Origin of the sequence: Lentzea sp. CA-135723 (genome assembly GCF_050936595.1) — a bacterium.
Taxonomy (GTDB): Bacteria; Actinomycetota; Actinomycetes; order Mycobacteriales; family Pseudonocardiaceae; genus Lentzea.
This window is the reverse complement of record NZ_JBNJMK010000001.1, coordinates 1,886,961-2,002,303: the sequence shown is the minus strand read 5'-3', so window position 1 is coordinate 2,002,303 and position 115,343 is coordinate 1,886,961. Positions and strand designations below refer to the sequence as shown.

The window sequence follows — 115,343 nt, the reverse complement described above, 5'->3', positions numbered from 1 at the left end:
TGTGCCCGCCGATGTCGTGGCTGATGTTCGACATGCCCGTCGCCACGCCCTCGGCCGAGGTGTAGCCGATGGTCGCCTTCAGCGTGCCCCACGTCGACGAGGTGTCGCCGGTGAAGTGCAACGTCGTGCGCTTCTCCGCCCACGGCCCGGTCGGCAACGGCCCGGAACCGCTGTAGCCGCCCGCCTGCAACGACCCGAACCCGCGCGAGAACGCGAACGAGCCCATCTTCGCGTACTGCTCGTTGATCCACGAGTCCGCTGTGACGCCCCGCATCGACGAACCCGAACCGTCGCAACACCAGTCGAGCCACCAGAAGTCCGTCGGCATCTTCCGGTGCAGCTCGACGTACGCCCGCAGCTGGTCCGGGTCGGCCCAGTCGAACACGTAGCAGTTGGTGCAGGAACCGCGCGCCAGCTTGCCCTTCGCGGTGGCCTGGGCCTGCGCGAAGTCGGGGTCGTCGCCCTGGATGCTCGGGTGGATGTTCAGCGTGCTGTGCAGGCCCTCGCCGTGCGCCCAGTCCAGGAACCCCTGCGGGTCGGGGAACTTCGCCTGGTCCATCCGCCAGCCGTTCCACAGGTTGTGCGCCTTGAAGTCCGTGTCGACCACCAGCACGTCCAGCGGCACGCCGTGCTGCCGGAACGCGGGCAGGACGCGGTCGCGGAAGTCGGCGGCCGTGCGGTCGATGTACTCGGAGTACCAGACGCCGTAGGCCCACTGCGGCAACACCTTCGGCCCGCCGGTCAACGTCGCCAGGTCACCGAGCGCCGCCTTGTAGTTCGTGCCGTAGCCGAACACGTACCCGTCCTGGTACGGCTGGGCCCCCCGGTCGCCGCGCGGGGTTCCGTTGCGCAGCGCGGAAGGAGTGTCGTCCAGCAGGTACCAGCCGTCGCGGTACAGCAGGCCGGGCGTGAGCTGCGGATCGCCGTTGTTGCCGGTGTAGCCGTCGAGCGAACGCCGGTAGCCGCCGAGTGCCAGGTGCTGCACCGAGTTGCCGATGCCGAGAGTGTCGAGGTTGACGTGGCAGCCGGCGTCCGGGCACGTGATGGTCAGGTCGGAGGTCCCGGCGGGCAACGAGATCGAAGCCGTGGCCGTGGCCCAGGTCTTCCAGTCGGCCGTGATGGGCAGCGTGACCGCCTGGCCGTTGACCAGCACGGTCCGCGTCTCGTGCTTGCCGTCGCCACCGACACCGTTGGCGTACCTCAACGTCACCGGGTGCGTGCCGGCCGGAACGCTCGACACCCGCTGGGTCAGCCGCGTGCCGCCGACCAGTTCGGCGACGAACCCGGTGCCCGCGAACCCGGCGTGCTCGTCCGCGATCTTCGCCGCCCCGCTCACCACGCCGTTCTCGGCCTCGCAGGTCGTGCCGAACCGGCAGTCGTCGATCGCCCGGACGGCGGGATAGCCCTGATCCCCGCTCAGCAACGCGAGACTGTCGACGTTGACGTTGCCCGAGTCGGCGGCACCGCGCGTCAACGCGACGCGGTGCTCACCCGCCGAGAGGTCGACGTCGGCCGACACCTGCTGCCAGGAGTTCCAGTCCGCCGTGGCAGGAAGGGTGAGCTGCCGGGGCGCCTGGCCGTCGACGGAGAGGCTCAGCGTGCGGTTCTCGTGCTTGCCGTCGCCACCCTGCCCGTTCGCGTACTTCACGACCACGCGGTGCCGGCCGGCGGCGGAAGCGCGCACGGTCGCCGTGATCCCGTTGTTGCGGTAGGTGAACCCGGCCACGAACCCGGACCCGGAGTGCCCGGGGTGGTCCGCCGCGACCAGCACGCCCTCGCGGGCCGTGTCCTCGGCCTCGCACAGCTGCCCGGTCGCACAGACCACCCGCCGCCACGGGGACGCGGTCGTGCCACCGGATTTCAGCTCGAGGTTGTCCGCGCGGAACGGCCCGGAACCCACGCGGTACCGCAGGGTCAGCGCCGAGGTGGTGATCGTCAGCCACCCGTCGGAGACCCGCGAGGTGTACGCGGTCCGGGGGAACGTGCGGTTTACAACGTTGTAAGTGCTCTGGTCCTCAAAGCGGCGTTCCCCGGCGAATTCGGACCGGATGAGAGTGGGGGAGAGGACCTGGAACCTCGCCTGCCCGGAGATCACCGTGCCGTTCGGCTGGGCGGTGACCGGGGCCGGGAGACCCAGGGTGAGTAGGGCAAGCAGGGGGACTAGCGCGCGTTTCCGCATCCGTGCTCCTCGTCTGACACCGTTGGCTGCCGAGGTGTTCAGGGACGTGAACACCTCTCACCTTGGCCTGACGATGTGGAGCGATCAAGAGGCCAGTCAGCGCAGGACCCTGTACGTCACATGCGTGAACGCCTCGCCGGACCGCGACGACGTCTGCTCCAGCCGCAGCCCGGGAACACCGTCGAACAACCTCGTCCCGGCGCCGAGCGTGACCGGCACGATCCGCAGCCGCAGCTCGTCGATCAACCCCAGGGTCAGGTACTGGTTGATGGTCGACGCGCCGCCGTGGATCGAGATGTTCCCGTCGCCGGCCGCCTCCCTGGCCAGGTCGAACGCCTTCGCGGGCCCGTCGGTCACGAAGTGGAACGTCGTGCCGCCCTCCATCGGCTGCGGCTCCCGCGCGTGATGGGTGAGCACGAAGACCGGCGCGTGGTACGGCGGGTTCGGCCCCCACCACCCGTTCCACTCGCGGTCCCAGGAACCGCGGACCGGGCCGAACATGTTGCGCCCCATGATGAACGCCTTCGTCTCGGCGAGGCGGTCCATCTGCCACCTCATCTCCTCGGGGGCCTCCATCCAGGCGTGCAGCACGCTGCCCCAGCCGTCGCCGCCGTCGTCGCCGAACGGACGGTCCTCGGCCTGGCCGAGCCCGGCCGAGCAGCCGTCGAGGGAGATCGAGAGATCGCACGTCACCTTCGTCATGCACCCCAGCCTGGCCTGGCGAATTCATGACGTCCAATGCCAAAACCGAGGCGCAGACATTGATAGCCTCGATGAATGCTCAGCCTCGTGCACCTCAAGGTGCTGGCGGCGGTGGCCCGGTACGGCTCGGTGACCGAGGCCGCGCACCGGCTGCACTACTCCCAGCCGTCGGTGAGCCACCACCTGGCGAGACTCGAAGCGGCCACGGGCGTGCAGCTCCTGCAACGGGTCGGCCGCGGCGTCCGCCTCACGCCGGAAGGGCAGCTGCTCGCGAACCGCGCGGCCGAGATCGTCGGCAGGGTCGACGCCGCCACCGCGGAGCTCGCCGCCCACGCCGGACTCCAGGCGGGCCGGGTCAGGGTCGCGGCCAACGCCTCCACGGCCGCGACGATCGTCCCGCGCGCGGCGGCCGAGCTGGCCGAGCGGCATCCAGGCCTCGAACTCAGCCTCTACGAACGACATCCCGTCGAAGCGCTGGAGATGCTGCGCCTCGGCGAGATCGAGATCGCCGTCGTCTTCCGGCACCCCGGAGAGCCGAGGCAGGACGGCTTCCGGTTCGTCCACCTCGGCGACGACCCGATCTACCTGATCAGCAAGCAGCAGGACGACAGCCTCGCGCACCACCGCGACTCGCCGTGGATCGGCGGCTGCGACGCGTGCCAGGCCGAGCTGGAGGCGGTGTGCCGCAGCGAGGACTTCGCGCCGCGGATCGCGTCCCACAGCGACGACATGGTCGTGGTGCAGGCACTGGTCGCCGCCGGAGCGGGCGTCGCGATCCTCGCCGGACTGGGTCTGCAAGCGCACCGCCGTCCCGACGTCGAGGCCAGCGAGCTCGCCGGCTTCCACCGCGAGATCCACGCCGTGACGTACGGCGACCCGCCCGATCCTCCGGGCGTGGCCGCCGCACTCACGGCATTGAGCGACTCGTTCAGCGCTTGAGGGTGAAGGTGAAGTCGCCGGTGACCTTGCCGGTCAACCGGACCGCCGACACCGCCTTCCCCTCGGCGACGAGCCGTTCGACCTCACCGCGCGACAGGCCGCACCCGTCCGCGATCAGCCGCACCGGCCGGACCGGGATGCGCGCCTCGAACCGCACGGCCACGTCGATCACCTCCCGGTCGAGGTGGTCCGAACCGCCGGTGTCGAGCCGCCACGCGCCGTCCCAGTCGAGCGAGACGTGGTTGCGCCGGAGCAGGACCGGGTCCTGCAGCAGCTCGGGGACGAGCGTGAGGTCGTTGACGTGCAACCGTTCCAGCAACGCCGGACGGACCGTGCGGACGTGCGCCCGTTCGAAGATCGTGAGCTTGGCCGTGTCCCCGCAGTCCTCGCAGAGCACGAGGAGCCAGGCGTCGAGGACCTTGTGGTTGGCGTTGACCCGGAACTTGCCGCTCGGCCGGAACCGGTCGGACGAGCAGACGTGGCAACGCCGGCGGACGGCAGGAAGACAGGTGGGCACGACGGCCCAGGTGAAGAGCACAGGAGTACACCGTTCGGTGAGAAATCCGCAGCAAGGGGAGCACGTCGCTCAGTGAGCGGCGCGCAACGAAGACCAGCGCTTGGGAAGACTCAGCAGGTGTACAACGGCACGTCCCAGCCTCGACGACTCAGTCGGGCAGGAACGTAACGGCCCTGGGCGGCACCGCTCCACTCAATTTCGGCAGCGTCGTGGCGCCCAGCGCGCTCTCCAACTGCTCCCACCGCGTCACGAGGTCGGAGAGCATCAGCATCATCACGTCCGGGAACGCGTACAGGAAGTTCTGGTAGCGGTAGTGGTCGAGGTAGAACACCACCACGTCGTTGGTCAGCGCCGTCACGGACGTGGTGCGGGCGTTGAAGAACATGTCGTAGTGGCCCAGCAGCGCGCCACGGCCGAGCACCGCGCGTTCGTAGATCCCGCCGAAGTCGATCTCGATCCGCCCGGACGCCACCAGGAACACGCCGTGCGCCTCGTCGTCCTCGTGGAACAGGACATCGCCCGCCGCGTAAGGGATCTCGTCGAACATCGACGCGAGCGTCTCCAGTTCGGCGCCGGCCAGCGCCGCGAACAACCGCACGCCGTGGGGATCGACGCTCTCCCGCAGGCACGCCAGCCGTTCGGTCAGCTCGGGCTCGGTGATGTGGTTCATCCGCATCCGCGCGAACCGGAGCATCCGGTCGGTGTTGCGGGACTGGGCGCGCGACCTGCCCGCGCTCGGCGGCGTGTAGAGCTCGGAGTTGCCGCTGATCCGCGCGGCCTCGCGCAACCCCGTCTCGTACGCGCTGTGCACGCAGCCCCAGTGGTACGGATTCGTGCCCTCACCGGCGAAGTGCACCGATCCCACCGGTTCCGCGAGCGTCGCGATGTCCTTCGACGACGAGCCGACACCGATGCACGTGTAGGAGCCGAGCGAGTGCGGATCTGACGACCACGCGGTGCGCGAGACGCTGACCGGCGCCGGCGCGTCCTCCCCGAACAGGTCCGCGACGACCGAGGTGGCGTACGCGCGAACGTCCTCAGTGGACCAGGTCTCCGCCTCCCGGCCGAGCGAGGCGCCGAGCAGCATCACCAGGACCGGCTTGCCATGGGACTTCCACATGCTGATCACGACGGTGGGGTAGCGGTCGGTGTCGCGGCACAGGTAGCCGAAGACGTACTGCTCGCGCGGCCAGAACGCCTCGTCGTAGTGCAGCGCGATCTTGTTGAGCGTGCCGAACCCGAGCCGCGAGATCGCCGACCGCTTGGCTTCCGGCAGCGGTGGCACGAACTCGACCGCTCCTGCCTTCAACACGCCCAGCGGCAACGTGACCAGCACCTTGTCCGCGGCGAACACGCCCTGGTCCGTCGTCACCCGACCCGGCCCGATCCGCGTGACCGCGTGTCCCAGCCGGACGTCCAGCCCGTCCGCCAGAGCGTCCACAACGGACTGGTAGCCGTCGTGCAACGTGCTGTCGCCGTAGCCGTAGACGAGGTAGCCGTCCTCCCAGTGCTTCAGGGAGAGCTTGTCCGGATCCTCCGCCGCGTCCTCGCGCAGGATCACGTTCAGGTGGTACCGCACGGCCTGTTCGTCCTCGGGCGACAACCGGCGTTCGGCCAGCACGGCCGCCATCGCCTCGCCCAGCGAGATGTCCGGGTGGCCTGCCTTGCGGGCCACGGCGGCCCGGTGTTCCAGTTCGTGCACCACCTCGTCGGCCAGTTCCAGCGTCCGGCTCTTGTACCGGTGGGAGACGGCGCCGCGGTCCGCTCCGAACAGGTCGAGGCTGTCGAACCCGCCGGTGTAGGCGCTGTCCCCGCCCACGTAGCTGTACGGGATGCCGAGGTCCTCGACCAGGTCCGTGATCGGGTTGCCGTCCGTGCCGTGGATCCAGTGCGCGCCCAGGTCGACCCCGTGCTCGTCGGTCCAGATCCGGCCACCGACCCGGTCGCGCGCCTCCAGCACGACCACCGGATGTCCGAGGTCCCGCAACGCCCGCGCCGCCGTCAGGCCGGCCATTCCCGCACCCACCACCAGGACGCTCGGTCTCGCGTCCTCACCACCACCAGATACCGAGGGCATCGCTCGATTGTCGGGCAACCATCCGTGCCCGAACATTCCCGGATCGTGTGCTCGCGCTGGGCCGTCCGGGTTGTCCGCGAGCGTCCCGAAATTCGACGTCAGGGCCGTCACCAGCACTGCGCTCCCCGAGGGAACCGGGACTACCAGGTAGTGACTTGATCTACAAGCGCCGGTATAACTTGTTCTCATGCGCCCACAGTGAGGAAGATCACATGACCCACACAATGACGTGTGACAACGGTTTTGAAGGTCCTTCACGACGTTCGTTCATAGCTGGAACAGGTTCTATTCTTGGGGCAGTCGCCCTCGGGGGTGTCGCTCCGGTGGCACGGGCGGCGGCCTCGATCTCCGACGCGGCGGTCGTTCCCGCACTGGTGATCGGCACCGGCTACGGCGGCAGCGTGACGGCCCTGCGGCTCGCCCAGGCCGGTGTCGACGTCCACATGGTCGAGATGGGCATGGCGTGGGACACCCCCGGCTCGGACGGGAAGATCTTCGCCAACACGACGACCCCGGACCAGCGGTCCTTCTGGTTGCGGACCAAGACGAAGCAGCCGCTGAGCCACTTCCTGGGCATCCCGATCGACAAGACGATCCCGAAGTACACGGGCATCCTCGACGCGGAGGAGTTCTCCGGCATCACCGTCTACCAGGGACGTGGCGTCGGTGGCGGCTCGCTCGTCAACGGCGGCATGGCCGTCACGCCCAAGCGCGAGAACTTCGCGGACGTCCTGCCGACGGTGAACGCCGACGAGATGTACAACACCTACTACCCGAGGGCGAACGCGGAGCTCGGAGTGGGCCTGATCAGGGCGGCCTGGTTCGACTCGACCCCGGCCTACCAGTACGCGCGGGTCGGCAGGAAGCACGCCCAGCGGTCGAACTTCCCCTACGTCTTCGTGCCCACCGTGTACGACTGGAACTACATGGAGCAGGAGGCCGCCGGGACGGTGCCGAAGTCGGCGCTGGCCGGCGAGATCCTGTTCGGCAACAACTACGGCAAGAAGTCGCTGCAGAAGACCTACCTCAGCAAGGTCAGGGCGACCGGCCGCGTCACCATCTCACCGCTGCACCGCGTCATCGACGTCCGGCCCGCGACCGGCGGCTACAAGGTCACCATGGAGCAGCTCAACACCACCGGTGACGTGGTCACCGCCAAGGAGGTCACCGCGGCGAAGGTGTTCTTCGCGGCCGGCAGCGTCGGCACCAGCAAGCTCCTGGTCAAGTTCAAGGCCACGGGCGCGTTGCCGAACCTGAACGGCGAGGTCGGCAAGGGCTGGGGCGACAACGGCAACGTCATGTGCGGCCGCGCGAACCACATGTGGGACGCGACCGGCTCGCTGCAGTCGTCCATCCCGACCCTGGGCATCGACAACTGGGCCGCGGGCGGTGCGTTCGCCGAGGTGGCGCCGCTGCCGACCGGCATCGAGACCTACGCGTCGTTCTACCTGTCGATCACGAAGACGCCGAACCGCGGCACGTTCACCTGGAACGCCGCCGCCGGCAAGGCCGAGCTGAACTGGCAGACGGCGTGGAAGGAGGTCTCGATCAACGCCGCGAAGTCCATCTTCGACAAGATCAACTCGAAGGAGGGGACGATCTACCGGACCGACCTCTTCGGCGTGTACAAGATCTGGGGCGACCACCTGACGTACCACCCGCTGGGCGGCGCGATCCTCGGCAAGGCGACCGACAACTACGGCCGCCTGCAGGGGTATCCGGGTCTGTACGTGATGGACGGTTCGCTGATCCCGGGCAGCACCGTGGTGAACCCGTTCGTCACGATCACGGCGCTGGCCGAGCGGAACATCGAGAAGATCATCGCCACCGACTTCTGATCAGGTCCACTGTGGACGTGATCAGAACTTCGGCAGCACGCACATCGCGTCGAGGCCGAACACCCGGTTCAGCCTGCCGAACACGAGCCAGGCCCCGACGCTCATCGTGAGTTCCACGATCTCCACCTGCGTGTAGTGCTGGGTCATCCGCGCCCAGAACTCGTCGTCGAGACCGTGGTGATCCAGTGCGTACCGCTCGGCGTACTCCGCGGCCAGCTTCGCCCGGTCGTCGAGGGCGTCGGTGGTGCGCCACTGGGTCACCGCGTCGAGGAACTCCTCCTCGACCTTCACACCGTCGCGTTCGGTGCGGAAGTCCAGGCAGAACATGCAGCCGTTGATCTGCGCGATCCGCAGCCGCGCCGCCTCGAACTCGCGCAGCCCCAGCGTGGTGTGCTGGTAGACGGCGAGCGAGAGGGTGGCCGCGGCCATGCCGATGCCCGGCACGAGCTCGCCCCACACGTACCCGATGGGGTCCTTGCCCTCGGGGATGTCGATGTTCACGGCTTGCCCCTTCCGAGTTTGCCGGCGACCGGCCGCAGCGGGACGTCGAGCGCGTCGTACAGGCCGGGTTCCTGCTCGGCCAGCCAGTCGAGGGCGTTGACGATGCGGCCGACCGCCGTGGCGTTGCCGCCGGCGGACCGGTTCTCACCTTCGTCGACAGCCTCGACGGACACCTCGATGCGCGGCTGTCCCTCGATGATCACCTTGTGCGCGCCGTCGCCGGACGGCGGCATCGGCCAGTCCGTGGCGCACGAGGCGTGGATGCGGGTGACGTGCTCGATCACGATCAACGGCTCGCCGCCGACGATGCCCTGCACCTCGAACCGGATCGCGCCCTGCGTGCCCTGCTCGAACTCGCCCATGGTCCGCGTCGTGACGGTCTCGTCCAGTGCGCGCCGGTCGACGGTCTCGCGGATCTCCTCGATCTCGACGCCCAGAGCCCGTGCCATCAGCCGGATCTGCCCGCCCCAGATCATGGTCGGGACGGTCGGCATGATCATCGGCGCCTGGTAGTCGAGCGGCTGCCCGAACCCGATCAGCCAGCGCACCGCGTCGGGCTGGTCGTAGGTCGAGTAGTCGAAGATCTCCTGGCAGCGCACCGCGTCGATGGTGTGGCCGAGTCCGCTGACGATCAACGGCAGCACGTCGTTGCCCCAGCCCGGGTCCACGCCGGACACGAACAGCGACCCGCCGCCCTCCTCGATGGCTGCTAGAACCGGTTCTCGAAGCTCCGGTGGCGCGCTGCGGTGGTCGTAGAGCGCGTAGAGCGACGGCGTGACGACGACCGCGCCCGCCCTGATGGCCTTCGTGATGTCGGCGAGGGCGTCGTCAGGCCGGATGTCGCCGGAGGCCGCGTACACGACGGCGCGCGGACTCGCGGCCAGCACCGCGTCGATGTCGGTGGTGGCCGCGACTCCCAGCTCGTGGTCCAGCCCGGCGAGCTCACCCGCGTCCCGGCCGGCCTTCTCGGGGTTGTGCACGATCACGGCCGTCAGCTTCAACGCCGGATGGGCCTCGACGGCGCGAATCGCGCTGCGGCCCACGTTCCCTGTGCCCCACACCACTGTGGCGATCATGCGGGTAGCGTAACTAGAACACGTTTCAGTTTTCAAGGGTCCATCAGGTGTAGAGCTTCAGCCCCGCGAGCTGTCCGGCCGGCCAGCCGGTGTTGCCGGTGAACGTGAGGCGCACGTACCTGACCTGCGTGCCCGGCAGGGTGGCCGTCGCGGAGTTGCCGGTGGCGGGGTCGAACACGTACCCGTTCTGGGGTGCCAGGGGGCTGAACTGCTGACCGTTCGCGCTGCCTTCGATCGTCACCGTCTGGGTGCGCCGGCCCCACGCGGGGTTCGGTGGGAGCGCGAGCACCGCGCGTTTCAGCGCGGCGGCCGTGCCGAGGTCGACCTGGATCCACTGCGGGAAGGCGTTGTTCGCGCTCTCCCAGTACGAGTGCGGGTCGCTGTCGACGGCGAACCCGCTGCCGTAGTGCTGCGTCTGCGAACTTTGCGTGGTCGGGCGCCCGGCCGCCAGGTCGACGTCCGGCGTGGGCGGGCCGCCGATCCACGGCTGGGTGGGCCTGATCGCCGTCAGCGCGATCTGGCCCTTGAGCATCCGGCCGCCGTCGCCGGTGAGGCGCATGTAGTAGTCGGCAGAGCAACGGGTGCCGTCCTCGTCCAGCGCCAGGTAACCGGACCCGGCGGGCACGTCGGCCTGCGTCTCCGCGGTCTTGCAGATCTGGTTGCCCTCGTTGAACTCGTCGAACATCGAGATGTAGATGCCCTGCGCGCCCAGGCGGACCATGTTGTAGAACTGCCGCCACATGAAGTCGCCGTGCAACCGTTGGCGCGACCCGACATCGCCGGGCAGCACGCATGGCTGGTAGTCGATCCCGCGCGCGTTGCACTCGGCCTGGTCGGGCTGGTTCACGTTGGTGTAGAAGCGATCCGTGTCCGCCGGCGTGCCGATCCGGCCGACCATCCACGGCGAGATCATGTCGAACGACCGGTAGACGTTGCCGAAGCCCTGCCGCGAGTCCTCGATCTCCAGCCGCCAGTGCGTCGGCACACCGCCGATCACGTAGCAACCGCGCGCCTTGAACCAGTTGATCACGTCCTGGCAGGGTTCCGGCGCGAACGGGCGGCCGGGGTCGTTGAAGCCGAAGCCCCAGATGCAGACGACCGGCTTGCCGTTCTGCCGCGCGTAGGCGGGGGAGGAGGTGTACGCGGACATCTTGTTCAGCCAGTCGGTCTTGATCTCCGACTGCATGTTCGTCCAGTTCGTGACGTCGTACATGATGTAGAACTTGCGGCCGGTCGCCTCGGCGGCGGGCCGGACGTGCGCGGTCACGGCGTCGCGGATCGGGCCCTCGCCGCCGGTCGGGTTGAAGCGCTGCAACGCCGCCGTGTCGATGTTGTTGTCGCGCATCCACTGGAAGTGCACGTCGACGGTCTGGCGGTCGTAGTTGGAGAACAGCGTCGCGGGGCGTCCGTCGTTGAGGTTGGCGAACGCGGTCTGGTACGTGCGCGCGTAGTCGCGGACGTCCGGCCACGCGACGATCGAGCTGGTCGGGGGCGCGGGCGGCTGGCTCCAGTTGTTGTTCCAGTGCCACCAGCCGTCGATGGGGGAGTTGTCTCCCCGGCAGGCGAACCAGCCCTGGTATCCGACGGTGATCTTGCCGACGACGTCGCCGGGTGGGCTGGCCGCCCGCGCCGGGGCCTGCAGGACCCCCAGCGCGGGAACGGCGAGCGCGGTGCTGAGCAGTGTTCGGCGTGACAGGGACATCGCGAACTCCTTTGTCGGCGATCCGACTCCAGAGTGCAAGATGTGAACAGGATCACGCAAGAACTTGACGAACCGGAACTTTAGTCGCCGGGACAGAGGTGGAGTGGCAGGACCGTGCCGCCGGAGACCGCGACGTGGACCTTGGCGAGCACGAAGCCGGGGCCGGTGGAGAGCCGGAAGTCGGAGGCGGCGTTCTGCCGGTTGCCGAACCCGGCGTCGGGCAGCGTGAACGTCGCCTGTTTCCACGTGCCGGTGCCGGTGTTGGTCACCGACGGGCTCCCCTTGTAGGCCTCGGTCGTCGAGTCGTACTGCACGTTCCAGGTGGTCGTGCCCTGGTCGAGGTAGTCGACGGTGATCGTCGCGGTGTGCGCGCTGCCCGGCGGGACGAGGTCGTCGGTGACCGCGAAGTACAGGTACGGGCTGAGGGTCTTGCGACCTCCTTCGACCGGTTCGCTGCGGCCGTCGTCGTTGTCCCGGCGCTGCAGGCCGCACTCGGTGTCGGTGGCGGCGAGCGTCACGCACGTCGTCGCCCTGCCGTCCGCCGCCGCGACCGTGACGGTGATCGTCCCGCCGGGCAGGGCGCCGTCGTTGAAGCTGAACGGCACCGGGTGGTAGCCGGACGGGGTGTCCGCGGCGACGGTGACCGCGACCTGCTGGAGCCGGCCGTTCAGCACGCCGGACGACGGGGTGACCGTGATGCCCGGCGGTGGCTTGGCGGTCCAGCGCACGACGTCCGCGCGGCCGTCGGTGTCGACCGCGCCGACGGTGGCGTTGAACGACGTGCCCTGCTTCGCGACCACCTGGCCGGTCGGGCTGGTGTAGCCGATCGCGCCCTTCTGACCCTCCTGATAGGACGGTGGCGGCGAGTTCGTCGCCCAGGACTTGTTCGGCTGCGCGGACAGCTCGAAGTCCAGCGTGCCGCCGTCGCGCAGGATCGAGGCGGGCAGGGCGGTGTTGTTCCAGTTCCGGCCGTTGAGGGAGAGCTTCTGGACGTACGGCTTGTCCGCCGAGGCGGCCGGCGCGTTGATCGTGATCTGACGGCCGTTGGCCAGGTGGATCACGGCTTTCTGGAACAACGGGCTGGCGAGCGCGAGGTCGGTGGTGCCGGGCGTGACGGGGTAGGCGCCGAGCGCGGCCCACACGTACCAGGACGACTGCGCGCCGAGGTCGTCGTTGCCCGGTTCGCCGTTCGGGGTGGCCGAGAAGAGCTGTGTCTGGATGCGCCGCACGACCTCCTGGGTCTTCCACGGCTGGCCGGTGTAGTCGTAGAGCCACGGCGTCGCGAAGTCGACCTCGTTGCCCGACCACTGGTACGGCACGTTCGGGCCGGCGTTGAGCTGCTGGAAGAACACGTCGGCGCGCTGGTTGACCGCCTCGCGGCCGCCCATCGCGGTGATCAGGCCCGCCATGTTCTGCGGGACGAGGTAGTTGTACTGCGCGGCGTTGCCCTCGTCGAACCCGTCCTGCCCGAACTGGCCGGGCTTGGGCGGCACGAAACCGGGACCGGCCGGGAACGCCCCGGTGCTGTCCTTCGGGCGCAGGTAGCCGGTGCCGCCGTCGAAGACGTTCTGCCAGTTCTGGCCGCGAGTCGCGTAGGCGCGGGCGATGTCGGGCTTGTTCACGGCCTGGGCGAAGCGGGAGAGGGCGAAGTCATCGACCGCGTACTCCAGGGTCTGCGAGCCGCCGAGGCGCACGTGCCCCTGTTCCGATCGGTCGTTCGGCACGTACCCGAACTCCTGGTAGTCCACCACGCCCTGCCGTTGCTGGTAGGGGAAGCCCGGCGGGGCGGGTGTGGTCGCGCCCTTCAGCATGTACTGCAACGCTTTCGCGGTGTCGAAGTTCCGCGCGCCGAACGCGTGCAGCGAGGCGAGGAACGGGGTGGCGTTGTCACCGCTCATCACGCCGGACTCGGAGTTCATCACCGGCCACTTCGGCAGCCAGCCGAACTGCTCGGCGTCGTTGACCAGCGACTGGGCCAGGTCGCTCGCGACGTCCGGGCGCAGCAACGCCTGCAGCGCGGCGAGGCAGCGGTAGGTGTCCCAGAGCGAGAAGTTGGCGTACTGGACTTTCTGCGGGGCGCGGACGGCGTGGACCTGGTTGTCGAAGCCGATGTACCGGCCGTCCACGTCGCTGAACGTCGTCGGGTACAGCAGCGAGTGGTAGAGCGCGGTGTAGAACGTCCGCAGGTGCTCCGGCGTGCCGCCACCGACCTGGATCCGCGACAGGTTGTCGTGCCAGAGCTTCTTCGCCGCAGCCCTGATCGGGGCGAGGTCCCAGCCGGGGATCTCGGTGCGCAGGTTGTTCTGCGCGCCTTCGACGCTGACGAACGAGATCGCGATCTTGGCCTTCACGGTCTGGTTCGTGCGCGTGTCGAACGTGAGGTACCCGCCGGAGCGTGGGCCGGAGACGTCGAGTGTGCCCGGCTCGACCGTCGTGCCGTCCCAGCTGCCGACCGTCGTGAAAGGACGGTCGAACTCCAGCGCGAAGTAGACCGTGTAGCTGTGCTGCTTGCCGCAGAAGTCACCGGTGGTCGCGGACCCGACGACGGTCCGGTCGCCGGTGGTGCGCACGGACGCGGCCTTGTTGCCGTTGAGGCTCGCGCCCGCCTTGACCAGCACGCGGGCCTGGTCGGTCGCGGGGAAGGCGTAGGAGGCGAGGCCCGTGCGGGTCGCGGACGTCATGTCGACGCGGACGTTCGAGTCGGCCAGCATGACGGAGTACTCGCCGGCCTTCGCGGTCTCGGTGCTGTGCGAGAACTTCTCCGTGCGGTTCCACGGTGTCGTCCCGACGTCTCCGACCACCGGCAGGATCGGGACGTCGCCGTACTGGGTGCAGCCGACCGAGGCGTGCGTCAGGCTGAAGCCTCTGATCCGGTCGCTGTCGTAGTGGTAACCGGCGTACGCGCCGGGGGTGTCCGGGCTCCACTGCAGCATGCCGAACGGCACGGCGGGGCCGGGGAAGTTGTTGATCTGGCCGACCGACTCGCCGCCGCTGCCCGTGCCGATCATCGGGTCGACGTGCGAAACCGGGTCCGTGACCAGGGAAACGGCCGTTGCGGGTGGTGTGGTGACACCGAGGACGAGCAGGGCTGCCACCACGCTCCGTGATAACACAGTTGCACAGCGCATGGACTTTGACTATCGGTTTTTGATCAAACCTTGTCAATAGTCAGCAGGTTGGGGGCTTCGGCGAGCACGAGCGCCGCCGCACCACGGGCGCTCGCGCTGTCGCCGAGCGCGCTGTCCACGACTCGAAGCTCGCCGTGCAGGTCGCTCACCGAGTTGCGGCGCAACGCCTGGCGGATCGGCTCGAACAGCACCGCGCCCGCCGCCGCGAGCTCACCACCGACGACGACCAGCTGGGGGTTGAGCGTCATGACCGTCATGGCGAGGGTCCGGCCGACGGCCTCGCCCGCGTCCTCGACCGCGCGGACGGCACCCCGGTCCTTCGCGTCGAGCAACGCCATCAGCTCGGCCGTGGTGACCGTGCGGCCCCAGCTGCGCGACAGCAGCCGGGCGATCGCCGCCGGGCTCGCGATCGTCTCGAGGCAGCCGCGGTTGCCGCACCGGCACACCTCGCCGCGCGGGTCGACCGAGATGTGCCCGAGCTCGCCGACCAGGCCGTCGTGGCCCAGCAACATCCGCCCGTCGCACACCACCCCGGCGCCGATGCCGGCCGAGAGCCGCAGGTAGACCACGTCGTCGCAGTGCCGGGCCACGCCGTAGCGGCGTTCGGCGACCACGCACGCGTTGGCGTCGTTGACGACCAGGGTCCGCAGGCCGGTCCGTTCGGTGAGCATCTCGGCCGGTTTCGCGCCGGCCCACGCGGGCATGATCCCCTCGGCGCGCAGCATCCCCGTGCGGCGGTCGACCGGGCAGGCGATGCCGGCGCCCAGTCCCAGCACGGATCTTCGCTCGATCCCCGCGTCCTCCAGCGCGGCCCGCACCAGCCCGGCGGCGGTGGTGACGGCGTGCTCGGCCGAGCTGTCGACGTCGAGTTCCACGGTTCCGTCCCAGACCGGGGTGCCCGCCAGGTCGGCGAGGACCAGCCGGGCGTGGTCGTGCCCGAGGTCGAGGCCGAACGCGTACCCGGCCTCCGGCACGAGCGACACGACCTGCGGCGGGCGGCCGAGGCGGGTCGCCGTCGAGCTCTGCTCCCGCACGAGACCCTCGCGGGCCAGGTCGGCGACGAGCGTGCTGATGGTCGCCCTGGACAGACCGGTGTGCCGCACCAGATCGCCGCGGGAGACCTCGCCGATCTCGCTCACCGCCTGGAGAACGCGCAGGCGGCCGAGGCGCCGCAGGTTGGCCGGAGTCGCTGACACAGATCGACTTTAGCCGCCGACTTCTTCCGACTTTGAGCGAAAGTTTGTACCGGAACTCACGCAAATTCTTGACTTGTGTCCGCGATCGGCGGAACCGTGAACTCTGCGTTACGAAGGCTCACTCCGGTCCTGGCGGAGGCCCCCCATGTCGCGTCGCTTGCTGCCCTTTTTCGTTGCCGCGCTTGCCTTTTCCGGCGGTGTCGCGGCGTCGGTCCCGGCCGTCGCGGCCGCGGAGACACCGATCTACCGCGACACCCGGTACACGTTCGCGGAGAGAGCGGCGGACCTGGTGGCGCGCATGACGTTGCCGGAGAAGGTGCGGCAGCTGCACACCAACAACGCCCCGGCGATCCCTCGGCTCGGCGTGCAGCAGTACACGTACTGGAGCGAGGGCCAGCACGGCATCAACCGGCTCGGCGGCGACGCCGGCGGCGGTGGCCAGGGATCCGTGGACAACGTGAAGGCCACGAGCTTCCCGGTGAACTTCGCCGCCGCGATGTCGTGGGACCCGGCCCTGGTCCACGCGGAGACGACCGCGATCTCCGACGAGGCCAGGGGATTCCTGGACAAGTCGTTGTTCGGCAACGCGCAGAACAACATCGGCCCGGACGTGAACGAGTACGGCGACCTGACCTATTGGGCGCCGACCGTGAACATGGACCGCGACCCGCGCTGGGGCCGCACCGACGAGGGCTTCGGCGAGGACCCGCACCTGGTCTCGAAGATGGCCGGCGCGTTCGTCAACGGCTACCAGGGCAACACGATCGACGGCGTCGCCACCACCCCGTACCTCAAGGTGGCGGCGACCCTGAAGCACTACGCGCTCAACAACGTCGAGGACGACCGGCTCTCCGGCAACTCCGCGACCACCGAGGCCGACCTGCGGCAGTACTACCTCAAGCAGTTCCAGAACCTGATCGAGCACGACCACGCCAGCGGCCTGATGACGTCGTACAACTCGATCAACGGCACGCCCGGCGCGGTGCACGGCTACCTCGTGAACCAGCTGGCGCAACGCACCTACGGCTTCGACGGCTACTCGGTGTCGGACTGCGACGCGATCGCGACCGTCTGGCAGCCGCCGCCCACCGGCCACCTCTGGGCGGCGCCGGGCTGGCGTTCCGCGATCGAGGGCGCGCAGGTGGTGTGGACCCAGACGTCCACGGGCCGCAAGATCCCGGCCGCGGCGGGAGCGCTGGCGTGGGGGCTCCGCGCCGGGACGCAGCTCAACTGCGAGGGCGCCAACGCGACGCTCGCCAACGTCCAGGCCGCGATCGACGCGGGCATCCTGTCCGAGGGAGTGCTCGACGCGTCGCTGGTGCGGGTGTTCACGACGCGGATGGCGACGGGGGAGTTCGACCCGGCCGACCGGGTTGCCTTCACGAAGATCACCAGGTCGGTGCTGGAGAGCCCCGCGAACCAGGCGCTCGCCACGAAGGTCGCCGACAACTCGGTGGTGCTGCTGAAGAACCAGAACGTGCTGCCCGCCGACCCCGCGCGGACCTCGCGGGTGGTGGTGCTCGGTGACCTGGCGGGCAAGGTCACGCTCGGCGGGTACAGCGGCAAGCCCACCCACACGGTCAACGCCGTGCAGGGCATCCAGGCCGCGTTGCCGGGCGCGTCGGTGCTCTTCGACGCGGCTTCGACGTCCACCTCCGCGACCGGCCCGGCGGTGCTGTCGGACGCCACCAGGGCCGCGGTGCGCGCGGCGGACCTCGTCGTGGTGTTCGCGGGCACGGACATGGAGGTCGCGCGGGAGGGCAAGGACCGGCCGAACATCGCCATGCCGGGCAACTACACGTCGTTGATCGACCAGGTGTCGGCGTTGGGCAACCCGCGCACGGTGCTGGCGATCCAGGCGATGGGGCCGGTGACGTTCGACCAGGCGAAGGTCCCCGCGGTCGTGTTCAGCGGCTACAACGGCCAGAGCCAGGGCACCGCGCTCGCCAACGTGCTGTTCGGCAGGCAGAACCCGGACGGGCACCTCAACTTCACCTGGTACCGCGACGACTCGCAGCTCCCGCCGATGCAGAACTACCGCCTCAACGCAGCGGGCACCGGCGGCCTCGGCCGCACCTACCAGTACTTCACCGGCACGCCGACCTACCCGTTCGGGTACGGCCTGAGCTACAGCACGTTCCGCTTCGCCAACGCGACCGTCGACCGCGCCACGGCCTCACCGAACGACACGGTGAACGTGAGCCTCGACGTCACGAACACCGGCTCACGGGCGGGAACGACGGTCGCCCAGCTCTACGCCGCCACTCCGGGCGCGGGTACCGGTGACGTTCCCCGGCAGCGACTGGCGGCGTTCCGGAAGACCGGCCTGCTGCAACCCGGTGCGACGCAACGGGTCGTGCTGCCGGTGAAGATCCGCGACCTCGCCCAGTGGGACACGGCGGGCAAGCGCGAGACGGTCCCGGCGGGCACCTACCAGTTCCGGCTGGGCACGGACGCCGCCACGATCACCTCACGGCTCGACGTCCGGGTCAGCGGAACCGTGACGCCGCAGGTGAAGCACGTGACCGTGCAACCGGAGGCCGTGGTCCACAAGCCGGGGCAGACGTTCGACCTCCGAGCGCGGAACCGTTGGCTGGCAACCGACACGACCGTCACGGCGGATCGCGTGGTCGAGGCGGTCAACGACGACCAGACCTTTGTGGACCTCAGCCGTGCGCAGGTCTCCTACCGCAGCAGCGATCCCGCCGTGGTCTCGGTCGACGCGCAGGGGATCGTGCGGGCGGTCAAGGACGGCGCGGCCACCATCACCGCGACCGTGAACGGCGTCTCCGGTTCGGCGCCGATCATCGTCAGCGGCACGCTGACCAGCACCGTTCCGTCGATCCTGGCAGCCGGGACCTCCAGCGTCGCCACCACGACGTTCACCAACGGCAGCGCGGCGGACGTGCGCGGGCTGACCGTCGCGATCACCACCCCGACCGGCTGGACCGCGACGCCGACGACCCCGACGACGTTCGACCGAGTTCCGGCCGGGGCGTCGGTCACCGTCCGCTGGAACGTCACCGGCACCTCGACACCGGGTTCGTACCAGCTCGGCTTCACCGCGACCTCGGCGTTCGGCACGTTCACCTCGGACGGCACGGTCAAGGTCCCGTACGGCTCGGTGCAGGCCGCCTTCACCAACACCGGCATCTCCAACGACAACCAACCTGTCTCGGGCGCGTTCGACGGCAGCGGCCTGAACTACTCGGCCCAGGCCCTCGCCGCCGCAGGCCTGGCACCCGGACCCGTGAGCGTCGGCGGCATCGGCTTCACCTGGCCGCAGCCGAACGTGCCGAACAACGTCGTGGCGGGCGGCCAGGTCGTGCCCGTGAACGGCTCCGGCAGGCTGCTCGGCTTCCTCGGCTCCAGCGCGTTCGGCAGCACCTCGGCCCCCGGCACGATCGTCTACGCCGACGGCAGCACGCAGAGCTACTCGCTGTCGTTCGCCGACTGGTGGTCCGGCAGCGCGCTGCCCGGCACGTCGATCGCCGCCACCACGCCCTACCTCAACGTCGGCCCGAACAGCACCCGCCAGGATCAGCGCGTGCACGTCTACCTGGCGTGGGCGCCGCTCGACCCGGCCAAGACCGTGAAGTACGTGGTCCTGCCGGACATCGCGCCGGCCCAGGTGCCGAACAACCCGGCGATGCACCTCTTCGCCGTGGGCATCGGCACCTCGACGGAGGCGGTCGTCGGCGCGGACCTCGGCGGCACCGACGTCCCGCACGGCGCGTGGATCAAGGACGGCGACGACGGCCGGACCGTCCCGATCACCGTCGGCGGCAGGACCGGGCGCACCACCACGGGATCCGCGTCCCCGTTCATGTACTTCGACCTCGACGACAGCGTCGTGCCCGGCGGCGCCTACCAGGCCGCCGCGCACGTCACGTACTTCGACCGCGGCACCGCGACCTGGAACATCCAGTACGACTCCTACGGCAACGTCGGCAACAACGCCTACCGCGACTCGGCGTTCGTCACGAACACCGGCACCGAGACGTGGAAGACGGCGGTGATCCCGTTGCCGGAGGCGGCTTTCCTGAGCCGCCAGAACAACCACTCCGATCTGCGGCTGCAGATCGGCACGAACGGGCAGGCGATCGGCCAGGTGAAGTTCGTGGTGGGCGGCGGCAACGTCGTGCCCATCCACCTGATGTAGGTCAGTCGGGCAGCAACGGCACGGAGATCCCCGGATCACGGCCGAGCAGCGCCGCCCGCGTCACGGACCTCGATCCGAACCGGTCGCGCACGACGTCCAGCGCGGCGTCGAGCGCGGCCGGTTTGCGCTCCTCGAACGGCAGCACCAGCTGCATCGGCGTGTCGTTCTGCAGGTTGGTGAGCGACAGCCCGAGCAACGTGATGCCGCGGGTCTCGATCATCGGCATCGCCCCGGCCAGCAACTCCCGCGCCGCCGCCAGCAGCACCTCGGTCTCGGTCGTGGGATGCCGGAGCGTGTGCGAGCGGGTCGCGCGGCTGAAGTCCGCGAACCGCAACCGGAGGATCACCGTCCGGCACGCGCGTTCGGCCGTCCGCAACCGGCGGGAGATGCCGTCGGCCAACGACGCGAGGATCGCGTCCAGGTCGTCCCGGGTGCGTTCGCGACGGCCCAGCGCGCGTTGCGACCCGATCGACCGGCGCCTCCGTCCTGTTTGGACCGGACGCGGGTCGTGGTTGTGCGCCAACGCGAACAGGTGCCTGCCCGCCGCCTTGCCGATCATCGACACGAGCGCGGTCTCACCGAGCTTCGCGACCTCGCCGACCGTCCGCAGGCCCAGCCCGTGCAGCTTGGCGGCCGTCACGTCACCGACGCCCCACAGCCGTTCGACGGGCAACGGGTGCAGGAACTCCAGCTCGCCCTCGGCCGGCACGACGAGCAGCCCGTTCGGCTTGGCCACCCCGCTCGCGACCTTGGCGAGGAACTTCGTGCGCGCCACCCCGACCGTGATCGGCAGCCCGACCTCTGCCAGCACGGCCGCCCGCAGGCGTGCGGCGATCACCTCCGGAGGGCCCGCGATCCGGTGCAGGCCACCGACGTCGAGGAACGCCTCGTCGATCGACAGGCCCTCGACCAGCGGTGTCGTGTCGCGGAACACCTCGAACACGGCCTTGCTCACCGTCGTGTACGCCGAGAACCTGGGCGGCACGACGATCGCGTGTGGACAGAGCCGGCGTGCCTTCGCCCCGCCCATCGCGGTGCGCACCCCGTACGCCTTGGCCTCGTAGCTCGCCGCCAGCACCACCCCGCCGCCCACGATCACCGGGCGTCCGCGCAGCTCAGGCGCGTCCCGCTGCTCGACCGACGCGTAGAAGGCGTCGAGGTCGGCGTGCAGGATCGGGGTGCTCACGAACACATGTTCGCATCCTTCACCCGTTCAGAACAGTGCCTGCTCACGTGAGCGCGCGGGCGATCGGCCAGGCGCCGGGGGCGGTGTTGGACAGGACGGTGACCGTCGTGCCGGTGTGCGGGTCGTGCGTGGACTTGAACGACGCGCCCGCGTCGTAGCCGGCGAGGATCACGGTGTCGGTGGTCTCGTGCAGCCAGAACCCGAGCCCGTACCGCAGCGACTCCTCGGGCACGTGGTGGCGCGGCCGCGTGGCGACCTCGGCGTGCGGGCCCGCGAACAACGCCTGCCAGAACTTCGTCATGTCGCCCGCGGTGGTGTGGATGCCGCCGTCACCGTTCGGCACGACCGGCAGGTGGAAGACGTTCGTGCGGTCCGAGCCCTCCAGGTAGCCGACGGCGGCGTCGCCGGGGAACTCGTCGGAGCGCAGGAAGTCCGTGCGGGTCATGCCGGCGGGCTGGAGCACCCGCTCGCGGACGAGGTCGTGGTAGCCGCGCCCGCTGACGCGTTCGGCCAGCAGCGCGAGCACCACGAAACCGCCGTTGCAGTAGCCGAACCGTTCTCCCGCCGGGAACTTCGTGGGAATGCCGTCGAGCAACGGCAGGAAGGCCTCGGTCGTGGTCAGCTCGTGCACCGCGCCGATGACGTGGTCGTTCGCGTCCCAGTCGCCTTCCTCGTCGAGGTAGTCGCCGATGCCCGAGGTGTGCGTCAGCAGGTGCTCGACCGTCACGTCGGCGGCGATCAACGGCAGGTCGTCGCCGAGGATCTCGCGAGCCGTGGTGGCGAGCGCGAGCTTGCCCTCGTCGATGAGCGAGAGGATCGCCAGCGCGGTGAAACCCTTGCCGCCGCTGGCGATGCCGAACCGCGTGCCGACGGTGTTGGGCACGCCGTACGCGCGGTTCGCGAGCCCGTAGGCCTTTTCGAACTCGACCTCCCCGGCGCGGTCGACCCGCACCACGCCGGAGAAGCCCGTCTCAGCTGCGATGTCGTCGATCTGCGCCATTCCCGCAGGCTAGACCTGCGCCACGGCCTCAGGGGAACGCTTTTTCCGTTGCAGCACCAGCGGAACCAGCACGACCACGGCCGCCAGCAGGAACCCGAGCCGGAACGACCCTCCGGCCACGAGCAGCGCCGCCGAGACCTGCACGCCCAGCGCCGCGCCGATCGCCCGCGCGATCCCGCACGTCGCCGCCGCCACCCCGGTGTCCTGCGGGTCCACCGACGTGATCACCGAGGTGTAGGTGGCGGTGGACGCGGTGCCGACGCCGAGCCCGAGCGTCACCAGCAGCCCGACCACGAGCTGCCACGGCACCTCGTGCCACCCGGCCACGAACAACGTGCCCAGCGCGGTCAACAGAAGGCCCGCCACCAGCACGAACCGCGTTCCCGCCTTGCGCACGAACACCCCGGACAGCGGTCCGACCACGACCGCGACCAGCACGGTGGGGAAGAGGTAGAGGCTGATCTCGCTGGCCGTCGCGCCGAACCCGGTGAGCAGCTGCGGCACCAGGAAGTACGTCGCCGAGTAGCTCGCCCCGAGCGCCGCGGCGGTGAGGCTCGCCGTCCACACCCCGCGCGCCCGCAGGATGCCGAGGTCCACCAGCGGATGCGCGGACCGCCGTTCGACCACGACCCAGCCCGCGCCGAACCCCAGTGCGAGCACGAACAGCACCGCGGCGACGGCAAGCCCCTGCGGCGCGACGTAGAGCGCGAGCATCAGCGTGGCCAGCGCCACCGCCAGCAGAGCGCCGCCGAGCCAGTCCAGTCGCACCCGGCGGACGGTCTGCGGACCGGGCAGCACAGCCGGCGCCACGAGCGCCACCACGGCCACCGCGATCGCGGGCAGCAGGAACATCCACTGCCGCGACAACGCGTCGGCGAGCGGTCCGGCTGCGAGCACGCCCAGGCCGGTGCCGACGGTGAACAGGCCGGTCAGCACGCCGACCGCCACCGGCGTCGAGTCGCGGAAGAGCTGCCGCGCCACCACGAACGACACGGGCAGCACGCCGCCGCCCAGTCCCTGCAGGAACTGGCCGAGCAGGATCACCGGGAACGTCGTCGCGAACGCCGACAGCACCGCGCCGGCGACGATGCACCAGGTCAGCACGAGCAGGGTGCGGCGGCCGCCGCGGTCGTCGGCGATCTTCGCGACGACCGGCATGGTGATGGCCGACGTGATGATCAACGTCGTGGACAGCAGACCCGCCTGGGCCGGGTCGAGGCCGAGCTCGCGTTGCAGCAGCGGGAGCGCGGGGAACGGAATGCTCTCCAGCGCGCCGATCGTCACGGCCAACGCGGCCAGGACCGCCATCGCGGGGCGGGTGTTCACAGTGGTCACGGCTGGTCTCCCTCGTCCGGGGGCCAGTAAAGCTACAAGGTGTAGCTGAAAGTTGCCAGAGGCTTCGGCAACAATCTGTAGCGAAATGGGGAAGCAACCGAACGAGCGGGCATCCCGTTTCGGGAAGTACCGGGTCACGTTCACCCACCGGAAAGGACCGAGCGGAGTTGGCGCTCGCCACGATCAGCCGCCCTGCCGCGGTGCCCCTGCCGCCAGTGCCGGCGCAGGCACCCCGGCGCTGGCCGTTCGTGCTGGTCACGGCCGTGCTGCTGGCCCAGATGGCCATCGCGATGATCACTACCGCGGTTCAGCAGACCCCGACCATCGACGAACCGGTGTACATCGGCGCGGCCGTCGTCCAGGCCGAGCAGCACAGCCTGCGCTACAACCCCGAGCACCCGCCGCTGGGCAAGCTGATCATGGCGACCGGGCTCGCGTTCACCGGCGTCACCCTCGAGCCGGGCTTCCAGGGCGACCAGACCGAGCTGGGCAGGCACCTGCTCTACGAGTCGGGCCACGACCCCGGCACGCTGCTGCTCGCGGCCAGACTCCCGATGATCGCGCTGACCCTGCTGTTCGGGTTGGTCGTCTACTTCTTCGCCGCCGACATCTCGAAGAGCCGGACCGGCGGCACGCTCGCCCTCGCCCTGTACGCGTTCTCGCCGGACCTCATCGCGCACGGTTCACTGGCCACTTTGGACGTTCCGGCCGCCGGGTTCGTGCTCACCTCGGCCTGGTTGCTGTGGCGGTCGCGCACCGATCCCGCGCTGAACCTGCCGCTCGCCGGGCTCGCGCTCGGTGCCGCGCTCGCGACGAAGATGAACACCCTGGCGGCCGTGCCGGTGCTGCTGGCCCTCGTGCTGTGGCAGTCCCGGTGGCGGGCCGCGCTCGGCTTCCTGCTGGCCGCGACCACCGTCGTCTGGATCTCCTACGTCGCGGTGGACCCGTCTGTCTCGTTCGTGCAGGCCTACCTGGACGGGATCCGCGTGCAGACGGGGTTCGAGCACCGGGTCTGGGGCGGGTACCTCTTCGGCACCCACTACGAGGGTTCGCGCTGGTACTACCTGCCGGCCGCGTTGCTGGTGAAGACACCGCTCGGCGCGTTGCTGCTCTGGGCGGCCGGCACGGTGGCGTTGCTCAGACGCCCGGCGGCGCAGTACGTGCTGGCGCCCGCGGCCGTGCTGCTCGCCGTCGCCATGACCGGCAGCCGCGACCTCGGCGTGCGGTACGCGATCTTCGTGCCGATGTTCCTCGCCGTCGCCGCCGCGGTCGTCGCGCACCGCCGGTACGCCAGGATCGCCGTCGTCATGGTCGCCGCGAGTTCACTGTGGACGTTCCCGTACTACCTGCCGTACTCCAACGAGCTGTTCGGCGGCCCGTCGAAGACCCACCTGCACCTGCACGACTCCAACGTCGACTGGGGCCAGGACCTCGGCAGGCTCGCCGAACGGCTGAAGCGCTACCCGGACGAGCGCACGTGGCTCGTCTACAAGGGCGCGGGCGTGCCCGAGTACTACGGCATCCGCGCCACCGACCCGCGCGGAGTCGCCGCCGACCAGGTGCACGGGCTGCTCGTGGTGTCCAACACGGCCATCGCGAAGGCCGACGCGTTCCTGAACGAACTGATCGACACGAGCGTCCCGATCGACGTCGTGGGGCACTCCATCACGATCTTCCGCCGACCGTAGGTGGTGAAAGTTCCGTACCCCTACGGATGCCGTCCCTGATTGTTCCGCACGTGCCCTGCTCCGACAGTGATCGCAGCGAACGACCGCCGTCCCTGCCCTGAGGTGGGCGTTCCTGAGATCCGGAGAGGAACCAACGTGACGAGAACACGGTCATGGGGCCTGGCGGCCCTGGTCGCGGCCTCGGTGCTGACGCCCGTCGGCACCGCGAACGCCGCACCGAACGCCCCTGCGGCGAACTACCTGGGGGACACCGTCCCCGCCAACCTCGGTGACGCCTCGCCCTTCTTCGCGGGCGGGCAGAACTCCACCGTGAGCGAGTTCCCCGGCATCATCGCGGGCATCCGCGCCGGCGGCACCCGGCCGCAGGGCCAGACCTGCACCGGCACGGTCGTGGCACCGCGCAAGATCCTCATCGCGGCGCACTGCGCGGACGCCCAGGGGGAGAAGAAGTTCGTCTACGGGCTCGACGACCTCGCCGACTACGAGAACGGCAACGGAACCGGGTTCGCCGTCAACGTCGTGAGCTACAAGAAGCACCCGAAGTACGTCAACTTCGACCAGGGCTTCGACGTCGCCGTCGTGACCGTGGACCGCGACATCGCGCTCAAGGGCGGTGCCGCGTACCCGAAGTTCGCCACGTCCGCGGACTCCGGCGGTGCCGCGCCGGGCAAGACCGGTGTCGGCTTCGGCTACGGCAAGAAGGACTTCAACGACACCTCGGCGGACGTCACCCTCGACAAGGCGAGCCTGCCGGTCGTCAACGGCGACAGCGTCTGCCAGGGCGTCGGCGCGGGCTTCAAGTCGGCGACCATGATCTGCGCCGGCTACAACGACGGCCGCACCACGATCCTGCCCGGTGACAGCGGCGGCCCGCTGGTCTTCGACGGCAAGATCTACGGCGTCGCGTCGTGGAGCCGCTCCGACTTCAAGTGGTACTCGATCTACGGCCGCCTCGACAACGAGATGGGCGACTGGGTCAAGACCGAGGTCGGCTCGCAGCCGCCTGTCGGTGACTTCGGCCTGACGGTCGCGCCCGGCAGCGGTTCGGTCGCGGCGGGCAAGACGCTGTCCGCGGCGATCACGACCACGGCGGGTTCGGGTGGCGCGGAGAACGCCACGCTGTCCGCGTCCGGCCTGCCGAGCGGCGTGAAGGCGGTCTTCCAGCCGACGTCGGTCACCACCGGCAACTCGGCCAAGGTCACGTTCGACGCCACCACCTCGGCACCGAACGGCACCTACGAGATCACGGTCACCGGCACGACGTCGAGCGGCAAGACGGCGTCCGCCAAGTACTCGCTGACCGTCACCGGCGGCGGCGACCCGCAGCCGGGCGACTTCACGCTGGGAGCGTCGCCGAGCAGCGTCAAGGCGGCCAAGGGCAAGTACGTCTCCACGACGATCTCGTCGAACGGCGACGGCCAGACGATCAACCTCTCCGCGTCCGGCGTGCCGACCGGTGTGAAGGCGACGTTCCAGCCGACGTCCATCAGCGCGGGCAGCTCGGCCAAGGTCACGTTCGACGTCTCGGCGACCGCGGCGGCCGGCACGTCCAGCATCACGGTCACCGGCACCGACTCGGGTGGCAAGACCGCCACGACCACGGTGTCGCTGACGGTCGAGGGCACCGACCCGCCGACCGGTGAGGTCAAGGTGACCGCGACGCCGTCGTCGGCCACCGTGAAGCAGGGCCTGCTCGGCCAGACCGTCGTGAAGGCCAGTGGTGGCACCGGGAACCTGACGCTCACCGCCTCCGGTGTGCCCACAGGTGCGCAGCTCTCGTTCAACCCGGCCACGATCGGCCAGAACGGCAGCAGCAACGTCTGGATCTTCACCAACTTCTCCACCCCGCCCGGCACCTACCAGATCACCATCACGGCGAAGTCCGCCGACGGGAAGACCGGCACGACGACGTTCTCGCTGACCGTCACCCGCTAGCTCCCCTGGCAGGGGGAACAGGGAAGAGCCCCGGAGCCGTTGTGGCTCCGGGGCTCTTCTTCATCGTGGTGGGATCAGACCGTCAGGGTCCAGGTGTCGATGTTGCCGGTGTCGTAGGTGTAGACGTCCTTCACCTGGAGCTTCCAGGTGCCGTTGCGCGCCTCGGAAGACAAGTCGACGGTGTAGGTCTCGTGGACCCCCGCCGAGGACGAGGCGCCGCCCGCCTTCTTCAGCACGTAGGACTTGCCGGACGGGCTGACCAGGTCGATGGCCAGGTCGCCGGTGTAGGTGTGGTTGATGTCGACCTTCACGGTGGCCGACGCGGTGGAGTTGCCGGTGCAGCCCGAGATCGTCACCGACGACGTGACGGCGGTGTTCGTGTCCGGAATGGACACGTCGTCGCCGTTCGTGCCGGGACCGCACTGCGGCGGGTTCGGGTCGCCGCCGATGAACCCGCTGTACAGCAGCTTGTTCGGCGAACCGGAACCCGGGTTGGTGACCTTGCCGGAGGTGGCGTTGTTCACCAGCGCGTCGCGCAACGCCTGCGGGCTCGCGGACGGGTTGGCCGACAGGTACAGCGCCGCGACGCCCGCGACGTGCGGGGTGGCCATCGACGTGCCGGACATGTTCGTGCTGCCGCCGTTCAGACCGAGCGACGTGATGTTGTCACCCGGCGCGAAGATGTCCGTGCAGGTGCCGTAGTTCGAGAACGAGGCACGCGCGTCGTTGGACGAGGTGGCGTTCACCGTGATCAGCGACGAGATCTTCGCCGGTCCGGTGGAGCAGGCGTCGGTCGAGCTGTTGCCCGACGCGACCGCCATCTGCACGCCGGAGGCGACCATGCCGGCGATGGCGTCGTTGCCGATGTCCGGGGTGTCGAAGGTCCAGGAAGCGTTGACCACGGCGGGTTTCTGGGCGTTCGCCGTGACCCACTCGATGGCCTTGACGCCCGCCGAGTCCGGTCCGTTGCCCGTGCAGCTCGTGCCGAGCATGCGGACCGAGACCAGCTTGGCCTTCTTCGCGACGCCGTACGTCTTCGAGCCGACCGTGCCGGCCACGTGCGTGCCGTGCCCGGAGCAGTCCTGCCCGTTCTGGCCGTCCTCGATGAAGTCGGCGCCCACGGACGCGCGGCCCTCGAAGTCGGCGATGTTCGTCTTCACGCCCGTGTCGGTGATGTAGACCGTCACGTTCGACGCGCCACCGCTGGGGTAGTTGTACTTCTTGTCCAGCGGCAACGACGCCTGGTCGACGCGGTCGAGGCCCCACGTCGGGTTGTTCTGCACGTCCAGCGCCTTCGCGGTGCCGTCCTGGTAGACGGCCTTGACGGCCGGGTCGGCCGCCAGCTTGCGCGCCGCGGCCTCGGTCAGGTTCGTGACCTGGAAACCGCGCATGGCACGGGAGAACACGGTGTCGAGGGTGCCGCCGTACTTCTTGCTGAGGGTCTCGGACGACGCCTGGATGGCGGCGCCCGGCTTGAGCGACACGATGAAGCTGCCACCGGCCGAGGGGTTCTCGGCCTTGACGAAGTCGGCCTCAGCCGCCTGTGCCGGGGTGACCAGCACGGCCGACGCCAGGGCCAGAACGGCGAGCCCGCAGGTTTTGCGGTGCATGGGAAGTCCTTCCGGAGCTCGTCAGAACGTCAGGGTCCAGGAGTCGATGTTCCCGGCGTCGTACGTCCAGACGTCGGTGACCTGCAGCTTCCACGTGCCGTTGCGGTTCTCGGCGGAGGCGTCGACCGTGAAGGTCTCGTGCACGCCGCCGGCCGAGGTGGCGCCCTTGGCCTTCTTGAGGCTGTAGGTGGCGCCGGACGGACCGACCAGGTCGATGGCGAGGTCGGCGGTGTACGGGTGGTTGATGTCCACCTTCACCTTGGTGGCGTTCGACGCCTTGCCGGTGCAGCCGGTGACGTTCACCGACGAGGACACCGCGGTGTTGTTGTCCGGAATGGACACGTCGTCACCGTTGGTGGCCGCGGCACACGGCTCGGGGTCAGGGCCACCGCCGCCGATGAAGCTGATGTTGAGCAGCTTGTTCGGCGACCCTTGCAGGTCGGTGATCTTGCCGGTCGTGGCGTTGTTCACCAGCGCGTCGCGAACCTGGGCAGGGGTGGCGTTCGGGTTCGCGGACACGTACAGAGCAGCGGCACCGACGACGTGCGGGGTGGCCATCGAGGTGCCGCCCATGGACGTGGTGCCGCCGCCGTTCTTGGTCGACGTGATGTTCGAGCCGGGCCCGAAGATGTCGACGCAGGAGCCCCAGTTCGAGGCCTGCCCACCGGTGTAGATCGAGCGCTTGTCGGCCGAGTCGCTGGCGGCCACCGTGATGGCCTCCGGCGTGCGGGCGGGGGAGGTCTGGCAGGCGTCGCCGTTGTTGTTGCCCGCCGCCAGGCCGAACGTCACGCCCGCCGCGATCGCGCGCTTCACCGCGTTGTCCACAGTGGAGTCGGCGCCGCCGCCGAGGCTCATGTTCGCCACGGCCGGCTTCTTCGCGTTCTGCGCGACCCAGTCGATGCCCTTGATGATCTGCGAGTACTGGCCGTTGCCCGAGCAGTCGAGAACGCGGACCGCGACCAGGTTGACCTTCTTGGCCACGCCGTACGTCTTCGACCCCACCGTGCCGGCGACGTGCGTGCCGTGGCCCTGGCAGTCCGACGCGTCCGCGTCGTTGTCGATGAAGTCGTAGCCGTCCTTGGCCCGGCCCTCGAACTCGGTGTGCTGCTTGTAGATCCCGGTGTCCAGGATGTACGCGGTCACGTTCGAGGCGGTGTTCGGGTACGTGTACTTCTGGTCGAGCGGCAGGTTCGCCTGGTCGATCCGGTCGAGGCCCCACGTCGCGTTGGTCTGGGTGTCGGACATCCGCGCCCAGCCGTCCTGCTGCACGTAGGCGACGGACGGGTCGGCCGCGAGCCGCTTGGCCGCCGCCTCGTCCAGCTTCACCGCGAAGCCGCGCACCGACGCCACGTAGGTGTTGCTGACCTTGCCGCCGTGCTTGCGGGCGAGGTCGAGCGCCTTCGCGTTGGTGGTCGGGGCGTCGCTGGCGCCGTCCTTGAACACGACGATGTAGCTGCCCGCGACGGGCTGCGCGGTCTTCTGGATCGAGCCCGTCTGGGCAAGGACCGGGCTGCTCACCGCCGCTGCGACGGCGAGGCCGAGGCCCGTCGCCGCGAGCACTCGTGTTGTGCGATCGAGTCGCATCTCGGGTTCTCCGTTCTGGCCGCCACGGCAGGGATGGGCGGCACGTGCCGATCACCATCGGTCGGGCGGGAACGACGAACAATCCGGATATCTCTACGTAGGGATACCCGTCTTTCACCTAACATCGATGCGGATGAGCCGGACACCGAAGTCCAGGGCGCGACGCTGCGACCCCACCGGACTGATGCGCACCAGCTCGCCGGTGCTGGTGGGGCGAGGTGACCAGCTCGGCGCGCTGCGGGCCGCCGTGCCCAGCCAGCCCGCCGTGATCATGATCGAGGGCGAGGCGGGCGTCGGCAAGTCACGCCTGGTGCGCGAGCTGCTCGACGCCGACCTCGGGCCGATCGCCGTCCTCATGGGCCACTGCCAGCCGGTGGGGGAGCCGTTCCCGTACGGCGCGGTGCTGGAGGCGTTGCGCGACTGCACGGAACGCCTGGCGCGCAACCACTCGCGGCTGAGCCCCGTGGCGGGCGTGCTCGCCGGGCCGTTGCCGGAACTGGCCTCCTACCTGCCTGACGCGCCTCCGTCCACCGGTGATCCGCGCGCCGACCGGCACCGGTTCTTCCGCGCGCTGCGGGAGCTGCTGGGCGTGCTCGGGCCGGTGCTGCTGGTCGTGGAGGACCTGCACTGGGCCGACGACGGGTCGCGGCAGCTGCTGCGGTTCCTGATGGGCGATCCGCCCGCGAATCTGTCCATCGTGGTCACGTACCGGCGCGAGGACGTGCCGGGCGGGGTGCCGCTCGGGTCGGCGTACCGGCCGCCGACCGGGATCACCAGCGCGTTGCTGGAGCTGGAGCCGCTGGACGTGGCCGAGGTGCGGGTGCTGACGTCCGCGATCCTCGACGGCGAACCGGTGTCGGCCGAGTTCGCCGCCAAGCTGCACGAACGCACGGCCGGTATTCCGTTCGTGGTCGAAGAGACGTTGCGGGCGTTGCGGAACCCGGCCGGCGCGGTGCACGCCGACGGTGCCACGGCCCGGCGGCTGCTCGACAACGTGGACGTCCCGGTGCTGCTGCGCGACGCGATCGCCGAACGGCTGGCCGCGTTGCCGTCCGACGCCGCCCGGCTGGTGCAGGCCGCGGCCGTGCTGGGGGCGCCTGCCGGGGTGGAGCTGCTGGGTGCCGTCGCACGTCTTGGCGAGAGCAGTGCCGCGTTGACGCACGCTCTCACGGGTCACGTGCTGCACGAGGTCGGTCCACGGCGGTACGGCTTCCGGCACGCGTTGGCCCAGCAGGCCGTGTACGACACGTTGAGCGGACCTGACCGCACCGAGCTGCACCAACGGGCCGTCGAGGTGCTGGACCAGGTCGAACCCAGGCCGTTGGTCCAGCTCGCCGAGCACTCCGAACGGGCAGGGAGCACGGCGGCGTGGCTGCGGTACGGCGAGGCCGCCGCCGACCGGGCCGTGGAGATAGGTGACGCGGGCACGGCGACGGCGTTGCTGCAGAAGCTGCTGGTGGACTCGGCCGTGCCCGCCGCCGACGTCGACCGGCTCGCGATCAAGCTCGGCCAGATCGCCCACCAGGGCCTCGACCAGCTCGATCCGACCGAGACCCTGGAACGGCTGCTCTCCGACCGGCGCCTCTCGACCGCCGCGCGCGGGCAGGTGCGGCATTACCGGGGCGTGCTGCTGATCCGCCAGGCGGGCGGCATCGAGGAGGCTCGCTCGGAGCTCGAACGGGCCGTCGCCGACCTGACCGAACGGCCGGACCTGGCCGCCCGCGGCGAGGCCGTGCTGGGCCTGTCCTACCTGGGCATGACTCCTCTGCACGAGGTCCAGCCGTGGCTCGACCGCGTCAGCGCCGCCAGGGAGTCCGCCACCGACCTCGAGCAGAAGATGGCCCTGTACGCCAACGAGGTCGGCTCCAAGATGCACCTCGGCGACCCCTCCGTGCTGCCGTCGTGGCAGTTCTCGCCCGCCTCCACCCCCGGTGAGCTGCGCCAGCTCGCCCGCGCCCACTGCAACCTGGCCGACGCGCTGACCACCACCGGCCACTTCGCCCTCTGCGCCGACCTGCTGCGCGACGGCCTGCGGTTCGCCGCCGAGTGCGGAGCCCCGTTCACCGCCAGCACGGCCCACGCGACGCGAGCGCGGCTGGACTGGCTGACCGGCGACTGGGACGGCCTCGCCGAGCGCGCCGAGACGTTGCTCGACGAGTACCGCGACCTGTTCCCGCTGGCCAGCGAGCTGTGCCTGATCCTCGGCTCGCTCGCCACGGCCCGCGGCGAGTGGGCGGAGGCCACCAGCTACCTGACCGAGACCGGCGCGTTCGCCCCGGAGGAGTCGATCACCCCGGTCGCCATCGCGGGCTGCGCGGCCCTGGCCCGCACCATGCTCGCCCAGGACGAGGTCATCCGTGCCTGCGTGGACGTCGACCGGGGCCTGGCGATCGTGAGGGGCAAGGGCGTCTGGGTGTGGGCGACCGAACTCGGCCCCGTCGCCGTCGCGACCTTCCTGGCGGCCGGGCGCGAGACCGACGCGGAGACGTTGATCGAGGAGATCGCCGCCGGGGTGGAAGGCCGGGACGCGCCGATGGCGTTCGCCGCGCTGGCCTGGTGCCGGGGGCAGCTGGCCGAGGCCCGTGGCCAGGACGAGGCCCTGGAGCTCTACCGTCAGGCCGCCGACCGGTACTCGGCGCTGCCCGCGCCCTATCTGACCGCGCTGGTCGCGGAGCGCGAGGCCGCCTGTCTGCTGGTGAGCGACCAGGAGAAGGCGGCCGAGATCCTGTCCGCGCTGGTGGACACGTTCGACGGGCTCGGCGCCACCCGCGACGCGGCCCGGTGCCGGCACCAGCTGCGCAGCATCGGCGGCGGCAAACCGTCGCGGCGGGGGAGGCGCGGGTACGGCGACGCGTTGTCGCCGCGCGAGCAGGAGGTCGCGCGGCTGCTGGTGGCCGGGCACACGAACCGCAAGATCGCGGACGTGCTGTTCCTGTCGCCGCGGACGGTGGAACAGCACGCCGCGCGGGTGCTGCGCAAGCTCGGGGTGTCGTCGCGGGCGGAACTGCAGGCCGAGGACCTCGCCTAGTTCTCTCCCGGCACCACGACGCCCATCTCGTAGGCCGCCACGATCGCCTGCGCCCGATCCCGCACCCCGAGCTTCGCGAACACCCTGCTGACGTGCGTCTTCGCCGTCTGCTCCACGATCACCAGCGCGGCCGCGATCTCCGTGTTCGACAGCCCGCGCGCGACCAGCCGCAGCACCTTCAGCTCCTGCGCGGTGAGGCGACTGGCCCGTTCGGGGGCCACCGGGTCGCGGCGCGCGGCGAACTCCGCGATCAGCCGGCGCGTCACGGCCGGGGCGAACAGGGCGTTGCCCGCCGCCACCACCCGCACGGCGTTGACCAGGTCCTCCAGCGGCGCGTCCTTCAGCAGGAAGCCGCTGGCCCCCGCCCGCAGCGCGCCGTAGACGTACTCGTCGATGTCGAACGTCGTGAGCATCAGGACTCGGGCGTCCAGGTCGGGGTCGCCGAGGATGAGTCGCGCGGCCTCCAGGCCGTCCATGACCGGCATGCGGACGTCCATCAGCACCACGTCCGGGCGGTCGCGGGTGGTGGCGTGGACGGCGTCGGCACCGTTGCCCGCCTCGCCGACGACCGTGATGTCCGGCTGTGCGTTGAGCACGGCGTGGAAGCTCTGCCGGACCATCGTCTGGTCGTCGGCGATGAGCACCTTGATGTCCACCCGGTCATTCCTCGTTCCCGTTGAGCGGCAAGGTGACGGCGACGACGAACCCCTCGCGTTCGGGCTCCGCGCGGAACGTGCCGCGCAGGGCCGTGACGCGTTCGCGCATGCCGAGCAGACCGTGCTTGGGGCGTTCGTCGGACGGCTGCGCGGGCTCGGTGGCGGCGCTGTTGGTGATCGTCAGCCGCAGTTCGGTGGGCAGCGCGGTGATCCGGACGTCCACAGTGGAACCCGGTGCGTGCCGGACGGCGTTGCTCAGCGCCTCCTGCACGATCCGGTACGCGGACAGCGCGACTCCGTCCGGCACCCCGCCCACGCCGCTGGTCTCCAGGGACACCGCGACGCCCGCGTCCCGCAGGCGCGTGACCAGCTCGGAGATCTCCTCGACGCGTGGCTGGGGAGCGGTCTCGACCCGGCCGTCCTCGTCGCGCAGCACGCCCAGCAGGCGGCGCATCTCGGTGAGGCCCTCGCGGGCGGTGGCCTGGAGCTCGTCGAACTCGGTCAGCAGTTCCGGTGGCAGGTCGGCGAACCGGTAGCGCGCGCTGCCCGCCCGGAGCACGAGCACGGACATGTGGTGCGCCACGACGTCGTGCAGTTCGCGGGCGATCACGGCGCGTTCCACGAGCGTGGCGGCCTTCGTCTGCTGCACGGCCCGTTCGGCCTCGGCGATGCGCCGCAATCGCATCGCGTTGCCGAGGACGAGCACGCCCCCCATGACGACGGCCGCGACGACGTACTCCTCGGAGTGCAGGCGGTGCGGCAGCCACACCGCGACCATCGTGGCGATGAAGAGCCACACCAGGACCACCTGGCGGTAGCTCCGCGCGGCCGCGAACAAGGTCGTGCCGGCGGCGAGCAGCATGCCCGGCGTCCACGGCCAGTTCCAGACCGTCGTGAGCCCGGTGACGAGGGTGGGCGCGGGCACCAGCAGCACCGTCGTGATCCGCCACGACCACAGCGGGTGGCGGAGGCTCAGCAGCACCGCCGTCACGCTCACGGCCGTGAGCCACCAGGTCGAGATGTCGGTGAGGGCGCCACGGGGGTAGGCCGCGTTGAGGATCACGACCAGCACGGCCACGGCGGCCGTCGCCCTGGTGCGCAGGCGCTGCCACTTCGGTCCCGGCGGGGTGGCGACGAGATCCTTCGAGGTGAACAGCACCGAGACGCCCGCGGAGAGGAACTCCCGCCGTCTCATCCGATTCACCGCCCCAGCAGGTAGTGCACGCGCCCCGAACGTACATCAACACCGCTGCGGACGCGTGCCCACCACAGCGCACCGCCGGCGAGCGCCGCGACGACGTACAGGTTGTCCAGCAAGGCGTTGCCCGAAGGGACGAACAGCTGCCACGTCGTGAAGACCACCCACACCACGGCCGCCACCCACGTCCGGCCGAGGATCGCGACCAGCGGCACCACCCACACCCAGTGGTGCGACCACGAGATGGGGCTGACCAGCAGCCCGCAGCCCGCGGTGATCAGCATCGCGCCCACGGAGTCGCCGCGCAGGAACGTCCGCCGCGCCATGACCGCCGCGACGACCACGCACGCCACCGACAGCACCGCGACGAGGACCGGTGCCCAGGAGGCGCCGTCCGTGAGGCGTTGCACGGCACCGGACAACGACTGGTTGGTGATGTAGCCGTTGCCCGAGGCCTTGTTGCCGCTGAGCATCGCCGAACCCAGGTACCGCAGCGAGTCGCCCGGCAGCAGCAGGAACCCGAGCGCGTGCAGGCCGCAGAACGTCGCCAGCGCGCGCCCCGCCTCCTTCCAGCGGCCGGTGACCGCGAGGTGCAGCACGAAGATCAACGGCGTCAGCTTGATCGCCGCCGCGACGCCGATCAGCACACCGGAGAAGCGGTGCGGGCGCAGCAGGTCGAACACCACCAACGCCATCAGCAGCACGTTGATCTGCCCGTACCCGAGCGTGCGCCACACGGGTTCGAGCCCGAACGCCACCGCGAGCAGCGGCAACGAGGGCGTGCGTCCCGTCGTCCAGCGCAGCACGGCCCCGACGCCGAGCGCGGTCGCCGCGCAGAACACCGCCCACACCAGCTGGGTCGGCAGCACCGCGAGCGGGGCGAACAGCACGGCCGCGATCGGCGGGTACGTGAACGGCAGGTCGACCGCCCAGTGCGGCGTCGCGGTCAGGTGGCCGTACAACGCCTCGCCGTTGAGGACCGCCAGCGCACCGGAGCGGTAGACCGAGCTGTCCAGACCGAGGTGCCACCCGGCGAACCAGCCGATCAGTCCGATGAGGACGAACGCACCCGCGACGAGCGCTGGGGCAGAACGGTTCTTGAGCATGCCCGAACGCTAGGAAAACGGCGTCCGCGAATCGTCGTACCGAGGCACAGACTCCGCGCACTACCTCCGTAGCGTGCGAGCGCCTGTGCTACCGGGGTAGCACGGTCTTCATCGGGAACTGCGAGTTCGTGCGCGCCACGCCGGGCAGGCTCGTGAGCGCCGACATGTACAGCTGCTCGTACGCCTGGATGTCGGCGACGGCGATCCACAGGTGGTAGTCGGGCTGCCCGAACATCCGCACGCACTGCTCGACGGCGTCGATCTCCGCGATCTTCGCCTCGAACGCCTCGATGGTCGCCGTGTCCTGGACGGCGAGGTCGATGTGCAGCAGCACCCGGAAGCCGCGGCCGAGCGCGGCGGGGTCGACGGCGGCGTGGTAGCCGGTGATCACCCCGGCCTCCTCCAGCGCCCGCACCCGCCGCAGGCACGGCGACGGCGTGAGGCCCACCTTGTCCGCGAGCTCGGTGTTGGTGAGGCGGCCGTCCTCCTGGAGGTGGCGGATGATTGCGCGATCGATCCGATCCATTGGCAGATCATGCCACGAACTGGGCATGGCGGGGCTGAAGTAGCAATCGCATGCCAGACCTTGCAGCCTAATCTGCTTGGTGTGAACGAACTTCTGCTGACCGACGACGAACGCGAACGGGCAGGGGCGCGGTTGCTGGCGCTGCTGGACGGCTACGAGCGCGGCTTGGTGAAGGCCGACATCCTCCCGGAACCCGACCGGGAGGCGCTGTCCGCGTTGCTCGCCGCTCCGATGCCGGAGCACGGCGTCGGCGTGGACGCGTTGTTCGACCGCTGGGAGGACACGATCCTGCCCAGCTCGACGACGGTCGCGCACCCGCGATTCCTCGCCTACGTCCTCGGCCCGCCCAACGCGATCACGCCCTACGCCGAGGCGGTGGCGGCCGCGCTGAACCAGAACTGCAACTTCTGGCAGCTGTCCCCGGCGGCCAGCGTGGTCGAACGGTCCGTGCTGGAGTGGCTGGCCTCGATCGTTGGATTTCCCAGTGGCGCCAAGGGAATCCTGACTGGTGGCGGTTCGCTCGCGACGTTGCAGGCGCTCGCCACCGCACTGCACGACCGCGTGCCCGACTTCCACGCCACCGGTCTGCAACGCGACGCCGCGCCGCTCGTCGTCTACACCTCCGTCGAGGCGCACCGCAGCGTCGACAAGGCCGCCGCGATCCTCGGCATCGGGCTCGACAACGTCCGCCACATCGCGACCGACGCACAGCACCGCATGGACGTCGCCGCGTTGCGCGAGGCCTTCGAGCAGGACCGGGCGGACGGGCTGAGGCCGTGGTGCGTCGTCGCCACCTGCGGCACGGTCTCGACCGGCTCGGTCGATCCGCTCGACGCCGTCGCCGACCTGTGCGCCGCGGAAGACCTCTGGCTGCACGTCGACGGTGCCTACGGGGCGCTTTTCCTGCTGTCGGAACGGATGCGCGGCCTGATGGGCGGGTGTGCGCGGGCCGACTCGATCACGCTCGACCCGCACAAGCTGCTGTACGCGTCGCTGGAGGCCGGGTGCCTGCTCGTCCGCGACGGGGCGAAGCTGCGCGACGCCCACGCGTTCGACTCCTCGTACCTGACGGTCGCCGACGACCCGCTGATGACCGACTACATGGACTACGGGCCGCAGCTCTCCCGTAACTTCAAGGCCTTCAAGGTGTGGAGCGCGCTGCAGGCGTTCGGGGTCAAGGCGTTCCGCGACGCCAACGAGCGGACGCTGGAGCTGGCCCAACGCCTTGGTCGGGGCATCGAGGAGACGCCGGGCCTGACGTTGCTGGCGCCCGTGACGCTGACCGCCGTGTGCTTCCAGGTCGACGGCCGCACGCCCGCGCAGCACACCGAGCTGCTCGAGCGGCTGGCCGCCGAGAACGTCGCATTGCTCGGACCCGTTGTGGTGGCGGGGAAACGCGGCATCCGGGCGTGCATCACGAACCACCGCACGTCCGAGGCGGACATCGACCTGATCCTCGACCGGCTCCGCTAGCGCCAGACGTCGGCGAGGTTGCGGTCGAACATGGTCGCGATCGACACCAGTGCCGCGTCGAGGTCGACGGTCTCGGGGTCGACCAGTGCCTGGAGGTGGATGCCGAGGAGCGCGCCGTTCAACGCGACGGCGGCGGTGCGCTCCTGCTCGGCGGCTCGGCCGGGATCGACGCCCGCGGGACGCTTGAGGCGCAGCAGTTCCTCGATGCCCGCACGCCTGCGGGTGAAGAACTCGCGGTACTGGTCGTGCACGACGCCCCGTTCGCCGAGCGCTTCGACCAGGATCATGAAGACCAGCGCGGAGTTGCCGGTGCGGAGCAGCTCCGCCGTCTCACCGAACACCTCGGCCAGCGACGGCACCGCCTCGTAGCGTTCGGCGGGCCAGATCCTGGCCACCGCCCGTTCGACCACGGCCATCACCAGGCCGTCCTTGTTCTTGAAGTGCCACGGGATCGAGCCGCGGCTGATGCCCGACCGCTTTGCGATGTCCACAAAGGACGTCCGGTCGAACCCGCGTTCCGCGAAGAGCTCCTCGGCGGCGTCCAGGATGCGGCGGCGGCTCTCGTCACCGATCTCGTCGATCCGGCGCGTCCCAGGGGAGTTCACGGCGATCATCGTACGACCTCCGCCGGCACGTGCCCGGCGGTCCGGACGAGCACCAGCCCGGCGATCACGGAGGCCGCGGGGGCGACGAGGACGACCGCGCCCTGCGCGCCGACGATCTTCTCTGCCACGCCGGTGAGGACTGCGCCGCCGAGGCCGCCGACCACCGCCGTGAACGCCCCGACCAGCCCGAACGCCGTCGCCCGGAACTCCTCCGGCGTCACCGAGGCCACCACCAGGCTGAGCGGGACGATGCCCGCGAACGTCATCGCCTGGGTGAGCACGCCGATCGCGACGTAGGTGGTGACGTCCGGCGCGTGGGCCTGCGCCGCGAACCCGATGCCCAGCACGGCCAGCGCGCCGGCCGCGAGGTGCAGGCACGCCCCCGGCGAGCGGCGGAACAACCGGTCGCTCACCATCCCGCCGAGCGCGGCGCCGAGCAGTCCGCCGGCCGCGCACGCGGACGTGATCACGCCACGGGCCGCCGCGCCCTGGTGCAGCTGCTCTTCGAGGATGACGGTCAGGTAGATCGGCACGGTCGTGACGGAGACCCCGAACGCCCCGAGCGCGACCATCACCCCGGTGAACGTGCGGATCTTCCTCAGCTCCCTGAAGGTTCCGCCTGTCGTCGTGCGCCGGGGTGGCTCCGGCAGGCGGTAGGCCGCGATGCCGAGGAGCAGGGCCGGCACGGCGAGGAACGCGAACACCCACCGCCACGGCTCGTGCTGAGCGGGGATCGCCGCCGCGAACGCCGCGGCCACGAGCGGACCGATGACGATGCCGAGGGGTTGACCGGCCCGGTGCAGGCCGAGCACGCGCCCCCTCACCTGCCGCGGGTAGGCGTCGGTGAGCAGCGACGACTGGATCGGCCCCTCATTCGCCTTGCCGGCGCCCGCCACGATCCGGACGGCGACCGCCTGCCACAGGCCGTGCACGAGCCCGAGCAGCGCGGCCGCGGCGGCCCAGACGAAGGTCGCGACACCCGCGATCTTCGTGCGGCTGCGCCGATCGCCGAGCAGGCCGAGCGGCAGCGCGGCCACCGCGACCATCACGCCGGCCAATGCACCGAGGACGCCGACGGCTCCCGTGCCGATGCCGAGCGACGCGCGGATCTCGGGCGCGAAGACCACGAACATCACGCCGTCGACGCTGTCGAGCACCTGGAGCCCCGCCAGCACGCCGATGGTGGCGCGCCCACCCGTCGCGAAGACCTCGCGGAGCGTCGCTTCTGACTTCGTAGGCATGCTGAGCAGGCTACTGTGTCAGTCAACATAGTGTTGTTCGGCTGACATAGAGGAGGCTCGATGAGGGACTGGGCAGGGTCGACGGCGTTCATCACCGGAGGTGCGCGGGGGATCGGCCTGGGCATCGCGCGTGCGTTGGCCCGGCGGGGAGTGCGGCTGGCGTTGGCCGACGTGTCGTCGTCGGCACTGGAGGAGGCAGGCGCGGAGCTGGGTGCCTCGACGTACCTGCTCGACGTGCGTGACCGTCCGGCGTTCGCCGCCGTCGCTGCTGCGGTCGGGCCCGTCGACCTGTTGTTCAACAACGCGGGCATCGTGCCGCACTCGTCCGTCGACGCGCTGACGTTCGAGAAGTGGGACCTGGCGATGGCCGTGAACCTGACCGGCGTGATCAACGGCGTGCAGACGTTCCTGCCGCAGATGCTCGCGCGCGGCTCCGGCTACGTCGTGAACACGGCCTCGGCCGCCGGTCTCGTGTCCGACCCGAACCTCCTGTACGCGACGTCGAAGTTCGCGGTCGTCGGCCTGTCGGAGTCGTTGCGGCTCAACGTGGTGGAGCGCGGCGTCGACGTCAGCGTGCTCTGCCCGGGACCGGTGGCGACGGGCATCGTCGAGAACACGCGCGCGGCGCACGCCTCGGTGGGCCTGCGGTCCGACCTCGTGCCGGCCGTCGCGGCGTTCCTGGGCAGCGGCCCGAGCGTGGACGAGGTGGGCGAGATGGTGCTGGCGGGCATGGAGAAGCGCTCACCGTGGATCTTCACCGGCTACGACGTCAGGCCGCACCTGGAACAGCGGGCCGCGGCCTTGATCGACTGCCTGTGAGCCTTTTGGGTCAGGCGACGGCTTCGCGGCTGCCCGTGTCGACGTAGACCACGCCGTCCTGCACGACGACGGGGTACGTGCGCACCGCCCGCTTGGCCGGCAGGCAGGTCGGGACGCCCGTGCGCAGGTCGAAACTCGCGGCGTGCAACGGGCACTCGACGAAGCAGCCTTCCAGCCAGCCCTCGGAGAGCGAGGCGTCCTGGTGCGTGCACGTGTCGTCGATCGCGTAGAACTCGCCGTCGGCGTTGAAGACCGCGATGGCGGGATCGCCCTCGATGCGCACGGACTCACCGGGCGGCAGGTCCTCGACGGTGCAGGCGGTGATCATGTCCGAACCCTCCGTTGCGTATTACGGAACTGGGCGTGCGATACGCAACAGCGAGAATGACTCAGGATCATGAAGGCCGTCAAGAACCTCAGCGGGTGATCGCGGGAACCGGACACTGTTGCGCCAATCGGATACCGTTGCGCAATGGGCAACAACGGGGAAGGGCGCGACCCGGCGCTCGTGCAATCGGTCGATCGGGCGGTGACCGTCCTGGAACTGCTGGCCCGCAACGGCGAGGCGGGCATCACCGAGATCGCCGCCGAACTCGGCGTGCACAAGTCCTCGGCGTCCAGACTCGTGTACACGCTGCAGGCCCGGGAACTGGTCGAGCAGGACGGTGAGCGCGGCCCGTTCCGGATCGGGCTGGGAATGCTCCGGTTCGCCGGCGCCGTGTCCGGACCCATCGACTACGTGCGGGTCGGCGGACCGGTTTGCGTCGAGCTCGCCGACCGGTTGGGGGAGACGGTCAACATCGCCGTGCTGGACGGGGATGTGGCGTTGAACGTTTCGCAGGCTCGGGGTGGGTCTGCTGTCGCCGCGCAGAACTGGGTGGGGCAGCGGACTCCGTTGCACGCGACTTCCAGCGGCAAGGTTCTGCTGGCTGCGGCCTCGGATTCCGAGCAGGACCGGTTGCTGGCTTTGGAGTTGGTGGCCTGTGCGCCTCGGACGATTACGGATCCTGGGCGGTTGAGGCGGGTTCTGCGGCGGACTGCCGAGGACGGGTTCGCCACCTGCATGGAGGAGTTGGAGGCTGGGCTGCACGCGGTTGCGGTGCCGGTTTTCGGGGCTGGTGGGGATGTGGTGGCTGCTATCAGCGCGGCTGGGCCGGCTTATCGGTTGTCGCAGACTCGGATGCCGGAGATCGTGGAGGAGTTGAGGGTGGCTTCCCGGGATCTGTCGGCTCGGATGGGGCATGCGGTGGCTTGAGTGGATGTCGCCTTTTGCGGTGGTTGCGTTGAGGTGCAAAGACTTTGACGAGCCGGGTCGTTTCATCGCCGCTTCGCGTCGATAGAGATTGGGGCTTGACTTCGGGGCCCTTGCGAGGCGCTGGACGGACCGGAAAAGGCCGGGCTGAAAAGCGCCCGGCCGAGCCACAAGTGGTAGCACCTCGCACCCAAAGTCAAGCCCCAATCTCTTCGCGTGCGTGGCTGAGTTGAGAGGGCACGTCACCGATACCGCTTGCACGGCGCGTCGAGGGAAGGACGCCTCGCCTTCGGCATTGCGTTGGGTCTTGGCCGGGCTCGGCTGCGCCATTGCCCTGAGCGCGCGCTCGGTCGGGCTCGCCTTCGGCTTCGCCAGGCCCTAAAGCCATCCTTGACCCGTCTTGCCCTACCCGCTCCGCCGCGCTCCGCCGCGCTCCGCCGCGCTCCGCCGCGCTCCGCCGCGCTCCGCCGCGCTCCGCCGCGCTCCGCCGCGCTCCGCCGCGTCCTGCCCTGCTCCGCCGCGCTCCGCCGCGTCCTGCCCTGCTCCGCCGCGTCCTGCCCTGCTCCGCCGCGTCCCGCCCCGCCTCGCACCTCGTCCCGCTCTGCCCCGTTCCGCTCTCCTTCTTCGCCTCGCGTCACCGCCGCCGCACCCCACATCCCGCCTGTCTGCCACCCGCGCCCGCCTGTCGGCGCCCGTGCCGGTCGCCCTCGTCGTGCCCGAATCCCTTTGCCCGCCTGTCCCTTTGAGTCCGTTCGGGCAGGCCAGCGGTGCCTCCGTCCGTGCGACTAGGTCTTGACAACGCGGGCGGCTGGTCTCACCGTGATGCGCGCTGCAGTTGCATAATGCGAACCAGGTTGCGTATTACGGAACTCGCTCGGAAGGGTTGGCCCGTGTCACTCTCCGTTCCCACCACCACAGACCTCGATCTGGGCATCGACGAGCTCGATCCCGAGGTCGCCGCTGAGATCCGCGCCGAGTTGCTGAGGCAGCAGTCGACGTTGGAGATGATCGCCTCCGAGAACTTCGCGCCCGTCGCCGTGTTGCAGGCGCAGGGGTCCGTGCTGACCAACAAGTACGCCGAGGGGTATCCGGGGCGCCGGTACTACGGCGGCTGCGAGCACGTTGATGTTGTTGAGGCGCTGGCGATCGAGCGGGTCAAGGCGTTGTTCGGGGCCGAGCACGCCAACGTGCAGCCCCATTCGGGGGCGCAGGCCAATGCGGCTGCCATGGCGGCTGTGTTGTCGCCCGGCGACACGATCATGGGGCTGGATCTGGCGCACGGCGGGCATTTGACGCACGGCATGCGCATCAACTTCTCCGGGCGGCTCTACAACGTGGTGGCCTACCACGTCGACGCCGCGTCGGGGCGGGTGGACATGGGTGAGGTCGAGCGGCTGGCGGTGGAGGCGCGGCCCAAGCTGATCATCGCGGGGTGGTCGGCGTACCCGCGGCAGCTCGACTTCGCGGAGTTCCGGCGGATCGCCGATCTGGTGGGCGCGAAGCTCATGGTGGACATGGCTCACTTCGCCGGGCTGGTGGCGGCCGGGGTGCATCCGAGTCCGGTGCCGTTCGCGGATCTGGTCACGACGACCACGCACAAGACGCTCGGTGGGCCTCGGGGCGGGGTGATCCTCTCGAAACAGGAGTTGGCCAAGAAGGTCGACTCCACCGTCTTTCCCGGGCAGCAGGGTGGGCCGTTGCAGCACGTCATCGCGGCCAAGGCGGTGGCGTTCAAGGTCGCGGCCGGTGAGGCGTTCCGGGAACGGCAGCAGCGGGTGCTGGACGGCGCGAGGGTGTTGGCCGAGCGGTTGATGCGCGAGGACTGCGCCGAGGCCGGGGTGAAGGTGCTGACCGGCGGCACGGACGTGCACCTGGTGCTGGTGGACCTGGTCGAGTCCGCTTTGGACGGCAAGCAGGCCGAGGACCGGTTGCACGGCATCGGGATCACGGTCAACCGGAACGCGGTGCCGTTCGACCCGCGGCCGCCGATGATCACGTCCGGGTTGCGGATCGGTACGCCCGCGCTGGCGGCGCGGGGGTTCACGGCCGAAGACTTCGTCGAGGTCGCGGACGTCATCGCGGCCGCGCTCAAGCCCGTGTTCGACGCGGAGGCGCTCGCTGGCCGCGTTGCCGCGCTGGCCGCCAAGAACCCCCTCTACCCCCACCTCTGACGGGAGCGGACGAATGCATGCGGTGAACGGTGTCGTGGCGGCGGGGCGTGGGGCCAAGGTCTCGGTCGAGACGATTCTGGTGCCCGACCCCGGGCCTGGCGAGGCGCTGGTGAAGGTGCAGGCGTGCGGGGTCTGCCACACGGACCTGCACTACCGGGAGGGCGGGATCAACGACGAGTTCCCGTTCCTGCTCGGGCACGAGGCGGCAGGGATCGTCGAGGCGGTCGGAGACGGCGTCGCGGACCTCGCACCCGGCGACTTCGTGATCCTCAACTGGCGGGCGGTGTGCGGGGCGTGCCGGTCGTGCCTGCGAGGAAGGCCGCAGTACTGCTTCAACACGCACAACGCGGCCCAGCCCATGACGTTGCAGGACGGCACGCCGTTGTCGCCCGCGCTGGGCATCGGGGCGTTCGCGGAGAAGACCTTGGTGCACAGTGGACAGTGCACCAAGGTGAACCCCCAGGCGCCGGCCGAGGTCGCCGGGCTGCTCGGGTGCGGGGTGATGGCGGGCATCGGGGCCGCGATCAACACCGGTGGCGTGAGCCGCGGTGACAGCGTCGCGGTGCTCGGGTGCGGCGGCGTCGGGGACGCGGCGATCGCGGGGGCACGGCTCGCCGGCGCGCGCACGATCATCGCGGTGGACCTCGACCCGGCGAAGCTGGAGTGGGCCGAGAAGTTCGGGGCCACGCACACGATCAACGGCAAGGAGCGGGACGTCGTCGAGGCGATCCGGGAGCTGACGGACGGCAACGGCGCGGACGTCGTGATCGACGCGGTCGGGCGGCCCGAGACGTTCCAGCAGGCCTTCTACGCGCGGGACCACGCCGGGCTCGCCGTGCTGGTCGGCGTGCCGACGCCGGACATGAAGCTCGAACTGCCGCTGATCGACGTGTTCAGTCGCGGCGGCGCGGTGAAGTCGTCCTGGTACGGCGACTGCCTGCCGAGCAGGGACTTCCCGATGCTGATCGACCTGTACCTGCAGGGGCGCCTCGACCTCGGCGCGTTCGTGTCCGAGACGATCGGGCTCGGGGACGTCGAGAAGGCGTTCGAGGACATGCACCACGGCCGCGTGCTGCGTTCGGTGGTGGTCCTGTGACTCAGCCGAGAGTGGTGCTGATCGGCGCGGGCATCGTCGGGTGCGCGCTCGCCGACGAGCTGACCGCGCGCGGGTGGACCGACGTCACCGTGCTGGAGCAGGGGCCGTTGTTCGCCACCGGCGGGTCCAGCTCGCACGCGCCCGGCCTGGTCTTCCAGACCACCGGGTGCAAGACGATGACGTCGTTCGCCAAGTACACCGTCGAGAAGTACACCGCGATGACGCTGGACGACCGGTGGTGCTTCCAGCAGGTCGGCGGCCTTGAGGTCGCCACGACGCCGGAGCGGTGGACCGACATCAAACGGCGCCACGGCTGGGCGACGGCGTGGGGCGTCGAGAGCTTCCTGCGCGACCCCGAGGAGTGCGCGCGGCTGCACCCGCTGCTCGACCCGGCCAAGATCCTCGGCGGTTTCCACATCCCGTCCGACGGCCTCGCGAAACCCCTCAGGGCGGCCGAGGCCCAGGCCAGGCGGGCGATGGACCGGGGTGCGAAGTTCCTGCAGCACCAGAAGGTCACCGGCGTCGAACGCAACGGCAGGCGCGTCACGGCCGTCGTCACCGAGAAGGACACCTTCGCCGCCGACGTCGTCGTGTCGTGCGTCGGCATGTGGGGACCGCGGATCGGCCGGATGGTCGACCTCGACATCCCGCTCGTCCCGATGGCACACCAGTACGCGAAGACGGCGCCGCTGCCCGCGTTGCAGGGCAGGAACACCGAGCTGTCCGAGATGTCGACGCCGTTGCTGCGCCACCAGGACGCGGACCTCTACTTCCGCGAGCACGTCGACCGGATCGGCATCGGCGCCTACGGGCACCGGCCCATGCCGATCGACGCCGACGACATCCTCGACTTCGACGTCGCGCCGACCATGCCGTCGGAGATCGCGTTCACCCCGGAGGACTTCGAGACCTCGTGGGACGCGGCGGTCGACCTGCTGCCCGTCCTCGGCGACTCCAAGGTCGAGGAGGGCATCAACGGCCTGTTCTCGTTCACGCCCGACGGCAACCCGTTGCTCGGTGAACACCCCGGCCTGCAAGGGTTCTGGGTCGCCGAGGCCGTGTGGATCACGCACTCCGCCGGTGTCGCGAAGGCCATGGCCGAGTGGCTGGTCGACGGCCAGCCCAAGATCGACCTGCACGGCTGCGACCTCAACCGGTTCGAGGTCGCCCAGCGCTCGCCCGGCTACGTGCACGAACGCAGCTGCCGGGCGTTCGTCGAGGTCTACGACATCCTGCACCCGCTGCAACCGGCCGAGAAGCCGCGACCGCTGCGCACCAGCCCGTTCTACGAGCGGCAGAAGGAGCTCGGCGCGGTGTTCCTGGAGGCCTCCGGTTGGGAACGGCCGCACTGGTACGAGGCCAACGCATCACTGCCCGAGGTCGCGGAGATCCCCGGACGCAACGAGTGGGCGTCGAGGTTCTGGTCGCCGATCGCCGGCGCCGAGGCCCTGGTGGCGCGCAAGCGCGTCGCGATGTTCGACATGACGGCGTTGAAGCGGCTGGAGGTCAGCGGGCCGGAGGCGTTGCCGTTCCTGCAGACCATGACCACCAACCAGCTCGACCGCAAACCCGGCGCGGTCGTGTACACGTTGCTGCTCAACGAGGACGGCGGCGTGCGCAGCGACCTGACCATCGCCAGGCTCGGCGAGCACCGGTTCCAGGTCGGCGCGAACGGCCCGCTCGACCTCGACTGGCTGCACCGCCGCCTGCCGCCCAACGGCGGTGTGCACATCACCGACATCACGCCGGGCACGTGCTGCATCGGCCTGTGGGGACCGGAAGCGCGCAACCTGTTGCAGCCGCTGACGAAGACCGACTTCTCGCACGGCGCGATGGGCTACTTCAAGGCCCAGGAGGCGTTCATCGGCGAGGTGCCGGTCACCGCGATGCGGCTGTCGTACGTCGGCGAGCTCGGCTGGGAGCTGTACACGACCGCCGACATGGGCGCGCGGCTGTGGGACACGCTGTGGGAGGCCGGGCAGGAGCACGGTGTCATCGCGGCCGGCCGCAGCGCGTTCACCAGCATGCGGCTGGAGAAGGGCTACCGCTCGTGGGGCACGGACGTGACCACCGAGCACGACCCGTTCGAGGCGGGACTCGGGTTCGCCGTCCGGATGAACAAGGGCTACTTCCACGGCCGCAAGGCCCTGGAAGGCAGGTCCGAGGAGACCGCGACGCGCAAGCTGACCTGCCTGCTGATCGACGACGACTTCCAGGTCGTCATGGGGTCGGAACCGGTGTTCGCGCAAGGGGTTCCGGTCGGGTACGTCACCAGCGCCGCTCGTGGCTACTCGATCGGGAAGAACATCGCCTACGCCTGGCTGCCCGCCGAGGTCGCCGCCGAGGGCACGCAGGTCGAGATCGAGTACTTCGGTGCACGTGTCGCAGCGGTCGTGGCGGCGGAACCGCTGTTCGACCCCGAGATGAAGCGGATCCGTTCATGACCCAGACCGAACTGCCGTCGAGCCTCATCCCCACGCTGCCCGGCCACACCTACACCGACCCGGCGATCTTCGAGCTGGAACAGCAGAACATCTTCGAGCAGATGTGGTTCTGCGCGGTCAGGAGCGCCGACCTGCCGGACGCGGGCAACTTCCGCACCGTCCAGATCGGACGCGAGAGCGTGCTGGTCACCCGCTCGCGGGACGGCGCGCTGCGCGCGTTCCTCAACATCTGCCGGCACCGCGGCGCGAAGCTCTGCGTCGAGGAGTCCGGCACGGTCAAGCGCAACTTCCAGTGCCCGTACCACGCCTGGACCTACGGCCTGGACGGCAAGCTGGTCGCCGCGCCCAACCTCACGTCGATGCCGGACGTCGACCGCGTCGAGTACGGCCTCAAGACCGTGCACCTGCGCGAATGGCTCGGCTACGCCTGGGTGTCGCTGGCCGACGAGCCCACGTCGTTCGAGGAGACCGTGCAGCGCGACGTCCGCGAACGCCTCGGCAACCTCGACGCGATCGGCAACTACCAGGTCAGCGAGCTCGGCCTGGGGAAGCGGATCGCCTACGACGTCAAGGCCAACTGGAAGCTCATCATCGAGAACTTCATGGAGTGCTACCACTGCGCCACGATCCACCCCGAGCTCACCGAGGTGCTGCCGGAGTTCGCCGACGGCTACGCGGCGCAGTACTACGTCGGGCACGGCGCGGTGTTCGGCGAGGAGATCAAGGGCTTCACGATCGACGGCAGCGAGGGCTTCGAGGACCTGCCCGGCGTCGCGTCCGACCAGGAGCGCCGGTACTACGCGATCACCGTGCGGCCGCAGGTGTTCATCAACCTGGTGCCGGACCACGTGATCATCCACCGGATGTTCCCGCTGGCCGCCGACCGCACGATCGTCGAGTGCGACTGGCTCTACGCCAAGGACGTCGTCGCGACCGGCAAGGACGTCTCGCGGTCGGTGGAGCTGTTCCACCGCGTCAACGAGCAGGACTTCGAGGCGTGCGAACGGTGTCAGCCCGCGATGTCGTCGCGCGCGTACCGCAACGGCGGGGTGCTGGTGCCGTCCGAGCACCACATCGGCGAGTTCCACGACTGGGTGCAGCAGAAGCTGATCAGGGGGACCGGAGCTTAGAAGACCAACTCAACGAAGAGGTGGTTGTCTTGTCCGAACCGACGTTCCTACCCACCACGAGATCCCACACCGACCGCGTCGTCTTCACGGTCTCCGCGGTCGTGGCCGCCGCGTTCCTGGCGTGGGGCATCATCGGCACGAACAGCCTCAGCACCGTCTCCACGGCGGTGCTGGGCTGGGTCATCCGCAACACCGGCTGGGCCTTCCTGACCGCGGCCACGGGGTTCGTGATCTTCGCCCTGTGGCTCGCGTTCAGCAAGTACGGCCGGATCCCGCTCGGCCAGGACGGCGAGCGGCCGGAGTTCCGCACGATCTCTTGGGTCGCGATGATGTTCAGCGCGGGCATGGGCATCGGGCTGATGTTCTACGGCGTCGCGGAACCGCTGGCGCACTTCGTGAAACCGCCGCCGGGCTCGGTCGAGGGCGGCACGGACGCGGCGATCGACGTCGCGATGGCGACCTCGCTCTTCCACTGGGCGATCCACCCGTGGTCGATCTACGCGGTCGTCGGGCTCGCCATCGCCTACGGCACGTTCCGGCGCGGCCGCAAGCAGCTGATCAGCGCCGTGTTCGCGCCCCTGTTCGGCGACCACGTGTCGGAGAAGCCGCTGGGACGGCTGATCGACGTCCTGGCGATCTTCGCGACGCTCTTCGGGTCGGCCGCCTCGCTCGGGCTCGGCGCGTTGCAGATCGGCAGCGGGCTGAAGGCGGGCGGGTTCGTGCGCGAGAACCCCGGTGTGGGCGTGCTGATCGGCATCATCGCGGTGCTGACGGTGGCGTTCGTTGCTTCGGCTGTTTCGGGTGTGGCCAAGGGGATCCAGTGGCTGTCGAACATCAACATGGTGCTGGCGACCGTGCTCGCGGTGTTCGTGTTCCTGGTCGGTCCGACGGTGCTGATCCTCAACCTGATTCCGGCCGCGGTGGGTGACTACTTCCGCGACATGGGCGAGATGGTGTCCCGGTCGGCGGGGACCGGCGGGAACGCCATGGAGACGTGGCTGTCCGGGTGGACGATCTTCTACTGGGCGTGGTGGATCTCGTGGACGCCGTTCGTCGGCATGTTCATCGCCCGGATCTCGCGCGGCCGCACGATCAAGCAGTTCGTCAAGGGCGTGATCCTGGTGCCCTCGGTGGTGAGCCTGGTCTGGTTCTCGATCATGGGTGGCACCGCGATCTCGGTGCAGCGCTCAGGGGTCGACCTGGCAGGCGCCGCGAACGCCGAGTCCCAGTTGTTCGGGGTGCTCGACCAGTTCCCGCTGGCCGCCGTCGCCGGGGTGGTCGTGATGGTGCTCGTGGCGATCTTCTTCGTCTCCGGTGCCGACGCGGCTTCTTTGGTGATGGGCACCCTGTCGCAGCGCGGAGACGGCGAACCTCACCGCCGGCTGGTGGTGTTCTGGGGCGTCGCGACCGGTGGTGTCGCCGCGGTGATGCTGCTGGTCGGCGGGGGAGGGGCGACCGCGCTGACCGGGTTGCAGAACCTCACGATCATCGCCGCCGCGCCGTTCGGGCTGGTCATGGTCGTGGCCTGCGTGGCGCTGGTGAAGGACCTGCGCAGCGACCCTCTCGTGCTAGGGGAGTGACTCAGAACGCTGGCGACGAATCCGCGCCCAGCAGGGTGCCTCGCGGCACCGCCCCCACGCCCCCGTACAACCAGTACGAGGACGTGGGGGCGGCACCACGATGCACCCGTCTGACCACGAATACGCCGGCAGCGTTCTGAGCCACGCCCCTAGATCAACGCCCGGATCGCCCGCTCGAAACCGACGACGTGCTGCGAAGCTAGCTCGCCCGCCTTCTTCGCGTCACCGTCGATGATCGCCGTCAGGAGGGGCACGTGCTCGTCGACGTGACCGGCCATGCCGGACAGCCTGGGCAGGAAGACGCACCAGATCCGCGTCGCCAGGTTGTCGTAGGAGATCAGGGTGTCTTCCAGGAACGGGTTGTGCACGCACCCGTAGATGGCGCGGTGGACGCCGACGTCGGCGCGCAGCAGCTCCGTGTTGCTGCCCGTCGGCGTCGTGTCGAGCTGCGAGCGGAGGTCCGTGAGCCTGGCGCGGTCCTCGCCCGTGGCGCGTTCGGCTGCGGCTGCGGCGGCGAGGGGTTCCAGCGTCCTGCGCACCTCGGAGATGTGCGAGAGGTCGGAGATGTTCACGTCGGTGGCGAACGTGCCGCGGCGCGGGAAGGCGACGACGAGGCGTTCCTGCTCGAGCCGTTTCAACGCCTCGCGGATCGGGGTGCGGCCGACGCCGAGCTCGGTGCGCAGCCTGTCCTCGTTGATGGGCTCGCCGGGCTTGATCTCCAGCATGACCAGGCGATCTCGCAGCACCGCATACGCCTGCTCGGTGAGTGAGATGGCCGCCGGAACGTCGTTGACCCGTGCGTTCATGTGACCTACTGTAACGCACAGACTGATATATCAGGAGTCGACCAGATGGTGTCACTGGAGGCCTCGCGATGACCAGCCCGCCCGGAGCGCACCTGCCCGAGCACCCGGAGTTCCTGTGGGACAACCCGGAACCGAAGGCGTCCTACGACGTCGTGGTGGTCGGCGGGGGTGGGCACGGCCTGGCCACCGCCTACTACCTCGCGAAGGTGCACGGCATCACGAACGTCGCGGTGCTGGAGAAGGGCTGGCTCGCGGGCGGCAACATGGCCCGCAACACCACGATCATCCGGTCGAACTACCTGTGGGACGAGAGCTCCGGCATCTACGAGCACTCCCTGAAGCTGTGGGAGGGCCTGGAGGAGGACCTCGGTTACCCGATCCTGTTCGACCAGCGCGGTGTGCTGAACCTCGCGCACAGCCTGCAGGACGTGCGCGACAGCATCCGGCGGGTCAACGCGAACCGGCTCAACGGCATCGACGCCGAGTGGGTGGATCCGGCCGGGGTCCAGGAGATCTGCCCGATCGTCAACACCTCGCCGGACGTCCGCTACCCGGTGCTCGGCGCGACGTACCAGCCGCGCGCGGGTATCGCGAAGCACGACTACGTGGCGTGGGGCTACGCGCGGGCGGCGCACGCGATGGGCGTCGACCTCATCCAGAACTGCGAGGTCACCGGGCTGGAGACGGTCGACGGCCGGATCGCCGCCGTGCAGACGAGTCGCGGCAAGATCGCCGCGGGGCGCGTCGCGTTGTGCGCGGCCGGGCACAGTTCGGTGCTCGCGAAGATGGTCGGCCTGCGGCTGCCGCTGGCGTCGCACCCGTTGCAGGCCCTGGTGTCCGAGCTGCTGGAGCCGGTGCACCCGACCGTGGTCATGTCGAACGCCGTGCACGTCTACGTCTCCCAGGCGCACAAGGGCGAACTGGTGATGGGTGCGGGCATCGACAGCTACAACGGTTACGGGCAACGGGGTTCGTTCCACATCATCGAACAGCAGATGGCCGCGGCACTGGAGCTGTTCCCGGTGTTCGCGCGGGCGCACCTGCTGCGGACGTGGGCGGGCATCGTGGACGTCAGCCCGGACGCGTCGCCGATCGTGGGACTCACCCCTGTCGGTGGCCTGTACCTGAACTGCGGCTGGGGAACCGGCGGCTTCAAGGCCACACCGGGCGTCGGCGACTGCTTCGCGCACACCATCGCCCACGACAAGCCGCACCCGTACAACGAGCCGTTCACCTTGGAGCGCTTCACCTCCGGCGCCCTCGTCGACGAGCACGGCGCCGCCGCCGTGGCCCACTAGGAGACTTGCGATGCAGCTCATCCCGTGTCCGTGGTGCGGCCCGCGCGAGGAGGCCGAGTTCCACTACGGCGGCCAGGCCCACGTCGCGTACCCCGAGGACCCGTCCGCGCTGAGCGACGAGGAGTGGGCCCAGTACGTGTTCTTCCGGGAGAACCCGAGCGGGCCGTTCGCCGAGCGCTGGAGCCACAACGCCGGGTGCCGCCGCTGGTTCAACGCCGTCCGCGACACCCGCACCCACGACCTGCTGGCCGTCTACCGCGTGGGCGAGCCGATGCCCGAGGTGACCGCATGACCTTCCGCACCCCGACCGGTGGCTCGATCGACCGGAACACCCTGCTGCACTTCACCTTCGACGGCGTCTCGTACACCGGGCACCCCGGCGACACCCTGGCGTCCGCGTTGCTGGCCAACGGCGTGCACTCGCTCGGCAGCAGCGTGAAGCTCGGCCGTCCGCGCGGTGTCGTGGCGGCGGGCTCCGAAGACCCGACCTCGCTGGTCCAGGTCGAGGCGCCGTTCTCCGAACCGATGCTCCTGGCCACGACCGTCGAGCTGTACGACGGCCTGGTGGCGCGCGGGTTGTCGGGTCAGGGGCGGTTGTCCGCTGACCCCGACCCGGCGCGGTACGACGCCAAGCACGAGCACTGCGACGTCCTCGTGGTCGGTGCCGGGCCCGCCGGCCTGGTGGCGGCGTTGACGGCGGCCCGTGCCGGTGCCCGCGTGGTGCTGGTGGACGAGCAGAACCAGGCCGGCGGCGCGTTGCTGGGCGTGGACGAGTACCTGGACGACCGGCCGTCCGGCGAGTGGGTCGCGGACGTCGTGGCGGAGCTGAAGTCGACGCCCGGTGTGCTGGTGCTGGAACGGACCACGGCGTTCGGGATGTACCAGGACGGGTTCGTGCTGGCGTTGCAGAAGCGCACCGACCACCTTGGGTTTGCGGCGCCTGCTGCTGTTGCGCGGCAACGGGTGTGGCGGATTCGCACGCGGCAGACGGTGCTCGCGACCGGTGCGCACGAACGGCCCGTGGTGTTCGCGGACAACGACCGGCCCGGGATCATGCTGGCCTCGTCGGCGCGGACGTTCCTGCACCGCTACGGGGTGCTGCCGGGGTCTCGGGCGGTGGTGTTCACGACCAACGACTCGGCCTACTGCGCGGCGATCGACCTCGCGGAGTCCGGTGTGGACATCGCGTTGATCGTGGACGCACGGGCGGAGGCTCCGGCGCGGCTGTCGACGGAGTGCGCGGCGCGGGGGATCGAGGTCCGCGCCGGGCAGTTCGTCACCGGAACGGAAGGGTCCTCCCGGGTCGAGGCCGTTCTCGTCGGAGACGAACGGATCGCGTGCGACGCACTGCTCGTGTCCGGCGGCTGGAACCCGGTCGTCAGCCTGTTCAGCCAGGCCCGCGGCACCCTCCGCTACGACGCCGAACTCGGCGCCTTCGTCCCCGGCGAAACGCTCGACACCGTGCGCGTCGCCGGTTCCGCGACCGGCGAGCTCGACCTCACCGGATGCACCCGCCAGGGCCGTGACGCCGGCGCCGAAGCGGCCCGAGCAGCCGGGTTCACGTCCGGTGGCCAGGTGCCACTACCGGCCTCCGACTCCCGCTGCACCGCCCGCTCCGGCCTGGTGCTGTGGCGCGTGCCTGGCTCCGACGACACCAGCTTCGTCGACCTGCAACGCGACTCGACCGTGGCCGACGTGCTGCGGGCGACCGGCGCCGGGCTGCGGTCGTTGGAGCACATCAAGCGGTACACGACCATCGGCACCGCGCACGACCAGGGCAAGACGTCCGGCATGATCGCCGCCGGCATCGTCGCCGAGGCGCTCGGCGTGGAGCTGGGGGAGCAGCGGCCCACGACGTTCCGGCCGCCGTTCACCTCGGTGTCGTTCGCCGCGCTGGCCGGGCGGGACCGCGGCGACCTGCACGACCCCGTCCGCGTCACCTCGATCCACCCGTGGCACGTGGAGCACGGGGCGTTGTTCGAGAACGTCGGGCAGTGGAAGCGGCCCTGGTACTACCCGCGGCCCGGTGAGGACCTGCACGCGGCCGTGCTGCGCGAGTGCAAGGCCACGCGCGAGAGCGTCGGCATGATGGACGGGTCGACGCTCGGGAAGATCGACGTGCAGGGCAAGGACGCCGGGAAGTTCCTGGACATGCTCTACACCAACCTGATGAGCACGTTGAAGGTCGGCAAGATCCGCTACGGCGTCATGTGCGGCGTGGACGGCATGGTGATCGACGACGGGACGGTGATCAGGGTCGGCGAGGAGCGCTACCTCGTCACGACCACCACCGGCAACGCCGCGAAGATCCTCGACTGGATGGAGGAGTGGCTGCAGACGGAGTGGCCGCACCTCGACGTGCACTGCACCTCGGTCACCGAGCACTGGGCCACGATCCCGCTGGTGGGCCCGAAGTCCCGTGACGTGCTGGCTCTGGTCGCTCCGGACCTCGACGTGTCGAACGAGGCGTTCGAGTTCATGACCTGGCACGACACGACGGTCGCGGGTGTGCCGGCGCGGGTGTGCCGGATCAGCTTCTCCGGTGAGCTCGCGTACGAGATCAACGTGACCGGCTGGCACGGCCTGACGGTGTGGAAGGCGTTGATGGAGGCCGGCGAGCCGTTCGGGATCACGCCGTACGGCACCGAGACCATGCACGTGCTGCGCGCCGAGAAGGGCTACCCGATCATCGGCCAGGAGACCGACGCGACGGTCACGCCGCAGGACCTCGGCATGTCGTGGGCGGTGTCGAAGAAGAAGCCGGACTTCATCGGCAAGCGGTCGTTCGCCCGCGCCGAGAACAACCGCTCGGACCGCAAGCAGCTGGTGGGGCTCCTGCCCGTCGATCCGGCCGTGCTGCTGCCGGAGGGGTCGCAGATCGTCGAGACCGACCGGCTGCCCGAACCGCCGGTGCGGATGCTCGGCCACGTCACGTCGAGCTACCCGAGCGCGGCGCTGGGCCGCACGTTCGCGCTGGCGCTGGTGCGCTCCGGCCACGAACGCATCGGCGAGACCCTGTACGTGCCCGTCGAGGACGCGCTCGTGCCGGTAACCGTCACCGAATCCGTGCTGTACGACAAGGAAGGAGCCCGTCGTGACGGTTAGTCCCCTCGCCGCCTGGACCGACCGGCTGGCGGCGCTCGCTCCCGCGCTGCACGCCGCCGAGGTGCCGTTCCGCTCGCAGCTCACCGTCCGCGTGTCCGATCCGGACGCCGTCGCGGCGATGGGCGAAGCGCTCGGCGTCCGTTTCCCTTCTGTTCCTTGCACTTTTGCCGAGGGCACCGGACAGTTCGGTGTGGTGGAGGTGCTCTGGCTCGGCCCGGACGAGTTCCTGGTCACGGCCTCGCCCGACCTGCAGATCGCGATCGAGGAGGTGTTGCGTGGAGCGCTCCAGGACGTCCGAGGGTCCGTTGTGGACACTTCGGCTCAACGCACGACCGTGGTCCTTCAAGGGCCGCGCGCGAGAGACGTGCTGGCTCACGGATGTTCCGTGGACCTGCACCCGGCTGCGGCTCCCCGCCGCACTTGCGTGCAGACGCTCCTCGCACGAACGGGGATCGTCCTGCAGGTGAACGACGACGGCTACACGATCCTGGTGCGCTCCTCGTTCGCCGAGTACTTCGCCGCGTGGCTGGCCGACGCCGCCACCGAGTACCTGGCGGTGCCGTGATGCCCCAGTTCGTCCTCACCCTGAACTGCCCCGAGCGGGCGGGCATCGTGCACGCCGTGACGTCGTTCCTGGTCGACCACGGCTGCGACATCGTGCAGCACCAGCAGTTCGACGACGACGTGCGGGGCAAGCTGTTCCTGCGCACCGCGTTCTCGTGCGCCGGCACGGACCGCGACTCGTTGGCCGGTGAGTTCGCCGCCGTCGCCACGCAGTTCGAGATGGACTTCGACCTGCACGACGAACGCCCGCCGCGCGTCCTCGTCATGGTCTCGAAGGCAGGGCACTGCCTGAACGACCTGCTGTTCCGCTGGCGAGCGGGCAGTCTCGGCGGCGAGATCGCGGCCGTCGTCTCGAACCACGAGGACCTGCGCCCGATGGCGGAGGCGGCCGGCCTCGACTTCGTGCACGTGCCGAACACCGCCGACACCAAGCACGCCGCCGAGCAACGCCTGCTCGACCTGGTCGAGGAGTACCAGGCCGACCTGGTCGTGCTGGCCCGCTACATGCAGGTGCTGTCCAACGACCTGTGCGCGAAGCTGACCGGCCGCGTGATCAACATCCACCACTCGTTCCTGCCGGGCTTCAAGGGCGCGAAGCCGTACCACCAGGCCTACGACCGGGGCGTGAAGTACGTGGGCGCCACGGCCCACTACGTCACCCCGGACCTCGACGAGGGCCCGATCATCGAGCAGGAGGTGCTGCGGGTCGACCACTCGTACGACCCGCGCGCCCTCACCGCGGCGGGCCGGGACGCGGAGGCGCTCGCGCTGTCCCGGGCCGTGCGGTGGCACTGCGAACACCGCGTGCTGCTCAACGGCAACGGCACGGTGGTGTTCCGCTAGCCGCGGTCGCCGGGGAGGCCGGGCTCGGTGAACGAGACCGGCTTGCCGGTGGCGCGGGCGTAGGCGATCTCACGCCCGGTGGACTCGCCGACGTACCCGCCGGGGTTGACCACCAGGACGCGGTCGGCCAGGTCGATCTTGCGCAGGTGCAGGGCGTCCAGCACGGCCTTCTGCTCGGCGGTGACCACCTCGCCCGCCTCGCCCGGCGCGACGACGATGACCCCGGCGAACGTCAGCTCCCGGTTGGCCGCGCGCAGTTCGTCCACGAACCGGGCGGACCCGCAGAGGCAGACGATCTCGGGCCGATCAGGCACGGGCGTCCGGCAGGCCTTCGTAGGCGGGGAGCTCGGCGCCGTTGATCGCGCGGTCGATCAGCGCCGTGAACGCCTCCATGTCCGGCTCCGGCGCCGGTTCGGTCTGCGGCAGCAGGCTGTGCACGTGCATGCGGCCGATCTCCTGGTTGGCCTCCACGAACGACCGCATGCGGGTCTCGTAGCCCGCGAACCCCGCCTCCGGGTTCCAGTTCGCGGCGGCCAGTTCGCCGGCGAGCAGGTAGGCGCCGACGAGTGCGAGGCCCGTGCCGCCGCCGGACATCGGTGACGAGCTGGACGCCGCGTCGCCGATGAGCGCGACCCGGCCGGCGGACCAGCTGGGCATGATGACCTGGGCTACCTGGTCGAGGTAGAAGTCCGGGCTGGCGTCGAGGTGCGCGAGGATGCGCTCGGTCTCCCAGCCCATGCCCGCCATCTGCTCGCGCAGCAGGCGCTTCTGGGCCTCGACGTCGCGGAAGTCGACGTCGAAGTCGGCCGCCGGGAACGACATCATGGCCATCGCCTGGCCCTTGTCCTTCAGCGGGCGGAGGCCCGCGGTGCGGCCGGAGTCGCGGTCCTGGTAGTCGATCATCCAGCCGTCGATGCCGAACTCGTTGGGCACGCTGTAGAAGGCGAGCACCAGGCCGAGGTGGCGGACGTAGTTCTCGCGCGGGCCGAAGACCATCGCGCGCAACGACGAGTGCAGGCCGTCGGCGCCGATCACGAGGTCGAACCGGCGCCGGGCACCGCTCGCGAACGTCACGTCCACGCCGTCCGCGTCCTGGGTGAGTTCGCTGATCCGGTCGTCGAAGACGTACTCGACGCCGTCGCGCGTGTCGTCGTAGAGGAGCTGGGAGAGGTCGCCGCGCAGGATCTCGATGTCGGCGATATAGCCGTCGCCGCCGTCGTCCTCCGCGCGGTACGTCTCCAGCACCGTGCCGTCGGCGTCCACGGTGTGCGCGCCCGCCGTCTCGGTGCGGGCCGCACGCACCTGCTTCTCCAGGCCCATCAACCGGATCGCGTCCTTGGCGACGCCACGCGCGTCGACCGCCTGGCCGCCCGGCCGCAGGCCCGGCGCCCGTTCCACGACGGTCACCTCGGCTCCTCGCCGGTGCAACCAGTGTGCGAGAGCCGGTCCCGCGATGCTCGCCCCTGCCACCAAGACCTTGTTCACGGTCCGGAGTGTACGGACGATCCGGCGTTCAAGCCTTGCGTATCAACAACTGCGCTTGAAGGAAACGTTCGCTTTCGATCGGTTGCCGGACCATTCGCCCGATCTCGGCGAAACCGGCCTCGCGCGCCAAATCCAGCAGACCGGACGGCGACCAGCGGTAGGCGGGCGTCACCTTGTGGTCGAACTCCACCGGTTCGGGGTCGTCGCCCACGAAGAACCCGACCAGCGCGTGCCCGCCCGGCCTGAGCACCCGGTGGAACTCCGCGAACACCTTCGGCAGGTCGTGCGGCGGGATGTGGATGACCGAGTAGTTCGCCAGGATTCCGCCCAGGCCGCCGTCCTCCAGGTCCAGCGCGGCCATCGTGCCGACGTCGAACGTGATGTCCGGGTGCGCCTTGCGGGCGAGGGCGATCATCTCGGGGGAGAGGTCGAGTCCGAAGGCGTCCAGGCCGAGGCTCCTCAGGTGCGCGGTGAGGTGTCCGGGGCCGCAGCCGAGGTCGGCGACCGGGTTCTCGGTGAGCTCGGCGAACGCCGCGAGCATCGCGCGGTCGAGCGGGCGGGTGTCGAGCATGTCCGCGAACAGTTCGGCGTAGAGCGACGCGACGGAATCGTAAGGGGTCACAATGCGACCCTATCGCCCTGAATAATCAAATGTGAGACCTTTGCTGTTGCCAGTGTTGGGCTGTTGCAGCGTCGACGCAAACCTATTGTCGTGCTTATAGTTCGCGCCGTGATTTCCGTTCTGCGTCATCCGGCTTACCGGACACTGTTCGGCGCCCAGGTCGTCGCGCTGACCGGAACGGGACTGGCGACCGTCGCGCTCGGTCTGCTCGCCTACGACCTCGCCGGTGCGGACGCGGGCGCGGTGCTCGGCACCGCGCTGGCGATCAAGATGATCGCCTACGTGGCCGTCGCGCCCGTGGCCACGGCGGTGCTCGGCTGCCTGCCTCGCCGTGCGGTGCTGGTGACGCTGGACCTGGTGCGGGCCGGGGTGGCGCTGTCGCTGCCGTGGGTGAGCGAGGTGTGGCAGGTCTACCTGCTGATCTTCCTGCTGCAGGCGGGATCGGCCGCGTTCACGCCGTTGTTCCAGGCGACGATTCCGGACGTGCTGCCGGACGAACGGGACTACACCCGCGCGATCACGTTGTCCCGCATGGCCTACGACCTGGAGAGCCTGGCGAGTCCCGCGCTCGCCGCCGCCGCGCTGACGGTGGTGAGCTTCCACGAGTTGTTCGTGGGCACGGCGCTCGGGTTCGCCGCGTCGGCGTTGCTGGTGCTGTCCGCGGTCGTGCCACGCCCGGAGGTGTTGCCGCGCAGGGGATACGAAGCGACCACGCGCGGGATCCGGCTCTACCTCGCGACACCTCGGCTGCGCGGGTTGCTCGCGGTGCACTTCGCGGCGGCCGCGGCGGGCTCGATGGTCTTCGTGAACACCGTGGCGCACGTGCGGGACGGGCTCGGCCGGGACGCGTCCGACGTCGCGATCGCGTTGGCCGCCAACGGCATCGGGTCGCTGGTCGCGGCCTGTGCGTTGCCCCGGCTGCTCGACCGGTTCGCGGATCGAGCGGTGGTGCTGCGGGCGGCCGGGACGTTGGCAGGGGTGCTGGGGGCGGGCGCGTTCCTCGCCGGGTACTGGCCGGCGCTGCTGGTGCTGTGGGCGTTGATCGGGGCGGGATGCTCGCTCGCTCTCACACCGGGCGCGCGGCTGTTGCGGCGGGCGGCGGAGGGGCCTGACCGGCCCGCGTTGTTCGCCGCGGACTTCGCCCTGTCGCACGTCTGCTGGCTGCTCTGCTACCCGCTCGCCGGGTGGGTCGCCAGCGCCGCGGGCATTGCGACGGCGTTCGTCGTTCTCGGTGCTTTGACAGCGGCCGGTGCCGCGGGAGCATTCGTGCTCTGGCCTCGGACCGAAAAGTTAAATTCGCAGGTCGCGGGTTTCGCGGAATACGGTTTTCGCACCCTGCCTGCGAAGGAGTTCCACTCATGCGATTGCGCAGCAAAATCATCGCTGCCGCGTGCGGATCGGTTCTGACGCTTTCCGTCGCGCCCAGCGCGGTGGCCGAGCAACCGGACGCGACGGCCCAGCAGAACGAGGCACACCAGCGTTTCCAGGTCCTGTCCTCCGAGCTGCGCGGTCAGCTCGCCGGACACTGGTTCGACGCGGCGTCCGGCAAGCTCACCGTCGCCGTTCCGTCCGAACAGGCCGCCCAGCGCGCACGGTCCGAGGGCGCCAACGCCGTCGTCGTGCAACGCAGTGCCGCCGACCTCGACCGGCTGCTGGCCAGGGTGCGGTCGGAGATCGGCGACGGCGTGCCCGGCGTCTTCGGCTGGGGCGTCGACGTGCGCGACAACCAGGTCGACGTCACCGTCAACACCACCCGCAAGACCGAGGCCACCGAACGGTTCCTGGCGAAGGTGCGCGGCCTCGCGGGCGTGCAGGTCGTGGAAACCCGGTCCCAGCAACGGCAACAGGCCGGCACCGTGCAGCCCGGCAGCCCGTGGTGGCCCGGTTCCGAGTCGAACTGCTCGATCGGCTTCCCCGCCACGGACTCGAGTGGTGGCAAGCACTTCCTCACCGCCGGCCACTGCACCAACGACGCGAACCAGGCCGCCTACGGCCAGTCCGGTCAGCAGAACCGCATCGGCACGTCGAACGTCGGCGGCACCCGCAGCGTCAACGCCCGCGAAGGCGACATGGGCGTCGTGGCCGTGACCGAGGCCAACTGGACCCTGTCCCCGTCCGTCAACACCTGGGGCCAGCCCGCCGTCACCGTCACGGGCTCGGCGGAGGCGATGGTCGGCGACCGCGTCTGCCACTCCGGCAACACCTCGAAGTGGCAGTGCGGCGAGGTCAAGTACACGAACAAGGCCGTGGACTACGGCGGCGGCCTGATCATCGAGGGCCTCATCTGGACCACCGCGTGCTCGCTGGGCGGCGACTCGGGCGGCGCCTGGCTCCTCGGCGACAAGGCGGTCGGCCTGCACGACGGCGGCCCCTCGAAGTGCGTGCAGAACCCGACCGACGGCGACATGTCGCTCTTCCAGCCGGTCAACGAGGCGCTCCGCAAGTGGAACCTCACCCTCGTCACCGGCGGCGGAGGCTCCGACACCGAGGCGCCCAGCGCCCCCGCCAACCCGCGCTCGACGGGCGTGACGTCCTCCAGCGCGTCCCTGGCCTGGGACGCCTCGACCGACAACGTCGGCGTCACCGGTTACGAGGTCCTCAACGGCACCACCGTCGCGGCCACGTCCACCGGCACCACGGCGATCGTCACCGGCCTGACCGCCGACACCTCGTACACCTTCACGGTCAGGGCACTGGACGCCGCCGGCAACCAGTCGAAGCAGTCCGCGGCGGTCACCGCGCGCACGTCCGGCAACACCGGCGGCGGCCGCACGTTCACCAACGACACGGACTACCCGATCCGCGACTACCAGGTGGCCGTCAGCCCGCTGCGCTCCACCGCGACCGGCGCCGCGGGCAACCCTGTCACGGTCAAGGTGGACGCCACCCACACCTGCCAGGAGGACCTCAACGTCACCCTGGTCGGCCCGAGCGGCCGCACCTACCCGCTGATGCGCACGCCGGGCGGCAACTACAGCTGCCACGCGTTCGCGGCAGGCAGGACGTTCACCGTGGTGCCCGGTGCCGGGGAGGCCGCGAGCGGCACGTGGACGCTGCGCATCGGGGACAACGGCCCCGGTGACACGGGCGTCCTGAGCAGCTGGTCGCTCACGGTCTAGGGAAGAGGGGAAGGGGAGTGGGTGCGGCCCGCCAGGTTCGGCCGCACCCACTCGCCGGCGCTCACCACGTCCACTCGAACCCGTACGAACCCGGCCCGAACCTCAACGCCACCCCCAGCACCGACCCGCCCTCGTCCACCCGCACGCCCGCGCTGCGCCGCCCGCCCTCGGCGTCCTGCTCGACCCGGCGAACACTCCGCGGCGGCACGTCGAACGTCACCTCCAGCACGTACTCGTGCACCGGCCGCCGGAACTTGCGCGAGTAGTTCGTCGCCAGGGGATAGGGCGCGGCGTTCTCCAGCGAGTGCTCGGTGATCACCGTCTGCCCCCGCCGCAACGGCGCCCGGAACAGCAGCTCCGCCACCAGCAGCCCGTCGGCGGGCCGCGTCACCACCCGCCCCAGCCGGCAGTTGTGCAGCGGCCGGATCGAGGGCAACGCCCGGTCGTGCTCGTCGAGGTGCAGGATCACCACCCACCGGTCAGGCCCGTCCTCCTCCGCCCGCAACACCTGCCGCGACACGTAGGACCGCTCACCCCGCCCGGCCACCGCCACCCGGTCGTGCTGGCTGATCCGGGTCAATCGCGAGTCCCAGCGCGTGTCGACACCGCCGACGACGTCCTCGATCACGGACGGCACGGGCCAGAACGCGCCAAGCCGAGCCACCCGCCGCGAACCGCGCAACGCCGGTGCCAACAACGACGACAACGCACCGGCCTCCAGCTCCAGCACTTCTTCGAGATGCCCGACGGCCGTGAGCGACGCACGGCGTTCGGGACGGCTGCGGCCCGTCTGCCAGTAGCTCAACGTCGCCAGGCTGACCGAGACACCGCGCCGGGCGAGGTGCGAGCGGATCCGTTCCAAGGACAGCCCGCGCGCCACCACGGCCGCGCGCAGGACGTCGGCGAAGTCGGGCATCGGGAGCGACATCGTTGTCTCCTCGTGCAGGGTTCGTCCGACGCTATCCCTCTGATGGCGCAACGGAAGCCGGGACTTAAAAGTGAAAACGGACAGCCGCGCGCGAACCGTGCCGACAACCATCCGAACGACCGGATGCCGCCCGCCGAAACGACGGCTACGGTCGCGTGACCCTGCGATCCCTGCGAAGGAGCCCGACAAGTGCGAAGAAGAAGATCCCTCCTCGCCACGGCCATGACGGCGTTGGTGACCGCGGCGCTGGCCCTCCCTGCCACCCCAGCGCTCGCGGCCGGGTGCTCCGGCACCAACGACGGTGACGTCGCGATCGGCGACAACACGACCGTCGAGTCGTCGATCCTCATCGAGGGCTGCGCCTCGGCGCCGTCCGCGACCGCCACCGTGCCGGTGAAGATCGTGCACACCTACATCGGCGACCTCCAGGTCAGCCTCATCGCCCCGGACGGCTCGGCGTACGTCCTGCACAACCGCACCGGCGGTTCCGCGGACAACATCGACCAGACCTACACGGTCAACCTGTCGGGCGAGACGTCGAACGGCACGTGGAAGCTGCGCGTCAACGACAACGCCAACAACGACACCGGCCGGATCGACGCCTGGACGCTGAACCTCGGCGGCTCGACGCCCGCGAACGACTTCTCCGTCGCCGTGTCACCGACCTCCGGCACCGTGGCCGCCGGGTCGTCCGCCTCCACCACCGTGCAGACGCAGACCACGAACGGCCAGGCGCAGAACGTCGCCCTGACCGCGAGCGGCCTGCCCGCCGGCGCGACCGCGTCGTTCAGCCCGTCGTCCGTCCAGACGGGCTCGAACTCGACGCTCACGATCAGCACCACGGCGTCGATCTCGTCCGGCACCTACCCGATCACCGTGCAAGCGGCGGGCAGCACCACGAAGACCGCTACCTACACGTTGACGGTCACCGGCGGCACCGGCCCACAGATCCCGGACATCGACATCGCCGCGGTCAAGGCGCACCTCGCGCAGTTCGGCACGATCGCCTCGCAGAACGGCGGCAACCGGCGGTCGACGTCGGCCGGCTACCGCGCCTCGGTGGCGTACGTGAAGGACAAGCTCACCGCGGCCGGCTACACCGTCACCGAACAGCCCTGCACGAGCGGCTGCACCAGCGGCGCCGGTCCGAACGTCATCGCGGAGTGGCCGGGCGGCAACGCGAACAACGTCTACATGTTCGGCGCCCACCTCGACGGCGTGTCCGCGGGCCCCGGCATCAACGACAACGGCTCCGGCTCGGCGGCGCTGCTGGAGACCGCGCTCGTCCTCGCCCGCCTCAACCCGACGATGGCCAACAAGGTCCGCTTCGGCTGGTGGACCGACGAGGAGCAGGGCCTCAACGGCTCCCGCTTCTACGTCTCGCAGCTGCCGTCCGCCGAGCGCACGAAGATCAAGACCTACCACAACTTCGACATGGTGGGCTCGACCAACGGCGGCTACTTCATCAACAACATCACCAGCACCCAGTCCACGCACATGAAGGCGTACTGGGACTCGCTGGGCCTGCAGCCGGAGGAGAACACCGAGGGCCGCAACCGGTCCGACGACGCGTCCTTCACCAACGCGGGCATCCCGGCGTCCGGCTACGCGATGGGCGCGAGCGCCCGCAAGACCGCGGCCCAGGCGACCAAGTGGGGCGGCACGTCCGGCGCCGCGTTCGACCCCTGCTACCACTCGTCGTGCGACACGACCGCGAACATCAGCGACACCCACCTCAACCGCGCGGTCGACGGCATCGCCTACACCCTGTGGAAGTCCGCCGTCGGCACGGGAACGCCGACGCAGGACTTCTCCGTCTCGGTGTCGCCGGCGTCCGGTTCGGTGGCGGCGGGCTCGTCCGTCTCCGCGACGGTCGGCACGGCCACGGTGAGCGGCTCCGCGCAGACCGTGCAGCTGTCCGCGTCCGGACTGCCCTCCGGCGCGACGGCCTCGTTCAGCCCCGCGTCCGTCCAAACAGGATCGAGCTCGACGCTGACGATCAGCACCACCGCGGCCACGGCGGCGGGCACCTACCCGGTGACGATCACGGCGGCCGGCACGGCGAACCGCACCACGACCTACAACCTGACCGTCACGGGCACCGGTGGTGGCAGCTGCACCGGCACCAACCCGAACGACGTGGCCATCCCGGACGCGGGTGCCGCGGTCGACAGCGACCTCGTCATCTCGGGCTGCTCCGCCACGCCGTCCGCGTCCTCCGTGGTCACGGTGCGGATCGTGCACCCGTACATCGGTGACCTCACGGTCGCGCTGATCGCACCGGACGGCACGTCGTACACGCTGCACAACCGCACCGGCGGGTCCGCCGACAACATCGACCGCACCTTCACGGTCAACCTGGCGGGCGAGGCCGCGAACGGCACGTGGAAGCTGCGCGTCCGCGACCTCGCGGCGTCCGACGTGGGCACCATCGACACGTGGGGCCTGAACCTGGCCCCGTAGCCACGCCGGCACGTCGATCCGCACGACGAGGGCCCCGGTGCGCCGGGGCCCTCACCCATGTCCGTGGTCATACCCATGTCGACGCCCCGAATCGCCCCGGGGTTGGCTCGCGGCGTGACCTTTGTGGACTGTTACAGAACGCTGAAGTTCGCTTGTCCGCCGCCGCCGGGTGCGTCCCGCGATTGCGGCACCTTGAGACCCATCCCACAAAGGCTCGCTTTTTCGGGTTGACCGGGTTTGAAATCGAAATGCGCCGGGACGTCGAACCCGGAACGATTCTTCGGACCCGAAAGGCTCTTTCCTTGAACGCACCCGTGATGAATGCTGCCTGGACGACGATGACCAAGGCGGAACGCGAGCAGTTCGAAGAGGACGGCTACCTGCTGATCCGCGGCGCGCTTTCCCGCGACGAGGTCGAGTTCTACCGCAATGCGATCGACCGGCTTTACGAACAGCACCCGCAGGGCGAACCGATGCATTTGCTCAGCGCGGTGACGCGGTGCCCGGACCTGGCCGGTCTGCTCGACCACCCCGCCGTTTTCGGGTACGTCTGGTCGATGCTGGGGTGGAACACCCACGTCTACCACTCGCACATCGACGTGCACCCGCGCGTGAAAGAGGAGAAGCCGTTCTGGTGGCATTGGCACCAGGACGGAGGACGGCAGAACCGGGAGATCGAGACAGATCCGCGGCCCAGACTGTCGGTGAAGCTCGCCTACTGGTTCTCCGACGTGTCGCACCCCGGACGCGGCAACCTCACCATCGTGCCTGGTAGCCACAAGACCAACTGGCTGCCGGGGCCGCCGAGGCGGGGTGTCGAGTGGCCCACGCCGGCCGGTGCGATGCAGGTCCTCGCCGAGCCCGGCGACGTCCTCTTCTTCGACCGCCGAATCTGGCACGCGCGTTCCGACAACCACTCGGACGTGACCCGCAAGGTCGCATTCTTCGGCTACACCCAGCGGTGGATCCACATTCGTGACGAGGTCGAGGACCTGCCCGCGCAGCCGTGGTGGAAGTACACCTCGCCGGTGCAGCGGCAACTGCTCGGAAATGTCGGTGACGGCACCGGCGACCACGCATGGGGACATTTTCCGGAAACGACCCCGCTGTACGGGGAACTGGCCGGTCGAGGCCTGCTCGACTCCAGCATTCCCGCCCTGATTCCCTGAGTGAGGACGATTCCAGCCCCATGTGCGGACTGCTGACCTACATCTGCGCGCGCGGAACGGCGAAGGACAAGACCGCCGCCATCGGACGCGCTCTGGAAACCCTGCACCACCGCGGCCCCGACGACACCGGCCTCACGACGGTCGGCGACGAGGTGGTGATGGGCTTCAAGCGGTTGTCCATCATCGACGTCGAACACAGCGAGCAACCGCTCGAATACGCGGACGGACGTTATGTCATCACGTTCAACGGCGAGATCTACAACTACGTGGAACTCAGAGACGAACTGATCGCGGCCGGGCTCACGTTCGCGACGAAAGGCGACACCGAGGTCATCGTCGCCGCCTACCACCACTGGGGGCAGGCGGCGGTCCGGCGGCTGCGGGGCATGTTCGCGTTCGTCATCTGGGACCGCCGCGAGCGGATCGCGTTCGGTGCCCGCGACCCGTTCGGCATCAAGCCGTTGTTCCACCTCGTCAACGACGACGGCGTGTACTTCGCCAGCGAGAAGAAGGCGCTGCTGCCGTTCTGCGCGTGGGGCGACCACACGCTCGACCCGGCGAGCCTGTCGTACTACCTGACGCTGCAGTACGTGCCGGAACCGGCGACGCTGCACCGCGACGTGAAGCGGATCGGCTCGGGGGAGTGCTTCACCTACCGGCCGCAGGACGGGCTCGCGGTCCGCCGGTACTACCAGCCCGAGTTCCGGCCCGCGCCGCAGGACGATCCAGAACGGCTCTACGCCAGGATTCGGGAAGCCCTCAGGGAGAGCGTGCGCCTCCACATGCGCTCGGACGTGCCGGTCGGGGCGTTCCTGTCGAGCGGCATCGACTCGACGGCGGTGGTCGCGCTGGCCCGCGAGGTCAACCCGGACATCCTCACGTTCACCGCCGCGCTGGAGGTCGAGGGCTACTCGGAGCTGCCGGTGGCCCAGGAGACCGCCCGCGCTCTCGACGTCACGATGCACCCGGTCGTGGTGGACGCGAAGATGATGATGGAGGCGTTGCCCGAGATCATCTGGCACCTCGACGAACCAGTGGCCGACCCGGCGCTCGTGCCGTTGTACTACGTGGCCAAGAAGGCCAGCGAGCACGTCACCGTCGCGTTGTCCGGCGAAGGCTCCGACGAGTTCTTCGCCGGCTACACGATCTACCGGGAACCGTTGTCGCTCAAGGCCGTCAGCGGACTGCCCGAGGGCGTTAGACGTGGCCTCAAGGCGGTGTCGAAGGCGATCCCGCACGGCGTCAAGGGCAAGAGCTTCCTCGAACGCGGCACCACGCCGATCGCGGAACGCTACTACGGCAACGCGCGGATGTTCAGCGAGGCGGAGAAGTCCGTCCTCATGCGACAGTACGACCCGTCCGTCAGCTACACCGACGTCACCGGGCCGGTCTACGCCGAGGCGCGGCACCTCGCCGACGTCGAGAAGATGCAGTACGTCGACCTCTACACGTGGCTGCGCGGCGACATCCTGGTGAAGGCCGACCGGATGTCGATGGCGAACTCGCTGGAGGTGCGGGTGCCGTTCCTCGACTACGCGGTGTTCGACGTCGCGGCGACGATCCCGCGCGAGCTCAAGCTGCCACCGCGGTCGGCGGACACGAAGTACGCGCTGCGCCGGGCGTTGGAGGGCGTGGTGCCACCGCACATCGTCAACAGGGTCAAGCTCGGGTTCCCCACGCCCATCCGGGTCTGGCTGCGCTCGGAGATGTACGAGTGGGCGCACCACCTGCTCGACACGTCACGCGCCGGGCACCTGCTCGACCTCGACCTCGTGCGGGAGATGTTGAGGGAGCACAGGGAGAACGTCGCGGACCACAGCCGCAAGATCTGGACCGTGCTGGTGTTCTGCCTCTGGTTCGAGATCTTCGTGACGGGGAGCGTGGATCCGCGCCCGAAGCGGGCGCCGTCGCAACTGCTGGCGAAACCCGCCCTGTGACACGGGTGGGGCTCCTGTCGGGGGAGCCCCACCCGGCCTACTCCGGCACGCCGAGCCCGTTGACGACCTTCGTGGTGATGGTCCTCGCGTAGGTCTCGGTGCCCGGTGGGATCCAGGCGTCGTAGGGCTTCGCGCCCGCGAGCGTGCGTTCGCCGATGAACTCGCCGGTGGCGGGATCGATGACCAGCTCGCGCTGCTCGTTCTCGGTCGTCAGGCCGATCGAGACGCCGCGCCGTCCGTCCAAAGTGGTCGCCTGGTCGAAGACCTGGATGCCGGGGATCTTCGCCATCGCCCGGTACCACTGGGCCCGGAGGTCCGCGGGCATCATGCCGGCGGCCAGCACCTGCACGGCGTAGTGGAACACCGGCGCGGGCTCGGTGCTGCGGTGCGCGTTCTGCTTCACGATCTGGCCGTACAGGACCTCGGGGTCGCGGGAGAGCTTCGCGTAGAACTCCGGGCTGTCCCAGTCCTCCTGGTCGCCGCAGACTTTCGGCGGCTTGGACTTCGGGAAGAAGTTCCCGCAGGCACCGGTGCGGGTGCCGGTGTCGTTGTCGCTCAGAGACGGCGGCCCGACCGGCACGTTCGACCCGATCGGCTGCGGCGTGCCGACCACCGTGCGGGTCTCCTGCCAGAGGTCGCGGTCGTTCTTCGGGATCCAGCGGTCGATCCGCTGCTCCAGCCGGTAGGTGTAGCCGGTATTGCTGTCCGGGTACTGGACCGTCGAGCGGGCCGACCACACGTGCTCGGACACCAGCCGGTACTGGCCGTCCGCGAGCGAGGGGTCGACCGCGTGGATGCCGAGGCTGTCCGCGGCCTTGTGGAGCACCTCGGACGCCAGCTCGAGCTCGGGCGTGCGTGCGTTGTAGACCTTGATCCCGATCACCGACGCGGTGACGAGCACGACGGCCGCCGCGGCGGCGGGTACCTGCCAGCGGCGACGTCGGGGCAGCGGTGTCACCCCGTGGAGCTCGGCCATCAGCTTGGCGCGGGCGCCCGTCAGGTCACCGGGCGCCTCGCGGGCCTCGCGGTGCAGCAGCTCGAATGCCTCGTCGAGCTCTTTCATCGGGGTGCTTCCTCCGTGTTGGTGAGCAGGGACTGCAGGCGGTGGCGCAGGCGGTGCAGGCGCGATCGGACGGTGCTCGGCGGCACGCCCAGCGCGTCCGCGACCTCGGCCGGTTCCAGCCCGGCCCACGAGGTCAGCAGGAGCACGTCGCGGTCCTGTTCGCCGAGCTTGGCGAGCGCGCCCGCGAGGGTGCGCATGCGTGCGGCGGCGTCCACGCGGTCGGCGACGGCGGTGTCGTGGTTCTCGGTGGCCGGCTCGGCACCCGCGGCCCGCGAGGTGAGCCGCAGGCCGCGGACCTCCTGGCGCACGTGGTTGCGGAGCAGGTTCGTCGCGATGCCGTAGAGCCAGCTGCGGGCGGTGGCCTGGGCGGGGTCGTACGTCCTGCGTCTTCGCAGGGCGACCAGGAACGTCTCGGCCACGAGGTCGTCCGCCGCGTCGGGGCCGATCCGGCCCGCGAGGTAGGCGCGGATCTGGCCGGCGTAGGCGTCGAAGAGCCACGCGAAGACCTCCCTCGGGTCCTGCGTGGCCAGGTCGGGCCGGTGCCCCTGCTCGGCGATGCGGGTCACGATAGGAGTTGTCGCGAACGCCCGCTCGCGTCCCGCTCATCCGAACGAATGAGACCCAGCTCACAGACATGCGCTGACGAGACGATACGTATCGTCTCGTCGGCGACCGCCGCGGGAAGTGGCCTCTTGGTTTACGTGTGGACTGGGCCTTCTGGGAGGCCACTCGGTCGCGCGAACATCATCACCGTGACCACTCCGACCCGCACCATCGCCGAACTGGACGCAGGTCAGACCGTCCAGGCCTACGAGGTGATGCGCGAGCTCCGCCCCCACCTCACCGACCCCGACGAGTTCGTCGAACTCGTCCGCGCCCAGCGCCGCGAGGGCTACCGCCTGGTCGTGTCCTACGACGAGACGGAACGGATCGTCTCGTTGGCAGGGTTCCGGCACCTGAACAGCCTCTACGCCGGCTCGCACCTCTACATCGACGACCTGAGCACCCTGCCGTCCGCGCGCGGACAGGGCCACGCGGGCGCCCTGTTGCGCTGGGTCGACGAGGAGGCCCGCCGCCTCGGCTGCGCGGGCGTCCACCTCGACTCCGGCACGCAGCGGCACGACGCGCACCGCCTCTACCTGGCGTCGGGCTTCGTCATCCCCGCGTTCCACTTCGCCAAGAGCCTCTGAAACGGCGTCGCGCCCACCCCGTGCAGCGCGACGCTGCCGAGCACGCAGCCGACCGTGATCGACAGGATCGTGTCGGCCGCGTTGCCCTCGGGCAGCCGGTTGAAGGCGAGCAGGCCGAACACGATCGTCGTCGTGCCGCGCGGGCCCAGCGCGCCGATGAGCAGGCGTTCCCTGCGCCGCAGGCCGGAGCCGGTGAACGCGAGGAACACGGGCCCGAGCCGGACCACGGTGAGCACGGCGGCGCAGAACACCACGACCTGCCAGTCGACGCCCAGGTAGAAGATCAGCACGGCGGCGATGCCGACCACGAACCACATGGTCATCGTCAGCAGGCCGGTGACGTCCTCCAGCAGGTGCAGGTCGCTGTTCAACGCGTCCGTGCGCGCCTCGGCCCGCCCGGTGCGCACGCGACGGGCCTTGAGCAGCCGGTGCACGTACCGGAACGCGATGCCGGCGATGAACGAGGCGACGAAGCCGTTGCCGTCGATCGCGACCGTCGCGGTGTAGGTCAGCAACGGCGCGAGCAGCACCGCGACCCGTGCCGACTGGTCGGTGACCCAGCCCGCCTGGTGGGCGAGGTCCATCAGCCAGCCGAGCAGGGCGCCGATCACCAGGCCGGCGACCAGGGCCTTCACCGCGAACGGCAGCACCGTGCCGAGCGCCTGCAGCGGCGTGCGGTCCTGGCTGTCGTCGCCGGCGAGGATCAGCGCGAACAGGAACAGCGGCGACACGATGCCGTCGTTGTAGCCGCTCTCCACGTTCAGCGTGCTGCGGACGCGCGCCGACAGGCCGCGGTCGCGGACGAGCTTCTCGGCGGGGGCGAAGTCGATCGGCACCGCCACGCACGCGATCAGCAGCAGCACCGCCCACGACAGGCTCGGGAACAGCAGCCAGCCGAGGACCGCGGCCACGGCGATGCTGATCGGCATCGCCACGAGCAGCACGCGTCCGACGAGTCCGGGGTAGGCGCCCCACAGCCGTCCGGCGCGCACCTCCGTGGCGTCCACGAACAGCAGCACCGCGAGGATGATCTCGGCCGCGTGCTGCACCGACTCGGTGTTGAGGCCGTCGGCGATGCCGCTCGGCTCCGCGAGTCCGACCGCGACCCCGGCGAGCACCATGACCAGCGGCGCGCCGAGGTACCAGCGGTCCAGCCGGTTGGCCGCGAGCGATCTGACGACCATGGCGAACGCGGCGGCGAGCAACAGCGAGTTCATGAGCCCATCTTGGCGGTCGTGTCCAAAGAGGACATTTTCTGGGGACGGTCCGATCGTCTCGACCCCGACGATTCACCTAAACCGGAACGCCCCGCTGTACGTACACCCAGACATGAGCGGATCTCAGTCCGGTAACGAGAGGGCGCCACATGGGCAAACACCGCGATGACAGCACTCGGGTGAAGATGATCGCGGGTGCCGTCGGGCTCGTGGCCGTGGCGATCACCGCATCGACGTTCACCGCCAGCCAGGCCGCGCCGGAGCAGCGCACCGCTCCCGCGCAGGCCACCGAGACGTTGCGGGAGAAGGCATCCGTGGCGGGCACCGCGTGGGCCGTGAACCCGGCGACGAACGAGGTCCTCGTCACCGCCGACAGCACGGTGACCGGAGCCAAGTGGGACAACCTGGTGTCCACGGTGAAGTCCATGGGCGCCGGGGTGAAGCTGCAACGCACCCAAGGCACGTTCCGGCTGTTCGCCGAGGGCGGCGACGCGATCTTCGCCGGCAACAGCCGCTGCTCGCTGGGGTTCAACGTCGTGACGAACGACGGCCGCCCCGCGATCCTCACCGCCGGGCACTGCACCGCGGCGGGCAGGCAGTTCTCGCTCAACCCCGGCGGCCGCGCGGTCGCCACCGTCGCGCGGTCGACGTTCCCCGGCAACGGCGACTTCGCCCTGCTCACCTACAACGACCGCAACGCGCAGGCACCCAGCGAGGTCGACACCGGCAACGGCCGCAAGGTGCGGATCCAGCGCGCCGCCGAAGCCCGCGTCGGCACGCAGGTGCAGCGCATGGGCAGCACAACGGGCCTGCGCGCAGGCAGGGTCACCGGCCTCAACGCGACCGTGAACTACCCGGAGGGCCGCGTCACCGGCCTGATCCAGACGACCGTGTGCGCCGAGGGCGGCGACAGCGGCGGACCGATGTTCACCGCCAACGGCAACGCGATCGGCCTCACGTCGGGCGGCAGCGGTGACTGCCGCAGCGGTGGCGTGACGTTCTTCCAGCCCGTCACCAGAGCGCTCGCCGCGGTCGGCGCGCGCATCGGCTGAGTTCTTCAGGCCGCGTCCCGTCTGCTCACGGGACGCAGCCTGATCCGGCGCCGCACGCGAGTGCGTCCAGCGCGGTCTGTTGAGCTGGACGCGTCGCGTGCGGTGTCGTGCTCGTCGTTCGTGAGCGGGGTGCGGTCGCTCGGGCCGCGTTCGCTGTGGTGCACGAAACCCAGCAGCACCAGGCCGATCACGAGCAGTGAGTGCGAGAACACCCGTGCTGCCGTGGCCGTGCCGCTGACGAGGTCGCTGGCGGAGTACGGGATCAGCACCGCCACGAACGCCGCCGTGACGGGCAACATGCCCGTGACCGCGCTGGGGCGCAACGCCGTCCACAGGAGACCCAGGCCGAGCGCGAGGTTCCACGCCGTGCTCTCGTTGAAGAGATGACTGCTGTCCACACCGGACGTGTGGCCGCTGTGCGCGGAGTTGACGCCGAGCACCTGCGCGAGGCCGAGCGTGATCTGCGCTACGGCGACCCCCGTCAGCAGGCCGCGCGGCAGCCAGCCCCTGGGCGTGGCGGGGACGACCGGCGGGGCCGCCTCCATGATCGCCGCGGCGAGGTCGGGGACCTGCGTGGCGGGTCTCACCCTGAGCGTGCGGGTGAGCGCGGCGGCGCGGTCGTGCCACTCCCGGCAGGACGCGCACGTGTCGAGATGCGCGTCCACCTGGTCGGCGGGCACGCCCTCTGGTTCCCCGTCGAGTCTCGCGGACAGGGCTTCGCGGCAGGTGTTGCACTCCACACCGAACATTGTCGGCCATTGGCCGTTCACAGTTCCCAGCAATCTTGGACGTTGGGTTACTCTGCCGAACCGTGTCGACTTCGAGGGGTGACGACGAGGCCGTGACGGCGTGCGCGCTGGCCGCCGGTGCCGGTGACCGCGAGGCGTTGGAGCGGTTCATCCGCCTGACGCAGCGCGACGTGTGGCGGCTGGTCGCGCACCTCGGCGGCATCGGCGTCGCCGACGACCTCACGCAGGACGTCTACCTGCGCGCCCTGCGGTCGTTGCCGAGCTTCGAGGCCCGGTCGTCGGCCCGCACGTGGCTGCTGTCGATCGCCCGCCGCACCGTCGTGGACCACATCCGCGCCGCCGTCGCGCGCCCGTCGATCGCCTGGTCCGCGGACTTCCAGGTGGCCTCGGACGCCGGGCGCTACGCCGAGCACGCCCGGTCGGCGGGCTTCGAGGACGTGGTGGAGCTCAACGTCCTGCTCGCGGGCCTCGCACCTGAGCGGCGGGAGGCGTTGCTGCTCACCCAGGTGCTCGGCCTGTCGTACGCGGAGGCCGCCGAGGTGGCCGGGTGCCCGATCGGGACCGTGCGGTCGCGGGTGGCGCGAGCACGCGAGGACCTGATCAACGGGCAGGGCCACGAGGACGTCGGCGTCGTCTAGCGCCTCCAGACCGTCCCGCGGCGCTCGTACTCCAGCACGGTCTCCGTCCGCTGGGCCAGTTGGGCGCCCGCGAACCGTTCCACCAGCCACAGCGCCACTTCGAGACCCGACGTGATCCCGCCGCCGGTGATCAGGTCGCCGTCGTCCACCACCCGTGCGTTGACCACCGTCGCGCCCTGGGCGGCCAGGTCGGCCTTGGCGCCCGAGTGCGTGGTCGCGTTGCGGCCCTTGGTGATCTCGGCCGCCGACAGGATCATCGTGCCCGTGCAGATGCCGACCGGCAGTGCCTTCGACTCCTTCAGCCTGCGCAGGAAGCCCTTGTCGCCGATCAGTTTGTGCACTCCGGGCCCGGTGCGGTTGGTGTAGCCGCCGCCGGGGACGACGAGGACGTCCGCGTCCGCCGGGTTCCAGGCGTTGCCGACCTTGACCTCGGTGCCGTACGTGCAGGTCACGGTGCGCGGGCGGTCGGGGGAGACGAGGGTGGTGCGGATGGCCCCGCTCATCCGGCCGGCCAGGCCGAGCACCTCGACGGGGGCGATGAAGTCCTGCTCCTCGACCCCGTCGAACATGAGCACCTGGACTCTGAGGGGTGCCGCGGCGGTGGCCGTGGCGGTTCCGGTGGCGAGACCCAGTGACAGCGCTGAGGCGCGTATGAAGGTTCGGCGTTCCATGGCACACAGGTCGGCCGGGAAACGCTTTCGGTTCCTGGGGAACTGTTGGTCGTGCCGGCGCGACTAGTGGCCGTGGAAGAGGTTTCCGTGCGCGGGCGGGCCGCGGTCCCCGTGCTGACGACGGCGGCGATGACGGCGTCGATGCTGCCGTTGTTCCTGCTGGGAGCGCTTTCACCAGCCCTGGTGCGGGAGTTCGGCATCGCGCGGCCGTTGCTCGGCGTGCTGGTGACGGCCGGGTTCGGGGTGGCGGTGGTGCTGTCGCTCGCGATCGGGCCCGTCGTGGACGCGCTGGGGCCGCGGCGGTCGATCACCGCGTTGTTCGCGACGAGCGCGGTGGCGCTGACGGTGTTCGCCGTCGCGCCGCACTACGTCGTGCTGGTGCTCGCGGTGGCGCTGGGTGGTGTGCCGCAGGCGTTGGCGAACCCTTCGACCAACAAGCTGATCGCGGCGTCGGTGGAGGCTGCGCGGCGGCCGTTGCTGTTGGGGATCAAGCAGTCCGGTGTGCAGCTGGGGGCGTTCGTCGCCGGGCTGCCGCTGGCGTGGCTGGCGGACAGCGTGGACTGGCGGCTCGCCGTGGGGGTGGCGGCCGGGTCGGCGGTGGTGGCGGCGCTGGGGTGTCTGGCGCTCCCGCAGGATCCGGCTCCCGGTGAGCGCTCACGCCTCTCCGCTGATCCGGTCTCGACCGCCCGTTCGCCGCTTGCCGCCGATCCGGTCTCGACGGGGCGTTCGCCGCTCGCCGCGCATCCGGCGGCCAGGCCCTCCTCGCCGGCCGCCGATCCCGCATCCGTGCGGCGTCCCGCCTTCGCCACGTTCCTCCAGGCGAGCGGCCTCGTCTGGCGGCTGGCCGGCTTCTCCGTGCTGCTCGGCTCCGGGATCGCGGCGGTCAACACCTACGTGGCGCTGTACGCCACCGAGGCGCTCGCGTTCAGCCCGCCGGTCGCCGCCGGGCTGGTGGCGGTCCTCGGCGTGGTCGGCATCGCCGGGCGGATCGTCTGGTCGAGGGTGGCGGGCCGGGAGTTGCTGGCGGGGCTGTCGGCGGCGGCCGTGGTGGCGCCGCTCCTGCTGCTGACCGGGGTTCCCGCGCTGGCCTGGGTGGCGATGGTGGTCGTGGGTGCGTGCGCGGTGGCGGCCAACGCCATCTCGATGGTGCTGGTCGTGGCCGCCTCGCGTGGTCCTGAGCTGGGGCGGAACTCCGCGCTCGTGTCGGCCGGGTTCTTCGCCGGGTTCGCTGTCGGTCCGCCGTTGTTCGGGCTGGCCGGGTACGGCGCCGGGTGGGTGCTGGTGGCCGTCGAGTTCGCGGTGGCGGTGGTCGTGGCGTGGCGGGCGCGGTGAACGTCGAGGCCGTGCTGGCGCAGGTGGGTGAACGGTTTCCGCTGTACGCCCCGGCGTCCGGGCGTTGGCGCACAACGGCTCGTGGGTCGTGGGCGGGTGGGTGCTGGGCCGGGTTGTTGTGGTTGCGTGGGCATCCGGACGCGGCTCGGTGGACGGGCAAGCTCGACTGCCGGCACGACAGCGACACCGTGCTGCAGGCGCTGATCTTCTGGTACGGCAGGGGAGACGTCGAGCGGGCCGCGACGTCGTTGGCGTCGCGGGCGGTGGACGGGGTGGTGCCGTGGGGTACGGCGTTCGGGCCGGACACCGGACTCCGTTCGGACGGCGCGGCGGGCGTGGTGCCGTTGTTGTGCGCTGCCGGGCGGCACGACCTCGCACGGTCTCATGTGGACGCTCACCTGGGCTTGACCGAGACGTGGCCGCGCGGGCGCGCCTGGTTGTTGCTGGCGGCGGCGGACGCGGTGCAGTGGCTCGGTGAGGAGTACCGGCCCGACGCCGAGGCGAGGGCGCGGGAGTGGGGCGATCCCGGTGACACGTCGGCGGACGCGATCGCCGCCGTCGCGTTGCTGAAGCTGGGGCTGGACGCGTCGGTGCCGTTGGGCCGGCTGCGCGAAGCGGTGCGCGACGGCAGGTTGCTCGGTGGCACGTACGACGGCCAGGAGAACCTGGAACTGGTGTGGGGGACGTTCTTCTACGCGCTGGCGAGGGCGATGGTGGCCGGGGAGGTCAGCTCGCGCGAGTTCTGAGGACCCGGCGTGCGGTGTCGGAGACGTGCATCTCGTCGGCGCCGTCGAGGATGCGGGCCGCCCGGCCGATCCGGGCGAGCATCGGCAGCGGCGTGTCCGGGCCGAGGCCTTCCGCGCCGAACACCTGGATCGCCGCGTCGCACACCTGGTGCAGCGTGCGGGCCGCCGCCACCTTCGCCAGTCCGATCTCAGTGCGCGCGTCCTGCCCTGCTGCCACCAGTTCCGCCGCCTGGTGGGTCAGGGCTCGTGCCGAACGGATGGCCAGCAGCGACTCGAAGACGTGCTGTTGCACCAGTTGGCGGTCGGCGAGGGCGCTGCCGCGCACCTGGCGTTCGGTGGCACGGGAGCACATCAGGTCGAACGCCCGCTCGGCCATGCCGAGCCACCGCAGGCAGCGCAACGTCCGGCCGAGTGCCAGTCTCGTTCCGGCGATCCGCAGGCCCTCGCCGACGTCGCCGAGCAGGTGGTCGTGCGGCACGAGCACGTCGTCGAGCTCGATCTCGAACTGACCGGCCGCGCCGAGCACCGGGATCTCCCGCACCACGCGGAAGTCCGTCGCGACGAACAGCGACCCGCTCGCCAGAACCGTGACGTACGAGGCGTTTCCGGCACCGCTGGTGAACCACTTGCGACCGTTCAGGAGCCAGCCATCGCTGGTCCGAACGGCCGTGGTGCGTGCGGCGGCCGGATCAGAACCGGCGACCCCCGGCTCGGTCATCGCGTAGCTGCCGCTGATCTCCCCGGCCACCAACGGTTTCAGCAGTTCCATGACGGCCGGGCGGGCGAACCGGCGGAACATCCGCACGTCGAGCAGGCACGCCGACCCGAGCACGGACGGCCCGTGATCGCTGCTGCCTTCCTGCTCCGCCAACGAGAAGTACTCCGTCAGGCCCAACCCGCCGCCGCCGAGGTTCCGCGGCAGTGGCAAAGCCCACAGCCCGGCCGATCTCGCCAACCCCCGCAACCGCGCGAGTTCCGCGTTGCTGCCGGTGTCGAGCACCGTCTCAACCGGCCACACGTGCTCGCGGACGAACGCCGAAACCCGTTCCAGCACCAGCATCTTCCTTCCTCGTGGGAACTCCGGCCGCGTCCCGCCCGACTGGTGGACGACCGACCGTCGCCGCCAGGAGGAGGCCCGCGTGACCCTGCACCTCGACCGGACGACGAGCGACCCGCCGTTGTCCGCCACCGAGATCACCGTCCGCGGCGACTCGGCCGCGGCCGACGTCCTCGGCGTGCTCCTGCACCAGTCGGGCGCGACGGTCTCCCGGTTCCCGGACGCCGCCGGTGAACCCGCCCACGTCCAGGCCGCCGCCGACCTGGCGATCAGCTGGGGCGGCCCGCTGCCCGAGGTCACCGACGAGGCGAGTGCGCAGGCGGTGTGCGGCCTGATGCACGTGCACGGCCGCAGCCAGGGCTCCCCGCGCGGCCTGGGCCTCGACTACTGCGCCACGGCGGCGGGCGTCATCGGCGGCACCGGACTGCTCGCGGCCCTGCTCGACGGCTCGCGCAGCGTCACGACCAGCGTCGCGCAGGCCGCGATGCTCACGGTCTCGCAGTACCTGGCAGCCGCCGGGGCACCGGAGGCCGAGGCCACCGCGCTGGAACCGGGAGGGCCGCCGTTCCGCAGCGCCGACGGGGTGCTGTTCGAGGTCGAGGCGCTCGATCCCGCGGTGTGGCAGGCGTTCTGGGCCGGCCTCGGCCTGCCGGGGAAGGTGATCGGGGCGGGGTGGCGGCCGTTCCAGTTCCGGTACCCGACGGCGACGGCGCCACTGCCACCGGAGTTGGAGGCGGTGGCGGGCACGCGCCGGTTCGCCGAGCTGGTGGAGCTCGCGGGGGCGACGGGGATGAGCATCTGCCGGCTGCACGAGCCGGGCACGACCGGGGGAGCGGCCTTCGAACTGGCCACAGTGGACTGCTCGGGAGCGGGGAGGGGGTGGGAAGAAGGGGAGACAACCGCCGCCGCTGGCGCGCCCGCCGCCGCCGCCGCGCCCGCCGCGGCCTGCGCCGCGCCCACCACCACCGCATGCGCTACTGGCAAGACACCCGCTGTCTCGCCGGCACTTCCTCTCTCCGGCCTGGTCGTACTCGAAGCCGGCCGTCGCGTCCAGGCCCCGCTGGCCGCCCACCTCCTCCACCTCCTCGGCGCCACCGTGATCCGCGTCGAACCACCCGGCGGCGACCCGTTGCGCGGCATGCCACCCATGTGCGGCGAGACCTCCGCGCGCTGGCTCGCCCTCAACCGCGGCAAGTCGGCCGTCGAGATCGACATCAAGAACCCGGCCGACCGCCACCGGCTGCGCGACCTGGTCCGCACCGCCGACGTCTTCCTGCACAACTGGGCCCCCGGCACCGCCGAACGCCTCGGCCTCAGCGCCCGGGACCTGGCCGAGGTGAACCCGAGGCTGGTCTTCGTGCACACCTCGGGCTGGGCGAACAGGCTGCAAGACGCCCCGATGGGCACCGACTTCATGGCCCAGGCCCGCACCGGCCTCGGTGCCCTGCTGCGCCCGGCCGACGAGCCGCCCGCGCCGTCACTGATGACCCTGCTCGACGTGCTGGGCGGCTTGCTCGGCGCCTACGCCACCGTCGCCGCCCTGCTGCAACGCGAACGCACCGGCCGTGCGATCCAGGCCGAGTCGTCGTTGCTGGCGGCGGCCGAACTGTTGCAGCTCAGGGCGAACGGGCGTCCGGCGCCGGGGTTCCGCAGGCCGCTGCTCGGCGACGGCGGCTGGACGTACGACGGCACGCGTGTCACCGACGACCTCGCCTCCGTTCCCGCCGACCCCCGGTTCGCCGGCGTGGTCGGGCTCGACCCCGACCGTTGTCCCGAAGTCCTGACACCCTGGAGGTTCCGATGACGACCACCGCCGTCCACGACCTCGTGCCCGCCGCGCTGCGCCACGAGTGGGCCGAGCAGGGGCACTACCCGGATCGCGACATCTACGACCTGTTCGCCGTGCGGGTGTTCTTAGACCCGTTGCGCACAGCCGTGATCGACGACGACGGCGAGCTGACGTACGTGCAGCTCAACGAGTTGGCGCTGCGGATGGCGGCGAACCTCGCGGTCAGAGGGGTGCGGCCCGGCGACGTCGTGGCCGTGCAGCTGCCCAACGGCCGGCTCGCGGTCGCCGCCGATCTCGCCGTCGCCGCGGTGGGTGGGGTGGTGCTGCCGTTCCCGGTCGGGCGCGGTGAGCACGAGGCGCGGTCGCTGGTCGCCCGCAGCGGTGCGGTGGGGCTGATCGCCGACGACCTCGCGGACGCCTGGACCACGGCGGACCTGCTGGCACCGGCCGGGGTGTTCGAGCCGCACCGCTCGGATCCCAACGGCCCGGCGCGCGTCCTCGTGTCGTCGGGCTCGGAGGCCGAGCCGAAGATGGTGCTGTACTCGCACAACGCGTTGCTCGGCGGGCGCGGGGCGTTCGTCGGGCGGCTGATCCCGCCGGGGCAGGAGCTGCGGGCGTTGTTCCTGGTGCCGCTCGCGTCGTCGTTCGGCAGCAACGGTACGACGGTCACGCTCGCGAGACACGGCGGCACTCTGGTGCTGCAGCGCAAGTTCAGCCCGGAGTCCACTGTGGAGCTGATCAGGCGAGCGAAACCGACGCACCTGTTCGGGGTGCCGACGATGTTCAAGATGTTGCTGTCCCAGCCGGGCGACTACTCGTCCATCCGCGTCATCGCGCCAGGTGGCGCCCAGCTCGACGCGGCGACGGCGCAGGCGTGCCGGGAGTTCTTCGACGCGATCGTCGTCAACGTCTACGGGTCGGCGGACGGCGTCAACTGCCACACGGCGCTGGACGACCCGCCGGGGTCCGGCGCCGGACGGCCCAACCCGGCCGTGGCCGAGATCCTGGTCGTGGACGACGCGTTGCGGCCGCTGCCCGCGGGCTCGGTCGGGGAGATCATCGCGCGTGGTCCGATGAGCCCGTTGCGGTACGTGGACGACGACCTCAACGCCCGCTACCGCACCGAGGACGGCTGGGTCCGCACCGGCGACCTGGGGGTGTTCGACGACGGCGGCTACCTGTCGGTGGTCGGGCGCCGCAAGGACATCGTGATCCGCGGCGGCGCGAACATCAGCCCGGCCGAGGTGGAGCAGGCGCTGGCCGCGCACCCGGCGATCCGCGACGTGGCGTGCGTCGGCGTGCCGGACGAGCTGATGGGCGAACGGCTGTGCGCCTGCCTCGTCGTGGCGGAACCGGTGACCGTCGCGGGGCTGGGGGAGTTCCTGAGCGGGCTGGCCCGCTACAAGCACCCGGAACACCTGCTGGTGCTGCCCGAGTTCCCCCTCAACCCCGCTGGCAAGGTCGACCGAGACGCCCTGCGCGTGCTCGCTAGGCGAGTGCCTCGCTGATCTTCTTCGCGTTGGCGCGGTAGACGCCGAGCAGGTCGTTGTCGTCGTCGGGGTAGTTGACGAGGTCGATCTGCTCGGCGCCGGCGTCCGGCAGCACGGTGCCGGTGCTCATGTGCGAGTTCTCGAACACGAACTGCGGCGCCTTGCCCTTGAGCTCCGCGAGCTGCGACGGCGTCACCGGCTCCGGCCCGTAGACGCCGAGCAGTTCAGCGCCCGCGAGGTCGGCGGCGTACCCGACGAACATCTGCGCAACGACCTTCGGCTGCCTGCCGCCTGGCCACTTCGCCTTGACCTCGCCGGAGAGCTTCGCGTACTCGGCGTCGAAGTCGCTGATCCACTTGCGGGCCGCGTCCTGCGTCCCGAAGAGCTGGGCGAGCCTGGTGACCTCGGCCTTGACCTTGTCGCGCGAGTTGTCGAGCGCGACCTCGACCTTCTTCGCGTCCGACCCGGCCGCGTCGGTGATCTTCGGCGCGAACGACTCGAACGGCGCGAACAGCACGTAGTCCGCGTCCGCCACGGCCTTCAGGTCGGACGGCTTCGGGTCGTAGTCCGGCGCGTGCAGCACGGACTTCGGCACGATCACCGTGATGTCGGTGGCCCCGGCCGCCTTGGCGAACCCGGCCTCCCAGGTGGTCGTCGCCACGATCTTGGGCCCGGTCCGCGGTTGCTGCGGCTGGGTTTCCGCGGCCGAGCCACAGCCGGCCAGCAGCAGCGCGGCGGTCAGTGGGACGAGGAGGCGGACTGCCATGCGAGGGTTCTCCGTTCGGGAAGGAAATGAGCGGCGAGCGCGACGGCGCCCGCCAGGAGCACGAGGACCGGACCGGGTGGCTGGTCCAGCAGCAGGGCCAGGGCGAACCCGGCCAGGTTGACGACGACACCGATCCCGACCGCCCACAACGCCATCCCGGTCAGCGACTGCGCGAGCCGCCGGGCCGCGAGAGCGGGCAGCAACGTGAGCGCGTCCACCAGCAACGCCCCGGTCAGCCGGATGGCGCCGGCGATCGCGATCGCCACCAGCACGAGCAGGACGAGGGTGAGGCGGTTGACCGGCACGCCCGAGCACGCCGCCAGCTCGCGGTCGTGCAGCAGGAGGGCGAGCTGCCTGCGCCGCCACACGAACAGCGCCGGAACGATGATCGCCAGCGCGCCGAGCAGCACGACGTCGCCGGTCTTGGTGGCCAGGATCGAGCCCCACAACAGCTCGAACGCGGCCGAGGCGTTGACCCCGGAGATCGACAGGACCAGCAGGGCGGCGGCGATGGCGAGGCTCATCAGCAGGCCCATCGCGCCGGACAGGCCTGACTGGCTGCGGGCGAGCGGGGTGAGGCCGGCACCGGACAGTCCACATGCGACCACCGCGCACAGCAACGGGTCCAGGCCGGTGAGGAGACCGACCGCGATGCCCAGCAACGCGATGTGCATCATGGCGAAGCGGACCGGCATGATGTCGAGGCCGATGATCACGACGCCGATGATCGGCAGCGCGACGGCACCGAGGAGGAGGGCGAACGCGGCTCGTTGGACCGCGGCGAGTTCGAGCAGCTCGAAGATCACGCGGGCTCCCGGGACGTTGCGGCGGCGGCGAGGAACCTGGTCACGTGATCTCCCGCAACGCACCCGCGGCCATCTCGAAGACCCGCTCGCAGCGCTCCACCACGGCCCGGTCGTGCGTCACGACCACGACCGTCACCGGCAGCCCCGCCAGCAGCCCGGCCACCGCCGCCTGCCCCTCGAAGTCCAGAGCGGCAGTGGGTTCGTCGGCCAGCAGCAGCCCGGCCCCCGCCTCGATGCACCCCAGCGCCCGCGCCAGGTAGGCCCGCTGCAACTGCCCGCCGGACAACGTGTGCACCGGCTGCCGCCCCAGTTCGCCGACGCCGAGTTCGGCGGCCGCACCGCGCGCCCGCTCGACCTGACCGCTGCTCGCCAGCAGTTCGTCCACCAGCAACGGGAACCGGCCCGCCGCCTGCCGTTGCGGGATCCAGGCGATCTCCCGGCGGCGCCTGCTCCAGTCGGCGGACGTGCGGGCCTGGCGCGCGCCGACCTCGATCACGCCGCGGGCCGCGCGGTGCAGACCGAGGACCGCGCGCAGCAGGGTCGTCTTGCCGGAGCCGTTCGTGCCGGTCAGAGCCACGCGTTGGCCGGCGGCGACGTCGAGCGAGACGTCGCGCACGACGGTTCTGCCGCCGTGCGCACAGCTCACCCCCGCCAGCCGCACCGGCAGACCTGTCGTTTCCACGAGCATCTAGTCGTGGCGTGCGGGTGATCAGTTCCCTCGGTCGGGTGAGATCAGGAACTTCCGCACAACACCGTCCGACCAGTGGACGCGGTCAACACCGGACCGGTCGTCTCACTGGTCCGGTGTCACCGACTGCGCGAAGCCGAAGACGCGGTCAGGGTCGTACTTGGCGGCCGCGGTGTGCAGGCGGGGGAGGTTGCCGCCGTAGTACGCCTCGGCCCAGCGCGGCATCTGCGGGTCGATGTAGTTGACGTAGCCGGTGTCGCCGGTCAGCGCGCCGAGGCCGTCGCGGATCGCGGCGAGCTTCGTGCGGGCGTCGTCGGCCGCTTCCGGCGGGGTCTTGAGGTAGATCTGCACGTTCGCGAGTGCCGTGCGGTGCGGGAACGCCGTGGCGTCCGGGGCCACGTCGGCCACCGCGCCGCGCAGGCCGTCGAAGATCAGGTACGTCTCGTCGGACTGACCCGCCAGCAGGTCCACGGCCTTCTCGGGCGACGACAGCGGGTCGCGGGCTACGCGGGACGACGCCACGGCCGACTCGCGCGCGATCGGGCCGCCCGCGAAGTACTGGACGGCCTCGGCGTAGGTCTGCGGCTGGATGAACCGGGACTCGGGCGCCGGGAGGCTGTTCAGCAACGAGGCCAGTGCGCCGACACCGCCGACGAAGCAGCCGCCGATCTTCGCGGAGGGTTGTGCTCCGCCGCGGACGACGACGTTCGACCAGAGTTCGGGCGGCGCCTGCGCGATCCAGGTCTGCCACGCGCCGAGCGCGTCCGTAGCGGCACCGGCCGGGTAGGAGAGCGAGAAGACGGTGACGTCCGGAGCGGGCAGGGTGGCGAACACGAACTCCGTCACGATCCCGAAGTTGCCGCCACCACCGCCGCGCAACGCCCAGAACAGGTCGGGTTCCTCGGCCGCCGAGGCCGTCCGCAGCTGTCCGTCGGCTGTGACGACCTGCGCCGACACCAGGTGGTCGCACGTCAGACCGTACTTGCGGGACAGCACGCCGATGCCGCCGCCGAGCGTGAGTCCCGCGACGCCGACGGACGGGCACGTGCCCGTCGGCAGGCAACGGCCGGAAGCCAGCAAAGCCTTGGACACGGCGCTCAACGCGGCACCGGAGCCGACGCGGACCTGGTCACCGGGCAGCACCTCGACGTCCGCCAGCCCGCGCACGTCGACCTGCAGGCCACCGGACGGCGACGAGTACCCGGCATAGCTGTGGCCACCGCTGCGCGCGGCGAGCGCGACCCGGCCGCGCACCGCCGAGACGCAGGCCTGCACGTCGGCCGCCGAGGTGACCTTGGCGATCGCGGCGGGCTTCTGGGCGTCCCACACGGGGTTGAAGCCCTGGTAGGCGAACCCGTCCTCACCCGCCAGCACCAGCTGACCGGACATCCGCGAGCGCAACGCGGCCCAGTCGGGCGGTCCACTCGAAACGGACGAAGTGGACGGTGGTGGCGGAACCGGTGTCCCGGTGGTGGAGCACGCCGCGAGCGCGCCCAAGCCGGCGATTCCCGCGACCTTCAGAAACCCGCGTCGATCCACCCGGTCCATGGTGGCACGTCATGATCACGCCCGCACCCCTGAGGGGGTTGTGCGACCTGAGGCGGATCCGCGCGCCACCCCGCAGTCGGACGCGGGCTGACGACGCGGAGATCCACTCTGAGCCACGTGGCAATCCTGAAAGCAGCGGTCGCGGCCGCGATGATCACGTCCGTCCTGGCGCCGGCCGCCCACGCGGCACCGGACCTGGGCTGGGGCAGGTGCGACAAACCCGTCGCCGAGGGAGTCGAGTGCGGCACGCTCACCGTGCCGGTCGACTGGGCGAAGCCAGGTGAGACAGTCGGGCTGCGGGTCTACCGGTGGAAGGCCGGCAACAGCAAGGGCACGATCCTGAGCTTCCCGTCCGGCCCAGGCCAGCCCGGCGACTTCACCTTCGGCACGCTCCGGCGCGCGTTGCCCGGCTACGACCTGATCGCGCTCGACCCGCGCGGTGTCGGCGAAAGCCACCCGATGACGTGCGACCTGGCCAAGTCCCTGAAGATCCCGTACGTCCCGCCGACGGACGCGAAAGCGTTCATGCGGCTCGAACAGGACCAGAAGGCGTTCTGGGCGTCGTGCACGACCGGTGTGCAGGGTCTCGACCAGCACCTCGACGCCTACAGCACCGCCAACGACGCCGACGCGCTGCGCAAGGCCGTCGGCGCCGGCCGGGTCACCGTGTACGGCCTCTCCTACGGCACCCTGCTCGGCGAGCGCTACCTGGAGAGGTTCGGTCAGCACGTCGACAGGTCCGTCCTCGAGGGCGTGATGAACCCCGGCCAGAGCCGTCGCGAGTTCATGACGACGGCCGCGGCGGGCGTCGAGGCGGTCTTCACGAGGTTCACGGCCTGGTGCGCCGAGACCCCGGACTGCGCGCTGCACGGCCAGGACCCGGCCGAGGTCTTCCGGCAGGCCCAGCGCACCGCCGAGAAGATCCCCGGCACGTTCTTCGGCTTCCCCTGGTCCGAAGCCATGATCACGCGCTACTTCGAGATCTTCGGCCCGCAGGACTTCGCACAGACCGCGAAGGGGCTCGAGGACCTCGCCGAGGGTCGCAACCCGACCCCGGACGACCCCGGCGGCGAGCTGCCGGAACGCTTCGAGTACGCCGACCCGAACACCTGCTCCGACTGGCCGTTCGCGCTGAAGTCGGTCCATGAAGCGCGCGGCGACCTGGCCGCGACGAGGAAGGCCGCGCCGGTCGTGGGCTACTCGACGAACTCCAGCAACTACACGTCGATCTGCGTCGGCGGCCCGAAGACCGGACGCCCGAAGCCCGTGTCGTCGCGCAGCCAGCACCCGACGTTGCTGCTGAGCAACACCCTCGACCCGGCCACCCCGAAGATCTGGGCGGAGCAGGTGCAGAAGCAGCTGGGACGCAAGGCGATCCACGTCGTCACGGACCGGGTCGGCCACGGCGGCGGCACGGACGACCCGGTCACGTTGAAGAAGCTCCAGGACTACATGGCGAGCACGACCCGGCCGTGACCCGTGCGGTGCCACGCTTCGGACACCTCGTCGAGCGGCACCACCTGGTGATCCACGGTCAGCTCACCCGCGGCGGCGTGCCGGGCGATCACCGCGATCGCGTCGGCACGCTGCTGCGCGGTCAGCTCGTTGTTGGTGTACCCGAAGAGCCGCAACGACTTGCTCCGCAACGTGGACGACGTGACCTGGCTGATCTCGCCCGCCGAACCGCCGAGGTTCACCCACCGGCCCCACGGCCGCAACCCCCTGGCGGCCGCGGCGGCGGGTTCCCCGAACAACGGGTCGATCAGCAGGTCGGCGCCCGCGGCGGCGGCTCCGACGTCCTCCAGCGGCACCACCACGTCGGCCCCGGCGCGGACGGCCCGCTCCCGGCCCTCGACCGACCGCGCCGCGGCGATCACCTGACCGGCCCCGCGCAACCGGGCGAGCTGGATCGCCGCCTGCCCGACCGCGCCGCACCCGAGCACCACGACGGTCTCGCCAGGGACCAGCCCACCCACCTGCAACGTCATGTGCGCGGCCACCGCGGACAACCCGAGCGCCGCCATCAGCGCCGGGTCGACCTCCGGCAGGAACACGAGATCTTCCCGCCACGCCAACGCCTTCGGGGCCATGCTGCCGTCACCGGGAGCCATCCCCGCGCTCGTCGGGAACCACACCGCACGCCCGTCGACCGTCCCGATCCCCTGCACCCCAGGCACATAAGGCGTCGATGGTTCGCCGAAGTACGACGTCCCACTGGCGCACAACAGATCCAGGGGTGTGATCGGCGCGGCGACCACGTCCACCACGACCTGGCCGGGCCCAGCGGTTGGCTCGCCCCGGTCAGCGAGCGACGGCGGCTGACCGGGACGAACGACTACCGCGGCGCGCACGGCTGCAACACGAAGTCGTACTCCGCGAGCACCCAGGGCACCTCGGAGAGGTTGCCGTCGGGCGTGACCCCTGGCTGCTGCGGCACGAACCGCACCACCAGCTCCTGCTTCGTGCCGAACACGACGTCGCTGTCGAGGTACTCGGCGCCCTCCTCGAACAGGTGCGTGATCAGCGGCTCGAACCCGTCCGCCGTCAGCAGGAAGTGCACGTGCGCCGGCCGGAAGTAGCTGATCTCGGTCTGCTCGATCAACGCGCCGACCGGCCCGTCCATCGGGATCGCGTACCCCTTCGGCGTGATCGTCCGCACGCAGTACGCGCCGTCCTCGCGCGCCCGGTACTTCGCCCGCAACCGCGCCTCGTCCACGTCGAGCTGCGCCTCGTACGCGCCCTCCGCGTCGGCCTGCCACACGTCGAGCACCGCCCCGGCCACCGGCGTCCCGTCGAGCGACCGCACGGTTCCCGTGACGTAGAGCGGGGTTCCGTCGACGTCGTCGGACATGTCGCCGCCGAAGCCGAGCTCGGGGGAGCCGTCGATGTGGAACGGCCCGAGGACGGTCGCGGGCGTCGCGGCGGCGTCGAAGCGGTGGTTCATCTGCACCACCAGCATGCTCAGCCCGAGCACGTCCGACGCCAGGATGAACTCCTCGCGCTTCTCGTCGCTGATCTGCCCGGTCGCGGTCAGCCACTGGACCGCGGCCATCCACTCGGCCTCGGTGAGCCGCACCTCGCGGGCGAAGTCGTGCAGGTGCCGCACGAGCGCGGTCATGAGCTGCGCGGTGCGCGGCTCCTTCGCGGTCGCCCAGCGCTGTTCCGCGAGTGCGGTGATGTTGTCCTCGGTGACGAGCTGCATTGCTCACTCCTCGACAGGCGCGACGGACCTGGTGTTCGAATCGACGGACAGGAAGATCTCGTTGGCGACGGGGTTGCGCAGCTCCTCGGCGAGCTGGCCGATCAACCCTGCCGTGCGGGCCAGCAACGCGAAGCCCCGCAACAACTCCAGCGGCAGCCCGAGGTCGGCCAGCACCGCGCCGCACGTGCCGGCGCCGTTGAGCGGCAACGTCCTGCCCAGCACCTGCGGGTGCACCCGGCCGATCGCCGCGAACAGCGACAGGTGCGGCCCGACCAAGCCTTCCTCCTCGGCGATCTCGTAGAGCCGGGCGGTGCGCGGGTCGCCGTTCTTGTGCACGTGGTGGCCGAGCCCGGGGATGCGCGCCTTCCCTTGCGCCTGCAGGGTTTCCAACGCCAGCGCGTCCCAGTCGGTGGAGTTTGTGCCGCTCACGACCGAGTTCAGGAACCGCCCGGCGTCCTCGGTCACGCCGAGGAACCGCGACCCGCCGCCGAGCAGCCCTGCCGCGAGGGCGCCCTGCACGGAGTCGGGCGCGGACAGGAACGTGAGGCGGCTGACGATCGCGGTCGGCGTGAACCCGTGGTCGGCCAGCGCGGCGAGCACGGCCTCGAACAACCGCGTCTCGCCGGGACTCGGCCTGCGCTGGGTGGCGAGCCAGAACGCCAGCTCGCCGAACCCGACGTTGCCCATCACGTCCCGGGCGAGGTCGTGGCCCAGCAACGTGATCGTGTCGGTGGTCGACGCGCCGAGCGCGGTTTCATAGACCGTCACGGTCCTCCTTCAACCAGGCACGCAGCTCGTCTCCGTGCTCGTCCAGTCGCGGCGGCGGCAGTTCGTACTCCGCCGGCGTCTCCGAGAACCTGATCGGGTGCCGCGTCGTCGGGACGTCCCCGACCACGACAACGGGGTCGAGCCCGAACCGCTCGGCCATCGCGAACCCGCCGTCGATCGTGTTGATCGGCCCGCACGGCACCCCGGCCGTCACCAGCAGGTCGAACCACTCCACCGCGCCGCGCGTGCGCAGCCGTTCCTCCAGGACCGGCCGCAGCTCCTCGCGGTTGCGGGTGCGGTCGGCGTTGCGGGCGAACCGGGGATCGTCCGGGATCTCCGCCAGTCCCAGGACCTCGCACAACCGCCGGAACTGGCCGTCGTTGGCGGCCGCGACGATCAGGTCGTTGTCGGCGGTCGGCAGCGGTTCGTAGGGGAACACGCTGGGGTGCGCGTTGCCCATCCGGAACGGCACGACCCCGCCCGCCACGAACGCCGAGCTGTGGTTCACCAGGCCGGTCAGCGCGGACGACAGCAGGTTGACCTCGACCAGCTGGCCCGATCCGGTGGCGTCGCGGTGCCGCAACGCCGCGAGGATGCCGATCACCGCGTGGTTGCCCGCCATCACGTCGAACACCGAGATGCCGGCGCGGTACGGCGGTCCGTCCGGGTCGCCGGTGAGGCTCATCAGGCCGGAGATCGCCTGCACCATCAGGTCGTAGCCGGGCACGTGACTTCCCGCGCCAGAGCCGAAACCGGTGATCGACGCGTACACGACCCGCGGGTTCGCGGCGCTCACCGAGGCGTGGTCGAGGCCGTACTTGGCGAGGCCGCCGGGCTTGAAGTTCTCGATCACCACGTCCGCGCGCCGGGCCAGTTCGCGGCCCAGCGCGGCGTCGTCCGGGTCGCGCAGGTCGAGGGCGATCGACCGCTTGCCCCGGTTGATGCCGAGGTAGTAGGTCGACACGTCCTCCCGCACGGGCGGCATCCAAGTGCGGGTCTCGTCCCCGGCCGGGCCCTCGACCTTGATCACCGAGGCGCCCATGTCCGCGAGCAGCATGGTCGCGTAGGGGCCTGCCAGGACGCGGGAGAAGTCGGCGACGAGCAGTCCGTCGAGCGCACCCATCAGACGGACGTCCGGGTGTCGCCGCGGTACTCGGTGTAGGTGTACGGGTTGTCCAGCACCTTGGACTCCGGGATGTCGGGGTTCATGCCCTTCTGCCACGCCTCCTCGCCGAGCTGCGCGCGCAGGTGGTCGACGGTCCGCGACACCTGCGAGCGGATCGCGCCGAGATCGACGCCGACGAGCCTGTGGTCGCGCTTCACGATCCTGCCGTTCACGATCACGGTGTCCACATCGGACCGTTGCGCCTGGAACGCGACGTGCCCGTACGGGTTGAGCAACGGGAACATCGCGGGGGAGTTCTCGTTGCGCAGCAACACGACGTCGGCCTTCTTGCCCACTTCGAGGCTGCCGAGGTCGGTGCGTCCCAACGCCCGCGCGCCACCCAGCGTCGCCCACTGCACGACCTGCTCGGCCCGCAACGCCGAGTGCGTGACGGTGTCGTTGCGCTCGTGCGCGGCCATGTGTTCGCGCGATCGGTCGGCGCCCAGCGTCGTGCGCATCGCGGAGAACAGGTCGCCGCTCCACCACACCGACGTGTCCATCGACAGCGACACCGGGATGCCGTGCTCGCGGATCGCCCAGGTGGGCGGGTAGCCCTGGCCCGCGCTCTGCTCGCTCTCGGTCGACACGGAGATCGAGCCGCCGGTCGCCGCGATGCGGTGGTACGAGTCGGCGGACAACGTCGCCGCGTGCACGTAGATGGACTCCGGCGTCATGAAACCGTTGTCGTGCATCAGTCTGATGCCGTCGTCGTTCGTCGCGCCCCACACGCCCGCGTGCGTCGTCACGGGCACGCCGAGCTCCCGCGCGACCTCGAACGCGGCCTTCTCCGGGAACGACGGGTCGCCGGTCACGTCGAACGCGAGCTGGAAGCCCAGCATGTCGTCGCCGGTCATGCGCCGGGACACGAAGTCGCGGAACTCGGGCTTGGCCGTCCACGAGGCAGGGCTGTCCTGGATGTTCCCGTACGCCAGCACGAACCGGCCCGGCACCGCCTGCAACGCGTCCACGGCGGCGTCGGCGTGGTCCGGGGTCTGCAGGCCGTGCGACCAGTCGACGGTCGTGGTGACACCGGCGTCCAACGCCTCGGCGGCGCCCAGCAGGTTGCCGGCGTGGATGTCCTCTGGCCGGAAGACCTTGCCCCACTCCAGGTAGTACCAGACGAAGTACTGCGTCAGCGTCCAGTCGGCGCCGTAGCCGCGCATCGCCGTCTGCCACATGTGCCGGTGCGTGTCGATCATGCCCGGCATGACGATGCCGCCCGACGCGTCGACCTCCACGGTCCCCTCCGGCACCTCCAACGCCGGGCCGACCGCCGCGATCCGGTCGTCCACCACGAGGACGTCGTGGTCGGGCAGGGGCGGGCCCGCCATGGTCAGGACAGTGCCGTTTCTCAGGACGATGGAACTCATGAGGGAACTCCTTGACCGTCTGGCGGACAGGTGTCCGTTGAATCCTCAACCTTCTCCGGCGCCCGGTCAAGCCCTCAGGACGCGACGACCTCGTGCGGCACCGTCCCCAGCCGCGCGAAGTCCGCGCTGATCTCGCCCGCGACCTGCAACAGCAAGGGCAGGTGGTGATCGAGCATCTGCTCGACCGACGTCTCCGACGCGTGGCAGTTGACGTTGATCCCGGCGATCACCGTGCCGTTCCCGTCCCGCAGCGGTGCCGCGACCGACCGGATGCCCAGCGCCAGCTGCTCGTCCGTCAACGCCCACCCGCGCGCCCGCACGTCCCGCAACGCGGCGTCGCGCTCGGCCGCGTCCGGCTGCCACCGCGACGTCAGCCCCGACCGCGTCGGCTGCGCGAGCACGGCCTCCAGCTCGTCCGCCGGCAGCGCCGCGAGCTGCACCTTCCCCAGCGACGTGGGCAGGGCCGGGAACCGCGTGCCGATCTGCACCGACAGCGTGACGATCTTCGGCACGGCCACGCGGGCCACGTAGACGATGTCCGACCCGTCGAGCTGAGCGATCGACACCGACTCGTTGGTGCGCGCGCACAGCCGTTCCATGTGCGGCCGCGCCACGTCCCACAACCCCATCGACCGCACGTACGCGACACCGAGCTCGAGCACCCGCGGGGTGAGCGCGAAGCCGGCCTCGCTCTGCCGCGCGTACCCGAGCTCGACCAGGGTGAGCAGGATGCGGCGGGTGGTCGGCCGGGCGAGGTCCGTGGCGGCGGCGATCTCGCTCAGCGTCATCACCGGGCGCAACGGCCCGAACGCGCGGATCACGTCCAGGCCGCGGGCGAGCGCCTCGATGAAGTCGGGGCCGGTGTCAGGGCGAGCAGGCATGTGCCCACAATAACGGACAGTTGTCCGCTGGAACCGGAGGTTGTGCTGCCGGCTACGGTCGGAGGTGCTTCGCGAGGTACTGGCCGGTCAGGCTCCGCGGCTCGCCCACGACCTCCGCCGGACTGCCCGCCGCGACGATCGTGCCGCCCGCCGCGCCACCGCCCGGACCCATGTCGACGACGTGGTCGGCGTTGGCGATCAGGTCGAGGTCGTGCTCGATGACGACCACCGTCGCGCCCCGGTCGGTGAGCCTCCCGATCACGGCCAGCAGCGTGCGGACGTCGAGCGGGTGCAGGCCCACGCTGGGTTCGTCCAGCACGAACAACGCGTCCGACTGGTCGCGGTCGAGCTCCGAGGCGAGCTTCAGCCGTTGCGCCTCACCGCCGGACAACGCGGTCGTGGCCTCGCCCAGCGTCAGGTAGCCCAGCCCGAGGTCGATCAGCGACTGGAGCCGGGTGCGCACCTTCCGCAGGCCCCGCACGTGTTCGACGGCCTGCCGCACGGTCAGCGCGAGCAGCGCCGGCAACGTGATCCCGTCGCGGACGTGCGAGTTCGCGGCGGGGGAGTAGCGGGTGCCGCCGCAGTCCGGGCAGGCGATGTCGACGTCCGGCAGGAACTGCACGTCGAGCGAGATCTCCCCGGTGCCCTCGCAGCGCGGGCAGCGCAACGACCCGGTGTTGTAGGAGAAGTCGCTCGCGGTCAGCCCGTCCGCCACCGACGCGTACGCCCGACGGAGGTCGTCGAGCACGCCGCTGTAGGTGGCGACGGTCGAGCGGACGTTGACGCCGATCGGGGTCGCGTCGACCACGTTGACCCGCGTGATGGCCCCGGCGTCGACCTCCGCGACCCACGCGGGCGGCCGTGCGCCGGAGTTCTCGGCCCGCACCGCCGGCACGAGGCTCTCCAGCACCAGCGTGGTCTTGCCCGACCCGGAGACGCCGGTGACCGCGGTCAGCCGCCCGACCGGGAGGTCGAGCGAGAGGGAGTGGACGGTGTGCACCGGCCGTGTGGCCAGGTGGATCCGCCCGTGCGCGAACGTGTCCGCGGCGCGGTCCCGCACGACCACCGGTTCGCGGCCGACGAGGAAGCCGCCCAGCAACGAGTCCGGGTCCTCGGCCAGCGACGCCACCGTGCCGGTGGTCAGCACCCGCCCGCCCTCCGCACCGGAACCGGGGCCGATCTCGATCAGCCAGTCCGCCTCGCGCAGCACCTGCACGTCGTGGTCCACCAGCACCACGGAGTTGCCGTCCCGCAACAGGTCCCGCACCACGCCGAGCAGTCCGTCCACGTTGGACGGATGCAGCCCGATCGACGGTTCGTCCAGCACGTAGAGCACCCCGGTGGTCTCGTTGCGCACCGCCCGCGCGAGCTGGACGCGCTGGCGCTCACCGGTCGACAGCGTCGAGGACGCCCGTTCCAGGCTCAGGTACCCCAGTCCCAGCTCGACGAGCCGCCGCGCGGTGCCGAGCAGCTGGGCGGCGATGCTCTGGCCCATCGCGCGCATGTCGTCCGGCAGGGACCGCACCACGAGGGGAACCCAGGCGACCAGGTCGTCCAGGGTCTTGGCGGTGGCCTCGGCGAGGTTGATCCCGCCGACCCGCGGGGCCAAGGCGGCGGGGGAGAGGCGCGTGCCGTGGCAGGTCGGACAGGTCTGCGTGCTGATGAACCGGTTGACCCGGTTGAGGCCGCGTTCGGTGGTGGCGTTGTCCAACGCCTCCCGCACGGCGAGCCGCGCGTTGCGGTAGGTGAAGTTCAGGTCGAACAACCGCCCGGCCTTGGACGGCACCCGGATCTGCCGCTTCTCGGCCGGGCCGTTCATGACGATCTCGCGTTCGGCGTCGGTCAACTCCGCGTACGGCACGTCGGTGCGCACGCCGAACTCGCCGATCACCTCCGGCATCACCGACAACCCGAACATGCCCCACGGCGCCACCGCACCCTCGGCGATCGTCAGCGACGGATCGGGCACCAGCCTGTCGTCGTCGACCTCCCGCACGACCCCGGTGCCCGAGCAGTGCGGGCACGCGCCGTCCGAGTTGAACGCCAGCGCCTCCGCACCCGGCGGCGAGAACGTCACCCCGCACACCGGGCAGGTCAACGGCGTCTCGGCCGCCACGTCGATCGACGGCTCCTGCCGGTGGCCGTTGGGGCACACGTGCGAGGCGAGCCGGGAGAACAGCAGCCGCAGCACGTTGAGCAGCTCGGTCGAGGTGCCGAACGTGCTGCGCACCCCCGGCACGCCCGGCCGCTGCCGCAACGCGAGCGCGGCCGGGACGTGCCGCACGCTGTCGACCGCCGCCCGCGGAGCCTGGGACATCCGGCGCCGCGTGTACGTCGACAACGCCTCGACGTAGCGCCGCGAGCCCTCCGCGTACAGCACGCCCATCGCGAGCGACGACTTGCCCGACCCGGACACGCCGGCGATCGCGACGAGCTGACGCAACGGCACCGTGACGTCGACGTCGCGCAGGTTGTGCACCCGCGCGCCCCGCACCTCGATGGCCAGAGGCTGTTCCTGCATGCACCGAACCTACGGTCTGTTGGCCAGCACCGCGCAGGCGATCACCAGTGCGGTCAGCACGAGCAGTGTCACGCCGACGTCCACGAGGAAGTCGAGCAGGCGCGCGGTGGCCATGGCGATCAGTCCAAACTGGCTGGTTCCCTGCGGTTGGCACGGAGGCTGGTGAGGGTGACGACGCCGAGCGTGCCCACGATCACGGCCAGCGAGACCGGCGTCGGGATCGTCGGGACGGACGGCCACACGTCGTGCGCCCAGTGCAGCACCAGCTTCACGCCGATGAACGCCAGGATCAGCGCGAGGCCGTGGTTGAGGTGCACGAGCTTGGCGAGCGCCGAGTGCAGCACGAAGTACAGGGCGCGCAGGCCGAGCAGTGCGAACGCGTTGGTGGTGAAGACCAGGTACGGGTCCTCGGTGATGCCGTAGACGGCGGGCACCGAGTCGATCGCGAACACGACGTCCGTCGCGAAGATCGCCACCACCACGATGGCGAGCGGGGTCAGGGCGCGGCGGCCGTTCTCGCGGACGAGCATCTTGGTGCCGCGGTAGTCGTCGGTGACCGGCATGAGCCTGCGCAGCAGCCGCACGGACCGCATCTTCGACGTGTCCTTGGCCTCGGGTTCGCCTGCCAGGGCGGCGTGCAGGATCTTCACCGCCGACGCGAACAGCACCAGGCCGAACACGAGGAACGCCCAGGTGCCCGCCGACAGCATCGCCGCGCCGGCCGCGATGAAGATGCCGCGCAGCACCAGCGCGCCCACGATGCCGTAGAGCAGCACGCGTTGCTGGATCTCGTTGGGGACGCTGAACGCGGCGAGCAGCAGCATGAAGACGAACAGGTTGTCGACGGAGAGGGACTTCTCCACCACGAACCCGGTGATGAACTCGAGTGACTGGCCGCTGCCGAACTCGTACCAGAGCCAGAGGCCGAACACGAACGGCAACGCCAGGTAGAAGATCGACCAGCCGGCCGCTTCCTTGATCGACACCTCGTGCGGGCGCCGCGTGACCAGGAAGTCGACGACCAGCAGACCGAGCAGCACCGCGATGCTGATGAACCACAGGGCGGGGGATGCCACGGAGTGCACGGGCAGGGACCTCCTCGAACAAGAACGTTCGAGGTCTCCTTCACCCCTGGTGGGGCGGCCTCCCGGGGACACCGCTGGGGACGTCCGTACTGACCGGGCAGGCGCTTGGGAAGTACTCCCCTCGCCGGACAGTCTAGGTAAAGGGATGGTAATGCTCAAGTAACTCGATAGTGGGGTGGATCTCAGTGATCGAGAGGTTTGAGAGCCGCCGGCGATCAGCACGGCGCCGTGTCCCCCGTGCGAGCTACACGCAGGTGTCCACCGCGCGGGGACGTGCCGGATCGGCGTGATCCCTAGCGTTTCGGCCATGCGAATTCTGTTGCAGATCGTCGTCGTGGTGGCGGTGTCCTGGGCGACGGGCACCGGGGTGCAGGCCCTCGGCTGGAACTGGCCGTTGACGCTGGTCGTGGGGCTGCTGGCGGCCGTGCTGGCGGTGCTCGCGTACCGCTGGATCGTGCGGAGGACCGAGCACCGCGACCCGGACGAGCTGGCGTGGCAGATCGCGCCAGGGGCGTTGGGGCGGGGTGTGCTGATCGGGTTCCTGATGTTCGGGCTGGTGATCGTCAACATCGCGTTCCTCGGCGGGTACGAGGTGCGCGGCTTCGGGTCGCTGACGGGGGCGCTCGCGCTCCTCGGGTTCATGGCGGTGGCGGCGGTGACCGAGGAGCTGATGTTCCGCGGCCTGCTGTTCCGGCACGTGGAGCGGCGCTTCGGCACGTGGATCTCGTTGACGCTCAGCGGTGTGCTGTTCGGCCTCGCGCACTTCTTCAACCCCAACGCGACGCTGTGGACGTCGCTCGCCATCGCCGTCGAGGCCGGGTTCATGCTCGCCGCCGCGTACGCCGCGACCCGCAACCTGTGGGTGCCGATCGGCGTGCACTTCGCCTGGAACTTCGCGCAGGGCGGCGTCTTCAGCACGAGCGTGTCCGGGCAGGACGCGCCGAAGGGGCTGCTGGACGGCGTCACGTCCGGGCCGTCGATCGTCAGCGGCGGCGCGTTCGGGCCCGAGGCCAGCGTGTACTCGGTGGTGTTCGGCGTCGCGCTGACCGCGGTGTTCCTGTGGCTGGCCAAGCGCAGGGGCAACCTCGTGCCCCGCGGTGGTGCCACCGCCCCGGCCGCTACCCTCGGCGCGTGATCAGCCTCCAGCGGTGGCGCGCCTTGGACGTCCGCGTCCAGGACGCGCCGATCGCGCTGGCGCTCGTGCTCGGGTCGCTGGTCCCCGCGTTGCACAGCAAGGGGACCCAGCTCGGCGAGCTGCCGACGCGGCCGTTCGACTGGCTGGCGATCGTCGTGATCGCCGTCGAGTGCCTGCCGCTGGTCTTCCGCCGCAAGTGGCCTCTCGTGGTGCTCGCGCTGGTGTCCGCGGCGTTCGTCGTCGACCAGCTGCGCGGCTACCACACCGTCGCGGGGACGGCGTTGCCGATCGCGTTGATCAGCGCCGGTCTGCACCTGGAACGCGACCGGCTGGCGGCGGTGATCGCGGCCTCGGTGGCCTACCTGGGACTGGCCGTGGCACTGGACCTCAGCGGGTCCACCGAGGGCGTGGCCGGGTTCGTCACGTTCTACCTGGCGCTGGCCGCGGCCTGGGCGATCGGGGCGTGGCTGCGGCTCTCCCGCAGCGCCGAGGCCGAACGGCGGCAGCACGTCGCGGCGGCCACCCGCGTCGCCGAACGGACGTCGATCGCCCGCGAGCTGCACGACGTGGTGACCCACCACGTGACGGCGATGGTGGTGCAGGCCGAGGCCGCGCGGTACCTGTCGGCGGCGCCGGACAAGCTGGACCAGACGCTGCAGGCGATCACCGACACCGGCCGGCGCTCGCTCACGGACCTGCGGCACCTGCTCGACCTGCTGAACCCCGACCACAGTCCGGAACGCGTCGGCGACCTGCGCACGCTGGTCGAGCAGACCCGCCTCGCCGGGCAGCCCGTCTCCTTCGCCGAGGAGGGCGAGGCGACCGGCGACGCGGGCAGCGCCGAGGCCGTGGCGTACCGGGTGGTGCAGGAGGCGTTGACGAACGCGTTGAAGTACGCGCACGGCAACCCGACGAACGTGTACGTGCGTTATGGCGAAAGGGACATCACCGTGGAGGTCGGCACGTCGGGCGCCCTGTCGTCCACACCGGTCGGGGGCAGCGGCCGCGGGCTGGCCGGGTTGCGCGAGCGCGTGGACGTGCTCGGCGGCGAGTTCTCGGCGGGCGGCAGCGACGGCGCGTTCGTGGTGAAGGCCCGCATCCCGGCGGGGAACCCGGCGTGACCGCACCGGTGCGCGTGCTCGTCTGCGACGACCAGGCCCTCATCCGCACGGGGTTCGCGACGATCATCGACGCGCAGCCCGACCTGGAGGTCGTGGGGGAGTGCGGGGACGGCAGGGCGGCGGTCGACCTCGCCGGACGGCTGCGGCCCGACGTCGTCGTGATGGACGTGCGGATGCCGGTGCTCGACGGCATCGGGGCGACCCGGTTGCTGGCGGGCGCCGGCGTGCCCGACCCCGTCAAGGTCCTGGTGGTCACGACGTTCAACCTCGACGAGTACGTCTACGAGGCGTTGCGGGCCGGGGCGAGCGGCTTCCTGCTGAAGGACGCGCCGCCCGCCCAGCTGCTGCAGGGCATCCGGACCGTCGCGAGCGGCGCCGCCCTGCTGGCACCGGAGGTGACCCGGCAGCTCGTCGGACGGTTCGCCGCCCGCATCCGGCCCGCCGAGGAGGTCGCGGAGACCTCGCTCGCGCCGCGGGAGCTGGAGGTGCTGCGGCTGATCGCCGAGGGGCTGTCGAACAGCGAGATCGCGGCCGCGCTGGTGATCAGCCAGGAGACGGTGAAGACGTACGTGTCGCGCATCCTCACCAAGCTCGACCTGCGGGACCGGGTGCAGGCGGTCGTCTACGCGTATCGGCGCGGCCTGGTCAGCTGACGCCGGAGCAGGCCGTCCGTCACGCCGCGTCGCAGGTGCGGCGATCGTCTAACGGCTGCCCTTGACGCTGTAGGACGTGATCCCGGCGAGGAACAGGAGCGCGGCCGTCCACGTCGTCGCGGCGTCGTCCGGGGCGCCGAGCGGCCAGGTGACGATCCTGGCCGTGAGCGAGTCGCCCGGCGGCATGATCGCCGCCACCGCCCACCACAGCACCGGCGCCGTGGCGGCGAGCCTGGCCCCGGCGAACGTCGCCGCCAGCCCGGCCAGGCCGATCATGCCCGCGGTGTCGCGCACGACGAACCAGGCGCTGGACGGCTCGTAGCCCAGTTCCTGCACCAGAAGCACCGCCGCGGTCGCGGCGATCGTGGCGAGCAGCAGGTGCGCCAGCCGCCAGAGCGGCCAGGGGACGGCGGTGGACCTGTCCAGTTCCGGGTCCTGGCCCGCGAGGCCGACCGTCGCCACCAGGACGGCGGCGAGGCAGGTCAGCGACGCGCTGAGCGGTGTCCACGGCGAGTGCAGCGCCGACCACGCGAGGAGCACCACCACCGGCAGGGCGACCAGTGCGGACGGGACGTTGCGGGAGCGGGCGTAGAGCGTGAGCGGCCTCATCGGCCCGCCTGCAGGACGTCCAGCATGCGTTCGGGGTCCTCGCAGGTCAGCATCATCCGCCGCACCTCGGTGACCCTGGCCAGCTGTTCGTTCGCGGGCTGGGCGCGGAACCGCTGCCACGCCTGGTCGATCTCGCCGCGGAGGCGGTCGTTCGTCCACATGAGACGTTCGGAGGCGAGTTCCGCGAGCTCGCCGTTGAAGTAGCCGGCGGTCACGTAACGGGCGACGGCCTCGACGGTGTTGAAGGAGTACGGCTCGGCGCACGAGGCGACTCCCGCGCCCGCGAGCAGTTCGAGGCGGATCTCGTCCGGCGACATCTCCAGCCGCCGCGGGTAGCCGATGGTGTTCAGGTAGATGATCTGCCGGTCTCGTCGCGTTGGCGTGAGGTGCGCCATCGCGGACGTGTCCTCGTGGACGGCCTTCGGTGCGTCGGGCAGCACGGCGAGCTCGGCGAGTGCCGCCTTGCCCGCCTCGGCCACGGCCGGGAGGTGGTCGGCGTGCACCCGGCCGACGCAGACGTCGTTGTCGCACACCAGCTTGCTCGCGATGGAGTCAGACACCAGCACGTCGGAGAACTTGGTCGGCATGATCGACAACGCCAGGGCCAGCGCGAGCCCCGCCGGGACCAGCGCGGCGAGGCGGGCGAGCAGGCCGCGGGCCACGAGCAGCAGGAACGCCGTGACGCCGAGGCCGGTGAACCACGCGAGCTGACCCAGGTCGACCGACGTCGAGGTGGTCACGAGGTCGGAGCCCGGCGGGTTCATGACGGGCGTGAGCAGGGCGAGCGCGGAGATCTCGTCGCCGGGGGAGCGGACCTCGAGCGCGCGTCCCGCCGTCGTCGCGACCATGAACGTCGCCACCAGCGCCACCGGGACGGTCAGCGGGTGCGGCAGCATCCTGCCGATCGCGAGGCCCAGCAGCGTGCTCGACGCGAGCGCCAGCACCGCGGTCAGGGCGAGCGGGACGAACCCGGCCGACACGAACCCGCCGCCCAGCGCGACCCTCGCGACCAGGCCGAGGCACAGCAGGGCCGCGGCGATCGCGACCACGCCCGCCACCGAGCCCGCGAGCGTGCCGAGCCGCTTCCAGGCCGGTTTCGCCGTGGTGGCGAACAGTTCGGTGACGCCGGCCCGGCTGTCGCGCATGCCTTGCAGCGCGGCCAGTCCGACGACGAGCGCCCAGACGTAGGCGAGGGGGAGGCGGAGCTCGAGCACCGCCGAGGTCGAGTTGCCCTTCCAGAGCGAGCCCGCCGACGTGACGAGCCACAGCATGCCGGTGCCGGACAGCAGGACCACCAGGCCCGCCCAGAGCGCCGTCGAGCGGCGCAGTTCGATGCGCAGTCCGGTCACCAGGCACCTCCGGCGTTCGCGCTGATCAACGCCGAGTAGCCGCGTTCGATGGGGCTGTCGCCGACGTGGGCGTCCGTGCCGGCGTTCGTGAGGTCCCGCGGAGTTCCCCGGAAGACCAGCTCGCCCTCGTTGACGAGCACGACGTCCGTGCAGGCCGCCGCGACGTCCTCGACGAGGTGGGTGGAGATCAGCACGCACGAGCGTTGGCCCAGTTCGGCGACGAGCTCGCGGAACCTGAGCCGTTGCGCGGGATCCAGGCCGACGGTGGGTTCGTCGAGCAGCAGGACCTCCGGGTCGTTGACGATGGCCTGGGCGATGCCGACCCTGCGGATCATGCCGCCGGACAACGACTTCATGCGGTCGTCGGCGCGGTCGGTCAGGCCCACGCGGTCGAGTGCGTTGTGGACGGCCGCGGGAATCTGCTGGGCGGGCATCTCCTTGAGCCACGCCAGGTACTCGACGAACTCCCGCACCTTGAACCGCTTGTAGTAGCCGAAGTGCTGGGGCAGGTACCCGAGCCTGCGGCGCACGGCCTTGAACCCGCCGGGCTTCTCGCCGAGGAGCTGGAGTGTTCCGCTGGTCGGCGCCTGCACGGTGGCGAGCGTGCGGATCAACGTCGTCTTGCCCGCGCCGTTCGGGCCGAGCAGTCCGTGCACGCCCTGGCCGAGGCTCAGGCTGAGCCCGTTGACCGCATTGCGCTTTCCCTTGCGCACCACCAGGGTGTCGGCTTCGATCGCCCGCATCCCGTTCTCCCTCAAGTCATTTCCGCTTCACCCGGCTAGACGGTGGTGGCGCCTTCCGGGTTCTCGTTCTGCTGTGACGTGGCTCACCACGTGCTGCTCAGGCCGAGCACCGCGCTGTAGCCGCGTTCGATCGGGCTGTCGCCTGGATGTTGTCCGGTGCCTCGGGCCTGGAGTTGTTCCGGCGTGCCCTGGAAGATGAGTTTCCCTTGGGAGAGAAGTACGACGTCGGTGCAGGCGGCGGCGACGTCCTCGACCAGGTGGGTGGAGACGACCACGCACGCGTCGGTGCCGAGTTCGGTGAGCAGCTCGCGGAACCTGAGTCGCTGCGCGGGATCGAGGCCAGCGGTGGGTTCGTCGAGGAGCAGGATCTCGGGGTCGTTGACGATGGCCTGGGCGATGCCGACCCTGCGGATCATGCCGCCGGACAACGTCTTCATCCTGTCGTCGGCGCGGTCGGCGAGCCCGACCCGCTCGATCGCCCGTTGCGTCGCCGCGGGGATGTCGCGCATCTCCTTGAGCCACGCCACGTAGGCGACGAACTCCCGGACCGTGAACCGCTTGTAGTGCCCGAACTCCTGCGGCAGGTACCCGATCCGCTGCCGCAGCTCCCGCAGTTCCAGGCCGCCCAGCAGGCGGAGCGTGCCCTTCGTCCTGAGAACGGTCGCGAGGGCCCGGATGAGCGTCGTCTTGCCCGCGCCGTTGGGGCCCAGCAGCCCGTGCACGCCACGCCCCATCGTGAGCGTGACGCCGTCGACGGCCGTCTTCCGGCCGGCTTTGACCTCGAGGTCTCTCGCCTCGATCTCCCAGCCGTACGTGGTGGGCGCGGTCATCGGTCGGCCTCCAGGCGCGTGAACGTCATCCTTCTCGCCACGATCACCACCGCGCTCACGACGATGGCGACCACCCACACGGCGTGGGCGTCGAGCGCCGCGGACGTGGTGGTGAACGCGATCGTCGGCGCCACGACGGCCACCGCCCACGCCGCGGTGAGCACCACGGCGGCGCGCGTGACGCCGATGAGCGTGCCGAGCGCGAGCGTGCCGAGCGTGAAAGCCAGGCACGGCAACAACCACCGCGCGAACCCGGCGTCCGTGATCAGGCTCGCGACCGCCAGACCGGGGATCACCACGGCCAGCACCGCCGCAGTCCTGCGGAACACCAGCGGCAACCCGGCCCTGGGCGTGGCGGCCGCCAGTTCGAAGGCGGGGTCCAGCGCGCGACTCCACGACGCGGCCACCCCCAGCACCGGCAGCACCGGTGCGATCAGCAGCACCAGCGACACCCGGTCGCCCACCGCGAACCCGACCCGGTCCAGCGCCACCGCCGCGGCCGTGACCAGCAGGATCATCGCGAGCCACGGCCCGGCCGCTGGAGCCACCCACCCGTGCGCCCGCCGCCGTCGCCGTGGCATCTGGGGCGTGCGCTCGACCAGCGGCGCCAGGTCGGCCCAGACCGCCTCGGCGATCGGCTCCGGCTCCAGCCGGCCGCGGCACGGACCGCACTTCTCGAGGTGCGCCTCGACGGCCCACAGCTGGTCGGCAGGCAGGTCGTCGCCGCGGGAATACCGGCGCAACAGCAGCTCGGCCGGATGGTCGGTCGGGTGAACGGTCATGCCAGGGCCTCCCTCATGGCGATGCGGGCGCGCCGGGCCCGGGTCTTGACGGTCCCCTCCGGCACCCCGAGCAACACCGACGTCTCCCGCACCGACAACCCGTCCAGCACCATCGCCTGCAACACCTGCCGCAACTCGGGCGCGAGCCGCCGCAACGCGTCCCCCACCTCGTCCCCGACCACCCCGTCCAGCACGGCCTCCTCGGCACCCGGCACCGACGGCGCGGCGGCCGCCGCCACCGGAGGCGCCGCGTGATGTGCCCGCCGCCGGAACGCGTCGATCAACCGCCGCGCCGCGATCGTCCACAACCACCCGACCGCACTTCCCCCGGCCGCGGCGCCCGCGAAGGCGTCGGCGGCCCGCCACACCGCCAGGTAGGTCTCCTGCACCACCTCGGCGACGATCTGGTCGTCCGCGCACCGCCGGCGCAACCGCACCGTCAGCCATGGCGAGGTGCGGCGGTACAACTCCTCGAAGGCACGCCGATCACCCCGTGCCACGCGGCGCACGAGGTGTTCCTCGTCGAGGTCGGCCGGCTCACCCCGGATGGCTCTCACACTCCGCAAGACGTCGAGATCGCCGTCGAGGTTCTCGCGGCGGTGTGGCCTGCGCCACCCCAACCATCGCTATTGCTTCAGTGTTGACCGAAAAGAAGGTATCGATGGCGGTCGCGCGAGGTGGCGACCAAACGCTCAAGAACCAGCCAGGAGGGACGGCGCTCTGAGGCACTAACCCGTAGCCCAGGCGGCGCTCCGCGGGCTGCAGCTCAAGTGGCTCGCCCGCCCGCGCCAGGCCCGGCGCTAGTCGGCAGCGGTCTGCAGCCCCACCGCCAGCGTCAGCTCCAGCACCCGCCGCGGCGACCCCAGGTCCGGGAACAGGTCCCGGAGCTGCTGCATCCGGTACCGCACGGTCTGCGGGTGCACGAACAACGTCGCCGCCACCTCCTCCCGCCGCCCGTGGTGCAGCAGCCACGCCCGCAACGTCTCCTCCAGCTTCCTGCCGGTGGCCACCGGCAGTTCGAGCAACGGCGCGAGCGCGCGCGCCCGCAGGTCGGCGTATGCGTCCGGGTCGGCGCTCAGCACCAGAGACGCGAGGTGTTCCTCGGTGTCACGGATGTCCGCGGAGAGGGAGCGCGCGCGTACGGCCCGTGCGTAGGACGCCGACGCACGCGTCCAAGGGCGTGCCGGTCCGACCACGGCCGCACGGCCGATGAGCTGCCGCAAGAGATGTGCGCGGTCGGCTTCGGGCACGAGCAGCACGCCGGTGGAGTCCGGCAGGTCGTCGAGCACCAGGGTGGTGCTGTGGTCGAGCAGGCGGTAGGCCGGACGCGCCTGGGCCGCGGGCAGCAGCACGACGGTCAGCGTTGACGGTGGTTGCCACACGGCTCGTGCGGCGGCGGCCTGCAGGACTTCGGCGCTGGAGCCGGCCAGCAGGTCGCGGGCGAGTTGTTCGAGGTGGCGTTCGTGGGCGAGGCCTCGCGCGGCCAGTTCGTCGGCGTGACCCGCGGCGCTCGCTGCGGACAGCTCGTCGATGTAGGCGAAGGTCAGTTCGGCGAACTTCGCCACCTCGGCGGCGGGCAGGCCTGCGGGAACGGCTCCGGCGGCCAGGCCTCGCCAGGCCACGCGCGCGCCGACGCGGTAGGCGCTGAGCAGGGCGTCCATCGAGCGGCCGTCGCGCACTTCGCCGCGGCCGAGCTCGTAGGCGGCGTCCGAGGCGTCGCCGCCTCCGCCTGTGCCGCCGGCCAGGTCCAAGTAGTGTCCTAGCGCCGTGCGAACCGCACGGCGGATGGTGCCACCCATGCGTCCGGAAAGTGCGTTGGCGTAGCTGGGCACTTCGGCGATGATGGCGCGGACCACCTCGTCGGCGGTCGTCTTGAGCACCGCCCGCAACGCGGTCACGGTCTTCTCGTCGAGGGCGAGTTCGGTGGCTCGCCGCATTGCGTGCGTCACGATTTGTTCCCTGCGAACAATCCGGGCTGGCAGATTCACGTCCTACGGACAGGACTTTACGCCCTGAGGCGCATCAAGCTGGAGTCATGACGAGTGCCGCCCTCCGCAGCAGGGCGTGGAAACTGCTTGAGCTGGTCACGACGCCACTGCTGCCGTCCGACTACCTCGACCTGGTGAGCCCCCTCCGAGCGGGTGCTGACCTGCGCGGTCGCATCGAAGCCGTGCACCGCGAGACAGCCGATGCCGCGACCATCGTGATCCGGCCCGGCAAGGGCTGGCGCGGTCACGTCGCCGGTCAGTACATCCGCGTCGGGATCGACGTCGACGGCGTGCGCCTGTGGCGTGCGTACTCGGTGACGTCGCCGACGCACCGCGCCGACGGCCGCATCACCATCACGGTGAAGGCGATCCCGGACGGCAAGGTCAGCAACCACCTGGTCCGCAAGGCGAAGCCGGGCACGATCATCCAGCTCGACCAGGCGACCGGTGAGTTCGTGCTGCCCGCCGCCAAGCCCGCCAAGGTGCTGTACCTGACGGCCGGCAGCGGCATCACGCCCGCGATGGGCATGCTGCGCGACGCGAAGCTGACCGACGTCGTGATGGTGCATTCCGCACCGCGCGAGGAAGACGTGATCTTCCGCAACGACCTGCACGACCTGGTCGCGGACAAGTCGCTGACGCTGGTCGAGCTGCACACCGACACCGACGGCATGCTCGACGTCGCCGAACTGCACCGGCTGGTCCCGGACTGGGCCGAGCGCGAGACGTGGGCCTGCGGCCCGACCGGCCTGCTGGACGCCGCCGAGGCGCACTGGGCCGAGCACGGCATCGCCGAGAAGCTGCACACCGAGCGCTTCCGCCCGACCGTCGTGGTGGCGGGCGAGGGCGGCGAGGTCACGTTCGGCAAGACCGGCAAGACCGTCGACGCGGACGGTGCCACGCCGTTGCTGAACGTCGGCGAGGAAGCGGGCGTGCTGATGCCGTCCGGGTGCCGCATGGGCATCTGCTTCGGCTGCGTGACGCCGCTGAGGTCCGGCGCGGTGCGAGACCTGCGCACGGGCGAGATCACCCAGGCCGAGGACAGCCCCACCGCCCACGTGCTCGTCCAGACCTGCGTGTCCGCCGCGGCGGGCCCCTGCGAACTCGAACGCTGACCCACCACACACTTCCTCCCCCCGCGAAGTGGCACGTCCCCCGGCCACTGTCCCCGGAAAGCGAGTTTCATGACCGCCATCGACCCCACCGCGCACCTCACCGCAGAGCAGATCGAGGAGCTCGGCCGCGAGCTCGACGCGATCCGCGACGAGATCATCGCGAGCCGTGGTGAGAAGGACGCCGCCTACATCCGCAAGGTCATCTCCGCGCAGCGCAAGCTGGAGCTGACCAGCCGCGGCATCCTGCTGTTCTCGTTCTTCCCGCCGGCCTGGATCATCGGCACCGCCGGTCTGTCCGTCGCGAAGATCATGGACAACATGGAGATCGGGCACAACATCCTGCACGGCCAGTGGGACTGGATGCGCGACCCGAAGATCCACTCCACGACCTGGGAGTGGGACCACGTCTCACCCGCCGACCAGTGGAAGCACTCGCACAACGAGCTGCACCACACGTACACCAACGTGATCGGCAAGGACAACGACCTCGGCTACGGCATCATGCGCGTGGACGAGGACCAGAAGTGGCACCCGATCCACCTCGGCCAGCCCGTCTGGAACTTCATCAACGCCTGCTTCTTCGAGTACGGCATCGCCGCGTACGACCTCGAACTGGGCAAGAACCTCCACAAGCGCCGCCGCAAGAACCCGGAGTTCCGCGCCCGCGCCAAGGCCGTCGGCCGCAAGATCCGCAAGCAGGTCCTGAAGGACTACGTGATCCACCCGCTGCTGTCCGGCCCGTCGTTCCTCACGACCCTGGCGGCGACGTTCACCGCGAACCTGATCCGCAACCTCTGGTCCCACTCGGTCATCATGTGCGGCCACTTCCCCGAGGGCGTGCAGGTCTTCGAACGCCGCTCCATCAAGGGCGAGACGCGCGGCCAGTGGTACCTGCGCCAGATGATGGGCTCGGCGAACATCAGCGGCAGCAAGGCCATGCACTTCATGACCGGCAACCTGTCGCACCAGATCGAGCACCACCTGTTCCCGGACCTGCCGAGCAACCGGTACGCCGAGGTCGCGGTGAAGGTGAAGGCCCTGTTCGAGAAGTACGAGCTGGAGTACGTGACCGGCCCGCTGCCGAAGCAGGTGTTCTCGGCGTGGCGCAAGGTGTTCCGCCTGTCGCTGCCGAACAAGAAGCCGAAGGTCAAGACGCCGGACCGGGACAAGGAGCTCGTCGCGGCCTGACATCGGCCCCGGCGAAGGCTGCGGTGGCGCGCTCCGCCGCAGCCGGGAACTGACAACAAAACAGATCTTTCGGCCGTACCGGTGTCACGGCCGGACCCGGTGAGATCCGTTGGTGAGGGCCCGAACCCTGCAGCTACAAGGGGCCCTCCAACGGAGGAACCATGCGAAAGGCCTACCTGGTCGCGGCCACCCTGCTCACCGCCGCGACCGTCTACACCCCTGTCCAGACCGCGTCGGCCGCTCCTGCCGCCGTCACCGAGACGGTCTACGTCGAGTCCACAATCGACAGCGACTCGGACGGCAGGCTCGACCGGATCGCCGCCGACGTCATGCGCCCGGACACCACCGAGCGCGTCCCGATCGTCATGGAGGCCAGCCCCTACTACGGTCTGGGCGCGGCCAAGGCGTCGTCGATGAACGTCCCCAGGGGCTTCGGCCGCTGGTACGACGAGTACTTCGTCCCGCGCGGCTACGCGGTGGTGGAGATGGAGATGCAAGGCACCTCCCGTTCCACCGGCTGCCCGACCACCGGCGGCCCGGAGGACACCGCGAGCGTCAAGGCGGTGGTCGACTGGCTGAACGGCCGCGCGAAGGCGTTCTACGCGGACGGCCGGGAGGCGAAGGCCACCTGGAGCACCGGCAACGTCGGCATGCTCGGCGTCTCCTACAACGGCACGCTGCCGAACGCGGCCGCCGCGGCGAACATCCCCGGTGTCAAGACGATCGTGCCGATCGCCGCGATCTCCAGCTGGTACGAGTACGCGCGGGACCAGGGCATCGGCTACAAGGGCTGGGAGTCGAACTACCCGACCTTCCTCGCGAACTACGTGGTCAGCTCGGCGCAGAAGGCCAAGTGCAAGCCGGTCTTCGACAAGCTGTCGGCCGACGACGGCGACGAGTCGTGGGACTACACGCAGTTCTGGAAGGCGCGGGACTACCGGCCGGGTGCGCAGAACACGACCGCCTCGGTGTTCGTGGTGCACGGGCAGGCGGACTGGAACGTCAAGCCGTCGCAGTTCGGCCGCTGGTGGAAGGAGCTGCAGGACCGGGGGGTGCCGCGCAAGATCTGGCTGCACCGCGGCGGGCACCTCGACCCGATCTCGTTCCGGCAGGCCGAGTGGCAGCGCGTCATGGGGCTGTGGATGGACCACTGGCTCAAGGGCGCGAACAACGGGATCATGAACGAGCCGATGGCGGACGTGCAGAAGCCGGACGGCAGCTGGGAGCAGGCCGCGAGCTGGCCCCGGCCGAACACGCAGGACACCACCCTGTACTTCGGCCCCGCGGCGAACGGCATGTCCGGCTCGCTCACCACGACCCCGGTCACGAGCGGCACGCAACGCCTGGGGGACAACGCGAACCTCAGCGAGTCGCTCATGATGGCCAACCCGGAGACGGCCGACTCGCGCCGCCTCGCCTACGTCACGGCGCCGCTCACGAAGGACGCGCGGCTGTCCGGTGAGGTCCGGGTCACCGCGCGGATCGCGTCCAACCGGGCGTCGACGCCGCTCACGGCGTTGCTGGTGGACTACGGCCCGGCCAGCCAGGCGGTGCTGAGCGAACGCAGTCCGCTGCAGCTGTCCACCGAGACGTGCGCGAAGAACGACCTGCGCGACCGCACCGGCTGCGCCAAGCCGCCGGAGGTGTCGATCCAGGCGGTGTCGGCGACCATGCTGACCAAGGGTGCCGTCGACACCAAGAACAGGGTGTCGCTGGAGTCCTCGACCCCGTTGCCCACCAACGGGACCACCGCGGACGTCACCTGGAAGCTGCACGCCAGGGACGCGCTGATCCCGGCGGGGCACCGGATCGGCATCGTGCTCGTGACCAACCACAGCGGGTACATCGCGACCGACACCGGCGCGAGCGGCATCGCGCTGAACGTGTCGCTCGGCGTCAGCAAGGTGGTGCTGCCGATCGTCGGCGGCGCGATCTGACCGGACGGGCCCGGCACACCGCCTGTGGTGTGCCGGGCCCGTTCCCACGAGCTGGTCCTAGGTCAGCTTCGGGGCCGAGTTGTAGGCCTCGACGAGCAGCTTCGGCCGGTTGACGTCGCGCTGCGGGTCGATCGTCACGGTCCGGGTTTCCCCTGGCAGCAACCAGAAGTAGTTGTCGCTGTACAGGGTCGGCAGCACGCGGTCGGTGCCGTTGCGCTCGCGCAGCGACAGCCGGACCATCGCCGCGACCGTCTTGCCGGTGTTGCGGATGGTGGCGGTGTAGCCGTCCTTCGTGGCGCTCAACGTCGTCGTGAGCTGCGTGTACGCCAGCTGGTTGAGGGCGTGCATCGACTCCGGCGTGCGGTAGCGCCAGTAGGTGTTCTCGGAGATCTGCTTGCCCTGGGCGTCGGTCATCGTCAGCCGCAGGAGGTGGAACGCCGGCAGCGCGTCGGTGAACGGCACGGTGAACAGGTTGGTCGCCGTGGTCGCGTTGACGTCGAGCTTCTGCTCCTGGGCCTGGCCGATCGCCTTGCCGTCCAGGCCGAACAGCTGCGCGCGCACCGTCACGCCGACCAGGTGCGAGGCGGTGTGGTTGACGGCGGTGACCTGCCAAGTGGTCAGGTTCGCCTGCACGTGCCGCTGCTCGCAGCCCTTGCGGGAGCCGTAGAAGCTGCCGTTGACGTCCATGTCGTAGTCGTAGGTCTGCCACACGGTGGAGTGCCACGCCGGGTGCGACATCCACAGCAGCACGCCGGTCGCGTCGTTCCACAGCCGGGCGTTCCACGCCTCGAAGATGGCGCGCATGTTCTCGTAGTTGACGAATTGCGCCTTGCGGCAGAACTCGTCCAGGCTGCTCGACGGCGCGAGGCGGGCGTCGATGGCCGCCTTGTAGCCGTTGGGCTGCTGGTTGCTGTTCTCCGACCAGTCGTGGTGGTACCAGGCCTCGCCGATCGGCCAGCCCGCGTTGCCCTGGCCGACGAGGTTGCGCATGCTCTCGGCGGTGGAGACGGTCGGCAGGCCGATCTCGCTCCAGAACCCGAACTTCCCGCCGGTGGCCTCGCCGGTGCCGTACGTGCGCGGGTCGACCCAGCGGTAGGTGCCGTCGCCGGTGATCACGCCACTGGCCGAGTTCGGCTGGTACATCAGGTCGGTGTTGGTGTGGACGATCTCCCGCAGGACCTTGTCCACGGCCGACGGCGGGCTGCCCTCGTTGCAACCGAACCACACCACGCAGCAGGCGTGCGAGCGGTAGCGCAGCACGGTGTCCTCGGCCTGCGCGAAGAACTGCTCGTGGTTGGCGGGGTCGGAGGACCAGCCGAGCCAGAACTCGTTCCACAGCAGGATGCCGTACTTGTCGCACGCGTCGAACAGCTCGTCGCGGTAGGACGAGCCGACCCAGTTGCGGATGACGGTGAAGTTCATGTCCTTGTGCAGCGCCACGGCCGCGTCCGCGCGGGAGGCGGGCATGCGGCGCAGCAGCTCGTCCCAGCCCCAGCTGCCGCCGCGGGCGAAGATCTTCACGCCGTTGACCAGGATGATCAGCGGCTTCGGTGAGTTGTCCTTCTCCGCGACGTCGGTCCAGCTGTCGCCGTCCTGCGACACCTGGATCTTGTAGGTGGCCGCGTACGCCGTCTCCCAGCGCAGCACCACGCGGTCGAACGTCGTGGTGGCGCCGAGGTCGACCTGCACCCACTCGTTGTCGTTGTAGTTCGACGTCCAGCGGGACTTCGGGTCGCCGTCGGTCACGGCGCCGGGGGAGGTCCAGTCGGCGGCGGACGACGCGGTGGCGGTCTTGCCGCGCGCCAGGTCGGTGTCCGGGGTCTTGCTGTCCGCCACCGACATCGTGAAGACGGAGAAGCCCCAGTTCGTGGCACGCCGGCCGCCCTGCATCCGGACATAACGCGCCTGCTGGTATGGGAACTCGACGGTCTGCTCGGCCGCGCCGTCGACGATCGTGATCGGCAGGTCGTACTGGTAGGTGACCTGGCGGATGCCGAACTTGCGCTTCTTGCGGTCGCTCACGGCGTTCCCGACGGACGCGGTGAGCGTGAGGTCGTGCAGGGTCGGGTCGCCGTAGCCGTTGGGCCACCACAGCTTCGGGTTCTTGATCCGCAGCTGGGAGTGGGTCGACGGCGCGAACACGACGTCCAGCGTCGAGCTGGCCGGCACGGTGACGGTGCTGCTCACCTTGACGGCGCTGAACTCGGCGGTGACGGTGACGTTCTTCGCGGCGGCCTCGACGTTGCGGACCGGCACGGTGAAAGTGACCTCGGCCGTCGCCTTGTCCGGCAGCACGGTGTCGATGCGCGGGTCGCCGACGACCACGGCGCCGGTCGAGCGCAGCCGCACGTGGTTCCAGATGCCCGACGCGCGGTCGCGGACGGTGGGCATCCAGTCCCAGCCCGACACCGCGAGGTAGGTGGGGGAGTTCTTGAACATCGTGCTGTTCGCGCCGACCCACGCCTCACCGCGCGGCCCCTTGTCGCCGGGGCTGCCGGGGAACGGCATCGGCGTGATCTTCACGGCCAGGTTCTGGTCGCCGGAGCGGCGCAGCGCCGTCGTGACGTCCAGCGCGGCCCGCCCGAACGGGTTGCTGACCGCGCCGATCTTGGCTCCGTTGAGCCAGATCTCGGCCTCGTGGTTGATGCCGTCGAACTCCAGCCACACGTGCCGCCCGCTGCCGGTGTCGAGCCCGCGCGGCAGCCCGAACGACCGCCGGTACCACCACGTGTGCCGCGACAGCGCCTCGGGGATCTTGAGGTTGTTCATGCCGTACACCGGGTCCGGCAGGTGTCCCTGCTCGACCAGGGACGCGAGCACCGTGCCCGGCACCGTCGCCGGCACCCAGCCGCGCGTGTCCACGTTCTGGCCGGAGAGCGCGGCGCCGTCCTTGCCGGGAGCGAAGTCCTGCATGGTCAGCACCCAGCCGGACTCCAGCGGCACCGACCCGTCCGCCGCCACGGTCAGCGCGGGGTTCGGGTGGTCCTTCACCGGCCAGTTCGTCCAGCCCTTGACCGCGGGCCGGTTGTCCCTGCTCGTGCCGTAGACCTGCAAGCCGTTGAGCCCCAACGGGTTCGTCGTCGACCTGCGGGTGGCGGAGAACCTGATCCAGCGCGCCTTGACCGCCGGCGAGAACGGCACGGTGACCGCCCCGCCCGCACCGGACTCGGTGTGGTGCACCGTCCGCCACACCCGGCCGTCGTCGGAGACGTCGAGGTCGAACGCCACCGCGTAGCTCGACAGGATCTCGGTGCCGATCGTCTCGGCGCGCGAGGCGTTGGCGTCGAACGCGGGATCACCGGGCTTGGCCTCGAACGTGAGCACCACCGAGCTGACCTCGCACCGGCCCTGCAGGTCCACGATCATCCACTGACCGTCGCCCTGCCCGGCCCTCCACCCGGACCCCTGCACGCCGACCTGCGCGAGCCCGTCGACGGCGAACTCGGCGGGCGTGGCCGCGTAGTCCGTCGAGGACACCGACACGGGACGGAACAACGCGAGGTCGACCGTCTTCGGCTGCGCCGCCGCCTGCTGCGGAGCGGCGGACGCGGTCGCCGGCAGCAGGGTGCTCAACCCGAACCCGGCGAGCAGCCCGCCACCCATGGTCAACGCCTGCCGCCGCGAGACGCCGCTGCCGAAGTCCTGCGCCATTGCGTGCTCCGATCCCTGTCCTGACAACGTTGCCAGGAAGCTTCGGTGGCGTTAGCTCCCTGGTCAACAAGACAAACGAGACAGGAATTCGCGGCGACGACATCGATGTCATGCGGCTTGATCGGTCTTGGTGCGTTGTGCTGGGAGAACGGTACTGCGCCCGGCCGGTACCGGTCCCGCCGCGCGAAAAGACCGGTACAAGAGGTGGTCCGGTTTCCAGCGGATCCTTGGGTCCACTTCGGTGACCGGGCGACCCGCGCCGACCGTCACGACCGGCGCGTTCGCCGCGGCGGGGTCCGGTTCGTGACGGGCAGCCTGCTTCAGGCCGAGTGACGGATCGCCGCCGTCACCGTGATGTCGACCCACCGTCCGATGAGGAACGACGGCGCGCGGATGCCGAGCGCCCTGCGGTCCAGCCGCGCGGTGGCGGTGAGGACCAGGTCGTCCACGGTGACCACGCCGGTGAGCTCGGCCGCCGTGCCGCGGCAGGTCAGCGTGCCGGTCACCTCCCAGCCCTCGTCGACGGCCCGCGCCGACGACGCGGTGAACCTCATCGTCGGATGCCGGTCGAGGTCCAGCAGGCCGGGCCGGCGCAGGTCCAGGTCGCGTTTCGGGATGCCCGTCGCGATGCCGGACAGGTCGAGCGTGCCGCGCACACCGAGCAAGGAACCGTCCGGGCCGATCTCGACGGAACCCGCGGTGACGGGCACGGTGCCGTGTGCCTTGCGGCCCAGGTTGCCCACCGTGAACGACGCGGTGGTGCGGTCGAGGTCGGCCTGCCAGCGGCCGGGGGCGAGGGTGCGGACCGCGGTCATGACGTCGCCCCGTGCTCGAAGACCTCGTGGACCGGGTAGATCTCGACGCGGTCGGGGCCCGGCAGGAGGTCCGGGTTCTCGCCGGGCAGCAGCGTGGTGCCCATGATCGCGTCGCGGCCGGCGTGGAGGGCCTGCTCGGTCTCGGCGAGCGTCAGGATCACCTCGGCGCCGTCGGGCTGGCGCAGCACGTAGGTCCTGATGCCGCCGGGCACCGCCGCGATCGCGGGCCTGATGCGTTCCGCCGCCGCGAAGTCCTCGGCGGCCAGCTGCTCCGAGCTGCGGGGTCCGTCGAAGTAGATGAGTTGCGCGTACATGGTCGCCTCCTTGACGTGGTGGCCACCGAGTCTCATCACCGCACGGTCCGGGCGGATCCGTGCCAGCACGGAAGTCAGGCTCCTAGTGTCGCCGGGCCCGTGTCACAGATCGCCCGCGACCCGGACCTCGTGGTCACCCGCCTGCCGTGAACGTGCCGTGCCGGCCGGCGCCGCCCGCGAACCTGGCGGCGCCCGCCGCGCCCTCCAGCGCCACGATCGGCACTCCCGCCGCCCCCTCTGCCCGCAGCGCCTCCGCCAGCGGCAGGTCCAGCCCGCCGTAGGTCGAGGCCCGGTCCGCGA

Annotated in this window: 93 protein-coding genes (2 of these 93 cut by a window edge); 38 read left to right on the top strand and 55 right to left on the bottom strand. The window is 70.4% G+C overall.

Translation table 11 applies throughout. The features are described 5' to 3' along the window. Together ACQEU1_RS08670 and ACQEU1_RS08665 are read right to left on the bottom strand one after the other, a co-directional pair. Window positions 1–2,179 carry the 5' portion of a TIM-barrel domain-containing protein gene (locus ACQEU1_RS08670; RefSeq protein ID WP_433198093.1) on the bottom strand. It extends 782 nt beyond the left edge of the window, so 2,179 of the gene's 2,961 nt are visible here — the first part of the coding sequence; the start codon lies at window positions 2,177–2,179; its stop codon lies beyond the left edge, outside the window. Between the two features lie 96 nt (window positions 2,180–2,275). Then, window positions 2,276–2,881, bottom strand: coding sequence for a dihydrofolate reductase family protein (locus ACQEU1_RS08665; protein WP_433198091.1), 606 nt, complete (start codon window positions 2,879–2,881; stop codon window positions 2,276–2,278). 75 nt (window positions 2,882–2,956) lie between these two features. Between ACQEU1_RS08665 and ACQEU1_RS08660 the strand changes: the two genes are divergently transcribed. Then, window positions 2,957–3,820, top strand: a complete 864-nt coding sequence (locus tag ACQEU1_RS08660) for a LysR family transcriptional regulator (protein WP_433198089.1) — start codon at window positions 2,957–2,959, stop codon at window positions 3,818–3,820. Here the strand turns inward: ACQEU1_RS08660 and ACQEU1_RS08655 are convergent. Continuing rightward, entirely contained in the window at window positions 3,810–4,358 is a 549-nt protein-coding gene (locus ACQEU1_RS08655) for a DUF1062 domain-containing protein (RefSeq protein ID WP_433198087.1), read from the bottom strand. The genes ACQEU1_RS08660 and ACQEU1_RS08655 overlap by 11 nt on opposite strands. A gap of 127 nt (window positions 4,359–4,485) precedes the next feature. Further along, window positions 4,486–6,414, bottom strand: a complete 1,929-nt coding sequence (locus tag ACQEU1_RS08650) for an FAD-dependent oxidoreductase (RefSeq protein ID WP_433198085.1) — start codon at window positions 6,412–6,414, stop codon at window positions 4,486–4,488. Between the two features lie 224 nt (window positions 6,415–6,638). Between ACQEU1_RS08650 and ACQEU1_RS08645 the strand changes: the two genes are divergently transcribed. Continuing rightward, a complete protein-coding gene (locus tag ACQEU1_RS08645; protein ID WP_433211395.1) occupies window positions 6,639–8,252 on the top strand; it encodes a GMC oxidoreductase in 1,614 nt (537 codons plus the stop codon). A 21-nt stretch (window positions 8,253–8,273) separates the two neighbouring features. On the opposite strand, the gene ACQEU1_RS08640 is transcribed toward ACQEU1_RS08645, so the two are convergent. From ACQEU1_RS08640 to ACQEU1_RS08620, 5 genes are all read right to left on the bottom strand, one after another. Continuing rightward, complete coding sequence (locus ACQEU1_RS08640; protein WP_433198083.1) at window positions 8,274–8,753, bottom strand: carboxymuconolactone decarboxylase family protein; 480 nt, start codon at window positions 8,751–8,753, stop codon at window positions 8,274–8,276. Further along, on the bottom strand, window positions 8,750–9,829 hold the full coding sequence (locus ACQEU1_RS08635) for an NAD(P)H-dependent amine dehydrogenase family protein (protein ID WP_433198081.1): 1,080 nt from the start codon (window positions 9,827–9,829) through the stop codon (window positions 8,750–8,752). Before ACQEU1_RS08635 ends, ACQEU1_RS08640 begins: the two co-directional genes overlap by 4 nt. A gap of 43 nt (window positions 9,830–9,872) precedes the next feature. Beyond that, a complete protein-coding gene (locus tag ACQEU1_RS08630; RefSeq protein WP_433198079.1) occupies window positions 9,873–11,531 on the bottom strand; it encodes a discoidin domain-containing protein in 1,659 nt (552 codons plus the stop codon). Between the two features lie 80 nt (window positions 11,532–11,611). Continuing rightward, window positions 11,612–14,626 carry a GH92 family glycosyl hydrolase gene (locus ACQEU1_RS08625; RefSeq protein ID WP_433198077.1) on the bottom strand — a complete coding sequence of 1,005 codons (3,015 nt, stop codon included), beginning with the start codon at window positions 14,624–14,626 and terminating at the stop codon, window positions 11,612–11,614. Between the two features lie 56 nt (window positions 14,627–14,682). Continuing rightward, window positions 14,683–15,855, bottom strand: a complete 1,173-nt coding sequence (locus ACQEU1_RS08620) for an ROK family protein (protein ID WP_433198075.1) — start codon at window positions 15,853–15,855, stop codon at window positions 14,683–14,685. Window positions 15,856–16,000: 145 nt separating this feature from the next. Here ACQEU1_RS08620 and ACQEU1_RS08615 point away from each other — a divergent pair, with 145 nt between their 5' ends. Further along, window positions 16,001–20,017 carry a glycoside hydrolase family 3 C-terminal domain-containing protein gene (locus ACQEU1_RS08615; RefSeq protein WP_433198073.1) on the top strand — a complete coding sequence of 1,339 codons (4,017 nt, stop codon included), beginning with the start codon at window positions 16,001–16,003 and terminating at the stop codon, window positions 20,015–20,017. Between the two features lies 1 nt (window position 20,018). Here the strand turns inward: ACQEU1_RS08615 and dinB are convergent, their stop codons facing one another. Genes dinB through ACQEU1_RS08600 form a run of 3 tightly spaced genes read right to left on the bottom strand, consistent with a single transcriptional unit; the run spans window position 20,019 to window position 23,538 of the window. Further along, window positions 20,019–21,209 carry a DNA polymerase IV gene (gene dinB / locus ACQEU1_RS08610; RefSeq protein ID WP_433198071.1) on the bottom strand — a complete coding sequence of 397 codons (1,191 nt, stop codon included), beginning with the start codon at window positions 21,207–21,209 and terminating at the stop codon, window positions 20,019–20,021. Between the two features lie 37 nt (window positions 21,210–21,246). After that, window positions 21,247–22,203, bottom strand: a complete 957-nt coding sequence (locus ACQEU1_RS08605; protein ID WP_433198069.1) for a serine hydrolase domain-containing protein — start codon at window positions 22,201–22,203, stop codon at window positions 21,247–21,249. Window positions 22,204–22,212: 9 nt separating this feature from the next. After that, window positions 22,213–23,538: an MFS transporter gene (locus ACQEU1_RS08600; protein WP_433198067.1), complete on the bottom strand. Its 1,326-nt coding sequence runs from the start codon at window positions 23,536–23,538 to the stop codon at window positions 22,213–22,215. A gap of 167 nt (window positions 23,539–23,705) precedes the next feature. On the opposite strand from ACQEU1_RS08600, the gene ACQEU1_RS08595 reads away from it, so the two are divergent. Together ACQEU1_RS08595 and ACQEU1_RS08590 are read left to right on the top strand one after the other, a co-directional pair. After that, window positions 23,706–25,226 (top strand): phospholipid carrier-dependent glycosyltransferase, encoded by a 1,521-nt coding sequence (locus ACQEU1_RS08595; protein ID WP_433198065.1) that lies wholly within the window; start codon window positions 23,706–23,708, stop codon window positions 25,224–25,226. A gap of 135 nt (window positions 25,227–25,361) precedes the next feature. Further along, window positions 25,362–27,161: a trypsin-like serine protease gene (locus tag ACQEU1_RS08590; protein WP_433198063.1), complete on the top strand. Its 1,800-nt coding sequence runs from the start codon at window positions 25,362–25,364 to the stop codon at window positions 27,159–27,161. Between the two features lie 74 nt (window positions 27,162–27,235). Here ACQEU1_RS08590 and ACQEU1_RS08585 read toward each other — a convergent pair whose 3' ends face one another. Both ACQEU1_RS08585 and ACQEU1_RS08580 read right to left on the bottom strand, forming a co-directional pair. Continuing rightward, on the bottom strand, window positions 27,236–28,771 hold the full coding sequence (locus ACQEU1_RS08585; protein WP_433198061.1) for a S8 family serine peptidase: 1,536 nt from the start codon (window positions 28,769–28,771) through the stop codon (window positions 27,236–27,238). Window positions 28,772–28,792: 21 nt separating this feature from the next. Then, entirely contained in the window at window positions 28,793–30,355 is a 1,563-nt protein-coding gene (locus ACQEU1_RS08580) for a S8 family serine peptidase (RefSeq protein ID WP_433198059.1), read from the bottom strand. A 133-nt stretch (window positions 30,356–30,488) separates the two neighbouring features. Here ACQEU1_RS08580 and ACQEU1_RS08575 point away from each other — a divergent pair, with 133 nt between their 5' ends. Then, entirely contained in the window at window positions 30,489–33,383 is a 2,895-nt protein-coding gene (locus ACQEU1_RS08575) for a helix-turn-helix transcriptional regulator (RefSeq protein WP_433198057.1), read from the top strand. On the opposite strand, the gene ACQEU1_RS08570 is transcribed toward ACQEU1_RS08575, so the two are convergent. The 4 genes from ACQEU1_RS08570 to ACQEU1_RS08555 form a co-directional block, all read right to left on the bottom strand. Continuing rightward, window positions 33,380–34,039 carry a response regulator gene (locus tag ACQEU1_RS08570; RefSeq protein ID WP_433198055.1) on the bottom strand — a complete coding sequence of 220 codons (660 nt, stop codon included), beginning with the start codon at window positions 34,037–34,039 and terminating at the stop codon, window positions 33,380–33,382. The two genes, ACQEU1_RS08575 and ACQEU1_RS08570, sit on opposite strands and share 4 nt — an antisense overlap. 4 nt (window positions 34,040–34,043) lie before the next feature. Beyond that, window positions 34,044–35,234, bottom strand: a complete 1,191-nt coding sequence (locus ACQEU1_RS08565; RefSeq protein ID WP_433198053.1) for a sensor histidine kinase — start codon at window positions 35,232–35,234, stop codon at window positions 34,044–34,046. Between the two features lie 5 nt (window positions 35,235–35,239). Next, window positions 35,240–36,343, bottom strand: coding sequence for a glycosyltransferase 87 family protein (locus tag ACQEU1_RS08560; RefSeq protein ID WP_433198051.1), 1,104 nt, complete (start codon window positions 36,341–36,343; stop codon window positions 35,240–35,242). 88 nt (window positions 36,344–36,431) lie between these two features. Continuing rightward, window positions 36,432–36,869, bottom strand: a complete 438-nt coding sequence (locus ACQEU1_RS08555) for an Lrp/AsnC family transcriptional regulator (RefSeq protein WP_433198049.1) — start codon at window positions 36,867–36,869, stop codon at window positions 36,432–36,434. A gap of 81 nt (window positions 36,870–36,950) precedes the next feature. Here ACQEU1_RS08555 and ACQEU1_RS08550 point away from each other — a divergent pair, with 81 nt between their 5' ends. Then, entirely contained in the window at window positions 36,951–38,342 is a 1,392-nt protein-coding gene (locus tag ACQEU1_RS08550; RefSeq protein WP_433198047.1) for a pyridoxal phosphate-dependent decarboxylase family protein, read from the top strand. Here the strand turns inward: ACQEU1_RS08550 and ACQEU1_RS08545 are convergent. Further along, window positions 38,339–38,947, bottom strand: coding sequence for a TetR/AcrR family transcriptional regulator (locus ACQEU1_RS08545; protein ID WP_433198045.1), 609 nt, complete (start codon window positions 38,945–38,947; stop codon window positions 38,339–38,341). The genes ACQEU1_RS08550 and ACQEU1_RS08545 overlap by 4 nt on opposite strands. Before the next feature lie 5 nt (window positions 38,948–38,952). Next, window positions 38,953–40,188 (bottom strand): MFS transporter, encoded by a 1,236-nt coding sequence (locus ACQEU1_RS08540; RefSeq protein ID WP_433198043.1) that lies wholly within the window; start codon window positions 40,186–40,188, stop codon window positions 38,953–38,955. A 60-nt stretch (window positions 40,189–40,248) separates the two neighbouring features. Here ACQEU1_RS08540 and ACQEU1_RS08535 point away from each other — a divergent pair, with 60 nt between their 5' ends. Next, window positions 40,249–41,007 carry an SDR family oxidoreductase gene (locus ACQEU1_RS08535; protein WP_433198041.1) on the top strand — a complete coding sequence of 253 codons (759 nt, stop codon included), beginning with the start codon at window positions 40,249–40,251 and terminating at the stop codon, window positions 41,005–41,007. Between the two features lie 10 nt (window positions 41,008–41,017). On the opposite strand, the gene ACQEU1_RS08530 is transcribed toward ACQEU1_RS08535, so the two are convergent. Continuing rightward, window positions 41,018–41,335 carry a bifunctional 3-phenylpropionate/cinnamic acid dioxygenase ferredoxin subunit gene (locus ACQEU1_RS08530; RefSeq protein ID WP_433198039.1) on the bottom strand — a complete coding sequence of 106 codons (318 nt, stop codon included), beginning with the start codon at window positions 41,333–41,335 and terminating at the stop codon, window positions 41,018–41,020. 144 nt (window positions 41,336–41,479) lie between these two features. Here ACQEU1_RS08530 and ACQEU1_RS08525 point away from each other — a divergent pair, with 144 nt between their 5' ends. The 6 genes from ACQEU1_RS08525 (at window position 41,480) to ACQEU1_RS08500 (ending at window position 50,680) form a co-directional block, all read left to right on the top strand. Further along, the gene (locus ACQEU1_RS08525; protein ID WP_433198037.1) at window positions 41,480–42,262 is read left to right on the top strand and encodes an IclR family transcriptional regulator; all 783 of its coding nucleotides are present in this window, start codon (window positions 41,480–41,482) and stop codon (window positions 42,260–42,262) included. Between the two features lie 887 nt (window positions 42,263–43,149). Further along, window positions 43,150–44,430 carry a serine hydroxymethyltransferase gene (glyA, locus tag ACQEU1_RS08520; protein ID WP_433198035.1) on the top strand — a complete coding sequence of 427 codons (1,281 nt, stop codon included), beginning with the start codon at window positions 43,150–43,152 and terminating at the stop codon, window positions 44,428–44,430. 13 nt (window positions 44,431–44,443) lie between these two features. Continuing rightward, on the top strand, window positions 44,444–45,526 hold the full coding sequence (locus ACQEU1_RS08515) for an S-(hydroxymethyl)mycothiol dehydrogenase (protein ID WP_433198033.1): 1,083 nt from the start codon (window positions 44,444–44,446) through the stop codon (window positions 45,524–45,526). Beyond that, complete coding sequence (locus tag ACQEU1_RS08510) at window positions 45,523–47,970, top strand: GcvT family protein (protein ID WP_433198031.1); 2,448 nt, start codon at window positions 45,523–45,525, stop codon at window positions 47,968–47,970. The genes ACQEU1_RS08515 and ACQEU1_RS08510 overlap by 4 nt, the downstream gene beginning before the upstream one ends. After that, window positions 47,967–49,100 (top strand): aromatic ring-hydroxylating oxygenase subunit alpha, encoded by a 1,134-nt coding sequence (locus ACQEU1_RS08505; protein WP_433198029.1) that lies wholly within the window; start codon window positions 47,967–47,969, stop codon window positions 49,098–49,100. The genes ACQEU1_RS08510 and ACQEU1_RS08505 overlap by 4 nt, the downstream gene beginning before the upstream one ends. A gap of 20 nt (window positions 49,101–49,120) precedes the next feature. Continuing rightward, window positions 49,121–50,680, top strand: a complete 1,560-nt coding sequence (locus ACQEU1_RS08500; protein ID WP_433198027.1) for a BCCT family transporter — start codon at window positions 49,121–49,123, stop codon at window positions 50,678–50,680. 149 nt (window positions 50,681–50,829) lie between these two features. Here the strand turns inward: ACQEU1_RS08500 and ACQEU1_RS08495 are convergent, their stop codons facing one another. After that, entirely contained in the window at window positions 50,830–51,486 is a 657-nt protein-coding gene (locus tag ACQEU1_RS08495) for a GntR family transcriptional regulator (protein WP_433198025.1), read from the bottom strand. A gap of 68 nt (window positions 51,487–51,554) precedes the next feature. Between ACQEU1_RS08495 and ACQEU1_RS08490 the strand changes: the two genes are divergently transcribed. Genes ACQEU1_RS08490 through purU form a run of 5 tightly spaced genes read left to right on the top strand, consistent with a single transcriptional unit; the run spans window position 51,555 to window position 57,296 of the window. Further along, window positions 51,555–52,784 (top strand): sarcosine oxidase subunit beta family protein, encoded by a 1,230-nt coding sequence (locus ACQEU1_RS08490; RefSeq protein WP_433198023.1) that lies wholly within the window; start codon window positions 51,555–51,557, stop codon window positions 52,782–52,784. Window positions 52,785–52,794: 10 nt separating this feature from the next. Next, window positions 52,795–53,076, top strand: coding sequence for a sarcosine oxidase subunit delta (locus ACQEU1_RS08485; protein WP_382445240.1), 282 nt, complete (start codon window positions 52,795–52,797; stop codon window positions 53,074–53,076). Next, entirely contained in the window at window positions 53,073–55,889 is a 2,817-nt protein-coding gene (locus tag ACQEU1_RS08480; protein ID WP_433198021.1) for a 2Fe-2S iron-sulfur cluster-binding protein, read from the top strand. Before ACQEU1_RS08485 ends, ACQEU1_RS08480 begins: the two co-directional genes overlap by 4 nt. After that, window positions 55,879–56,454 (top strand): sarcosine oxidase subunit gamma, encoded by a 576-nt coding sequence (locus tag ACQEU1_RS08475; protein ID WP_433198019.1) that lies wholly within the window; start codon window positions 55,879–55,881, stop codon window positions 56,452–56,454. The genes ACQEU1_RS08480 and ACQEU1_RS08475 overlap by 11 nt, the downstream gene beginning before the upstream one ends. After that, on the top strand, window positions 56,454–57,296 hold the full coding sequence (purU, locus tag ACQEU1_RS08470) for a formyltetrahydrofolate deformylase (protein WP_433198017.1): 843 nt from the start codon (window positions 56,454–56,456) through the stop codon (window positions 57,294–57,296). The genes ACQEU1_RS08475 and purU overlap by 1 nt, the downstream gene beginning before the upstream one ends. Here the strand turns inward: purU and ACQEU1_RS08465 are convergent. From ACQEU1_RS08465 to ACQEU1_RS08455, 3 genes are read right to left on the bottom strand one after another with little or no spacing between them, the layout of a single operon-like run. After that, on the bottom strand, window positions 57,293–57,610 hold the full coding sequence (locus tag ACQEU1_RS08465) for a hypothetical protein (RefSeq protein ID WP_433198015.1): 318 nt from the start codon (window positions 57,608–57,610) through the stop codon (window positions 57,293–57,295). The genes purU and ACQEU1_RS08465 overlap by 4 nt on opposite strands. After that, a complete protein-coding gene (locus ACQEU1_RS08460) occupies window positions 57,603–58,781 on the bottom strand; it encodes an FAD-dependent monooxygenase (RefSeq protein WP_433198013.1) in 1,179 nt (392 codons plus the stop codon). Before ACQEU1_RS08460 ends, ACQEU1_RS08465 begins: the two co-directional genes overlap by 8 nt. A gap of 28 nt (window positions 58,782–58,809) precedes the next feature. Further along, window positions 58,810–59,352 carry a class I SAM-dependent methyltransferase gene (locus ACQEU1_RS08455; protein ID WP_433211392.1) on the bottom strand — a complete coding sequence of 181 codons (543 nt, stop codon included), beginning with the start codon at window positions 59,350–59,352 and terminating at the stop codon, window positions 58,810–58,812. Between the two features lie 159 nt (window positions 59,353–59,511). On the opposite strand from ACQEU1_RS08455, the gene ACQEU1_RS08450 reads away from it, so the two are divergent. After that, window positions 59,512–60,810, top strand: coding sequence for an MFS transporter (locus ACQEU1_RS08450; RefSeq protein WP_433198011.1), 1,299 nt, complete (start codon window positions 59,512–59,514; stop codon window positions 60,808–60,810). After that, window positions 60,762–62,522, top strand: a complete 1,761-nt coding sequence (locus tag ACQEU1_RS08445) for a proprotein convertase P-domain-containing protein (RefSeq protein ID WP_433198009.1) — start codon at window positions 60,762–60,764, stop codon at window positions 62,520–62,522. Before ACQEU1_RS08450 ends, ACQEU1_RS08445 begins: the two co-directional genes overlap by 49 nt. 61 nt (window positions 62,523–62,583) lie before the next feature. Here the strand turns inward: ACQEU1_RS08445 and ACQEU1_RS08440 are convergent, their stop codons facing one another. Further along, a complete protein-coding gene (locus ACQEU1_RS08440; RefSeq protein WP_433198007.1) occupies window positions 62,584–63,450 on the bottom strand; it encodes an XRE family transcriptional regulator in 867 nt (288 codons plus the stop codon). Window positions 63,451–63,639: 189 nt separating this feature from the next. Between ACQEU1_RS08440 and ACQEU1_RS08435 the strand changes: the two genes are divergently transcribed. The 3 genes from ACQEU1_RS08435 (at window position 63,640) to asnB (ending at window position 69,019) form a co-directional block, all read left to right on the top strand. Then, complete coding sequence (locus tag ACQEU1_RS08435; RefSeq protein WP_433198005.1) at window positions 63,640–65,913, top strand: proprotein convertase P-domain-containing protein; 2,274 nt, start codon at window positions 63,640–63,642, stop codon at window positions 65,911–65,913. A gap of 302 nt (window positions 65,914–66,215) precedes the next feature. Next, the gene (locus ACQEU1_RS08430) at window positions 66,216–67,082 is read left to right on the top strand and encodes a phytanoyl-CoA dioxygenase family protein (protein ID WP_433198003.1); all 867 of its coding nucleotides are present in this window, start codon (window positions 66,216–66,218) and stop codon (window positions 67,080–67,082) included. 20 nt (window positions 67,083–67,102) lie between these two features. Beyond that, the gene (asnB, locus tag ACQEU1_RS08425; RefSeq protein WP_433198001.1) at window positions 67,103–69,019 is read left to right on the top strand and encodes an asparagine synthase (glutamine-hydrolyzing); all 1,917 of its coding nucleotides are present in this window, start codon (window positions 67,103–67,105) and stop codon (window positions 69,017–69,019) included. Between the two features lie 37 nt (window positions 69,020–69,056). On the opposite strand, the gene ACQEU1_RS08420 is transcribed toward asnB, so the two are convergent. Then, complete coding sequence (locus ACQEU1_RS08420) at window positions 69,057–70,082, bottom strand: CU044_5270 family protein (RefSeq protein ID WP_433197999.1); 1,026 nt, start codon at window positions 70,080–70,082, stop codon at window positions 69,057–69,059. After that, the gene (locus tag ACQEU1_RS08415; RefSeq protein WP_433197997.1) at window positions 70,079–70,648 is read right to left on the bottom strand and encodes an RNA polymerase sigma factor; all 570 of its coding nucleotides are present in this window, start codon (window positions 70,646–70,648) and stop codon (window positions 70,079–70,081) included. The genes ACQEU1_RS08420 and ACQEU1_RS08415 overlap by 4 nt, the downstream gene beginning before the upstream one ends. 186 nt (window positions 70,649–70,834) lie before the next feature. Here ACQEU1_RS08415 and ACQEU1_RS08410 point away from each other — a divergent pair, with 186 nt between their 5' ends. Next, the gene (locus tag ACQEU1_RS08410; RefSeq protein WP_433197995.1) at window positions 70,835–71,272 is read left to right on the top strand and encodes a GNAT family N-acetyltransferase; all 438 of its coding nucleotides are present in this window, start codon (window positions 70,835–70,837) and stop codon (window positions 71,270–71,272) included. On the opposite strand, the gene ACQEU1_RS08405 is transcribed toward ACQEU1_RS08410, so the two are convergent. Further along, window positions 71,218–72,489 carry a cation:proton antiporter gene (locus ACQEU1_RS08405; RefSeq protein ID WP_433197993.1) on the bottom strand — a complete coding sequence of 424 codons (1,272 nt, stop codon included), beginning with the start codon at window positions 72,487–72,489 and terminating at the stop codon, window positions 71,218–71,220. The two genes, ACQEU1_RS08410 and ACQEU1_RS08405, sit on opposite strands and share 55 nt — an antisense overlap. Window positions 72,490–72,638: 149 nt before the next feature. On the opposite strand from ACQEU1_RS08405, the gene ACQEU1_RS08400 reads away from it, so the two are divergent. Then, window positions 72,639–73,541, top strand: coding sequence for a S1 family peptidase (locus tag ACQEU1_RS08400; RefSeq protein WP_433197991.1), 903 nt, complete (start codon window positions 72,639–72,641; stop codon window positions 73,539–73,541). 5 nt (window positions 73,542–73,546) lie between these two features. Here ACQEU1_RS08400 and ACQEU1_RS08395 read toward each other — a convergent pair whose 3' ends face one another. Beyond that, window positions 73,547–74,290 carry a zf-HC2 domain-containing protein gene (locus ACQEU1_RS08395; protein ID WP_433197989.1) on the bottom strand — a complete coding sequence of 248 codons (744 nt, stop codon included), beginning with the start codon at window positions 74,288–74,290 and terminating at the stop codon, window positions 73,547–73,549. 62 nt (window positions 74,291–74,352) lie between these two features. Between ACQEU1_RS08395 and ACQEU1_RS08390 the strand changes: the two genes are divergently transcribed. Beyond that, window positions 74,353–74,928, top strand: coding sequence for a sigma-70 family RNA polymerase sigma factor (locus ACQEU1_RS08390; RefSeq protein ID WP_382445257.1), 576 nt, complete (start codon window positions 74,353–74,355; stop codon window positions 74,926–74,928). Here ACQEU1_RS08390 and ACQEU1_RS08385 read toward each other — a convergent pair. Further along, a complete protein-coding gene (locus ACQEU1_RS08385; RefSeq protein WP_433197986.1) occupies window positions 74,925–75,599 on the bottom strand; it encodes a DJ-1/PfpI family protein in 675 nt (224 codons plus the stop codon). The two genes, ACQEU1_RS08390 and ACQEU1_RS08385, sit on opposite strands and share 4 nt — an antisense overlap. Window positions 75,600–75,671: 72 nt before the next feature. On the opposite strand from ACQEU1_RS08385, the gene ACQEU1_RS08380 reads away from it, so the two are divergent. Continuing rightward, window positions 75,672–76,931 (top strand): MFS transporter, encoded by a 1,260-nt coding sequence (locus tag ACQEU1_RS08380; protein ID WP_433197984.1) that lies wholly within the window; start codon window positions 75,672–75,674, stop codon window positions 76,929–76,931. After that, complete coding sequence (locus ACQEU1_RS08375) at window positions 76,916–77,677, top strand: hypothetical protein (RefSeq protein ID WP_433197982.1); 762 nt, start codon at window positions 76,916–76,918, stop codon at window positions 77,675–77,677. The genes ACQEU1_RS08380 and ACQEU1_RS08375 overlap by 16 nt, the downstream gene beginning before the upstream one ends. Here the strand turns inward: ACQEU1_RS08375 and ACQEU1_RS08370 are convergent. Continuing rightward, a complete protein-coding gene (locus ACQEU1_RS08370) occupies window positions 77,658–78,737 on the bottom strand; it encodes an acyl-CoA dehydrogenase family protein (RefSeq protein ID WP_433197980.1) in 1,080 nt (359 codons plus the stop codon). The two genes, ACQEU1_RS08375 and ACQEU1_RS08370, sit on opposite strands and share 20 nt — an antisense overlap. 79 nt (window positions 78,738–78,816) lie before the next feature. Here ACQEU1_RS08370 and ACQEU1_RS08365 point away from each other — a divergent pair, with 79 nt between their 5' ends. Continuing rightward, on the top strand, window positions 78,817–80,538 hold the full coding sequence (locus ACQEU1_RS08365; RefSeq protein WP_433197978.1) for a CoA transferase: 1,722 nt from the start codon (window positions 78,817–78,819) through the stop codon (window positions 80,536–80,538). Further along, the gene (locus tag ACQEU1_RS08360) at window positions 80,535–82,031 is read left to right on the top strand and encodes a class I adenylate-forming enzyme family protein (protein ID WP_433197976.1); all 1,497 of its coding nucleotides are present in this window, start codon (window positions 80,535–80,537) and stop codon (window positions 82,029–82,031) included. The genes ACQEU1_RS08365 and ACQEU1_RS08360 overlap by 4 nt, the downstream gene beginning before the upstream one ends. Here the strand turns inward: ACQEU1_RS08360 and ACQEU1_RS08355 are convergent. The 4 genes from ACQEU1_RS08355 to ACQEU1_RS08340 form a co-directional block, all read right to left on the bottom strand. Then, a complete protein-coding gene (locus ACQEU1_RS08355; RefSeq protein WP_433197974.1) occupies window positions 82,012–82,779 on the bottom strand; it encodes a hypothetical protein in 768 nt (255 codons plus the stop codon). The genes ACQEU1_RS08360 and ACQEU1_RS08355 overlap by 20 nt on opposite strands. Next, window positions 82,752–83,585 (bottom strand): metal ABC transporter permease, encoded by an 834-nt coding sequence (locus ACQEU1_RS08350; RefSeq protein ID WP_433197972.1) that lies wholly within the window; start codon window positions 83,583–83,585, stop codon window positions 82,752–82,754. Before ACQEU1_RS08350 ends, ACQEU1_RS08355 begins: the two co-directional genes overlap by 28 nt. Before the next feature lie 40 nt (window positions 83,586–83,625). Next, window positions 83,626–84,267, bottom strand: a complete 642-nt coding sequence (locus ACQEU1_RS08345; protein ID WP_433197970.1) for a metal ABC transporter ATP-binding protein — start codon at window positions 84,265–84,267, stop codon at window positions 83,626–83,628. Window positions 84,268–84,378: 111 nt separating this feature from the next. Next, window positions 84,379–85,821, bottom strand: a complete 1,443-nt coding sequence (locus tag ACQEU1_RS08340) for an FAD-binding oxidoreductase (protein WP_433197968.1) — start codon at window positions 85,819–85,821, stop codon at window positions 84,379–84,381. A 117-nt stretch (window positions 85,822–85,938) separates the two neighbouring features. Between ACQEU1_RS08340 and ACQEU1_RS08335 the strand changes: the two genes are divergently transcribed. Next, the gene (locus ACQEU1_RS08335; RefSeq protein ID WP_433197966.1) at window positions 85,939–87,297 is read left to right on the top strand and encodes an alpha/beta fold hydrolase; all 1,359 of its coding nucleotides are present in this window, start codon (window positions 85,939–85,941) and stop codon (window positions 87,295–87,297) included. Here the strand turns inward: ACQEU1_RS08335 and ACQEU1_RS08330 are convergent. From ACQEU1_RS08330 to ACQEU1_RS08295, 8 genes are all read right to left on the bottom strand, one after another. Further along, window positions 87,270–88,172 carry a quinone oxidoreductase family protein gene (locus ACQEU1_RS08330; protein ID WP_433197964.1) on the bottom strand — a complete coding sequence of 301 codons (903 nt, stop codon included), beginning with the start codon at window positions 88,170–88,172 and terminating at the stop codon, window positions 87,270–87,272. The two genes, ACQEU1_RS08335 and ACQEU1_RS08330, sit on opposite strands and share 28 nt — an antisense overlap. Then, window positions 88,157–89,023, bottom strand: coding sequence for a dioxygenase (locus tag ACQEU1_RS08325; protein WP_433197962.1), 867 nt, complete (start codon window positions 89,021–89,023; stop codon window positions 88,157–88,159). The genes ACQEU1_RS08330 and ACQEU1_RS08325 overlap by 16 nt, the downstream gene beginning before the upstream one ends. 3 nt (window positions 89,024–89,026) lie before the next feature. Beyond that, on the bottom strand, window positions 89,027–89,791 hold the full coding sequence (locus tag ACQEU1_RS08320; RefSeq protein ID WP_433197960.1) for a citryl-CoA lyase: 765 nt from the start codon (window positions 89,789–89,791) through the stop codon (window positions 89,027–89,029). Then, a complete protein-coding gene (locus ACQEU1_RS08315; RefSeq protein WP_433197958.1) occupies window positions 89,778–90,914 on the bottom strand; it encodes a CaiB/BaiF CoA transferase family protein in 1,137 nt (378 codons plus the stop codon). The genes ACQEU1_RS08320 and ACQEU1_RS08315 overlap by 14 nt, the downstream gene beginning before the upstream one ends. Next, complete coding sequence (locus ACQEU1_RS08310; protein ID WP_433197956.1) at window positions 90,914–92,326, bottom strand: amidohydrolase family protein; 1,413 nt, start codon at window positions 92,324–92,326, stop codon at window positions 90,914–90,916. Before ACQEU1_RS08310 ends, ACQEU1_RS08315 begins: the two co-directional genes overlap by 1 nt. A 74-nt stretch (window positions 92,327–92,400) precedes the next feature. Continuing rightward, the gene (locus ACQEU1_RS08305; protein WP_433197954.1) at window positions 92,401–93,207 is read right to left on the bottom strand and encodes an IclR family transcriptional regulator domain-containing protein; all 807 of its coding nucleotides are present in this window, start codon (window positions 93,205–93,207) and stop codon (window positions 92,401–92,403) included. A gap of 52 nt (window positions 93,208–93,259) precedes the next feature. Continuing rightward, the gene (locus tag ACQEU1_RS08300; RefSeq protein ID WP_433197952.1) at window positions 93,260–95,728 is read right to left on the bottom strand and encodes an excinuclease ABC subunit UvrA; all 2,469 of its coding nucleotides are present in this window, start codon (window positions 95,726–95,728) and stop codon (window positions 93,260–93,262) included. A gap of 119 nt (window positions 95,729–95,847) precedes the next feature. Next, window positions 95,848–96,813 carry a TerC/Alx family metal homeostasis membrane protein gene (locus ACQEU1_RS08295; RefSeq protein WP_433197950.1) on the bottom strand — a complete coding sequence of 322 codons (966 nt, stop codon included), beginning with the start codon at window positions 96,811–96,813 and terminating at the stop codon, window positions 95,848–95,850. Window positions 96,814–97,120: 307 nt separating this feature from the next. On the opposite strand from ACQEU1_RS08295, the gene ACQEU1_RS08290 reads away from it, so the two are divergent. From ACQEU1_RS08290 to ACQEU1_RS08280, 3 genes are read left to right on the top strand one after another with little or no spacing between them, the layout of a single operon-like run. Continuing rightward, the gene (locus ACQEU1_RS08290) at window positions 97,121–97,948 is read left to right on the top strand and encodes a lysostaphin resistance A-like protein (RefSeq protein WP_433197948.1); all 828 of its coding nucleotides are present in this window, start codon (window positions 97,121–97,123) and stop codon (window positions 97,946–97,948) included. Further along, window positions 97,945–99,069, top strand: a complete 1,125-nt coding sequence (locus ACQEU1_RS08285; protein WP_433197946.1) for a sensor histidine kinase — start codon at window positions 97,945–97,947, stop codon at window positions 99,067–99,069. Before ACQEU1_RS08290 ends, ACQEU1_RS08285 begins: the two co-directional genes overlap by 4 nt. Continuing rightward, window positions 99,066–99,722, top strand: a complete 657-nt coding sequence (locus tag ACQEU1_RS08280; RefSeq protein ID WP_382445278.1) for a response regulator — start codon at window positions 99,066–99,068, stop codon at window positions 99,720–99,722. The genes ACQEU1_RS08285 and ACQEU1_RS08280 overlap by 4 nt, the downstream gene beginning before the upstream one ends. Window positions 99,723–99,770: 48 nt before the next feature. Here the strand turns inward: ACQEU1_RS08280 and ACQEU1_RS08275 are convergent, their stop codons facing one another. The 7 genes from ACQEU1_RS08275 to ACQEU1_RS08245 all read right to left on the bottom strand — a co-directional run bounded on the left by ACQEU1_RS08275 (window position 99,771) and on the right by ACQEU1_RS08245 (window position 105,984). Beyond that, window positions 99,771–100,331 (bottom strand): hypothetical protein, encoded by a 561-nt coding sequence (locus ACQEU1_RS08275; protein WP_433197944.1) that lies wholly within the window; start codon window positions 100,329–100,331, stop codon window positions 99,771–99,773. Next, window positions 100,328–101,680 carry a hypothetical protein gene (locus tag ACQEU1_RS08270; protein ID WP_433197942.1) on the bottom strand — a complete coding sequence of 451 codons (1,353 nt, stop codon included), beginning with the start codon at window positions 101,678–101,680 and terminating at the stop codon, window positions 100,328–100,330. The genes ACQEU1_RS08275 and ACQEU1_RS08270 overlap by 4 nt, the downstream gene beginning before the upstream one ends. Further along, entirely contained in the window at window positions 101,677–102,423 is a 747-nt protein-coding gene (locus ACQEU1_RS08265; protein WP_433197940.1) for an ABC transporter ATP-binding protein, read from the bottom strand. Before ACQEU1_RS08265 ends, ACQEU1_RS08270 begins: the two co-directional genes overlap by 4 nt. A gap of 83 nt (window positions 102,424–102,506) precedes the next feature. Continuing rightward, a complete protein-coding gene (locus ACQEU1_RS08260) occupies window positions 102,507–103,253 on the bottom strand; it encodes an ABC transporter ATP-binding protein (protein ID WP_433197938.1) in 747 nt (248 codons plus the stop codon). Further along, window positions 103,250–104,035 carry a zf-HC2 domain-containing protein gene (locus tag ACQEU1_RS08255; RefSeq protein WP_433197936.1) on the bottom strand — a complete coding sequence of 262 codons (786 nt, stop codon included), beginning with the start codon at window positions 104,033–104,035 and terminating at the stop codon, window positions 103,250–103,252. The genes ACQEU1_RS08260 and ACQEU1_RS08255 overlap by 4 nt, the downstream gene beginning before the upstream one ends. Further along, the gene (locus ACQEU1_RS08250) at window positions 104,032–104,583 is read right to left on the bottom strand and encodes an RNA polymerase sigma factor (RefSeq protein ID WP_433211389.1); all 552 of its coding nucleotides are present in this window, start codon (window positions 104,581–104,583) and stop codon (window positions 104,032–104,034) included. Before ACQEU1_RS08250 ends, ACQEU1_RS08255 begins: the two co-directional genes overlap by 4 nt. Window positions 104,584–104,835: 252 nt before the next feature. Then, window positions 104,836–105,984 carry a PucR family transcriptional regulator gene (locus ACQEU1_RS08245; RefSeq protein ID WP_433197934.1) on the bottom strand — a complete coding sequence of 383 codons (1,149 nt, stop codon included), beginning with the start codon at window positions 105,982–105,984 and terminating at the stop codon, window positions 104,836–104,838. 86 nt (window positions 105,985–106,070) lie between these two features. On the opposite strand from ACQEU1_RS08245, the gene ACQEU1_RS08240 reads away from it, so the two are divergent. The 3 genes from ACQEU1_RS08240 (at window position 106,071) to ACQEU1_RS08230 (ending at window position 110,263) form a co-directional block, all read left to right on the top strand. Next, on the top strand, window positions 106,071–107,138 hold the full coding sequence (locus tag ACQEU1_RS08240) for a ferredoxin reductase (RefSeq protein WP_433197932.1): 1,068 nt from the start codon (window positions 106,071–106,073) through the stop codon (window positions 107,136–107,138). 69 nt (window positions 107,139–107,207) lie between these two features. Then, the gene (locus ACQEU1_RS08235; protein ID WP_433197930.1) at window positions 107,208–108,326 is read left to right on the top strand and encodes a fatty acid desaturase family protein; all 1,119 of its coding nucleotides are present in this window, start codon (window positions 107,208–107,210) and stop codon (window positions 108,324–108,326) included. Window positions 108,327–108,487: 161 nt separating this feature from the next. Continuing rightward, a complete protein-coding gene (locus ACQEU1_RS08230; protein WP_433197928.1) occupies window positions 108,488–110,263 on the top strand; it encodes a CocE/NonD family hydrolase in 1,776 nt (591 codons plus the stop codon). Window positions 110,264–110,320: 57 nt separating this feature from the next. Here the strand turns inward: ACQEU1_RS08230 and ACQEU1_RS08225 are convergent, their stop codons facing one another. The 4 genes from ACQEU1_RS08225 to ACQEU1_RS08210 form a co-directional block, all read right to left on the bottom strand. Then, entirely contained in the window at window positions 110,321–113,914 is a 3,594-nt protein-coding gene (locus tag ACQEU1_RS08225; protein ID WP_433197926.1) for a discoidin domain-containing protein, read from the bottom strand. A 320-nt stretch (window positions 113,915–114,234) separates the two neighbouring features. Continuing rightward, window positions 114,235–114,729, bottom strand: coding sequence for a YceI family protein (locus ACQEU1_RS08220; protein ID WP_433197924.1), 495 nt, complete (start codon window positions 114,727–114,729; stop codon window positions 114,235–114,237). Continuing rightward, window positions 114,726–115,112 (bottom strand): hypothetical protein, encoded by a 387-nt coding sequence (locus ACQEU1_RS08215; protein ID WP_433197922.1) that lies wholly within the window; start codon window positions 115,110–115,112, stop codon window positions 114,726–114,728. Before ACQEU1_RS08215 ends, ACQEU1_RS08220 begins: the two co-directional genes overlap by 4 nt. Window positions 115,113–115,176: 64 nt before the next feature. Then, window positions 115,177–115,343, bottom strand: the 3' portion of a protein-coding gene (locus tag ACQEU1_RS08210) for a crotonase/enoyl-CoA hydratase family protein (RefSeq protein ID WP_433197920.1). Its footprint extends 610 nt past the window's final position; only the last 167 of its 777 coding nucleotides appear in the window; the start codon falls outside the window, past its right edge; the stop codon is at window positions 115,177–115,179.

What these genes read in the sequence shown, in the direction of transcription:
- ACQEU1_RS08665 (WP_433198091.1), bottom strand. Translation starts at nt 2,881, where the DNA reads ATGACGAAGGTGACGTGCGATCTCTCGATCTCCCTCGACGGCTGCTCG.
- ACQEU1_RS08660 (WP_433198089.1), top strand. Translation starts at nt 2,957, where the DNA reads ATGCTCAGCCTCGTGCACCTCAAGGTGCTGGCGGCGGTGGCCCGGTAC.
- ACQEU1_RS08650 (WP_433198085.1), bottom strand. Translation starts at nt 6,414, where the DNA reads ATGCCCTCGGTATCTGGTGGTGGTGAGGACGCGAGACCGAGCGTCCTG.
- ACQEU1_RS08645 (WP_433211395.1), top strand. Translation starts at nt 6,639, where the DNA reads ATGACGTGTGACAACGGTTTTGAAGGTCCTTCACGACGTTCGTTCATA.
- ACQEU1_RS08635 (WP_433198081.1), bottom strand. Translation starts at nt 9,829, where the DNA reads ATGATCGCCACAGTGGTGTGGGGCACAGGGAACGTGGGCCGCAGCGCG.
- ACQEU1_RS08630 (WP_433198079.1), bottom strand. Translation starts at nt 11,531, where the DNA reads ATGTCCCTGTCACGCCGAACACTGCTCAGCACCGCGCTCGCCGTTCCC.
- ACQEU1_RS08615 (WP_433198073.1), top strand. Translation starts at nt 16,001, where the DNA reads ATGTCGCGTCGCTTGCTGCCCTTTTTCGTTGCCGCGCTTGCCTTTTCC.
- ACQEU1_RS08605 (WP_433198069.1), bottom strand. Translation starts at nt 22,203, where the DNA reads ATGGCGCAGATCGACGACATCGCAGCTGAGACGGGCTTCTCCGGCGTG.
- ACQEU1_RS08585 (WP_433198061.1), bottom strand. Translation starts at nt 28,771, where the DNA reads ATGCACCGCAAAACCTGCGGGCTCGCCGTTCTGGCCCTGGCGTCGGCC.
- ACQEU1_RS08580 (WP_433198059.1), bottom strand. Translation starts at nt 30,355, where the DNA reads ATGCGACTCGATCGCACAACACGAGTGCTCGCGGCGACGGGCCTCGGC.
- ACQEU1_RS08575 (WP_433198057.1), top strand. Translation starts at nt 30,489, where the DNA reads ATGAGCCGGACACCGAAGTCCAGGGCGCGACGCTGCGACCCCACCGGA.
- ACQEU1_RS08565 (WP_433198053.1), bottom strand. Translation starts at nt 35,234, where the DNA reads ATGAGACGGCGGGAGTTCCTCTCCGCGGGCGTCTCGGTGCTGTTCACC.
- ACQEU1_RS08560 (WP_433198051.1), bottom strand. Translation starts at nt 36,343, where the DNA reads ATGCTCAAGAACCGTTCTGCCCCAGCGCTCGTCGCGGGTGCGTTCGTC.
- ACQEU1_RS08555 (WP_433198049.1), bottom strand. Translation starts at nt 36,869, where the DNA reads ATGGATCGGATCGATCGCGCAATCATCCGCCACCTCCAGGAGGACGGC.
- ACQEU1_RS08540 (WP_433198043.1), bottom strand. Translation starts at nt 40,188, where the DNA reads ATGCCTACGAAGTCAGAAGCGACGCTCCGCGAGGTCTTCGCGACGGGT.
- ACQEU1_RS08535 (WP_433198041.1), top strand. Translation starts at nt 40,249, where the DNA reads ATGAGGGACTGGGCAGGGTCGACGGCGTTCATCACCGGAGGTGCGCGG.
- ACQEU1_RS08530 (WP_433198039.1), bottom strand. Translation starts at nt 41,335, where the DNA reads ATGATCACCGCCTGCACCGTCGAGGACCTGCCGCCCGGTGAGTCCGTG.
- ACQEU1_RS08525 (WP_433198037.1), top strand. Translation starts at nt 41,480, where the DNA reads ATGGGCAACAACGGGGAAGGGCGCGACCCGGCGCTCGTGCAATCGGTC.
- ACQEU1_RS08515 (WP_433198033.1), top strand. Translation starts at nt 44,444, where the DNA reads ATGCATGCGGTGAACGGTGTCGTGGCGGCGGGGCGTGGGGCCAAGGTC.
- ACQEU1_RS08505 (WP_433198029.1), top strand. Translation starts at nt 47,967, where the DNA reads ATGACCCAGACCGAACTGCCGTCGAGCCTCATCCCCACGCTGCCCGGC.
- ACQEU1_RS08495 (WP_433198025.1), bottom strand. Translation starts at nt 51,486, where the DNA reads ATGAACGCACGGGTCAACGACGTTCCGGCGGCCATCTCACTCACCGAG.
- ACQEU1_RS08490 (WP_433198023.1), top strand. Translation starts at nt 51,555, where the DNA reads ATGACCAGCCCGCCCGGAGCGCACCTGCCCGAGCACCCGGAGTTCCTG.
- ACQEU1_RS08485 (WP_382445240.1), top strand. Translation starts at nt 52,795, where the DNA reads ATGCAGCTCATCCCGTGTCCGTGGTGCGGCCCGCGCGAGGAGGCCGAG.
- ACQEU1_RS08480 (WP_433198021.1), top strand. Translation starts at nt 53,073, where the DNA reads ATGACCTTCCGCACCCCGACCGGTGGCTCGATCGACCGGAACACCCTG.
- purU (WP_433198017.1), top strand. Translation starts at nt 56,454, where the DNA reads ATGCCCCAGTTCGTCCTCACCCTGAACTGCCCCGAGCGGGCGGGCATC.
- ACQEU1_RS08455 (WP_433211392.1), bottom strand. Translation starts at nt 59,352, where the DNA reads ATGCTCGACACCCGCCCGCTCGACCGCGCGATGCTCGCGGCGTTCGCC.
- ACQEU1_RS08445 (WP_433198009.1), top strand. Translation starts at nt 60,762, where the DNA reads ATGCGATTGCGCAGCAAAATCATCGCTGCCGCGTGCGGATCGGTTCTG.
- ACQEU1_RS08440 (WP_433198007.1), bottom strand. Translation starts at nt 63,450, where the DNA reads ATGTCGCTCCCGATGCCCGACTTCGCCGACGTCCTGCGCGCGGCCGTG.
- asnB (WP_433198001.1), top strand. Translation starts at nt 67,103, where the DNA reads ATGTGCGGACTGCTGACCTACATCTGCGCGCGCGGAACGGCGAAGGAC.
- ACQEU1_RS08420 (WP_433197999.1), bottom strand. Translation starts at nt 70,082, where the DNA reads ATGAAAGAGCTCGACGAGGCATTCGAGCTGCTGCACCGCGAGGCCCGC.
- ACQEU1_RS08405 (WP_433197993.1), bottom strand. Translation starts at nt 72,489, where the DNA reads ATGAACTCGCTGTTGCTCGCCGCCGCGTTCGCCATGGTCGTCAGATCG.
- ACQEU1_RS08400 (WP_433197991.1), top strand. Translation starts at nt 72,639, where the DNA reads ATGGGCAAACACCGCGATGACAGCACTCGGGTGAAGATGATCGCGGGT.
- ACQEU1_RS08395 (WP_433197989.1), bottom strand. Translation starts at nt 74,290, where the DNA reads ATGTTCGGTGTGGAGTGCAACACCTGCCGCGAAGCCCTGTCCGCGAGA.
- ACQEU1_RS08385 (WP_433197986.1), bottom strand. Translation starts at nt 75,599, where the DNA reads ATGGAACGCCGAACCTTCATACGCGCCTCAGCGCTGTCACTGGGTCTC.
- ACQEU1_RS08370 (WP_433197980.1), bottom strand. Translation starts at nt 78,737, where the DNA reads ATGCTGGTGCTGGAACGGGTTTCGGCGTTCGTCCGCGAGCACGTGTGG.
- ACQEU1_RS08360 (WP_433197976.1), top strand. Translation starts at nt 80,535, where the DNA reads ATGACGACCACCGCCGTCCACGACCTCGTGCCCGCCGCGCTGCGCCAC.
- ACQEU1_RS08355 (WP_433197974.1), bottom strand. Translation starts at nt 82,779, where the DNA reads ATGGCAGTCCGCCTCCTCGTCCCACTGACCGCCGCGCTGCTGCTGGCC.
- ACQEU1_RS08340 (WP_433197968.1), bottom strand. Translation starts at nt 85,821, where the DNA reads ATGGACCGGGTGGATCGACGCGGGTTTCTGAAGGTCGCGGGAATCGCC.
- ACQEU1_RS08325 (WP_433197962.1), bottom strand. Translation starts at nt 89,023, where the DNA reads ATGCAGCTCGTCACCGAGGACAACATCACCGCACTCGCGGAACAGCGC.
- ACQEU1_RS08315 (WP_433197958.1), bottom strand. Translation starts at nt 90,914, where the DNA reads ATGGGTGCGCTCGACGGACTGCTCGTCGCCGACTTCTCCCGCGTCCTG.
- ACQEU1_RS08310 (WP_433197956.1), bottom strand. Translation starts at nt 92,326, where the DNA reads ATGAGTTCCATCGTCCTGAGAAACGGCACTGTCCTGACCATGGCGGGC.
- ACQEU1_RS08305 (WP_433197954.1), bottom strand. Translation starts at nt 93,207, where the DNA reads ATGCCTGCTCGCCCTGACACCGGCCCCGACTTCATCGAGGCGCTCGCC.
- ACQEU1_RS08300 (WP_433197952.1), bottom strand. Translation starts at nt 95,728, where the DNA reads ATGCAGGAACAGCCTCTGGCCATCGAGGTGCGGGGCGCGCGGGTGCAC.
- ACQEU1_RS08290 (WP_433197948.1), top strand. Translation starts at nt 97,121, where the DNA reads ATGCGAATTCTGTTGCAGATCGTCGTCGTGGTGGCGGTGTCCTGGGCG.
- ACQEU1_RS08275 (WP_433197944.1), bottom strand. Translation starts at nt 100,331, where the DNA reads ATGAGGCCGCTCACGCTCTACGCCCGCTCCCGCAACGTCCCGTCCGCA.
- ACQEU1_RS08265 (WP_433197940.1), bottom strand. Translation starts at nt 102,423, where the DNA reads ATGCGGGCGATCGAAGCCGACACCCTGGTGGTGCGCAAGGGAAAGCGC.
- ACQEU1_RS08260 (WP_433197938.1), bottom strand. Translation starts at nt 103,253, where the DNA reads ATGACCGCGCCCACCACGTACGGCTGGGAGATCGAGGCGAGAGACCTC.
- ACQEU1_RS08255 (WP_433197936.1), bottom strand. Translation starts at nt 104,035, where the DNA reads ATGACCGTTCACCCGACCGACCATCCGGCCGAGCTGCTGTTGCGCCGG.
- ACQEU1_RS08240 (WP_433197932.1), top strand. Translation starts at nt 106,071, where the DNA reads ATGACGAGTGCCGCCCTCCGCAGCAGGGCGTGGAAACTGCTTGAGCTG.
- ACQEU1_RS08235 (WP_433197930.1), top strand. Translation starts at nt 107,208, where the DNA reads ATGACCGCCATCGACCCCACCGCGCACCTCACCGCAGAGCAGATCGAG.
- ACQEU1_RS08230 (WP_433197928.1), top strand. Translation starts at nt 108,488, where the DNA reads ATGCGAAAGGCCTACCTGGTCGCGGCCACCCTGCTCACCGCCGCGACC.
- ACQEU1_RS08225 (WP_433197926.1), bottom strand. Translation starts at nt 113,914, where the DNA reads ATGGCGCAGGACTTCGGCAGCGGCGTCTCGCGGCGGCAGGCGTTGACC.
- ACQEU1_RS08220 (WP_433197924.1), bottom strand. Translation starts at nt 114,729, where the DNA reads ATGACCGCGGTCCGCACCCTCGCCCCCGGCCGCTGGCAGGCCGACCTC.